This is a genomic window from Amycolatopsis sp. NPDC114484 (assembly GCF_055633755.1).
On sequence record NZ_JBVKDQ010000003.1, the window covers coordinates 191,441 to 305,872 of the forward strand.

A 114,432-nucleotide genomic window follows, 5' to 3' on the forward strand; every position below is an offset into this window, starting at 1 on the left:
GGGGTGCTTGTCAAGGCATCTTTCCCGCCTTGACAAGCACCCCCGCGCCGTAGTCACAATCAACTTCGGGGTGCCCACCCACGAGGACCAAGCGCAACGTCGCCGCCAGGCGACGAGCCCCCACCCCCACCCACCATCAATGCTTCTCGTGAATCAACGGCCAAGGAGAAGGAAACACATCCACCGGCACCTTAACCACCGCAGGCCGCCCCGCCGCAATCGCCGCCCCCACCTCCTTCTCCACCGCCGCAGCGTCCTCAGCGACCGCGAAGTCCAACCCGAACGCCCGCGTCAGCAACCCGAAATCGGGATTCGTCAGATCAGACCCAATGAACCGGCCACCGTAACTATCCCGCTGGATCCGCCAAACATTCCCGAACCGCGAGTCCTCGAACAACACAGTCACCAACGGAATCCCATACTTCTTAGCCGTCGCGAACTCCTGCATGGACCACCCGATCCCCCCGTCCCCAGTCACCGCGACCACCGGCCGCCCACCCGACCCCACCGCAGCCCCGAGCGCAGTAGGCATCGCGTACCCGAGCGTCCCCTGATACCCAGGCCACACATAAGACCGCGGTGCCCGCACAGGAAAGCCATACGTCGAGACATACCCGATCTGCGTCAACTCATTGACGTAAACCCCATCCTCCGGCAACGCAGCACGGATCGCGTCGACGAACTCCATCTGCGGCCCAGCCTGCTTCCGAATCCGAGCTTCGCAATCCTCGCGCAGCCGAACCAATTCGGAGCCCCATGCAGCGCGAGGCGAGAGCCGCTCGACCAACGCCTCCAGCACAGCCACCGCGTCCGCATTAATCGCGAGATCCGGCCGCCGAGGCGAACGAAGGTCGGCCGCGTCGATGTTCACCAGCGCGAGCCGGGCATCGCCGATATTCAACTGCTGCCCAAACGGCGTCAAAAACCGGCTGCCGAACGAAACCACCAGATCCGCGGTGGACCGCAGTTCCCACAACGCGAACGCGGGCAACGCGTGCGGATCCCGAGCATCGATCGCCCCACGCCCGTTCTCGCTCATCACCACCGGCGCGTCCAGCAACTCGGCAAGCCGAGCCAACAGCTTGAACGCCCGAGGATCCCGCATCCCCCCGCCCACGTGGATCACTGGCCGCTCACTACCCGCCAGCAGTCGCGCGAGGTCGGCGACCTCCCGCTCCGGAGCCTCCGGTTCCCGCACCCCGAACGGCTCGCCCGGCTTGAGATCCGCGACCGCGTGGAGCAAATCCGGCCCCAGCTCCAACGCGACCGGACGCGGCCGTCCCGTGCGCATCTGCCGGAACCCTTCATGGACGAGATCCGGGATCTCCTCGACCCGCTTCGGCCGCGCGGACCACTTCGTCAGCCCCTGGACCGTGTCGGTCTGCCGCGGAATCTCGTGCAGCGCACCGAGCCCGGAGCCGACGAGCGGCGACGGGATCGTGCCGGCCAGCAGCATCACCTGCGAGGAGCAGGCGTATGCCGTTGCCATACCAGCTCCGGCGTTCAGCACACCAGGGCCGGGCACGACCATCGCCACGCCCGGCCGTCCGGACGCGCGGTAGTAGCCGTCGGCCATGTAGCTGGTCGCCTGCTCGTGCCGCGGGACGACCAGCTCCAACTCGTCGCGCTCGCGGTACATGCCGTCAGTGAGCCCGTCCAGCTGGACCCCGGGAATGCCGAAGACCGTGTCGACGCCCTCGCTGATGAGCGCCCTGGCGAGCGCGTCACCGCCTGTCATCTGTGCCATGCGGATCCCTCTCGTCAAATGTCTATAATGAATATAGATCAAATCTCCGGCAGCTGGCAACGGAAGAGGCGAGCATGACTCTCGAAGGACAGGTGCAGGCCTACGCCGACCGGCTCGGCCGGCCGGTCATCGTGTTCGACGTCGACTTCGCGGTGATCGCGTTCAGCGTGCACGACCAGGACGTCGACCACGCCCGGCTGGCGATCATCCTGTCCCACAAAGGATCTTCGCGCGCCCGGGAGTCCATTCGGGACTACCGGGTCGGCCAGGCGCAGGACCCGGTGCGGATTCCGCCGCTCGACGGCGGGCAGTCCCGGCTGGTCGCGCCGGTCCGGCACGAAAGACGGCTCGTCGGCTATCTGTCCTCGACGATCCCCGAGGACGATGACTCCGCCTACGCGGACGACGACGAGTTGCGCGACCGCCGCGCGCAGATCGGTTTGCTGCTGGCCGCTATGGCGCTGGGCAACCGGGAAGACGAGGACCGCGCGCGACGTCTGCTCGCCGCGCTCCTCGAAGGCAACGACGACCAGCGCGTCCGGGCCGCCGACGAACTGCTCGCGAGCGGCCTGCTCTCCCCCGTCCCGCACTACACGGCGATCTCGATCGCGACCCCGCCCCGAGCCGAGCCCAGCTCGGCAACGCTCCGGCTCGTGCTGGACCGGGCATTGTCGAGCATTCCCGTCTTCCCGACCCTGAAGGCGGTCGGCGCGGTGCTCGGCAGCGAAGCGATCTTGCTGGTGCCGTACGAGATCGACACCGAGCGGCTGTCGACCCTCCTTGCTCAGCCCGCCTTTTCGGGTCTGCACGCTGGGGTCGGCGGAGCGCACGCGCCACTGTCGGGCGTGCATCGCTCGCTGCGGGAAGCCCGGATCGCCTTGCGCGGCGGCGACACCGGCCGCGTCGTCCACTGGTCCGAGTTGGGATTGGACCGGCTGCTGCTGCAACTCCCGCTCGAGGACGTTGATATCTCAGATCTCCCCGATGCCGTACGACGGTTGCTCGACGCGCAGTCCGGGCCGGACCTCGCGCAGACCCTGGAGACCTATCTCGACTGCGGCTGCGACGCCCAGCGCACCGCGCTGACCCTGCACGTCCACCGCAGCACCCTTTACTACCGGCTGGATCGCGTGCGAGCAGTCGCCGACGTCGATCTCGCCGACGGGAAAGTGCGCCGGGAACTCCACACCGGACTGCGGATCGCGACGCTCGCCGGTCTTCGCTAGCCCCGCCGTCCTCAATTGACTATATTCAATGTGAACTTTTACGGAAGGGTCCCGCATGAACGCACTGCTGAGCACCGTCTCGGTCTCCGACGACCGCGGGCGGCCGATCCTGGACGCCGCGACCCGGGAAGTCGTCGGCCACGCCCCCGTGCACACGGTCGACCAGCTGAACACCGCAATCGCCGCTGCCGCAACGGCTCAGCCCGCGTGGGCCGCGCTGGGACACGCTGAACGTTCGCGGATCCTGCACGTCATCGCCGACGACATCGACGCCCACGCCGAAGAACTCGGCGAAATCATCACCGCTGAGCAAGGCAAAGCCGGCGGCGCCGGCGAGGCGCACGGTGCCGCGCACTGGCTCCGGGCTGCCGCGGACACTGTGCTCGAACCGCAGACGCTGCCAGACGGGGCGGAACAGCACTACGTCCCGCTCGGCGTCGTAGCGTCGATCGGCCCGTGGAACTTCCCGGTGATGATCGCGGTGTGGCACGTCGCGCCGGCGTTGCGCATGGGAAATACCGTGGTGCTCAAGCCTTCCGAGAACACTCCGCTGAGCGTGCTCGCCCTCGCGGAGATCTTCCGCCGTCACCTCCCCGCGGACGTGCTGACCGCGGTCTCCGGGGATCGCGAAGTCGGAGCCGCGCTGGCCGCGCATCCGCGGATCGCCAAGATCGTGTTCACCGGCTCGACCGCGACCGGCCGCCGGATCGTCGAAAGCTCGGCGGGCAACCTCGCGCGGCTCACCCTGGAACTGGGCGGAAACGACGCCGCGATCGTGCTTCCCGGCACGGACGTGGACGCCGTCGCGGACAAGCTGTTCTGGGCGGCTTTCATGAACACCGGCCAGGTGTGCGCCGCGCTCAAACGGCTTTACGTGCACGAGTCGATCTACGACGACGTCGTCTCCGCGCTGGCCGAACGCGCCGAGAAAGCACCGATGGGGCCGGGACAGGACAAGGCGAACCGGCTCGGGCCGGTGCAGAATCCCGCGCAGTTCGAGATCGTTTCCCGGCTGGTCGAAGAGGCCCGGGCGCGCGGTGCCCGGATCGTCACCGGTGGCATGCCGGCGACGGAACTCGGTCCGTTGTTCTACCGGCCGACGATCATCGCGGACGTCGAGGACGGTGCCGCGGTGGTCGACGAGGAGCAGTTCGGTCCGGTGCTGCCGGTGATCCGGTACGCCGAGGTGGACGACGCGGTGCGCCGGGCCAACGGCACTGACCAGGGATTGGGCGCTTCGGTGTGGGGTGCCGACGCCGACGAGGCAGCCGCGGTGGCGCAGCGGATGGAGGCGGGCACCGTGTGGATCAACCAGCACGGTGGCGTCGATCCGGCGATTCCGTTCGGTGGGATCAAGTCGTCCGGATACGGGCTGGAGTTCGGCGTGGAAGGCCTGAAGGCCATGGCAGCCAGCAAAATCATCCGCCGGTGAGACCAGTGAAGGCCTCCTTGAGGGATTTCCTCGAGGAGGCCTTCACCGTGGGCCGGGGGTCAAGCGCCGCGAAGCTTTTCCCACAAGTCGGCCGCGGCCGCCCGGTCGGGCGGAGCACCTCGCCAGACCACGGTCTGGTCCTGACGTACCAGCGTGATTGGGCAAAGATATTCATCCGGCAGCGCGTCGACTTCAACGACAGCCAGTGGGATACCTCGGTCTGCCGCTTCAACGGTCAACGCTGAGATATCAATCCCGCGTGTTGCAATCGCCGTGTAGCCAGCTGAAAAATGGTCATACAGCGAGGAGCCGTCCGCCAGCGTGAAGTGCGGGGCACGGCAACCCGGCACAGTGGACGGTGTGTAGCTGCCCATAGTGTAGCCAGGGGCTTCTTCGCCGTCGTAGGCGATGATCGGGGAATCGTGGTACGCGTAGCCGTAATTCAAGCCAGCAGCGGCGAACTGCGGCTCGTTCAACTCCCGTACCGCCGCGCCGAAAGCCGCGCGCGCGGCTTCACCGTCCAGGGTCTCGTCTTCCAGGGCGGCGGGGAGTCCCGGCCGGGCGAGCTTCCGCTGATGATTCATCGCGAAGTGCGACACCTGTTCGGTGATCGGCCGCCGCTCGGCTTCGTAGGCGTCCAGGATCCCTTCCTCGGCCCAACCGCCGAGATGCGCGCCGAGCAGCCACGTCAGGTTCAGCACGTCCGCGATGCCCGCGTTCATCCCGAATCCGGCGAACGGTACCCACAGGTGCGAAGCGTCTCCGGCGAGGAACACCCGCCGGTCGCGGAATCGGTCGGCGAGCAGACGGCGCGCAATCCAGTCCTCTTTGGACACGACGTCGTACTCGAACGCCTCGTCCACGCCCAGAATCGCGCGGATCGCCGCGTCCCGGTCGACGGCTTCCTCTTCCGAGGAAAGGTAGGTGTGTACGAGAAACGTTTCGCTGCCGTCGATCGCGTACACGTGCCCGACGCGACGCTCGTTGAACGTGTAATAGCCCCACGCTCGCGGTTCGTCGGCTGACATCAGCGAGTACAGCTTCGGCGCGCGGATGCAGGTGGACTGCACGTGCTGGAGCACCGGATCGCCGCTGAGCTTCGCGCCGATCTGCTTGCGCACCGCCGAACGGCCACCATCGGCACCGATGAAGTACCGAGCGCGGAGAGTCCGTTCGCCCGATCCATCAGACACTATTGCCGAGACGGACGAGGAGTCTTGCTCCACCGAATGGAATCGCGTGCGGTTGAGCAGCGTCACGCCAGGCGCAGTGGCGGCGTTCCGGGCGAGGATCGGTTCCAGGAAAGTCTGGTTGATCCGGTGCGGCGGCTCCGGCGTCGCCCAGCTCGTGTCGGGCCCGACGCGGGAGGTGTACCGGTCGCCGCTCGCCGGGATCGGGATGCGCGACAGTTCCTGTCCGGTCAGCGAGGTCCGGAACGCGACGTCCTGCGGATAGTCGCGCGGCAGCCCGGCCGCGCGCACCTCGGCCGCGATGCCGAGCCGGCGGAAGCTCTCCATGGTCCGCGAGGCGACGTGATTGCACTTGACGTTCGGCGGTTCGAGAAACTCCCGTTCCTCGACGACTATCACCGACACCCCGCGGCTGCTCAGGTCGAGCGCGGCGACGAGGCCGACCGGGCCTGCCCCGGCGATGAGGACGTCTGCGTCCATGGTTTCTCCGTTCAGCACGGCATTCCTTGCGCCACCACGCCAAGATGCTCGGTCATCAGCCGGCGGGCAGCATCCTCGTCGCGGTCCTCAATGGCCTGAAGGATGCGGCGGTGCGCATCGACGGCGCGGGTCGCCCGCTCGGCGTTGGTGTGCACGGCATACACGCTTTCCCGTGGACGATTCAAAGCACCGACCGACGCGGCGATCGCCGGGTTTCCGCTGAGCAAACCAAGCCGGGCGTGGAATTCCAGCGACAACGGGTTGTACCGGCTGGCCTCGTGGACGTGCTTCTCCGATTCCTCGACCAATGCCCGTAACTGCGCGACCTGGTCGTCGGCGGCGGCGCGCGCGGCGAGTGCGGCAGCGGCGGGTTCGACCGCGTGCTGCGCTTCCAGGAGCTGCTCAGTTCGCATGCCGTGCAAATGCAGTTGAATGGAAAGCGAATCGGCGATCCGGCCGATGTCCGCCTCGGCTTCTTCCACCGTGTTGAGTTCGCGGTACTCGCCGGACCAGTACAGCAGCGGATGCCCGGTCCCGCCGCCCGCGGAAACGACCTCGCCGACGAGGATGATGTGATCGCCGCCGCCGAGCATCGTATGCACGGTGCAGTCGAACCAGCTCAACGCGCCGGTGACCACCGGCGCGCCGGTAGCTTCGGTGTGCGTCTCGACCTCGTCGAATCGCTCTTTGCTCCGGCCGCGCCCACGGCGGGCGAAGCACGCGGACACATCCTGCTGATGGCGGCCGAGCACGTTGATCGCGAAGACCCCGCTCGCGCGGATCTCTTCGAGGATCGGGCTGTGCGAATTGATCGACACCGTCACCAAAAGCGGGTTCAGCGACAGGGAAACGAACGAGGTCGCGGTGATTCCGTAAAGGTGCCCGTCGAGTGCGGTCGTCACCACTGTGACACCGGAAGCGAATCGTCCGGCGGCCTGACGGAAGCTGTCGATCCGTTGCTGATCGGAGGTCATCGGGTTCACCTCGCTCCGTCCGGAACGCCGAGATGACGGAAGTCGTAGACGTCCAAAGTGGTCTCGCCGGACCGGAGTCGCTCCATAAAGGACTCCTCTTTCTCCGCGCGCGCACGGGACGCGGCCAAGACGCGGTCGTACTCGTCCGCCGGGAGCACGACGATCCCGTCCCGATCGGCCACCACGACGTCGCCGCGGCGAACCACCCTGCCGCGCAAGGTGATCGGACGGCCGACGGTCCCCGGCCAGTTCTTGATCGTGCCGCGAATCGAAATCGCCGTGCTGAACGCCGGGAACCCGAGCGACGCGAGCTGCTGAGTGTCTCGGACACCGCCGTCGATGACCAAGCCGCGAATGCCGCGCGCCTGCGCCGCGACCGCCATTACTTCGCCCCAGTATCCGAACGGAGCGCCACCGGCGTCGACTACGAGCACGTCACCGGGGTCAGCGGCCTCAATTCCGTGGTGCAACGCGAGGTTGTCGCCGACCTGCGCGGACACCGGCACCGCGCGGCCGACGATCTGCGCGCCGTCCCAGGCTGGCCGGAACGCGGCGTCCAGGAAACAGTCGAGGCCGGACGCCTCATACAGCGTGGCCGTGCCGAGCGTCAGCAGTTCCTTGGTGTCTTCGGCCAAAGTCGTCATGCTTCCGCCCGCTGCAGATCGTGGTAGCCGTACTTCGCGCGGGCTTCGGCGATCGTCGCGCCGCCGAGCGCAGCGGCGAGGATCGCTTCTTCGCGCGCCTGGATCATCTCGGCGACCTCCAGCACGTCGTCCTCGCAGTCGCGCGGGATCGCCACGACCCCGTCCGAGTCGCCCAGCAAGATGTCCCCGTGGCGGACTGTCACGCCCCCGATCGTCACCGGTCCGCGTTCCTCGGCCACCTCGACCCGATCCTTGCCGGTGCGCATGAAGCGACCGCGGCTGTAGATCGGGTAGCCGATGGACAAGGCGCGGTGCGTGTCGCGGCAGACACCTTCAATGACCGTGCCTGAGATACCACGCTGGTGCGCTACGGCGGTCAGGATGTCGCCCCAGACCGTGCAGTCGACGCGACCGTCGTTGTCGAGCACGATCACCTGACCTGGCTCGACCTGATCGATGAAATCGCCGACCGTGCCGGCCGGGACCTGCGCGCTGACATACCGCACGGTGAACGCGCGGCCGACCATGCGCTGTCCGTCCGCCAGCGGGGCGAGGCCGAGCAGGCTGCCCGGGCGCTTGAGCTTGTCGAGGGCGTCGGAGACCGTCGCGGTGCCGAGTCCGGCGAAGCGGTCGAGGAGAGACATCAGCGCTGCTCCACAGTGACTGAGGGGAATTGGGAATCGTGCATGACCTCTTGCACGTCACGGCCGGACCGGACCGCCTCCGCCATCCGGGCTTCGCGCTCGGCGATCCGCTGCGCGAGCTCGATGACGCGTTCGACGTCTCCAGCGGCGACGAAGACGACGCCGTTGACGTCCGCGAGCACGAAGTCGTGCGGGGCAACTGAGATACCAGCGATCTGGATACGCTCGTCCATCGCGGCCTGCACGATGCGCCCCCGCGCGCTGACCGGAACTGCCGTACGGGCGAACACCGGAAGCTTCAGCGCTTCGCTCTCCTGGACGTCGCGGCAGGCACCGTCCACGATCACGCCGGCCACGCCGCGCCGGACCGCGGCCTCGGCGAGCAAGCCGCCCCAGCAGGAGACGTCCGTGCGGCCGTGGTTGTCGATCACCACGACGTCGTCCGGCTCGGTGATCGCGACCAGCGGAGTCGCGATGTGCGTCGCCGGTCCAGCGGTCGCTTTGGGCGCGGCGGTGACGGTGCGCACCCGACCGGCCAGGACCGTGCCTGCGGGCCACATCGGCTTCAGTGCAGTGACGGCGCCAGGCAGGCCGAGCGTATCGAGTGCGTCAGAAACCGCGCAGCTGTCGAGGCCGCGCAACGCGGTGATGATCTCTTCGGGAGACATGGTCACTTCCGTTCCCAGGTAAGGAAACCCATCGCGTTGCCGGTGCCGGCCTCCGTGCGATAGCAAGGCTCGTAGTCCACGCTCGTCACGGCGAGACCGGCCTCGTCGGCGATCCCGGCGACCGCGATCCAGTTGCGCAGCTCCGAGGCGCCGGACCGCATCTCGGCGGCCGGGACTGTCGAGAGGTAGTCGGCGTCGTGGTCTCGCAGGGCCTGGATGAACTCCTGGTCCAGCTTCTCGTCGATCACGAAGTGGCTGAGCCCGCCCGAAGCGACGACGCCGACGCGCAGGTCACCGGGGAACGACTGGATCGCCCGGCCGACCGCGCGCCCGAAGTCGTAGCAGCGTTTGGCTCCCGGCGGATTCGGCTCCCAGAAGGTGTTGATGAAGACGGGCACCATCGGCAACGTCGATTCCTGGCCGAGGAATCGCTGGTAGATGAACCCGAAGCCGTGCGGGATGGTGTGGTTCCCGTACCGGCCGGCCGGGATGACCTCGGTGGCGCCGGTGTCGAAATCCTCGGCTTGGGTGGACTGGATGATGTGCTTGCCGAGCGCGCGGTGCGTGGGCCGCATGATCGTGCGGTCCGGGACGTCGCCGGTCGCGGCCTCGGCCAGGCCAGGGGCCATCGCGTCGAGCTGTGCCTGGGTGAACGGCACGTGCGCTACCTCGTCGCCCCAGAACACCGAGAACGGCGCGAGCCATTCGTCGCCGTAGGTTTCCTTGTGGTCGCTGGAAACGATCACGAGGACGTCGACGTCTTGCGACTTGATGAAGTCCGCGAGCCCGTCCATCGACCGCTGACAGCTTTCCCAGCGACGCGCCATCACCTCGGGGGTGATCTCTTGCGAAAAGTCCTCCCGCAGCTCGCGGAGTTCCTCGTAGCTGTACGTCTCGCCGCGGAACTTCAGCCCCTTGCCGGCGCGGTCCGCCGTGCCCCTGGTATCCCAGGCCTGGGGCGGTGGCGCCTTCAACTGCGGTCCGTGGGAGGTGCCGAACCCGGCGACGATCTCGGTCATGAGCTTCCCCCTCAGAGCTGGAAGAGCGCGCGGGCGTTGTTCTCGAGGACGTCGGCGCGTTCCTTGTCGCCGAGCCAGGCGATGTCGTCGATGAGCAGGTGGATGTCGTCGAACCAGCGGCCGGTCTCCGGGTCGATCTGCGAGCCGGTGCCCGGTTTCTCCGAGCCGAACAGCACCCGGTCGGTGCCGACGACCTTCATCAGCAGCTCCAGGCTGTCCTGGGTGTAGAGGCAGGAGTCGAAGTGCAGCCGGCGCAGTTTGTCCAGATAGGACACTCCGGTGCGCACGACCGACGGCAGGAACCGGCCCACCTGATAGGGAATCGCGCCGCCGCCGTGCGAGACGATCACCTTCAGGTCCGGGAAGTCCTTCAGCACCGTGGAGTTCACGAGACTCCACACCGCGACGGTTTCTTCCTGGATGAAATGCAGGCTGTACGGCTCGCGCGCGGGCGGCTTGCACCCGGCCGCGTGCAGCAGCACCGGGACGTCGAGTTCGCACAGCACCTCGTACACCGGATACCAGTACCGGTCGCCGAGGGCGAGCGGGGTTTCCGTGCCCTCGTACGGATCGGTGTTGAGCATCGCGCCGACGAAACCGAGTTCGGTCACCGTGCGGCGCAGCTCGGCCGTCCAGTCCCGGGGCGTCAGGTCCGGGCTCTGCGGGAGTCCGGCGACGCCCTTGAACCGGCCGGGGAACAGCTCGGTCGCGCGGTGGATGAGGTTGTTCGTCTCCTCGGTGAACCATTGCACGAGCTTGGCCGGCCGTTCGCTGTGCATCATCTGGAACGGGCGGGGCGAGATCATCTGCAGGTCGATCCCGGCGCCGTCGAGGTGCGCCAGATGGGAGATGTCACCGAAGCTCGGGTGCGCGTGGTGATACGCGGCGGCGAGCGCGTCGTCGCTGATGGCGGGCGGTTTGCCGCCGTGCGCGCCGCGGTGCGACAGCAGGGAGGCTTTCCAGGCGTAGTAGGCGTCCGGCGCGGACATGTGGCCGTGGACGTCGATGATCACGGGATGCTCCTTGCGGTGTCAGACGAGCGGCTTGCTGATGAGTTCGTCGACGCGCGCGTCCGTCGCCGACGTGTCGTAGAAGCGCAACAGCCGGGTGCGGCCCGCGCCGGGATCGCCGCGGTGCAGGTACTCGTAAAGTTCCTGGCGCATCCCGAAACTCGAGCCGGCGAGCTCCCAGCCGAGCCGGAACAGCCGCGCCTTCTCCGCCGCTCCGATGTCGTGGCCGCGCATGTAGAGGTCCAGGAACGGACGCAGCTCCGGATTCGCGAGATCGGCTTCGGTCGGCTGCATGATGAGGCCGGACGCGGCGACCTGGCGCAAGATCTGAACCATCCGCGCTGAGATATCAGCCGACCAGAAGCCGACGCCGTTGGTATTGCTCGGGGCGAGGTGCCCGCCCGGCGTCACGACGGCGTCGGCTTCGGCTCCCTTGATCGCCAGTTCGAGCGTCTGGACGTAGGAGATCAATTCGCCCAGCTGTTCCTGGATGCCGCGGAAGGTGTCCACGCCGATGGAGTGCGCGAGCTTCTTCGCGACGGAGGTGAAGAACTTCATCCGGGCGAGGAAGCGGATGTGGGTGCTCTGCAGGCTCCAGACGTTGATCCGGCCGAGGCCCTTGAGCGCGCGCAGGGAGTCGCCGAGCAGGAAGATGCGTTCGCGCGGCAGGAAAACGTCGTCGAAGAACAGCATCGCGTCCTGCTCGTCGTACCGGTTGCCGAGCGGGTGCGAATGGCCGCTCTCCGGTGCGCCGAGCGGTTCGCGGAGCAGGATCTTCAGCCCCGGCGTGCTCATCGGCAGCGCGAACCAGATGACGAAGTCTTCCGCGCCGCGTGCGGCGGTGACGCCGTTGAGATACACGAGCACTTCGTGCGAGAACGGCGCGAGCGTGGCGAGTTGCTTGGCCCCGCGCAGGATTACGCCGTCCTCGCGTTCTTCCACCACGCGCAGGGCGAGATCCGGATCGTCGAGCGGGCTCGCACTGCGGTCGATCTGCGGGTCGCCGAGGGCGTGCGTCAGGACGAGGTCGTTCTCCATCGCGAACCGGCGGTAATCCCGGGCGTTCTGGCCGAAACCTTCGCGGTTCTGGTCGAGTTCGCCCGCGTAATCGGCGAGACCCGCGGCCACATTCGACATGAAGTCGGGAGAACGGCCGAGCTGCCCGAGGCTTTCCCGCATCCACCATTCCGACGCCGCGAATTTGGCGCGCAATTCCTCCGGGGTCTTCGGCAGCGAAAACGCGTAACTGACCTCGTTGCCGGTCTCCTCGGACTTGAACAGGGTCGCCGCCCGCCCCTCGGGGGTGGCGAACCGCAGGTCCAGCAGCCGGGCGAACTCGTCGACGGTCGGCGTCAGCGCCGGGTGCTCCGCGACGTTCTCGATACGCTTGCCGTCGAGCCAGACCTCGCGGCCGTCGTCGAGGCTCTTTTTGTACTGCTCGCCGGTCAGCGCCCCGGTGGCACCGGAAATGTCCATGTACTCCGACTCCTTTGTCTGTGACGGGCCCGCACCGGGCGACGATTCGAAGCTACGGAAATCGCGGCTCGGGAGAATCGGTCCGCTGCGGGAATCTCCGCCGGGAGTGTCCGACACGGTGTCGGAAGGTCCGACGCGGTGTCGGAAACGCTCAGCGCTGGATCGTCGGAACCGTCACCCATTGCCAGTAGGTGAACTCGTCCAGGTTCCAGTGCCCGCCGTGCCGTCCGCCGTTGCCGGACGCTCCGAGGCCGCCCATCGGGATGTGCGCGGCGTCGTAGATGGTCTGGCCGTTGAGGGCGACCATCCCGGCGCGCAACCGCGAAGCGAAGCCGAGGGCGCGCGCGACGTCGCGGCTGTGAATCGCCGCGGACAGGCCGTATTCGGTGGCGTTGGCCAGTTCGAGCGCTTCTTCTTCGGTTGAGAAGCGGGTGACCGGAGCGACCGGGCCAAAGATCTCACTGCGGAAAGCTGCATTGTCAGCTGTTACACCGTCCAGGACGGTCGGTTGGTAGAACGCGCCGTCGTGGGCAGCCCCGTGTACGACCCGCGCACCATCGGCGACTGCGGCCTTGACGATGTCGTGCACCCGCTCGGCCTGCGAGGTCGTGATCAGCGGGCCAAGCGTCGTCCCGGGCGCCTTCGGGTCGCCGAGCCGCAGTTCCTCCGCCGCCGCTTTGAGCCGTTCGACGTACTCGTCGGCGATGCTTTCGTGGACGAGATGGCGTCCGGTGGCCATGCAGATCTGCCCTTGGTGCCGGAAGGTTCCGCCGACGCCGCCGGCCGCCGCGCGGTCGAGATCGGCGTCCGCCAGCACGATGAACGCGTTGTTGCCGCCGAGTTCGAGCACTACCCGCTTGAGCAGACCGCCCGCGATCTCGCCGACCCGGCGGCCCGCGGCGGACGAGCCGGTGAACGAGATCGCGTTCGTGTGCGGCGAACGCACCACAGCCTCGCCGGTTGCCGCGCCACCGGGCAGCACGTGCAGTACGTCGTCGGGCAGCCCGGCTTGCTCGAAGATGCGCGCGAGCACTGCGCCGCCGGAGAAGGCGGTCTTCACGTCCGGCTTGACCAGCACCGCATTGCCGAGTGCGATGGCCGGGGCGACCGAGCGCATGGCGAGCATCAACGGCGCGTTCCAGGGCGCGATCACCCCGACGACACCGACCGGGATCCGCCGCGCCAGGCCCAGCGTCGCCGGGTCTTCCACTGGCAGGAGATCGCCTTGCGACATCGTGACCAGCCCGGCCGCGGAGATCAGTTCGTCGATCGCTTTGTCGACCTCGTGCTTCGCCTTCGCGGGAAGCGAGCCGCTTTCGCGCACGAGCACGTCTTCGACGTCGGCGCGCATGTCGCGCAACGCGTCCGCGGCCCGGGTGAGAACGTCGGCCCGCACGCGGTACGACGCTCGGCTCCATTCGGCCTGCGCCTGTGCGGCGCGTATTCCGGCCCGCTCGACATCGTGCTGGTCAGCGATCCCGGCCAGCCCCACCTTTCCGCCGTCGCCCGGCGACACCACCGGTTGGGCGCCTCCCCCTCCGGTACGCCAACCGCCGGAGTAGATATGCCCGTCTGCCTCGCTGAGATCCCACCGGGCCATCGTCGTCGCCTGCCAATCCTGGTGCGGGTGCGGAGATCGCCGCGATGCTAGGTCGGCGCGAGCCCTCGCTTCATCGCCTCGGCGACGCAAATCCCGCGCCATCGACTGGACACGGTGTCGGAATCACTGCCACAGCTGGTCGTTCACGCGGACCTCGATCAGCCTGGGGCCGTCCTCCGGCCCTGGGTCCTCAGCGAGCGCGGCGCGCAGCCCGGCGGCGTCGTCGACCGTCGTCGCCTTGATGCCGAACGCCATCGCCAACGCTGATATCTCAACGCCGCTGATGTCGGTGAGCGGGTACTCCCCTCGCTCCCCTCCACTTTTCTTCAGACCGGCGACCACCGCTTGGTACTTTCCGTTGTTCACCACGAGATATGTCACCGGCAGCCGGTGACGTACCACGGTCCAGAACGCGGGCACGCCGAACTGGACGACGCCGTCGCCGACCACCGCGAGCACCCGCTCGCGCCGCGCCATCGCCACGCCCGCCGCGGCGCCCATTCCCCAGCCGAGCGAGCCGCTCGCGGTGGCGAACAGCGAATCCGCCCGCGTGCGCTGGAGAAAACGCAGCAACGGCAATGTCGAGGTGACCGCGTCGAGGACCAGCAGACGCTCCCCGCCGACGACGTCCGCGAGGGTTCGCATCGCCAGCGCAGCACTGAATTCGCCATCCCACGGAACTTCGGCCGCCCAACGGGCCTGTCGGTCCTCGCTGTCCTTCCGCACCCGGGCAAGCCATTCGTTCCGAGAAGGCGCGCGGACCGCTTCGGCCAGGCCGCGCAGCACCGCAGCGGTGTCGCCCACAACCGCCCCGGCTGGCACGTACCGGCGACCAGGCTCGGCAGCGTCTTCGGAGAGGTGCAAGATCGGGACTCCGGGCGGAAGCGCCGCGACCTCGGCCGAGAATTCCAGCGGCGTCGGCATCCCCGCCAGCACCAGCAGATCGGCGTCCGCCAGCAGCGGCGCGCGGGGCTCGAACAATCCGGCGTAGAGCGGATGATCCGTGCGGAACGACCATCGTTCGAGATCCCGCCGGGACTCCACGAACACCGGCGCGCCGAGTCGCTCGGCCAACCGTGCCAAGTCCGGCTCGGCCCGGCGACGGGCGACGTCCGAACCCGCGACGACCACCGGTCGCCGCGCCGCGTCGAGCAGGGCGCTCGCGTGCCGAACCGCTTCCGCGGCCGGGCCCTGCCGCGCACCCCAGCGGACCGGAGGAGCGACGCGGGGTTCCGCGGACAGATGGTCCTGCGGGATCGTGAGAATCGCCGGTTGTTCCGGAACGACGGTGGTATGCCACAGCGTCCGGCTGAGATCTTCCAGCAAGTCTTCGGCGCGGAGGTTCTGCCAGGCATGACCCACATACGGCGCGGCCGTTTCGAGCAACCGCGGCGAAGTCGTCAACGCGCGGTGCGGGAGGGTCGCCGTCCCTTTGATGCCAGCGAGAATCGCGACGCTGCTGCGCGCGACCTGCGCCGCGTACAGATGCGCCAGGCCATTCGCGACCCCGACGTTCGTATGCAGGTAGGCGACGCCGATCCGGCCGGAGGCACGCGCGTAGCCGTCGGCCATGGACACCGAGATCGCCTCGTGCGTGGTCAGCACGAACTCGGGGCCGCCTCGCCGGGCAGCCAGAGCTTCGAGCACTGGTATCTCACTGGTGCCGGGACAGCAGAAAACGTGCTCGACTCCCCACTGCGCCAAGGTTTCCAGCAACCGCGCGGCAGCCGTCATGTCGCCTCCTCACCGCCTCGACGGCCCCGCACGTTACGCAGCACTCCGAGCCGGGCGCTCCGACGCGGTGCCGGAAGAAACCTGGCGAACTGTGCGACACGGTGTCGAGATCGGGAGTAGGTTGCGGTCTCGGCACCCGGCGAAAGACAAGGCGGCACAATGACTTCTGCCCGGCACGACGGAGACACCTGGGACCTGGCGTCCAGCGTCGGCGCGACCGCGACCATGGCCGCGGCGGCGAGGGCGATCGCGACCCGCGAGGACGGCACACTGTTCTCGGACCGGTTCGCCGAACCGCTCGTCCAGGCAGTCGGCGTCGACCTGCTCGCCAAGCTGGCCTCCGGCGAGACCGCCTCCGGCGACCTCGTCGGGCAGGTCTGGATCGACGCGGCCAAGATCCGCGGCAAGTTCTACGACGAGTTCTTCCTCGACGCGGCGGGCGCGGGCATCACCCAGGCCGTGATCCTGGCGTCCGGATTGGACTCCCGCTCCTACCGGCTGCCCTGGCCGGACGGAACCGTGGTGTACGAGATCGACCAGGAGCCGGTGGTCGAGTTCAAGGCCCGCACCCTGGCCGAACTGGGCGCCGAGCCCACCGCCGAGCGGCGAGCGGTCGCCGTCGACCTGCGCGACGACTGGCCCGCCGCACTGCGCGCCGCCGGTTTCGACCCGGCCCGGCCGACCGCGTGGAGCGCCGAGGGACTGCTGGGATATCTGCCGCCCGAAGCCCAGGACCGGTTGCTGGACACCATCACCGAACTCAGCGCGCCGGGAAGCCGGGTCGCCACCGAGAACCGGCCCAACCCTCGTCCCGGCGACGAGGACAAGACGAAGGAACGCCTCGACCGCATCTCCGAGCAATGGCGCGGCGAGGGGTTCGACACCGACATGACGAGGCTGCGCTACTTCGGCGAGCGCAACGAAGCGGCTCCCTACCTGACCAGCCTCGGCTGGGCGGTGCACGGATGCACCGTCCGGGAACTGCTCACCGCCAACGGCCTTCCGCCGCTTCAGGACGACGATCTGCGCATGGGCGACCTTCGGTACATCACCGGCACATGGGGCTAGCGCCTCGACGGGGCCGCCGGGGTCGGGACGCGGGTTAACGGTCCGTGAAGGGCCACCTGAGGGAATCTGATTCCCTCAGGGGGCGCTTCACGGACCTGACGACACGGCTGTTCGGAAGGCACGCCGCATCCTCCTCGTCTCGGGCGCATCGACAGTGGCCAAGCCATCACGCCTGGTCACGCCCGCTTCGTAGCCGAGTTGTGATGGTCATCACGAGCCATACCGCGGGTTTGCCCCTCGCCGCCGCGAATCCCGAGCACAGCACCCGATCCCGAAGAGTTTTCCGGTTCGGCCGCCGCCCGGGAAGGTCAACGGGAGATAACGGTTTCATGGAGATCCGTGCGTTCCAGGCGAGGATTTGCGGGTGCTCGCCCCCGCCGACCAGGCCCGATTCGCCTTCGAGCCGCTGTACAGCCTCTACAGCGGCTCGGCCGTCGCAGTCGAAGCGGTCGGGCATCCCGCGGCGGGCTGGGTCCAGGACCTCCTCGACGCGGCGGGCGACCACGCCCAGCTGATCGACGCCGACCTCGACCTCGCCGCCCGCGCGGCCGCGGCTGCCCCGCAGGCCGCGGCCGGGGTATCGCTGCATCTCAACCTGAGCGCCAGCGCCGCCGGCGCGCCCGCCGAGCGGTTCATTCCGCTGCTGCAGACCCTGGAACGCACGGGCCGCCGTCCCGCCGACGTCGTGCTGGAGGTCACCGCGCCGCTCGCCGTCCCGAATCCGGGAACTCTGCTGCGGGGCCTGCACCGGCTCCGCGACCTCGGCTTCCGGCTGGCCTTCGACCGGCTCGGCGCCGCGGGGCTGCCGATGAACCTCCTCGCCGAAGCGCCGATCGAGATGATCAAGCTGGATCGCGCGACGCTGCGCCGGCTCCCGGCGAACGCGGCGACCGTCGCGCTCGTCGAGGCGCTGGTGCAGTTCGCCGCCCAAACCGATCTGCGGCTCGTCGCGACGGGAATCGAGAACGACGCGGAACTCGACGTCGCGCGGCGCGCCGGAATCCGTCTCGTGCAAGGGAATCTGTTCGCCACCGCCGCCCCCGAACGCGTGCTGCCCACCGCCGAACGGGGCGACCAGCCGGGCACCATGGCGGTCTCGCCCGCCGCCGGACTGCGGATCCCCGAATTCCTCCGGCAGGCCAAAACCCTGCCGGACGACGCGACGTGCGACGACGTCCACGCGATCCTGTCCGCCGAACACGCACCGAAGGCCATCGTCGGGCTCGACCAGCAGGCACGTCCACAGTGGACGATCGACCGGATGCGCTTCCTGCTGGCGGTGACCGGCCGCTACGGGCACGCGCTGTACTCCGGGAAGCCCGCCGCGAAACTGGCCGGCCCGCCGCGGCTCGTCCGGATCGACACCGGCACCCGCGAACTGCTCGAGATCATCGCCGACGGCGGAGCCGAGCACAGCGGCGACGACCTCGTCGTGACGGACGCGTCCGGCCGGTACCAGGGCGTCGTGCGGCCGAACGAGGTGATGCGCCGGATGGCCGCGGTGAAGGTCGAGGCCGCGGTCGCGCTCAACCCGCTCACCCGGCTGCCCGGCAGCGACGCGATCGCACAGGACGTCGCCCGCCGCGCGGCCGCCGGACGGCCGTTTGTCGTGGCCTGGCTGGACATCGACCAGTTCAAACGGCTCAACGACACCGCCGGGTTCGCCGCGGGCGACGACCTCATCCGCGCCATCGGCCGGGCACTGACCGACCACGCCCGGCGGCTCGGCGACGTCACCGTCGGCCACGTCGGCGGCGACGATTTCCTGGTCGTCTGCGGCATCGAGGACATCACCTCGCTCGCCGACGCCGTCCTCGGCCACGGCTGGTCCGCCGACGGCGTGCCGGTCACGCTCTCCCTGGCGAGCCTCGTCCAGACCGGCGCTTCAGCGGGTTCGTACCGCGAAAGCGCGCGGCTGCTGGCACCGCTGAAGAAGCAGGCCAAGGGGATTCCCGGGTCGAGCTGGGTGAACAGCTGGCCTGGCGCCGGGCGGGCGCAGATTCTTCGTGGCGGCAAGGAAACGAACGGCCAGTCGCCGATGCTGCTGTCCCGGCAATAGTCGGCGCTCCGGCAGTTCGTCCGCCGCCAACTCCGTGTCCGCCAACTCGCCCCCCACCGAGAAATCTCCCCGATTTCTGGACTGAGCGATCCGATCCCGCACACCGCGGTCACGCCCGCGTCCCGGAACGGCTCGGCCAGCGCCTTGACCACCTCGGCGAACGTCGACCCGTCCCGGAAAACCGGCCAGAATCGCCACCTGGCGCGCCGCCCAAGGGTCGCGCGGCGCGATCTCCCCATCACCTCGCGAACCGAGCCCGCGCCTCCTCGGTCCGCGGTGCGAACAAGTTCACCAAATTGCCGTCCGGATCGCGGAACAGCAGCGAACGGTTGCCCCACGGCATCGTCGTCGGCTCCTGCACGACCTCCGCTAGCAGCGGCCGGAGCCGGGCGTACTCCCGGTCCACGTCCGCGACCTGGAACTCCAGGATGACGGTCCGGTTCGACTCCGGCACCGCCGCACCCGCGCTGAACAGCGCCATCGTCTCGGCGCTGCCGATCGCCAAGGTCGCGGTCTCGCCGGCGAACTCGGCGAACTGTTTCGCCGGGCGGCTCGCCACGAGGCCGGTCACCTGCTCGTAGAAGGACGTCAGACGGTCGATGTCACCGGTGATGATCCGGACGGAAGTCAACTGCACGGCCCAATTCCTCTCTGGTTGCTTGGTGGCCACGCTAAAACCAATAGTGGACAGGATCCGCCCGGTATTGCGAGAATTCTCCGCATGACCCGGCCGATCGCCCGCGTGCTGGCGCTGCTGGAGATCCTCCAGGGCGGCGGCACCCGGACCGTCGCCGAACTCGCCGGGCGGCTCGACGTGGACGAGCGCACTGTCCGCCGTTACGTCGAGCACCTGCTCGACCTCGACATTCCGGTCCGCTCCGTGCGCGGTCGCTACGGCGGGTACCGGCTCGCCCCCGGCTATCGGATGCCGCCGCTGATGCTCACTGACGAGGAGGCGCTCGCGGTCCTGCTCGGCCTGGTCGCGGGCCGGCGCGCGGGGCTGGTCACCACGTCGGTCGCGGCTGCGGAAAGTGCCGTCGCGAAGGTCCGCCGGGTACTGCCCGAGGCGCTCGGCCGTCGGCTCGACGCGCTGCTGGAGGTCGCCGACTTCACCGCGCCCGCGCGGGCCGCGCTCACCGCCGAGGCCGAAGTGCTGCTCGCGGTCGCCGAGGCAGCGCGCGACCAGCGGCCGATCAAACTCGCCTACACCGCGGCACACGGACGAAGCAGCGAACGCGTCGTCGAGCCGTACGGTGTCGTGGCACATTCCGGCCGTTGGTATCTCACTGGCTTCGACTCAAGTGCCGGGCAGGTGCGCACGTTCCGCGTCGACCGGATCGAACGGGTCGAACCGCAGGACGGAACCTTCAGCACCCCAACGGATTTCGACCCCATGCGGCAGGTGCTCACCAGCATCGCCGAAGCACCGCACCGGCACGACGTTTCGGTGCGGATCGGCGCGACCGCGGAGGAGATCCGTGCGGTGTTCCCGCCCTCTATCGCCGTCCTGGAGGCGGACGGCCCGTGGACGCGGGCGCGGATCCGGGCCGAACGCCTCGACTGGATCCCGCCGCGGCTCGCCGCGCTGGACCGGCCGTTCGTCATCGAGCAGCCGGATGCTCTCCGCGACCAGATGCGCGCTCTCGCCGACCGGCTGGCCAGTTACGCCGGATCCGGCTCCAGCGCGACATCCAGCAACGCGCCCAGCTCATTCAGCTGAGCCGCCGAAAGCCGGCTGAACGACTTCTTCACCACCGCGTCCGCGAGTTCCTGCCCAGCCGTCCGCAGCTCGGCGCCCTTCTCCGTCAGCCGATGCCGTACCGCGCGACCAGGACCCGGCACCCGCTCGATCAGGCCGCGGTCGACCATCCGCGCGGCCAGCGTGCCGAAGGACTGGTCGGTCTGGAAGGTCAGCACGGCGAGGTCGTGCAGCGACGCCTCCGGGTGATTGTCCAAGTGGCGCAAGGTGTCCCACTGCACCAGCGACAGGCCGAGCGGCTGCAGCGCCTGGCTCAGCGCGCGGTGGTGGCGGTGCTGCAGGCGCTTGACGGCCAGTGCGACGTCGGTGTGGCGGTACCTCATGACCGGGGAGCCTACCCCGTTTCACCACAGGTTGCTTATCTAAACTTCCTTATATAAGGTTCCTGATATGACTCCCTCCCAGCCCCTCCGGTTCACCTCCGCCGGCCCGGTCGAGATCACCGTCCAGGACCACGACCGCACCCAGACGTTCCTGCTGCTGCACGGCGGAGGCGGCGTCGCGACGATGGCCGGTTTCGCCGACCTGCTGGCCGAACGCACACGCTCGCGAGTGCTGCTCCCCACCCACCCCGGCTTCAACGGCACGCCGAAAGCCGCCGGGCTCACCGACGTCACCGCGCTGGCCAAGGCATACGTCGCGCTGCTCGACCACCTCGACGTCTCGAACGTCACCGTGGTGGGCAACTCCTTCGGCGGCTGGCTGGCCGCGGAAATCGCCCTGCTGCACAGCCCGCGGGTCAGCCGCGCGGTGGTCGTCGACGGCATCGGCATCGAGGTCGACGGCCATCCACTGGCCGACGTCCGAGGCAAGACGGTCGCCGAAATCCAGCAGTTCTCTTTCCACGACCCGACAAAGGCACCGACCCCGCCGGCCGGCAGCAGCGGTCCGAGCCCGGACGTCGCGGCACTGGTGGGCTACACCGGCCCGGCGATGACCGACCCGACCCTCGCCGAACGGCTGGGCAACGCCAAGATCCCCGTCCACGTCCTGTGGGGCGAAAGCGACCGCATCGCCGACCCGCGGTACGGCGAGGCCTACGCCGCCGCGATCCCGGGTTCGACGTTCACCGTGCTTCCTCGCACGGGGCATTTGCCGCAGGTCGAAACTCCGGAGGAACTGCTCGGCGCACTGCTCGCCTTCGACGCCTGACCGCGCCTCCGGGTTAAATAGCGGCTACTGCGCAAAGGGGGATTCTCATGACCACCGCACTGATCGTCGGCGACATCCAGCGGGGCGTCACCGACGGCTACCCGTTCGCCCGTCAGGTCGTGCCGCCGCTCACCGACTTGCTGCCGCGGGCCCGCGAAACCGGCGTACTTGTCGTATTCGTGCGTTTCGCCATGCGGGACAACGAAACCGACCTGCCGGACGGCGCGCTGTACCGCTCCTTTTTCGACGCCGGAGACGCTTTCCACGAAGGCTCGCCGGGCACTGAACTGACGCTGCCGGTCGCCGAAGAGGACGTCGTCGTCCTGAAGCGCCGGGCCAGCGCGTTCGCCGGAACGGATCTCGATCTGGTCCTGCGTGCCCGGGGCATCCGCGACGTCGCGATCGCCGGGGTCGCGACCAGCGCGATGGTCACCGCGACGTGCTACGACGCGGCGGACCGCGGCTACCAGGTGACCGTGCTGCGCGACGGATGCGCCGACAGCGACCAGGCTGTCAGCGATTTCCTGCTGGACAGGGTGTTCCCCAGCCGGGGATTCGAGGTCCGGTCCTGTGCGCAGTGGCGCGGAGGGACTGCCTGAGCGCGAGGTCTCCGCTGGTCAGCGCACTGAAACAAGCCTGTCCGGCATCCCGGTGCCACCGGTTTCGCGACCTCCCCGAAGTCCGCTACTCTCAGTACGGCATCTATCACCGTGTCAGCACGCGGGAGGTACGCGTCGTGGCCGACGCAGTCAGCGCACCGCCGGGGGTCAACCCGAACCAGTCGAGCGCGGCCCGCGTTTACGACTATCTCCTGGGCGGGAAAGACAATTACGAGATCGACCGGCAGGTCGCCAGGGAAGCCGCCCGGGTGATGCCGGACATCGCGGAGACCGCGCGGGTCAACCGGCATCTGATGACCCGGATCTGCCGGTTCCTCGCCTACCACGCGGGCGTCCGCCAGTACATCGACTGCGGGTCCGGCATGCCGACCGCGGAGAACGTGCACCAGATCGTGCAGCGCGCGGATTCGAGCGCGAAGGTGGTCTACGTCGACTACGACCCGGTGGTGGCCAGCCACGGACGGGCGCTGCTCGACGAGAACGAGTTCACCGAATACATCCAGGCGGATTTCTTCGACCCGCCGAGCATTCTCGACCACCCGACGGTCACCGAGCACCTCGACTGGGACCAGCCGATCGCGGTGCTGTTCCTGCTCGCCCTGCACCACCAGACCGGCGACCGCGAGATCCCGGCGAAGGTGACGAAGAAATTCATCGACCGGCTCCCGTCCGGTTCGTACGTGGCGATCTCGCACTTGCTCGACGCGCACGACGGCTCCGAGGACGACGAAGCGGTGCGGGGCATCATCGAGTCCATCCACAACGGCTCGATGAAGGACGTCTCGTCCCGCACCCGCGCGGAGATCAAGGCGCTGTTCCACGACATGGAGCTGATCCCGAGCGGACCGAACAAGCCAGCGGAGATCGTGCCGGTGGTCGAATGGTGGCCGGACGGTCCGCTGCTGGGCGACCCGACGGTGGCGCAGCGGATCGTGGCGGTCGGGGTCGCGCGGAAACCCTGACCGCGCAACAGGTTTGCCTTGCGGGCCGGTGCTCGAGCTTCTGGCTCAGGAGCACCGGCCCGCTGTCGTGACGATGGCGCGGCACCGGGGGAAAGCCCGGCCGCACAACAGGTTACGACGCGACCGGCACCGGCTCCGCGACCCGCGCCGACGCCGGGGAACGCCGCAGCGCGACCATCCCGACCACCGCGAACACCACCACGATCGCCGCCCCGATCCCGGCCACCGTGTGCAGTCCCGAAGTGAACGCGTCCCGCGCGGTGGCCAGCAACTGCTCCCCCGTCGCGCCGGGCAGCGTCGCCGACGCCTCCATCGCACCGGCCATGCTGTCGGTCGCCTGGGCGGCCGCCGCGGCGGGCACGTGTGCCGGGACTGCGATCTGGCCCCGGTACACCGCCGTCGCGACGCTGCCGAACACCGCGATCCCCATGGCGATCCCGAATTCCGCGCTGGTCTCCGACATCGCCGAAGCCGCGCCGGCACGCCGCGGCGGGACCGAGCCCACCACCATTTCGGTGCACAGCACGCCCTGCGGCCCCATCCCGAAGCTGGCGATCGACATGCCCAGCACCACGAACGGCACGCCGCCGGGCCCGCTGGCCAAGGTGAACAACAGGATTCCGCCCGCCGCGACCAGCATTCCGAAGCCCAGCACGAATTCCGGACGGAACCGGCGCGCCAGCCGCGGCGCGATCAGCGACCCGGCGACCACCGCGAGCGCCTGCGGAACCAGCGACAGCCCGGCGTCGACCGTGCTCAGCCCGGCGACCATCTGCAGATACTGGCTGACCAGCATGAAAACCCCGCCCATGGTGACCGCTCCGACGAGCATGATCGCCACCGCCGCGCTGAACGCGCGCACCCGGAACAGCTGCAGGTCCAGCAGCGGGTGCTCCAGCCGCTGCTGCCGCCGGACGAACACCGTGCCGATCGCGAGACCCGCGGCGAGCACGACGATTTCGGTCAGGGACAGGCCGTTCTTGGCGATTTCCTTGAGCGCGTAGATGACCGGCAGGATCGCGGCGAGCGACAGGCCGACGCTGACGAGGTCAAGGCGTCCGGATGAGGTGTCGCGGTATTCCGGAAGCAGCTTCGGCGCGGTCGCGAGCAGCAGGATCATCACCGGCACGCCCATCAGGAACACCGAACCCCAGCGGAAATGCTCGAGCAGGAACCCTCCGGCGACCGGGCCGGCCACCATGCCGCCCATGAAACAGCTCATCCACACCGCGATCGCGGTGCCGCGCTGTTTGGGGTTCTGGAACATGTTGCTGATCAACGCGAGCGTCGAGGGCATCAGCGTCGCCCCGGCGATCCCGAGCACCGCCCGCGCGGCGATCAGCATCTCCGGACTGGTCGAGAACGCCGCCGCGACCGACGCGAGGCCGAACGCGCCGCCGCCGATCATCAGCAGCTTCCGCCTGCCGATCCGGTCGCCGAGGGTGCCCATCGTGACGAGGAACCCGGCGATCATGAAGCCGTAGATGTCGATGATCCACAGCAATTGCGTGGCCGAGGGCCGCAGCTCCGCGGCGAGGTGCGGAACCGCGAGGTGCAGCACGCTCATGTCCAGCGACAACAGCACGGTCGGCAGGGCCAGCACCGCCAGGCCCAGCCATTCGCGTCGTCCTGCACTCATTTCTCTCTCCCCTGGGGTGTCGCTTCGGTCGTCTCACTGAAGCGACGATCGGGACGCGGGCGGATCGACATCCCGGGGAAACTTCTTCGGGCGGGTTTCGGGAGAAGCTGGTCAGACGGCTGTTCGGCGGCAAGCGACACGTCCGGCGAGGTCAGCCGCAGCCTCGTACCAGCGGGGTCCTGCCGAACCCACGCCGAATCAAGCCACCGCGTAGTCCCCGAGCGAGGGTTCCAGCAGGTCGAACGCCTTTCCCGCCTCCTCCGCGACCGTCTTCGCGATCTCGTCGTCCGGCTGTCCGGCCAGGGTCAGTTCCTCGATCCGCTGGAACAGGATGTGGTGCACCGCCCCCAGCACCGCGGCCGCCGTCCGCACCGTGATGTCCGTCCGGGCGCTTCCCACCGCGTCCGCCAGCGCGTCGGCCAAGGCTCGCTCCCGCCGTTCGTGCAGGGCGCGCAGGCACGCCGACAACGTCGGGCTCTCGGCGATCATCCGGCTGAACTCCAGGCCCGCGAACCCGACCACCGGGTCTTTCGCGGCGACCGCGGCCTCGAACGCCCGTCGCAGCGCCGCGAGCGCGGACTCCCCGGGCTCCCGCGACGACACCGCGGCCGCCAGGGTCGCGACGAACTCGTCCTGGTGGTCCAGGACCAGGTCTTCCTTGCGGGCGAAGTAGTTGGTCACCGTCTTCTTCGCGACCCGCGCGGCCGCCGCGACCTGGGCGATCGTCGTCTCCTCGAAGCCCTGCTCCAGGAAAAGCCGCGTCGCGTGGTCGGAGATCAGCTGGCGCGTCTCCTGCTTCTTGGCTTCCCGCAGGCCTAGGTCCATCGAAAACTTACCTCCGACGTAATTTTACCTTGACACCCGTTCAGCGCCTCGGCATACTTTTACTACCGACGTAAATATAGTCCGAAGGAGAACCTCTTGTCGATCGCCGCTCTCCCGTCGCTCGCGGACCAGGCGGACCACCTGATCTCGCTGGGGGTGCCCGAGATCGCCCGGCTTTCCGCCGATGACCTGCGCACTTTCGCCGCGGACCACAGCGCCGCGGACGGCGCGCTGCTGGCGATCCACCCGGATCGGGCACCGGCGTCGGCCCTCGCGCCGCTGCTCCGCCGCGAGGGCAAAGCCGGGTTCGTCGTCACCGACATGTCGGACGTCGACCAGTTCGCGCCGCGCGACATCGACCTGCCCGACGCGCCGCTGTACCTCGTCACCGGGATCGACCGCGGCGACGAGATGGCCAACTGGACGCCCGAGGAGGCACTGCCGGCGATTGCCAAGGCCGGCCGCAGTCCGCTGCTGCTCACCGAGGGGATCCACTGGGTGCTGCACCAGCCGTCGGCGCTCGACCGCAATCATTGCTTCATGACCATCGGCTCCCGGCTGCGCAAGGAGAACGGCAAGTTCGACACCCGCACGCCGGCGCTGTGGATCAGCAACGGCACCGGCCGCGACGGAAGCGAACGGCGCAACGCGCCGAAGGTCGGCTGGTGCTGGTGGGGCAACCGGCACACCTGGCTGGGTTTCGGGTCCGCCGCCGGCCGCCGTTGAGATACCAGAACCGCACCAAGGAGATCTCTCATTTTCCCTGATCCGAACGTCCTGCACCCGATGCCCGAGCAGCCGCGGGTAGTCCTGCTCAAACCGCTGGTCACGTCGCCGCTGATCGAGGCCGGCGAGTTCTCCTACTACGACGACCCGGACGACCCGACCGCCTTCGAGACCCGCAACGTGCTGTACCACTACGGGCCGGAGAAACTCGTGATCGGCAAGTACTGCGCGCTCGGCGAGGGCGTGCGGTTCATCATGAACGGCGCGAACCACCGGATGGACGGGCCCTCGACGTTCCCGTTCCCGATCATGGGCGGCGACTGGGCAGGCCATTTCGACGTCATCACCGGCCTGCCCGGCCGCGGCGACACGGTGCTGGGCAACGACGTCTGGCTCGGCTACCGGGCGATGGTCATGCCGGGCGTCCGCATCGGGCACGGCGCGGTCGTCGCGTCCGGGGCCGTCGTGGTGGACGACGTGCCGGACTACGGCATCGTCGGCGGCAACCCGGCCAAGCTGATCCGGCGGCGCTACAGCGACGAAGACGTCGAGCGGCTGCTGGCGATCGCGTGGTGGGACTGGCCGCTGGACCACCTCACCAAGCACGTCCGCACAGTCATGTCCGGCAGCGTCGACGAACTGGCGAGGGCCGCCGCCGAACTCGCGTAACTCGGTACCGTGGCAGGCGTGCCAGCTGAGATACCAGAGGAAGTCCGCCGGAGCACTACCCTGTTCCTGTCCACAGTGGACCGATCCGCACCAGGATTGGTGACCGGTTTCTACCTGGTCGGCTCGGTCTGCTTCGGCGACTTCCACGCCCGCGGCGCCGGACGCGGGCGGCTGAGCACGGCCAGCGACATCGACTTCGTCGCAGTCACTGATCGACGCGCGGAGCCAGGTGAGATATCAGCACTGGCGCAGGCGCATGCCACGACGGTCGCCCAGTTCCCGAAACCGCATTTCGACGGATCCGTGCTCACCTGGGCCGATCTCTCCGCCGGGCCGGATGTCTGCCCGGACGTCCCGTGCGCGCAGGAGAGCCGGTTCACCGAGTCCGGCCGGGATGGCGTCAACCCGGTGATGTTCTGCGAACTCGCCAGCCGCGGCATCGCGCTGCGCGGGCCGGAACCGTCCGATGTGGACGTTTGGGCGGACCAGGATGCCTTGCGCGCGTTCACTGTCGACAACCTGAGCCGCTATTGGCGGCCGTGGTGGGAGAAGAACCGGCGGACCAGCGCGTTGTCGCTGGCGATCGGGACGAGCCCGTGGTTCCCGGTGTGGGCAGTGCTCGGGGTGAGCCGGCTGCACCATCTGCTGGCTACCGGGGAGCTGACCTCCAAGTGCGGCGCGGGACGTTATGCGGCAAGGGAATTCGACTCGCGATGGCAGCGCATCATCGCGGAGAGCTTAAGCCTGCGCACCGAAGGAGCGGAGGGCCGTCGCAGTTACCGGAATCCTTTGGCGCGACGGCGCGATACCCTCGCGTTTCTCGACGCTACGATCGACGACGCGCTCGCCTTGGCCTAGCGCACGGATCGGGCCACGCTTGGCCGGAATTGCTTGAGCAGTGTTCCGCCTCGACCGCGAACGGCGCGTGGCTCCACGCGGCGAGCTGCGGACTGACCGCCGCGGTGATGAGGTCTCCGGCCATCCCGTCCCATGCATCGACCTGTTCACTGCGCGGCTCGGCCACCCGCCCACTTCACGAGCGGAAATGGCACCCTCGACCGACCGCGCGATCCCGGCCGCCGTCCCGCCGGACAGCGCCGCCTTCTCGACCGAGTCGCTCACCTCCCCGCGCTGACACAATCGGGTAAATCCCGTGGTCAAGTGCTCCGGGTTGACCTTCAAGCTGCTTGAAGCCCGATGATGGGCCGGTGTCCACAGACGACCTGCTGACCATCGGCGCGTTCGCCCGCCGCTGCGGCCTGACTGCCAGCGCGCTGCGCTTCTACGCCGATTCCGGCCTCGTGCGGCCGATCCGGGTCGACGAGGAATCCGGCTATCGCTACTACTCCCCCGGCCAGGTCTCGGCCGCGCTGCTCGTCCGGCGGTTGCGGGAGATCGGCCTGCCGCTGGAGCGGGTCGGCGCGGTCCTCGCCGCGGAGCCGGCCGAGGCGGGACGGATCATCGACGACCACGTCGCCGGGTTGGTATCTCAGGTGCAGCGGGCACGGGAAACAGCCGCGGCGGTGAAGGCCACGCTGGGTTCGACCGCGTCGGCACCGTCGGTCCAGGTCACCGGGCCGGTGTTCACCGCCGCCGTCGAGCAGGTGCTGACCGCGACGTCGCAGGAGCTGCCGGTGCTCAACGGCGTGCACCTGGAAGTCTCCCCGGGGGCGATCGTGCTCACCGCAACCGACCGGTACCGGCTCTCGACCCGCACGCTGGTCCCGGCCGAACCGAGTGCGTCCAGTTGGACCGCGACCATCGACGCCGACGACCTCCGGCTCGCGATGCCGTGGACGCGCCGACAGCACGGGCTGCGGCTGTCCGTCCACGACGATGAGTTCTGCTTCCAGGGCGACAACGCGACGGTACGAACCTGCCGCACTGTCGCCGACGAGTTCCCCGACTACCGGCTGATGCTGGCTTCGCTGCCAGAAGTCCTTACACGGGCAGTGATATCTCGCAACGCGCTTGTGGGATGTCTGGAACGCCAATCCGCCCCGCAGGTCCAGCTGGACCTCTCCACCGCGGGCGTCCTGGTTGGGACCGAATCCATCCCCGCGGCCGTCACGGGCCCGCCGATTTCGCTCTCCTTCGCCGTGAGCACGCTGCACCCGGCGATCAGCACCGCCGTCGGTCCGGACGTGATGCTGGACGTCGCGGCCCCGCACCTGCCGGTCGTCGTGCGCTCAGCCGACGCCGGCGACCTGACCACCCTTGCCATGCCAGTGAAAGGAACTGCCGGATGACGGACACGATGGCCGAGATCACCGCCGCGGTGACGCAAGGCCGAACTGGCGCGACGGACGCCGCGCGGGCGCGCTTGCAGGAGCTGTGGGACGAGATCGGGCCGGGCGGGGATCCGTTCTACCGCTGCGTTCTGGCGCATTACCAGGCAGACTTGTTCACTGACCCGGCAGAGGCACTGGTGTGGGATATCAGAGCCCTGGACGCGGCGGCGACGGTGACCGACGAGCAGGTGCAGGCGCACGATGCCGGGCTTCGGATCGCGGGCTTCTATCCGTCCCTGCACCTGAACTTGGCCGACAACTTCCGCCGCCTCGGCTCGTTCTCCGCAGCGGCCGAGCAGATCGCGGCAGCGCGAAATCGTCAGGACGTGCTCGCCGACGACGAGTACGGTGCGATGATCCGACGGGCGATCGACGGTGTCGCGGAAGCGATCGAACGCCGGTCCACCGAACGACGCACAACGGCACCAGGAGTCGAATAGTTGGAACAATTGCTGTCGGAATGGTGCCTTACGCACCTCGGCACCGCCCCGGTCGACGTGCTGTTCGAGGCACGACAGGTCTCGGCAGTGCATGGCCTGCGCCTCGAAGACGGTCGGACGGTCGTGGTTAAAGCCCGCCCGGACGACGGCCGCGCCATCGCATGCGTCGCCGCGCAAACTCAACTGGCTTCGCAAGGTTTTCCCTGCGCACGACCGCTGACACCGGTCGTCATGGTCAGTTCCTTGGCGGTGCACGCCGAGGAATACCGCCCCGGCGGCGAAGTGATTCCCGGGGATTCGCCGGAGATCGCGTCGCGTTACGCCGAGGTGTTCGCCCTGCTGCTGGCAACCCTCGACGGGATCTCCGTCAAGCCGCCGCTGCCGAACCCACGCTGGCTGCGCTGGGATCACGCCGACCCCGGTCTGTGGCCGGCGATCGGCTTCCTGGACGAACGAGACCAGCACTCCGTGCCCGAGGAGATCACCAAGACCGCGGACCGGGCCCGGCGCCGGCTGCTCGCCGCCGATCTGCCGAACGTCCTCGGCCACGGAGATTTCGAAGCGCAGAACCTCCGCTGGGATACCAGCGAGGGCTGGACGGTACATGACTGGGACAGCCTGGCATGGCAACCGGAAGCAGCACTGGCGGGAGCGGCGAGCGGAATGTTCCCGAGCACCGTCCCGCCGGCGCTGGCGCCGATCGAAAGTTCCGCGGCCTTCCTGGAGTCCTATCAGGACTTTCGTGGCCGCCGGTTCTCCTCAGCTGAACAGGAAGTCGCGTGGGCGGCCAGCTTGTGGCCAGCGGCGCACAACGCCAGGTGGGAAGCGCTGCATGGAGATCCGCCGAGGTGCGGAGACGCGCTTCGGGAGCAGGCTGCTGAGCGTCTTCGTCTCGCGAACGCCTGACCCCGGTTGGGATCCGGGCGGTTGCCGCGCTGGGGGACGCCGCAACCGCCCGGAGGCGTTACCGGAGGTCGCGGACCAGCGCGCCCACGATCGCGTCCATCCGGTCTGATTGGGCTTTCGAATAGTCCGCCGTGTCGATGAACACCGTCACCGAGCGCTTTCCGTCCTCCGTCACCGCATTGCGGAAGTCGTGGCCGCTGGCCATGCCGCCGCTGTGGCCCCAGGTCGGGAAGTTCGGCGTCAGTTCATACCGCTGCAGGCCCAGACCGTATCCCTCGCCCCCGTCGTCCAGGACGGTCTTTTTCATCTCTGCCAGCTGCGCGGGCGGCAGGAGTTTTCCGCCCAGCAGCGAGGTCCAGAATTTCGTCGTGTCCGCGCCGGTGGAGATCAATTCGCCGGAGGCGTCGGCTTCGGAGACGTTCCATTCCGTGGTGTCGACGCCGTCGGTGTAGGACCGCAGATCCGGTTCGTCGATCGTGGTTTCGTCGCCGGGCCAGTAGGTTTCGTGCAGGCAGAGCGGTTTGATGATCCGTTCGGTGAGTTCGGTGCCGATGCTGCGGCCGGTCACCTTCGTGACCACCATTCCGGCCAGGTTGTAATTCGTGTTGGAGTACGCGAAACCGGACGGGGCGCGGTCAGGCGGAGCGAGAGGAAGGGCCTGTTTGACGGTCTGGATCGGGTCGAAGTGGTCCCAGCGGTGTGCCTGGTCGTCCTCCCAGAACGGCGAGTCCAGGTAGTCCGGCAGGCCGCTCGTCTGCTGCAGCAACTGCCGGACGGTGATCTCGCGGCCGTCGTAGCGGGCGGTGCGGATCAGGCCGGGCAGGTAGTGGTCGACGGTTTCGTTCAGGCTGATTTTGCCCTCGGCGACCAATTGCAGCACGACTACCGCGGTCCAGGTTTTCGTGTCGCTGCCGATTCTGGAGTGTTCGTCGCCGGTGATCGCGCGGCCGGTCGCGGTGTCGGCTTTTCCGACGCCGCCTTTCCACAGGCCGCAGTCCGGGCTCTGCGTGGTCAGGACGATTCCGGGGAGACCGACCTTTTTCAGGCCGTCCAGCGCGGTTTGGATGGGTTTCGCGGAACACGCGGCCGCTGAAGCGGTGGTCGTCGGCGCGACCGCCAATGCCGCGGTCACCGCCACCGCCGCGGCGGCGCTGGTCCAAGCTCGCATGTCGTCTCCTTCTGCTGGAATCTTCAGACTGCGAAGAGCGTTTGCGAAGCGACGGTGTGCCGGTGCAGCGCGGCCGGATCGACAGCGACGCCGCCGCCCGGACCGTCTGGAATGGACAGACAACCGTCTTCGAGTTCGAACGGCGCGGTGAGATCGGTGGCGTAGTACCGGCTCGACGCTGAGATATCATTCGGCAGCACGAAACCCGGCAGCGCGGCGAGGGCGAGGTTCTGCGCGCGGCCGATGCCGGTTTCGAGCATTCCGCCGCACCACACCGGGATTCCGTGCGCGGCACACACGTCGTGGATCCGCCGTGCTTCGAGGTAACCGCCGACGCGGCTGGGTTTGACGTTGATGATCCGGCACGCTCCCAGCCGGATCGCGAACGCGGCGTCGCGGGCGGAGCAGATCGATTCGTCCAGGCAGAGCGGGGTGCGCAGGAGTTTCGCGAGTTCGACGTGCCCGCCGAGGTCGTCCGCGGCGAGCGGCTGTTCGAGCTGGACCAGGCCGAACTCGTCCAGCCGGCGCAGGTGGTCGGCGTCGGAGAGGGAGTAGGCGGTGTTCGCGTCGGCCTGCAACACCAGGCCGGTGCCGAACTCGGCGCGGACCGCGCGCACTGGTTCGAGGTCCCAGCCGGGCTCGATCTTCAGTTTGATCCGGACGTACCCCTCGGCCAGATACCCGGCGACGGTGTCGATCAATTCCGTTACAGTGTCGGTGATTCCGACGGAAACTCCGGCCTGGATGCGATCGCGCACACCGCCGAGGCAGGTCGACAACGGCATCGAGTAGGCGCGGCATTCGGCGTCGAGGATCGCGGTTTCGAGCAGTGCTTTCGCCAGCGGATTGCCCTTGACCGGAGCCATCGCGCCCGCGACCCGGGCGGCGGTCAAACGCGTCACGGCGGTCACGCGCGGGACGAGATGGTCGCGCAGAATTCGTTCGGCCCCGACGGCGAATTCCGGGCTGTACACCGGTTCCGGGTCACCGCCGAATTCCGCCCAGCCCTCGCTGACGTCGGTCACCACGTGCAGCAAGAGAGTGTTGCGTTCGGTGTCCACCGAGCACGAAGTCCGAAATGGACGGACGAGCGGGAGGCTGACCTCGATCAGGTCGATCCGTTCGATTTTCACGCCCGCGTCCCTTCGGTCAAGTGATACCAGCCGGATCGGCTGAACCCGGTCGCCGTGTAGCCCTCGGCGAACAGCGGGACGAGAGCGTCCCGGATCGCGTAACGCCACTCGGCGCCCAGCCGTGCGTCCAAGCGGCGCAGGCCCACGATGTCGTCCGGGACCCGGCACCAATACCCGGAACCGTCGCGGACCAGGAAAGGTTCGCCGTCGGGCGCGCGGCGCGGGTCGATCTCCGCGGTCGTCAGGTCCGGGCCGGAAAGCCGGGCGGGGTTCGGTTCGCGCAGCGGCCACACGGCGGTGAACCGGTCGGTTTCGTCCGCCCCGTTGACACCGTCCTCGATCTGACCGTAAAAGTCCACTGTGTACTCGGTTCCGCGCGCGCCGAGCTTCGCCAGGTTGAAATGCGCGTTGCGGCTCACCAGCGGGTCAAAGGTCCAGACCATTGTTTCCGCACCCTGGTCGAGTGCCCATACCCGCTGCGCCTGCTTGAGCGCGAAGCCCACTCCGCGGTCACTCGCGCGCGCCGCGGCGATCAGCGAATAGACCGAGCGCGTCACGGGCGGGCAGAAAATCAGCGCCGAGGCCGCCTGGATGCCGTCGTCGTCAGCCGTGTAATGCACCGCGCCGCCCGCGTGGACGACGGCGCGCAGTGCGTCGGCGCCGAACGGAGCCTGGGATTTCGGCGTCTGCCACACCTGGGCGAGGAACCGCGACACCGCTTCGAGCGTCCGGACGTCGTCGGCCAGCCGGATCCGGACGTCGGCCCGGGTCGCGGCGCGCAGGGCGGTCGAGACGGCCGCGTCCGGGGCCGGGGGGAGTACGGTCGCGGGTGCGCCTGGTGGAACGTGCATGCTGACAGCCTCGCGGCCGGATCGTCCGGGTGCGTGCAGTGCCGGTCCAGAGATTCCGCGGATGTTTTGTGCGTCTGGCTAAAGAGGTGAAGATGCTCGATCCGGAGGTGCCCGATCTCGGGCAGGTCCTCGACGCGCTCGGCGCTTCGCTGCTGCAGCCGGTCACCCCGCTGCCGGAGCGGCCGGTGCCGGTGTCCGGCGTGCTCATCCACGAGCGGCGCGGCGGCGCGCCGCCGGGGCAGGACACGATCCTGCTCGCGGTCGGGGCCGATCCGGCCGAAGCGAAAGATCTCCTCAACTCGGCCGTGGGATATTCAGCGCTGGTGGTGAAAAGCTTCGGCGAACCGCTCACCGAGCTTTCCGACGCCGCGCAGGACGCCGGGGTCGTGCTGCTCGCCGCCGACGAAGCCGTGCCCTGGCACCACCTCGAGGCAATGCTCTCCTCGGCGCTCGCACCCGCCGTGCGCACGCCCGGCGCGCCGGCCGCCGGCGATCTGTTCGCGCTGGCCAACGCCATCGCCGGGATGGTCGGCGGCGCGACCACCATCGAAGATCCCAACCGGCGGATCCTGGCGTACTCGACGCTGCCCGGCCAGCCCATCGACGACGGCCGCCGCCAGGGCATCCTCGGGCTGCAGGTGCCGGAGGTGCCGGTTTTCTACGACGACCAGTACCGCGAACTCGCGCGGGTGCGGCGGACCTGCCGGTTTCCCTCGCTCCCCGACGGACTGCCCCGGCTCGGCGTCGCGGTGCGCGCGGGCAGCGAGATGCTCGGGTCGATCTGGGTGGTCGACGCCGAGGACAGCCTCGACGAGGCGGCCGAGCAAGCGCTCTTCAACGCCGCCGAGATCGCCGCGCTGCACCTGCTGGCCGCGCGCACGGCGGTCGATGTGGTTCGCCGTCGGCGCGCTGACCTGCTGCAACGCCTGCTGGCCGACCCGAGCAGCGTCACCGCCGTCGCCCCGCAGCTCGGCTTGGACCCGGACGTGCCGGTCGCGGTCGCCGCGTTCACCGTCACCGATCCCGAAGACGTGCTGGCCGCTCACGCGGCGACGCGGCTGGCCGATCTGGTGAGCCTGCACTGCGAGGCGCACTACGGACGGCACGGCTGCGCGCTGATCGACGGGACCGTCTACGCGCTGCTGCCCAAGGGTCCCGCGCACCGCGAACTGGTCGCCGACATCGCCCGGCGAGCGCACGGCGCGTTGCGGATGCCGGTGCAAGCGGGCCTCGGCGCGACGGTTCCCGGGCTCCGGTCGATCGCGTCCTCCCGGGCCGACGCCGACCTGGTCCTGCGGACGCTGGCGGAACAACGGACCTCGCCGGAACCGTGCCAGGTGGCGGCGATCGAGGAGGTCTGGGCCGGGGCGACGCTGTCGGTGCTGGCGCAGATCCTGGCCGGAGACGCCGCTTTGCCGCAGCGGCTGGGTCCGGCGGTGCGGGCGCACGACGTCGAGCACGGGACCACTTACGCGCCGACGATCCTGGCGTATCTCGACACGAACGGCGACATCGCCGCCGCCTCGACGCGGTTGTCGGTGCATCCGAACACGATCCGGTACCGGCTTTCGCGGGCGGAGGAGATCTTCGGGTTCGATCTGGCGGATCCGGACGAGCGACTGGTGCTGTGGCTGCGGTTGCGGTTGGGGGATCAGCTCGGGTGGTAGGGCCGGGGGTGGGTCCGGTTTGGATGGGCGGGCTGGGCTTGGTTTGGGGAGTGGCTAACCTGGCTGCGGCACCGGCGAACGGCTTGGGTGGGAGGCAGGTCGGCGGGGCCCGGCGCTGAAGCTGTCCGGATGCACCGCGCTGGCTCAGGTTCGAGGATCAGCTCACCGGCAATCCTCACTGCGGCACCGGCAAATGACTCGGGTCGGAGGCAGACCGGCAAGGCCCGGCGCTGAAACAGCCCGGATGCGCCACGCCCGCTCAGGTTCGAGGTTCAGCTCAGCTGGCAAAGCCCACCACCGCCCCGGGGAACGGCTCGGCCGGGACACAAGCCGCCCGAATCCGCCGCTGAGCTGGTCCGCACCAACCCTGCGCCCCCTTCCCTCCCCTACCGTCCCCGCCGCACCGCGCGCCCGGCCAAGATCCCGGTCGGTTTGCCGTCCTGCAGCGCTGGCTGTCCGTTCACCAGCACATGCCGCATCCCGTCGGCGTAGCGGTGCGGGTCCAGATAGGTAGCGTTGTCCTGCACGGCCGCCGGATCGAATACGGTCACGTCCGCGAACGCGCCCGGCCGCAGCACGCCTCGATCGGTCAGGCGCAGGTTCGCGGCGGGCAGGCTCGTCATCCGCCGCACCGCTTCTTCCAGTGGCAGCACGCCTTCCCGGACCCAAGGGCCGAGCACTCGTGCGAAGGCGCCGTACGTCCGGGGATGGGTGGACGTCTCCGTGAACGGCGCCTCCGCCGGGATCGCCTCGGAGTCGGTGCACACCGAAACCCACGGTTGTTTCAGTGCGCGCCGCGTGTCCGCCTCCGAGGCGGTGAACAGGGCGACCATCAGCTTCGGTTCGGCCGCGACGAGGTCCAGCAGGGTGTCGAGCGGATCTCCCCCGCGACTGGCCTCGGCGAGCGTCTGACCCGGCGCAGCGGTGCCCGAACCGCACAGCAGCAGAATTCCCTCCGCACCACCGGATCCGAGGTACAGGTTCTCCCAGTCCTGGCGAGGCTCGAGAATGGCGGCTTTGATCTCCGCGCGGATCGACGGGTTCGCGATGCGCGCGGCCAGCTCGCCACCGTCGTGGAAACGCGGCGGGATGAAGGCGGAGAGGAAGGTCGAGCCCGCGGCGTACGGGTAGATGTCCGCGGTGATGCCGAGTCCGTCCGCGCGCGCCTGCTGGACCCTGTCGAGCACGGTGGACATCAACGGCCAGTTCTGTTGTCCAGATGCCTTCAGGTGATATATCTCTGCCCGCGCAGAGGATTCCCGGGCGATCCGGATCAGCTCGTCGACCGAATCGACCAGCCGGTCCGACTCGCCGCGGATGTGCGAGATGTACAGCGCGTCGTGCTTGGCCAGCACTCGGGCGTACGCGATCAGCTCCTCGGTGGACGCGTAGCTGCCCGGTGCGTAGATCAACGCGGATCCCACCCCGAGCGCGCCGGCCGCGAGTTCCTCGTCCAGCAACACGCACGCGGCGGTCAGCTCGTCCTCGGTGAGCGGGCGGTCTTCGTTGCCCGCGAAGGGCATCCGGAGGTTTTCCGCGCCGACGAAGCTGCCGATGTTGAGCCCGATACCGCTGAGGTCGGTCAGGAAGTCGTCGAGCCGGGGCCAGCTGGTTCGCATGCCGTACAACGGCGGTTCGGCGGCGACGAGGTCGGTCATCCGGCCGGTGACCGGGCCCATCGAGCGGCCTTCGCCGAAGATCTCAGTGGTGATGCCCTGATATATGTCAGACAATCCGCGCGGATCCAGCTGGAGGGTTTCGTAGGCGTGGCTGAGCACGTTGATGAATCCCGGTGCCACCACGCAACCCTCGGCGTCCAGGACCGGAGCGTCAGCGTCCCGGACGTCGCCGATCGCCTCGATCCGGTCCCCGGTGATCGCTACGTCCGCGCGCCGGGCAGAGGTTCCGGTGCCGTCGAGTACTGAGCCACCTCGGAGGACTAGATCGGCGGGCATAGTGTTCCTTTCCTTGGGCGCGCGGGGCAGGATCAGACGTGCAGACATGCGGTTTCGTGGCCGTCGGCCGAGACCAGCGGCGGGTCGGTGCGTTCGCAGTCGTCGGTGCCGACGGGGCAGCGCGAGCGGAATCGGCAGCCGGGCGGGATGTCGACCGGGTTTGGTGTCTCGCCGGTCAGCAGCTGAGGTTTCGCTTGCTGATCCCGGTCCCGTCGCGGGACTGCCGACAGCAGTGCCTTCGTGTAGGGATGTTGCGGGTTGTGCACGACCTCCCGTGCCGGTCCCTGCTCGACGATCCGGCCCAGGTACATGACCACGATCCGGTCGGCGAAATGCGCGGCGGTGGACAAGTCGTGGGTGATCATCAGGATCGCGGTGTCCTGGCCCTTCCGCAGGGTGTCCAAAAGGGACAGCACTCCGGCGCGTACCGAAACGTCCAACATGGACACTGGTTCGTCGGCGAGCAGGACGTCCGGGTCGAGCACCAGTGCGGCCGCGATGGCGACGCGTTGCCGTTGACCACCGGACAGTTCGTGCGGGTAGCGGTCCAGGAAGGCTTCTGCCGGAGAGAGTCCGCTGCGTTCCAGTGCTTCCCCGGCGAGCGTTGTTCGTTCCGCTTTGGACCCGCCGATACCGTGGATCAGCATCGGCTCGGCGAGGATGTCCCGCACCCGGCAGAGCGGGTCGAGCGATTCGTACGGGTCCTGGTAAATCATCTGGACCCGTCGCCGGACGGAACGCAACCGGCGTTCCGACAATCCGGTGATCGCGTTGCCCTCCAGCCGGACAGTACCGCCGGTCGGGGGAACCAGGCCGCAGATCGCTGCCGCCGTAGTGGATTTCCCGCAGCCGGACTCGCCGACGACGGCGACCATCTCGCCGCGTCCGAGCCGGAAGCTGATGCCGTCCACGGCATGCACGACGCTGCGCGGACGTCGAGCCAGCGTATCTGCGACGCTGCGGCGCATCGGGTAGTGGATCGAGAGGTCGTCGACCTCCAGCAACGCCTCGGTCATGCCGGCACCACGCTCTCGGTATGGAAACACGCCGCGCGATGCCCCGGACCGGCCGTGGTCAAAAGCGGGAGTTCGGCAGCGCAGCGGTCCATCGGGACATCACAGCGCGGACGGAACGGACAGCCGACGATCTCGGTGTCCAAGCGCGGTGGCGCGCCAGGAATCGAGACGACCGGTTCGTCGCCGTAGAGGTCCGGCGTGGCGGAGAACAACAGCCGCGTATAGGGATGCTGGGACTCCCAGCTCAACTGATCCGCCGGGCCCTCTTCTACCATCTTTCCGGCGTACATTACCGCGGCACGGTGGCAGACTTGAGATACCAACGGCAGGTCGTGGGTGACCAGGACCAGCGCCATGCCGAGTTCGTCGGTCAGCCGGGTCAGCAGTTCCAGGATCTGCGCCTGCACCATCACGTCGAGCGCGGTGGTCGGCTCGTCGGCGAGCAGCACCTTCGGCTCACAGGCCAGCGCCATCGCGATCGACAGCCGCTGCCGCATGCCGCCGGAGAACTCGTGCGGGTACCGGTCAGCCGCCACAGCTGGGATACCAACCAGCTCCAGCAATTCCCGCGCTCGCTCGCGCGCCTTCGCCCGGCGCGCGATGCCGTGGCAGAGCATCGGTTCGGCGATCTGCCAGCCGACCGTCTTGACCGGGTTGAGCGCGTTCATCGCGCCCTGGAACACCATCGCGATGTCCCGCCACCGGTGCCCGCGCATGGATTCCTCGCCGCCGGCCAAGATCTCCGAACCGGCGACGGAAACGCTGCCCGCGACGGTCGCGGTCGGCGGCAGCAATCCCAGCAACGCCAGGATCGTCGTCGACTTCCCGCAGCCGGATTCGCCGACCAGCCCGTACCGCTCGCTCGCGGCCAGCGAGAAACTCACCCCGTTCACCGGATGCACCCGACCGCCGTCCGGCAGGTCGAACCACACGTGCAAATCCTTGCACTCCAAGACGTTCATCGGGCGTCCCCTCCCCTTCCGGCCAGTACCCGCACCCGCCACCGGCGTCCGGACAAATGGGAAACCTTGAGCCGGGGGTTCAGTGCGTCCTCGATGGCCCGGCCGAGCAGGAAGCAGCCGATGCTCACCGCGGCGATCACGAATCCGTCCGGCACGATCGCCCACCAAGCCCCGGAACTGATCGCGGTACGGGCGAAAGCGTGTTCCAGGATCGTGCCCCAAGTCGTGACGCTCGGGTCTTCCAAACCGAGAAATGCCAACGCTGTCTCCAGATAAATCGCGACCGAAACGGTCAGCACGGTGTTGGCGATCAGCAGCGGACCCGCCTGCGGCAGGATGTGCCGCACGATCACCCGCGTGTTGCTAGCGCCGAGGCCGCGCGCCCGTTTGACGTAAGCCCGTTCGCGCAACGACATGACTTCCGCGCGCACGATCCGCGCGGTCGTCGTCCATTCCAGCAGGCCGATCACCAGGATCACGTGGAACAGGCTCGGCCCCCACACCGCCGCGATCACCATGGCCAGCACCAAATCCGGCAGCACCAGCAGCACGTCGGTGAGGCGCATCAGCACCGCGTCGACCCAGCCGCCGAAGTACCCGGACAGGATCCCGACCGTGCCGCCGAGCAGCATCGCGACGAGCGTCGCCGCGAATCCGACGACGAGTGACGTCTGCCCGCCGCGCATCAGCAGCGACAGCATGTCCACGCCACCGTCGTCGCAGCCGAGCCAATGGTGCACCGATGGCGGTTCGAAAACCGCGCAGGACCGTTCGGTGATGCTGTACGGCGCGAGGTAGGGCGAAACAACGGCCAGCACTACGAAAAGACCGAGAATAACGAGACCGGCGATCGCGGTTTTGTGCTCCCGCAGTACTTTTCGAAAGATACCCGTGCGCCGCAGTTCAGCCGGGGCGACAGTGGTCATGCGCTGACTCTCCGATCAAGGCGGAAGTAGACCAGGTCGGCCAGGAAGTTCAGCAGGATCACCGACACCGTCAGGAGCAGGAACCCGCCTTGCACCATCGGGTAATCGCGCTGGCTGAGCGCGGTGTAGGTGGCCATGCCGATGCCCGGCCAGCTGAAGATCACCTCGATCAGCACCGCGCCGCCGACGACGTAGCCGAGATCGAGGGCGACCATGGTGACCATCGGCAGCATCGCGTTCCGCACCGCGTGCTGCCAGACCACCCGCCGGTCCGAAAGCCCTTTGGCGCGCGCGGTGAGCACATAGTCCTCGCCGAGGGTTTCCAGCATCGAGGAGCGCACCACCAGCGTGTAGCCGCCGTACGCGGTGAGGATGAGCGTGACCGTCGGCAGCACCATGTGACTCGCCACGTCCCCGATGTTCTGCCAGAACGGCGGGCTGTCGAACAGGAACAGGTCCGACATCCCGCCTGCCGGAAGTATCCCAGCGAACAGGATCAGCAATACCAACCCGAGCCACTGGGACGGGAACGAGTACACCAGCGTCGCGATCCCGGTGTTGAGGTGGTCCAGCGCGGAATTCCGCCGCCACGCCGCGATCACCCCGGACAGGATGCCGAGCACGATCGCGCCGAGCGTCCCGACACCGGCCAGCAGCACAGTGTTCTTGAGATCCTCGACCAGCAGATGGGTCACCGGTTGCTGATACGTGAACGACACGCCGAGGTCGCCGTGCAGCAGGTTCTTGAGGTAGATCAGGTATTGGTCCCATTTGGACTTGTCGAGTCCGAAGCGGACCATCAGCGCGTGCTGCAGTTCCGGGGTCGCGTGCGGCACCCGGGACAGGTTGGTCACCGCGTCGCCGGGCAGGACCCGGAAGAGGAAGAAGTTCGCGGTGACGGTGAGAAAGATGGTCACCACAGTAAAAACGCCGCGGCGGAGCAGATAGTCGAGACTGCGCATCGGGTCAGCCCGCCTTTCGCACGGACAACAGCGGGAGCTTCGACTCCGACGAGAACGACGCCCCGCCCACCGGTGTCAAACCGGTCCAGGACGACGAGTGCGCTTCGAGCGCGTCCGGGTAGTCGAGCACGAGCAGCGGACGCTCGCGTGCGGCCAGCTGCTGCATCCGGTTCACGACGTCGTGCCGGTCCGCGGGGTTCATCGCCTCGCCCTGCTGGCTGTAGAGGTCGTCCCATTCCTTGCCGCAGTAGCCGGTGTCGTTGAGGATTCCCTGGCTGGCGCAGGTGAGGTAGTTGAGCGTGTCGTCCGGGTCGCTGGTGCCGCCGCTCCAGCCCCACATGGTCATCGCGAAGTCCTGCGATTTGTTCGCCATCGCCGCCTCGTTGGCCGCCGCGTTGTCCAGCAGCCGCGGTTCGAGCCGGACGCCGATTCGCTCGAAATCGCCTCGAATGATCTGGAATGAGCGAAGCCCGGCACCGCTGTAGGTGTCCTCGGGCAGGATGATCGGGTAGTCCATCGGGTGATCGCCGGCGATCCGGACGCCGTCCGGGCCTCGCCGGTAACCGGCCTGGTCGAGCAGCCGGTTGGCTAGGTCCAGGTCGAACGACGGGGGTTTGATCGAGCTGTCCGTCCAATCCGCGGTGCCGGGTGCGATCACCGCGCCTCCCGGTTTGCCGTGGCCGAGCAGCGAGGTCTTCACGATCTCGGCCCGGTTGATCGCGTGGTCGAGCGCTTCGCGCAGCAGCGGGTTGGTCAATTCCCGGTGCGCCGCTTGCTGTTTCGGGTTCGTGTTGACCGTGATGCTGTCGAATCGCATGCCCGGCGAGGAAAGCACCTTGAACCCGGACGATTCGAGATTGCCCACTGAGGTGGCTGGCACGCTTTGCACGGCGTCGAGCTGATGGCTCTTCAGCGCGGTGATCATCGCGTCGTCGGTGCTGAAGAACTGGATGCCGAACCCGGCGATATGCGGTTTCGGGCCGTAGTAAGCGGGATTCCGCTTGAACAGCGCGATCTGTTTCGGTTGGTGTTTGACCAGGACGAACGGTCCGCCGGACACGATGGGCGCGGTGTTCGGGAACGTAGTCAGCGCCTCGCCCTTGCCTTCGGCGTACTTCTGCCAGATGTGCCGGGGCAGGATCGGGACGCTCATCAGTCTGCTTAGGACATTGGAAACCGGATTGGCGTAGTGCAGCACCACCGTGTTCGCGTCCGGCGCGGTCGCGCTGTCGAGGTTGACCACGTAACTGGCGAGACCGGCGGTCGGGCCGTCCTGGAATTTCACGATCGTGCTGAGCGTCCACGCGACGTCAGCGGCGGTGAGCGGCTCGCCATCGGACCAGCTGGCCCCGGGGTGAGTGTGGAAAGTCCAGGTTTGGCCATCCTCGGAAGTGCTCCAGTCGGTAGCGAATTCCGGGACGTACTTGTCGTTCGGGTCGAGCTGCACCAGGGTCGGGTAGATCTGCTCGAACACCGAAAACGCCATGCTGACTACGGAAACGAACGGGTTGAGCGAGTCGACCGGCTGGTTGGCGCCGAAGCGGAAGACGCCGCCGTCGGCGGTTTCGCTCTCGGCCTGGCCGCACGCGGTAACGGTGCCGGCGGCCAGCGCCACGGCCAGCAGCGCCGCTGCCGCGCGGCGGAAACGGTTTCTCATCAAGGGCCGCCTAGGGCGTGAAGGTGCGGTAGAGCGGGCATCCGGAGTAGTCGGCGCGGACCGCGACCCCGTTGAGCACGACGTCGAACTTCAGCCGTTCCGGGAGCCGTTCGTCCTCGCCGACGCGGAAGGAGCCGTCCGGGAGCGGGACGAGTTCGTCCGGCGGACCGCCGGTGACCGACACCCACAATCGGTTGCCGTGGGCGTAGACGTGCAAATTGGACAGCCATGGGTTGTGGCAGCGGTAGTGCCCGACGACCTCGGCCCAGTGCGCGGGCGGGTCTTCCGGGGTCGGCAGCACCGGACGTTTCCGTTCTGGCAGCACGAATTCCGGCACCGAGCCGCCGCCGAGCGCGGCTCGCGTCGCGGCGACGAGGTGGACGACTGTCTCCTGCCACGGGCCCGCGCCGTTGGCCAGCACGACGGCCCCGATCCCCGCGTCGACATCGCACGCGATCGCGGCGTAGTAGCCGAGCATGCCGCCGGTGTGCCAGACGTGCGGACGGCCGTCGAACTCGCCGACCATCATGCCAAGGCCGTACGAACAGTCTTCGTCCTCGATCAGGATCTCGGGGCGGCACAGGTCGCCCGCCAGTGATCCGCCGTTCAGCAACAGGCGCAGCCACGCGGTCATGTCGCGGGCGGTCGAGACGACGCTGCCGTCCGCGGTGGCGGTCTCGATCCACGTCGCCGGGACCACGCCGTCTTCGCGGACCGGGACCCTGTCGTCATAGCGCGGTTCATATCCCACGGCACTGCGAACTCGTATCTCATGGGTGATCGCTGGGATGGCAGCCGGCATCCCCAGCTCGGCCAGGAAGTCGCCGAGAAGTTCCTGATACGGCCGTTGGTATATCACCTCCAGCACCAGTCCGAGCGCCTTGTAACCGGAGTTCGAGTAGTGGAACCAGGTCCCCGGCGGCGTCGTGGCTTCGGTGTCGCGCAGCGCCCAGACCTCGAAGGCGGAGTCGCCGGAGACGTCGGTGCCCGCGATGATCCCCGCGGTGTGCGACATCAGGTGGCGCACGGTGATCGGCGCGTGCGCGGACCGCACGGAGAACCACGGCAGGTACTCGGTCACCGGACGGTCCAGGTCGACCAGCGCGGCGTCGCGCGCCCGCAGCAGCAGCGCGGCGGTCATGCCTTTGGAGATCGAGCCGATCTGGAACAGCGTGTCCTCGGTCGCCGGCCGAGCGGCGGCCAGATCGGCGTGTCCGAACGCGCCGGACGCGAGGATCCCGTCGCGGCCGGTGACCGCCATCGAGAGTCCGGCGGCGAAGGACCGTTCGTGCAACGCGGTGCGGCAGGCCTGGTGAAGAGCCTCGTCCACGGCCTGGGGCAGGGGCGGCGTCATGTGCTGGAAACCTCCGGGACCTCGGTGTCCCGACCACGGCGGGTCGATGGGCGCCAGTATCGATCCGGCCGGATCGCGGCAGCCTTGGACGAGAGCCCAGAGATTCGGCCCGGGACTTGTGCCGGTCGCCAAAGCAGTGCCCGGACCGCCGTCCGGCGACGGCGGCCCGGGCAATCAGCCTGCTCAGCGGGGCAGGGCCCACTTCTGCGCGGGGCTGTTGTTGCAGGTGTAGAGCTGCAGCTGGGTGAACTCCTTGGTGCTGCTGTCCGGATCGTCCAGGCAGAGGCCGGAGTGCGGGTTCCGGAGCGAGCCGTTGTCCTCGACCCACTGCTGAGCGCCCGTGTTGTTGCAGGTGTAGAGCTGAATATGGGTGCCGTTCGTGGTGCCGGAGTTATCGACGTCGAGACACTTGCCGTGGACGCGCAGCGTGTGGTCGGTGCCGACGACCCAGTCCTGCGCGTAGGTCGAATCGCAGCCGTAGAGCTGGATCGGGTTGCCGTCAGTGACCTTCGAAAACGCGTTGTCGATGCACAGGCCCGACGAAACTCCGGCGACGATCGGGCCGACGCGCGGGCTCGCCGGTGCCGGGCTGTCTCCGGGATAGGACGGTGGCGCGGCCGACGGATCCGCGGCCCAGGTCTTGTTGGCCGTAGTGCCGAGGGTGAAGCTAAGCGTGCCACCGTTGCTGATATCCGGGGCGTACGCCTTGTTCCAAGCTGTGCCATTCCACGACGCGGCCTGGAGGTACGGCGCGTTGTCCGCCGCACCGTTGCCGTTCACGGTGAGGGTCTTTCCGGACGGGAGCGTGACGACGGCTTGACTGAAGACCGGCGAGCCGAGCGCGAGGTCGGCGGTGCCCGGGGTTTCCGGGAACATGCCGAGCGCGGACCAGACATACCAAGCACTCATCGTGCCGAGGTCGTCGTTGCCGCCGCCGAGGCCGTCCGGGGCGTTGCGCCAGATCTTGCCCTGGATCGCCCGGACCGTCTCCTGCGTCCGGTACGGCGCGCCGGTGTAGTCGTACTCCCAGGGCAGTTCGATGCTGGGCTCGTTGCCCATCCAGGCGAGACCGTCGTTCCCGTCGAAGGTGCGCAGGACGTTGTCCAGGTAATGGTTCATGACCGTCGGGCCGCCCTTGGCGCGGGTCAGTCCTGCCAGGTCGAACGGCACCATTCCGGTGTAGATGAACGAAGTCCCCTCGACCATGCTCTTGCCGTTCGTCGGGTCGAAGTCGAGCGGCCAGTTGCCGTCGGCGTTGCGGGCCTGGACGAAACCGGACTGCGGGTTGAGCAGGTTGCGCCAGTTCTGCGCGCGATTGCGGTACGTGCGCTGGCTGGCGGTGTCGCCGAGCGCGCCCGCGAAAGCAGACAGGGCGAAGTCGGCGGTGTTGTATTCCAAAGTGGTCGCTGCGGGGCCGTAAGCGTTGCAGCAGCCGAAGTTCCCGTCGTGCGGGAGGTAGCCGAGGCTGTCGAGGTAGTTCAGGCCGGGACGGTCGTTGTTCGGCTTGGAGGCTTGCGCGACCAAACCGTGGAGGGCGTCGGCGGTGTCGAAGTCGCGGGCGCCGAAGGCATAGTAGTCGGCGATGATGGACGCGGCCGGGTCGCCGACCATCACGTAGGACTCGCCGTTGTTTTCCGACCACTTGGGGAAGATCCCCGTTTGCCGGTAATCGTCCACCATGGACTGCGCGGTATCGGACGCGACCTTCGGCGCCAGCAGTGCTTCCAGCTGGGCCTGGGAGCGATAGATATCCCAACCTGAGTAGTTGGCATACACCGCGTCGTGGCCCGCGTCGACCGTGTGCGGTTTGCCGTCGAAACCGGGATATTGGCGGTTGACGTCGCTGATCACGTTGGGATGCAGCAGCGAGTGGTACAGCGCGGTGTAGAACATCGTCTGCTGGTCTGACGTTCCGCCGGTAACCTTGATCTTGCCGAGCTGGGCGTTCCACGCCTGCGCGGCGGCGGAGCGAGTGCCGTCGAAGTCCCAGCCGGGGTTTTCCGCGGCTCGGTTCGCCGCCGCGTTGGCGACCGACACGTAGCTCACGCCGACTTTCGCCTGCACCACCTGGTTTCCGGAGGTGTCGAAAGTGACCGAACGGCTGCCGCTGCTCGCGAAAGGACGGTCGAAGAGGAGGTCGAAGTAGACGGTGTAGCTGTTGGCCGCGCCGCAGAACGCACCGCTGGTGACCTGGCCGCGCACCTCGGTGTTCGATACGACGGTGAACTGTGCGTTGCCGGGCCGGTTCTGACTTCCGTCCACTTTGAACACGAGGTTCGACTGGTTTCCGGCAGGGAAGGTGAAACGGCCCATGCCGCTGCGCGTGGTGGCGGTCAATTCAGTGTTGACACCGTTGTCCAGCTTGACTCGGTAATACCCAGCGGACGCGGTTTCGTTGCTGTGCTGGAAGTTCACGTTCGCGGACGGATTCACGCCGCCGACAGTCGGCAGGATCGGCAGGTCTCCCGCCGCGCCGCAGCCGGGGCCCGCGATGTGGGCCAGGCTGAATCCGGTGATCGTCGAATCGTGGTATTCGTAGCCTCCGCCGGGTGGCCGGGAGGTGGTGTCCGGACTCCACTGGACCATTCCGAACGGAGCGTCCGCGCCGGGGAAATCGTTGGCCTGATTGGTGGTTCCGATGAACGGGTTGACCAGGCTGGCCGGATCGGCCGCCGCTCGGCGTTCGGCCGCTTGCGCTGGTCCGGCACACAGTCCGGCGACGGTCACGGCCGTTGCCAGAGCGCAGCTCACTCTCGCTCGAACTTTCATCGCGCGTCCTTTTCGGTCGGAGGGGTTTGTTCAGCTGATCGGCACACCGCTGGCGACCCGGCCGCGGTCGATCCAGCTGCCGTGTCCGTCGCCGCCTTCCCAGGAATAGCAGGAAGCAGCGTTGGTGGATTTATCGGCGAGGAGGTAGTCGGCATTGCCGCCACCGGTGAAATCGGCGAAGGCGACGGCACTGGAATCCGTGGTGACGCCGGTGGCCACCTGTCCTCGCGAATACCAGCCGCCTTGCTCGTCGCCGCCGCGATTGAAGAACGCGGTGACCGCACCGCTCGGAGCGATCGTTACGTAGTCCGCCCGGCCGTCACCGTCGAGGTCGGCGAAGCGCACGCTGCTCACGTCGGTGGTCGTGCCACCGGCGACCTGACCTCGGCCGAGCCAGCCGCCGTGGCCGTCGCCGCCTCGGTTGAGATAGGCGGCGACCGCGCCGTTCTGCCCGATGGTCAGGTAATCCGCCTGGCCGTCGCCGTCGAAGTCCGCGAACCAGACCCGGCTCGGGTCGGCGGTGGTGCCGGTCGCGACCTGGCCGAGCGGCTGCCATCCGCCATGGCCGTCCCCGCCGCGGTTGAGGTAGACGATCACCGCACCGTTCGGTTCGAGCAGGAGATAATCGGCGCGACCGTCGCCGTCGAAATCGGCGAGCCGGACCCGCGCCGGATCCGTGGTGAGCCCGGCAGCGATTTGCCCGAGCGGCTGCCAGCCGCCGTGGCCGTCGCCGCCGCGATTCAGGTAAACGCTGACTGCACCGTTCTTCGCGACGGTCAGGTAATCCGCCCGGCCGTCGCCGTCGAAATCGGCCCAGCGAACCTTTCCGGCACCGCCGGATTCAGTTCCGGCACCGAGCGGAGGATGTCCGGCGAACAAGCCCTCGGTGTACGCACGCCCGAGCGCGCCGGAGAGGCTTTCCGCCATTCGCCGGTACCCGGCATCGTTCGGATGCAAGTGGTCGACCATTTCCGCCGAGGTGAGCGCGGGCGGCTCGACGTACCGAAATCGGTGTCCGGCTTGGGTTTCGCCCGCTTCGAAGCCACGCACCACGGAATTGAACGCCGCGACCCGGTTTTCCAATCCCGCGGACGTCGGGATCAATCCCAGCAAGAGGACGGCGGCATTCGGCCGATCGGCGTAAATCCGGTCGAGCAGGGTGTGCAGCCGGGCCGGTGCGTTGGTCACGTCGATGCCGCGGTCGAGGTCGTTGATGCCGAGGTGCAGCAGCACGACGTCCGGCCGGTCGAACGCGAGCCAGCCGTCGATGCCCGCGGTGATCTGGTCGATGGTGTAACCGCTGTGGCCCTCGTTGGCCGGATCGGGCAAACTCCCGTTGGTCTGCGTGCCGACGAACCGAGGCGAGTAACCGGATTCCCCGGAGAGCATTGTCCACAGTGGAGCGCGATAGGACGACACGGTGGCACTGCCCGCCCCGGCGGTGATCGAGTCGCCGAGCGGCATGATCCGCACCGCCTGGCCGAGCGGTGCCGCTTCGGCGGCTTGACCCGGTACGGCAGCGGCGGCCAAGAGAACGAGGACAGCGAGAAATCGACGAAGCGGCATGGCAGCTTCCTCCGGCACGACAAGGCGGACGGAACCCGTTCAGGCGAGCGGTGCGAATCCGGAGCCCGAAGGAGAACCGGGGTGCGCTCCGGCGACGAGACCATGGTCGGCCCGCGATGACAACCATGTCAACGGACTGGTCCAGACATGTCTTTGTCAGAAAATCCCGGCCGCGGGAAGCTGCGGGGGCCGTTCAGAATTCGGCGCGGAAGACCGGCCGGAAGTCCGCCGTCCAGCGGAATGCGCGGAACGGTCCCGAAATCCGCTAGCCCCGGTCCTAGTGCGGACGGCGGCGGGGAACATAGCGTCCCCACTGTGTCGAAAGAAGTAGAACCCGAACGGATCGACGGCCAGCTCGTCGCGATCACCGGAGCCACCTCCGGGATCGGTTTCTTCGCCGCCGCACAGCTCGCCGGGCTCGGCGCCCGGGTGCTGGTCCTCGGCCGGTCGGAATCGCGGGGCCGCGCGGCGGTTTCCGCGCTCCCGAATCCGCAGCAGCACGAGTTCCTCCCGCTGGACCTCGCCGACCGGACGTCGATCGCCCGGGCCGGAGACAAGCTCGGCGAGTTGCCGCGGCTGGACGCGCTCGTGCAGAACGCCGGCGTCGTCTCGGGTGCGTTCGGGCCGGGCCCGGCGCAGCGGATCGGCGCGTTCGGGGTGGAGGAGATCGTCGGGATCAATCACCTCGCGCACGCGGAACTGCTGCGGCGCGCGCTCCCCACGGTCCGGCGAGTGGTCAGCCTCGGGAGCATGCTGACCCGCAAGATCCCGTTCGATCGCGAGAACTGGCTGTCCGAACGGCATTACCGGGCGCGGGTCGCGTACGCGATGTCCAAGCACGCCGTCGAGATCTTCGGCTTCGAATTACAACGGCGGCTTGCTGAGATACCAGTGCAGTCAGTTGTAGTACATCCAGGCGGGGCGATCGACGCGCTCACGCTGGGGCGGCCCGGGGCGCGGGTGGCTCGCGCGATGTTCCGCGGGATCGTGCAAGGGAAGGATCAGGCGGCTCGACCGGTCGTGGCCGCGGTCGCTTCGCCGGAACTGCGCGGCGGCGAGTACCTCGGTCCGCATCGGACCGCCCACGCGGAAGTGCAACAGCCGGTGACGACGAGCCGCGATCCGGAGCTGGGCGCGTGGCTCTGGAAGGAGACCGAACGACTGCTCGGCGCGCGGATCCCGACCGAGCCGCGTCACCCGATCGGGTAGAAAACCTCGTGGGGCCGCCCGTTAACCGCCAGCTAGCCTTGAAGCGTGGACGATCCGGCGGTTCTGGACGCCTTGGCCCAGCGGCTGGCGCGGGTCGGCGAACGCCGGAATCTCGAGGTCCCCGCGCTGCTTCACCGCCTCGGCATCCCGCCGGACCGCACCGGCGTCACCCGCCGGCAGGTCTCCGAACTCACCCGCGAACTGTGGCTCCGCACCGACGACGAGCTCTTCGCCCTCGGCCCGCGAGCCCCGCGTGGACTATTCCGGCTGGTAGTCCGATCGGTCGCCCCCGCGCCCGACCTGCGGACGGCGCTGCACCGTCTGGTGGAAGCCGCCGAGGTTCTGCCCGGCATGCCCGCCATCGCCGTCCGCGCAGAAGCTCCGCCCAGCATGCCCACCCAAGCGGTCCGCGCCGAAGCCCCGCCCGACATACCCACCCTCGCGGGCCGCGCAGAAGCTCCGCTGGTGGAGGTCGAGATCGACGTCCGGCGGCTCGACGATCCCGACCACGTCGCCTCCGAACTGGTCGCCATCGTCGTGCACCGGCTGCTCGGCTGGCTCCTCGGACAACGCATCGACCTGCGCGAACTCCGCCTGCCCTGGCCGGGACCGGACCACGCGCCGCACTACGAACTGCTCTTCGGCCGCCATCCGCGGTTCGACGCCGACGCGCTGGTCCTCGCCTTCGACGGCAAGCTGCTGCCCGCCCCGGTGATCCGCGGCGAGGCCGAACTGGCCGAATTCCTGGAGGACCAGCCGGACGTCTGGCTCGCCACCCGCGACTACGGCTCGACCCTCGCCGACCAGGTCCGCGCCATCGTCGAGCAGGGAACCACCGCGCCGGACGACCTCGCCCACCGGCTCGGGATCAGCACCCAGCACCTGCGCCGGCGGTTGCGGGCCGAGGGCGCGTCGATCGGGCAGATCCGGGACGCGGTTCGCCGGGACGCCGCGATCGCCAGTCTCAGCCGCGGCGACGAATCGATCGAGAAACTGGCTCAGCGGCTGGGTTTTTCCGAGGCAAGCGCATTTCGGCGCGCGTTCCGCCGGTGGACTGGGCGTTCGCCGGGCGACTACCGCTGAACCGCCGCACGCCGAAGCCACACCAGTCGCTCAGATTCGTCGCGATCGCCAACCTCGGCCACGGCGACGAACCCCTCAAAACCGGCCCAGCGCCAGGGTTCCCCGAACCCCGCGCGTTCCGCCGACGGACCTGGCACCCGGCGACAAGTCCATCACGAAACCAGCGCCGCGCCTGGGTTTCCGAACCCAACACATCTCGCCGAGCATCCCCCGACGGACCTGGCACCCCGCGGCAAGACCATCACGAAACCAGCGCCACGCCTAGGGTTTCCGAACCCAGCACATCCCACCGAGCATCCCCCGACAGACCGCCGCCCCGCGACAAATCCACCACGAAACCAGCACAGCGCCTAGGTTTCCGAACCCAACACATCCCGCCGAGCATCCCCGGCAGACCGCCGCCCCGCCGACTACCCCGGCACCCGCAAAGCCCGCATCCGCGCGTACAACGTCGTCCGGGAAATCCCCAACGTGCTCGCCGCCCGCACCTTGTTCCCCCCGGCCGACCGCAACGCCGCCACGATCGCGTTCCGCTCCGCCCGTTCGATCGGCGCCAGCTCGTGTCCCGAAGCATCCGCCACCAGCGCGGGCGGCAAATCCCCCGGCCCGATCGCTCCCGCGGACCGCTTGCGGATCGCCTGGCTCAGCACTCCGCGCAGTTCGGGCAGGTTCCCCGGCCAGTCGTACGAGCCGAGGATCCGCAGCGCGCCCGGCGTGACGTGGTGCGTCCGCGCGGCCCCGAGTTCGGCCAGCATTCGTGCCGCGACCTCGGAAAAGTCCGGCCGGTGCGCCAGCGGCAGCAGCTCGACGTTCTCCTCGCACGACGCGATCAGCGCCCGTTCCGGACCGGTCAGCCCCTCGCGCGGGCCGGTGGTCAGCACGAGGTGCGGGCCGACACCGCGGGCGGCATGGGTGGCGACCAGGTCGACCAGTTCGGCGGGGAGGAGGTCCGCGCCGTCGACGCAAATGCTGCCGGACCCCCTCTCGACCGCGGCGGTGAACTGCGCGGCCCAGGTCGCCGAGCCGCCGAGCACTGCTTCCGAGCCGGTCAGCGTGGTGCACGGTTCCTCGGGCACCCGCAGCCGTGCCTCGGTGGTGCGGCCGGTTCCGGGCGGGCCCGAGATGTGCACATGTCCAGGTACGACAGCGGCGCGCCGCCGCGTTGGCCGGGACTCGTCCGCGCTCAGCGGGCGGATCTCGACCAGCACTCCGCCGCGGGCGCCTGCCACCGGCTCGGCCCGGACCCGCGCGCGCTGGCCGGAGCGCAGTTCGGTCTCCATTTCGGACGGTCGGCTCGCCTCGCCCGCGAGGTTCCACAGCAGCGCGACGTCCGCGCCTTCCAGCAGATCCGCGGCGGCTTGGTTGCACAGCAACAGGTCCGGGCCGATCGCGACCACCGGCCGGGTCGGGCGCGACGCCGCCTGGAACGCGGCCAGCAGCGACCGTTCGGACACCCGGCTGCCTTCCAGCAGCTGCCGTTCGATCTCCTCGACGGCCTTCGCGACCAGCGGCGCGAGCAGCGGATTCGCCTCGGCGGCCAGCAGCGTGATGTCGAGCGCGCCCTCCAGCCGCCGCGTGACCGGATGGAAAATCGGGTGCCCGTAACAGCTGAAACCGCGCAGCGCCTCGGCGTAGTGCTCTTCCCCGTGCACCACGATGCTCGACCGGGTTTCCAGCGCGGTCCCCGGGCCGGTGGTCCCGACCTCGTCCTCCAGCAGGCAGGTGCCGACCCCGATGCCGAGATGGTCGAGGCAGTCTTCGACGGCGCGGTCGGCGCTCCACCGGTGCACGAGCCTGCCGTCGTGGTCGACCAGCACAGTGGACATCGCGGTGCCGGCGAGCCGCTCGTCGAGGTCCTCCAGCACCGGCGCGGCCGCCGAGAGCAGCCTGCTGGCCGGGTCGAACTCTTCCGAACGCAGATCGAGCAGCGCGGTTTCCGGCCGCACGCCGGCGAGCGAGGCGCGCCGCCAGGACTGGGCGATCGGTTCCCGCAGCACCACGCTGCGCGAGGACGTCAGTGAACTCACGCGATCTCCACCTTCGTTGGTGACGCGCAGCAGGATAACCATCGCTCTCCGCTGCCGCTGTACAGAACTTGAACACTCAAGCCCGGATTCACCCGGCAAGGTGGTCCCCCACCACCACCCGCGTGCACGTGCTGCGTTCCGGCACGCGGTCCTTACCTCGAAAGGGGAAGCAGCGTGACTCTCAGTCACTCCGAGCCCGACACCGGGAAGGAGCGCGGGGGCGTTTCCCGGCGTGGATTCCTCGGTTACGTCGTCGCGGCCGGGACCCTCGTCGTGGCCGCGGACGTCGGGCTCTCCACCCCCGCGGCGGCCGCCGTTCCCTCGGCCCCGCAGCCGCCCGAGCTGTACGACCTCAACGACGCGCTCACCGACGCCGGGCTTCCGACGTCGCAGCTGATCACCGTCACCATCAACAAGGACGGCAGCGCCTCGTTCGAGATCCCGCGCGCCGAGGTCGGCCAGGGCATCACCACCTCGACCGCGATGATCATCGCCGAGGAGCTGGACCTGCCGGTCGAGAAGGTGCACGTCACGCTCGCGCCGGCCCGTCCGGAACTGCTGTTCAACCAGCTCACCGGCGGGTCGAACACGACGGTCTCGACCTACACGCCGATCCGCGTCGCCGCCGCGATCGCCAAGCAGCAGCTGCTCGAAGCGGCGGCGATCCTGCTCGGCGGGACCGCCGAGCGGTTCATCGTCAAGGCCGGCGTCGTCACCGCGCCGAACGGCAAGACGGCGACGTACGGCGAGCTGGCGACGAAGGCCGCGTCCAGCACCACCAAGCAGGTGCAGCTGGATCCGAGCAAGCTCAAGGGCTCCAGCGAGTTCAAGGTGCTCGGCAAGCCGCAAACCCGCCTCGACGCGCTCGACATCGTCACCGGCAAGAAGCAGTTCGCGATGGATCTGGAGATCCCCGGCGCGCTGCCGACAATGGTCTGCCGCCCGCCGACGCTCAACGGCACGCCGAAAGCCGTCCGCAACAAGACGGACGTGCTGAAGCTGCCCGGCGTCACCGACATCGCGATCATCCCGACCGGAGTCGCGGTCCGCGCGGAGACGTTCGGCCAGTGCATCGACGGCGTGCGCGCGCTGCAGGTCGATTGGGGCCCCGGCACTGTCGAGGGCCAGAACGACGAATCCGTGCTCGCCAACCTGCGCCGCGCCGAGCTTCCGCTTGCGGTGCCGAAGGTTCCGGTGCTGACCAAGACGGTCGAGGCGGATTTCGAGTTCATGTTCCGCTCGAGCGCCGCGCTGGAGCCGTACTGCGCGGTCGCCGACGTGCGCGACGGCAGCGCGGAGATCTGGGCCGGGCTGAAGTCGCCGATCGTCACCCAGGGCGAGGTCGCGCAGGCGGTCGGATTGCCGCAAGGCAAGGTGAAGGTCCACGTCGTCACCGGCGGCGGTTCCTTCGGCCACAAGCTTTTCGGCAACCACGCCGTCGAAGCGGCACAGGCGTCGAAGGCGTTCGGCAAGCCGGTGCGGCTGATGTGGCACCGCGCCGACGAGCCGCGCCAAGGCCGGTTGCACCCGATGGCGACGTCGCGGATCCGGGCCACCGTGCTCGCCGGGAACGTGCTCACCTTCGAGCAGCGGCACACCTCCGTCGAGACGTCGTTCCGGCACGGGCTCGGCGAAATGCTCACCTCGGTCGCCACGAAACTGCCGACCGGACTGGGCAACCTCGGTGTCGCCGAGGCGGTTTTCGTGCTGAGCCAGGAGATGCCGTACAACTTCGGCGTCGTCGACCAGACGCTCACCGAAACCGACCAGCGGTTCAACACCGGGTCGATGCGCAACGTCTACTCGCCCGACGTCGGCTGCGCCAACGAGCTGGTCGTGGACATGCTCGCCAAGGCGATGGGCAAGGACCCGCTGGACTTCCGGCTGGAATTCCTCAAGAACGACAAGGTGAAGGGCGTGCTGCGCAAGGTCGCCGAGGTCGGCGGCTGGGGCAAGAAGATGGCCCCGGGCACCGCGCAGGGCATCGCGATCCACAAGGAATACAAGGGCGCCAGCGCCTGCCTCGTGGAAATCGACTGCCGTCCGGAGACTGTCAACCGGAAGATCCGCGACGGCGTCGCCGGTCCGCGCGTGACGAAGGCGGTCATCGCGCTCGACGCCGGTCTAGTGATCAACCCGCGCGGTCTCGAGGCACAGATCATGGGCGGTTTCGCCGACGGCTTGGCGCTCGCGCTGACCAGCAGCGTCCACCTGAAGGACGGGCATTTCCTGGAAGCCAGCTGGGACAACTACTTCTACACCCGGCAGTGGAACATCCCGCAGGACTTCACCGCGATCGCGATGCCGTCCAACGGGGAGCAGCCGGGCGGCGCGGGCGAAGCGGGCGTGGCCTGTTCCGTCGCGGCAGTCGCGTGCGCGTACGCCCGCGCGACCGGGAAGGTCCCGAAGCGATTCCCGATCAACCACGACGACCCGATCGGCTTCGAGGTCAAGTCGTTCGTCCCGCCCGTTCCCGAATCGCCGACCGACGGCCTGAGCCACACCTACTGAGGAGCACGATGAGCAAGCACACCTTCATCCTCAACGGGAAGCCGGTGTCCGTCGACGTCGACGACAACGTGCGGCTGCTGTGGGTCCTGCGCGACGTGCTCGGCGTGCGCGGGCCGAAGTACGGCTGCGGCATCAACGTGTGCAAGGCCTGCACGTCGCACTTCAACGGCAAGGCGTTCAACCCGTGTTCGGTGCGGGTGGCCGACATCAAGGCCACCGACGAGATCACCACGATCGAGGGCCTGCCGGACACGGTGAAGGCCGACCTGCACCCGATGCAGGAGGCCTGGCTGGAGAACGACGTCGCGCAGTGCGGCTACTGCCAGCCCGGCCAGATCATGGCGGCGGTCGCGAAGGTCAAGGAGGCCAAGGCGAAGGGCCGCGAGATCAACGACGCCGACCTGGACGAGATCCGCAACGTCTGCCGCTGCGGCACGTACTCCCGGATCCGCGAGGCGATCAAGGCCGGCGCCGCGAAGATGTGACCGCTTTAGCTTGCCCCGCAGCCAATTCCGGCTGCGGGGCAAGTTTTCCCGTCTGTGCCAGAGTTCCGCCGACGAGCAGCACCGCCACTCCGATCAACTGCACCGGACCCAGTGCCTGGCCCAGCAGCAGCCACGCGAGCAGAGCGGCGACCAAGGGTTCGGTCAGCGCCAAGACTCCGGCCAAGGCGACCGGCAGGCCGCTCAGCGCGTGCAGCCCGGCCAGGTACGGCAGTACGGTGCCGAAAACGGCCAGGATCAGCAAAGCCAGCCAGACTGGGATCGTCGCATCGCCTAGTACCACTGGGCTCGACGCGAGCTTGATAGTCCATAATGGACTAACGGCGATGGTCGCCATCGCCCCGATCGCCAGCCCCGCAGCGGTCATTCCGAGCAGATTGTGTCGCCGCGCACCGCGTTCGCCGAGCAGGAAGTATCCGGCGGAACAGACCGCCGACGCCAATCCCGCCGCCACACCCAGAAAGTCCAGCCGCGCACCGGGTCCGAGTCCGGCGATCAGCACGAGCCCGGCGATCGCCAGCGCGATTCCCAGCCACACCGCCACCGGCAGCCGCGTTCGCCGGACGACCCGCACCCACAGCGCGACCAGCACCGGTGCCAGGTTCACCAGCACCATCGCCACCGCGACCGGAATCCTCGACACCGCAACGAAAAAGAACAGTTGCACGCCCGCGACGCCGAGGAGCCCGTAGCCGAGCGGGAGCCACAGGTCAGCGCGCCGGAAGCGCAATGCTCGTGGCCGCAGCAGCGCGACCCCAGGCGTCAGCAGGACTGCCGCCAGGCCGATCCGCACCACGGTGACCGCGGCCGGGCTCCAGCCCGCGTCCAGCACCGCCTTGGCGAGCGGGCCGGAACTCGCGAACAGCACCCAGGAGACCAGGCTCAGCCCGGTCGCCCGCGCGGTACTGCCCTGGTCGGCCACGTCCGCATTCTGCGTCCCGGCCCGCCGACCGGGCCACCGGTTTTCCCGGTGCGACGCGGGTCACATCCGGAGTTGTCACATCCGGCGGGCGGCCGGCATCTCATGGGTATCCGCTTCACCACACTGGAGGATCTGATGAGCGCACGGTTCGACATGATGAGCAACGACCTCGGCAAGTCGCTCGGCAAGCGGTTCGCCGGACTGAGCACGCTGCTGCGCAACTCGTCGCTGCCGACGTCCACGCAGGAGCTGGTTTCGCTGCGGGCCAGCCAGATCAACGGCTGCGGTTTCTGCACCGACATGCACACCAAGGACGCCACCGCGGCGGGCGAGACCGCGGAACGGCTCCACCTGGTCGCCGTCTGGCGCGAGGCGACCGTGTTCACCCCCGCCGAGCGGGCCGCGCTCGCGCTGACGGAAGAGGGCACCCGGATCGCGGACGCCGGCGACGTTTCCGACGAAACGTGGGCGCAGGCGCGCGAGCACTACGACGACGATCAGCTCGCCGCGCTGGTCATGCTGATCGGGCTGATCAACGCGGCCAACCGGATGAACGTCATCGTGCGCACCCCGGCCGGGCAGTACCAGCCGGGCCAGTTCGCGAACGTCAGCTGAGGCGAACACGGGCCGCCGCCGGGCAACGGTGGGACTCGGCGGCGACCCGTTCCAGCACGGGGCGACCCGTGCGCCTTCGGGCGCTCACTCGATACGCGCGATCGGTGCGCCCTGCTTCACCACCTCGCCCTCCCCCACCAGGAACCGCACCACACCAGCGGCCGGCGCGGGCACCTCCGCGTCGGCCTTGTCCACCGCGACCTCCGCGAGCAGCTCGCCCTCGCGGACGGTCGCGCCGTCCGTCGCGAACCAGGTGGCGAGGACTCCCTCGCCGGCCGGATCGGTTTCGGACAGGACGGGGAAGGGGACGTCAGTCATGCGCCCACCAGGTCGAGGACGGCCTGCCGGATCCGCGCCGGTGTCGGCAGCACCGCGTACTCCAGCGGACGCGCGTACGGAATCGGCACGTCGGGCACCGCTACGCGCGCGGCTGGGGCGCGCAACAGGCCCGGGTCGCGCTCCACGACGCGGGCGATCACCTCGCCGGACAGGCCGGACGACAGGTAATCCTCGTCGACCACCAGCAACCGGCCGGTTTTGCCGACCGAGTCGAGGATCGTGTCGGTGTCCAGCGGTACCAGGCTTCGCAGGTCCACGACCTCGCAGTCGACGCCCTGCCCGGCGAGGTCGTCGGCGACGTCCAAGGCGTGGTGCACTGACAGCGAAAGCGTGACAATGGTGACGTCGCCGCCCGGGCGCACGACGTTCGCCTTGCCGATCGGGACCTCGTGGTCGCCCTCCGGCACCGGGCCGATCGACCGGCGGTTCTTCGCCATCCACGGCAATCCCATGACTCCCTTGTGGAACAGGTACACCACCGGGTTGTCGTCGCGGATCGCGGAGGTCATCAATCCCTTGGCGTCGGCGGGATTGCTCGGCACGACGACCTTCATCCCGGGCAGGTGCGCGAACGTTCCCCACAGGCATTGGGAATGCTGCGCGCCGTCGGAGTACCCGCCGCCGACGGCGGCCGTCAGCACCATCGGCACGGACACGTTCCCGCCGGACTCGTAGTGGATTTTCGCCATGTGGTTGTAGATCTGGTCCATGCACACGCCGAAGAAGTCGACGAACATCAGCTCGACGACTGGCCGCAGGCCCTCGACCGCGGCTCCGATCGCGGTGCCGATGAAGGCGGTCTCGGAGATCGGCGTGTCGAGCACCCGCCGAGGGCCGAACTGGTCGAGCAATCCCGTGGTGGAGCTGAAGATCCCGCCATAGGACCCGACGTCCTCGCCGAGCACGAACACCCGTTCGTCGCGTTCCATTCCCCGCGCGATGGCCTCCACCATGGCCTTCGCGGTGCTGAGTTTCCGCCCGGCGGGCGCGGAGGGTTCGGTGAGCGTCATCGCTGCTTCTCCTCGCTGTGTCGTCAGGCCCGCGCGAACACGAAATCCAGCGCAGTGGCGGGGTCCGGCTCGGGGCTTTCTTTGGCGAACGCGATCGCGGCTTCGACTCGCTCGCTGGCCTGCTTCGTGAACCCGGCGTTCTTCGCGTCGTCGAGGATGCCGTCGGCGCGCAGCTGGTTCTCGTAGGTGGGCAACGGATCCCGCCCGGGTACACCGTCCAAATCGGACCGATAGCCCTGTGCGTCGCCTTCGAAGTGGCCCCACAACCGCAGCGTGTGCACCTCGATCAGGCTGGGTCCTTCGCCAGCGCGAGCCCGCGCGACCGCCTGGCCCGCCGCTTCGTGGACCGCCTCGACCGAGTTGTCCTCGACGCGCACGCCCGGAATCCCGTACCCAGCGGCGCGGTCCGCGTTCGAGGTGACGCACGTGGAGGCGCTGCGTGGCACCGAGATGCCCCAGTCGTTGTCCTCCACCAGGAAGATCACCGGCAGCTGCCACAACGCCGCGAGGTTGAGCGATTCGTGGAACGCCCCTTGGTTCGCCGCGCCCTCGCCGGTGACCGCGACCGCGACCCGGTCCGTCCCGCGACGCTGGAAGGCGAGCGCCTGCCCGAGCGCGGACGGGTAGCCCTCGGCGATGATGCCCGAACAGGAGAAGTGCACCGCGGGGTCGAACAGGTGCATATGCCCGCCGCGGCCGCTGCCCAGTCCAGTTGTCCGGCCAAATATCTCAGCGGTCATCCGATTCAAGTCGACGCCGTGCGCGATGGCGAAATGGTGCGGCCGGTGCGTCGCGGTGACCGCGTCGTCGGCGGTGAGGTGCGCGCAGACGCCCGCCGCCACCGGTTCCTGCCCCGCGGACAGGTGCATCTCGCCGGGGACGAGACCGGCGCCGATGTCGAAGACGGGTTTCTTGTCGGCGTGGTACTCGCGGAGGATGGCCTCCTCGTAGGTGCGGATCAGGACCATCGTGCGGTACAGGGCCAGCCTGTCCTGCGCTTCCATGGGGCCTCCCGTTCGTTCTGGAGGCCACTTTCGCCGGGCACGGTCCGCCGGACAACGGGCTGGATTTCAGATGGTGATAACGGCCCGGTTCAGCGCGTGACGGCTAGGGCGCGAGACACTCGTTGGGCGGCCCGGCGCAACGACTGCAACGGCGCGGAACCCAGTCTCCGCGCGGGCAGGGAGATCGCGACCGCGCCCAACGCGCCCGGCGGCCGCACAGTCGTCGCCAGGCACGCGGTGCCGAGCAGATACTCCTCGCGATCGTTGAACACGTCGCCACTCTGCGACAACCGCTGTTCCAAGATCCGGCTGTCGGTGATGGTGTGCGGCGTGAGGTCCGCCAGCTGATGCCGCGACAGGTAGTCCCGGCGGCCCTCGCTGTCGAGACCGGACAGGATGCACTTGCCGAACGCCGTCGCGTGCGCCGATTCGTGCACACCGACCCACAGGTCGACCGACGGGGCGGCGGGGCCGTCGGCGATGTCGATGAGCTTGATGTCGCCGTCGGTGTAGAGCGAGAGGTAGGCCGCGCCGTGCACCTCGTCGCGCAGCGCTCGCAGTACTGGGCGGATCTTCGGCAACAACGCGTGCAGCGACGTGTGCTGGCGCAGTTCGCTGACCTGGCTGCCGAGCGCGTAGCCGTCGTCGAGTTTGCAGAGATAGCCCTCGTGGACGAGGGTGCGCAGCAGGTGATAGGTCGTGGGCAGCGGCAGTCCGACGGTCCGCGCGAGCACCTTGGCCGGCACCGGCCGCTCGCTCGCGCCGACGGCGTCGAGCAGGTGCAGCGCGCGCCGCACGGACCCGATCAAGGTCGGCTCAGCCGCCATCGCCGTCACCTCCCTGCCGACTCCAGCATGCGCTACCGCTCTGACCTGGGCAAGAGCAGTTCCGCCGGACGGATCACGGGTTTCCGCAGAAGGTTCGTTCGGCGACGAACGGGTCCGGCGGGACGGTCACCCCGGTCCGGTGCACGGCTCCGGTGAGGTTGGCCCAGAACCTGCCCGGCGACATCGGCTCGCGCGTCGACCGCTGGATCTCCGCCAGGTCTCCGCAGCTCAACGCGTGCCGGGCGGCGGCGACCTGGTCCGCGGTGACGTCCGCGCGCAGGGCGAAGTTGCCCGGACTGAGGACCGGGGCTTCCGGATCCGCGTAGTCCGCCAGCAGCCAGGCGTTGCTCAGCGGTTTCGAGTGTCCCGGTTTCACGGTCGGGAATTCGAACCGCGCGCCGATCGGGTTGGCGAGGCCCCAGAAGTCGGCGACCCCGACGTCCGCCGGTGACATGACACCGACCGTCCCCAGGTATACCCCGATGACCATGGTCTTCGACGGGACGTCCTCGCGCAGGCGCGCCGTGAGGATCTGCTCGTGCGGGCCTTCGTAGATCAGGGTGCGCGGGCTGAGGGCGTCCTTGAGATATTGCGTCCTCGGCGTGAAATCCGCCGATTCGGTGGGATAGGTCTGGCCGGTCCACGCGTGGTAGTAGCCGCGTTCGTCGTCGATGAGCTTGCTGTTTTGCGGGACGAACTGCCCGATGCCGGCGCAGAGAACCGCCCAGGCCAGCAGGACGACGGCGGTCACGCGGGTGCTCTTCACCGCCGGGACCACCAGCACCGGCAGCATCAGCAGGAAGAAGATCGGCAGCACCATGCGCGCGTGCATGTAGTCGCCGCCGACTTTCAGCAGGTATCCCAGCGACAGCACACCGGCGACCACCGGGGTGAGGGTGACGATCCGATCGCTGCTCTGTCGCCGAAGCACCCCGGCGAGCAGGACGGCGCACAGCACCAGCGGCAGCCACAGCAGGTACGGGTTCATGAAATCGCCGACGTAAGTGAATCCGCGCGCCCAGAAGGATTCGCTCGCGTTTTTGGTGAGTGCGGGCATCGGCACGACGATGCCGTAGAAGCCCATGCGGAAGATCTCGTAGCCGACCGGCAGTGCTCCGGCGGCGGCCACCGCGGCGAAGGTGACGCGCCAGGTCGGTTTTGTCACCAGCCAGAGTGCTACCAGGAACACTGCCGCGACCAATGTTTGCTCGGGACGGACCAGCGGGCCCAATCCCATCACGAACGCCGCTGTGACAACGGTTTTGACCGAGCTGCCGCTATTGCGCAGCCGTACGAGCAGCCACCAGCAGAGCGCCATCCAGAACGTGTTGAGCCCGGTCTCCAGCCCGGACGTCGCGTACTGCCACACCGGCCACACGCCCAGCAGCGCGAGAACACCGCACGGCACCATCGCCGCGACATGCCCGCCGTGCAACCGGCTCGTCGCGCTCACCGCGAAGCCGAATCCGGCGGCGGTGAGGAGCAGGCCGAGCATCCAGGACAGCGTCGAGGTGTCCGACTGGCCGAACACGAACCCGGCGAACGCGAGCAGCCATTGCCACAGCGTGCTCGTGGACGCCTCGGCCCGTTCGCCGAGGTTGTAGACCGGTCCGTTCCCGGCGAGGATCTGTTCGACGATTCTGGTGAAGATGAGGGCGTCGTCGCAGATCCAGCGGGTGAAATAGCCGAGAATGGCGATCAGAAGAATTGATCCGACGACTATCCAGCTATTTCTTCGCCGATTATTTTGGACGAAAAACTGCTGATTTAAGGCGCGCGGAAGCACCCTTGGAATAGTGTTCATGGAATATCCTTGCTACGAGACTATTCGGCGGCAGTCGGCGATTCCGACTGCGATCAGCGCTACGATGCCCGTGCCCACCAGAGACACCTGCACCAGTTCCAGCGCCTGGAAGTCGGCCACCGCCATGGTGGTCCTCAGGACCAGCGGCTGGATCAGCACGAGCGCACTGCACACTGCGAGCGAGAACGACCACGCGGGAGAGCGTCGCCGGAACGCGAAATAGGCGGGGATTACCAGAGCCGTTACCCAGACAAACCAGGAAAGTCCGCGCAGGTCCGTTCCGCCGAAGAAGCCGAAGCAGAACGCGGAAGCCGCGACCCCAGCCAAAGCAATCCACCATTTCCGCGCGGACGGCAGTGGCGCGCCGACCTGGAATCCGGCGATCATCAGCAGAAGCGGCAGCCATTGCGGGAGGAAATAGCCCAGCAGATCGGGGCTGAAGCTGAACGAATACCGAAACAGGAACGCTACGAAGCCGGCGGCCAGCACGACACCGGCGACTCCTCGCGCGGCGCGACGCCGCCCGGCGAACAGGAGCGCGAGAGGCACGGCGGCCGCGGCGATCAACGCGACGTCCTGCCGTATCTGCTGGGCCGATTGGGATACGTAGAGCGACAGCGTGGCCTCGGCCGGGGACCCGGAGGCGGAATACAGGCCGGTTGTCCGCGGATAGCCGAGCGCGTCGGACAAGTCGTGGCCGATGGAGAGGACGCCCTTCATCACGCCCCAGAGGAGCCCGAGCAGCGCGACCAGCCGGACAGTGTCGCCGAAGGCGACCACGCGAGCCGGGGCTGAGCCAGCAGCCAGCCGGGCACGCAGGCCCAGCCCCAGCATCGAGAGCAATTCGCGCCCTTCCGCGAGGCGACCGCCACCGGCCTCCCGCGCGTCGAGCAGGGCGCCGACCAACTCTTCCTCGCGGTCGGCGCGATACCAACGGGGCAACAGCCGCACCATCCGACGGCATCGGAGCTCTGGAGCGGTCATGATCCGCTCCCTATTCGCAGCACCGAGTCCGCGGTGGTGGTGTTCCCGGCCAACCTCCCGGGCTGCCCGGCGAACCGGCAGGAACGAGACACGAACCGGCGGCGGGTGTCTTCGCGAGCAGCCACGAAGACGGCTGATCGGCCCACCGGCAAGCCGGACCGCCCGGCAAACCAACAAGAACAAGCCACGAACCGGCAGCCCCGCAACTTCGAGCCCACAGTCGTGCCCCACACCCCGCCCCGCCGCAGGCCCGCAACACGAAACCCCCGGCGGGAGCGTTCCCGACCAGCCACGAAGACGGCTGATCGGCCCACCGGCAAACCAGACCGCCCGACGAACCGGCAAAAACAAGACACGAACCGGCAGCCCGGCAACTCCGAACCCACGGTCATGCCTCACCCCCGAGCGCCCAGCCCCGCGCCCGCAGCACCGAGTCCGCCGCCGCGGCGTTCGCGGCCAACCGGCGCGACTGTTCGGCCAAAGTGCGGCCGCCGAGGTCAGTCAGCCGGTAGTAGCGGCGCAGCCGGCCCTGGTGGATCTCTTCCTTGTCCCGCTCCGCCCATCCGTCGGCCACCAGCCGGTCCAGCACGCCGTACAGCGTGCCGACTCGCAGGCGGACCCGGTTCTCCGACAGCTTCTCGACGGCCTGGACGATGCCGTAGCCGTGCTTCGGTTCGTCGGCGAGCGCGGTGAGGATCAGGAAGACCTGCTCCGACATGCCTCGTTCGGTCACCCGTCCATATATATCACGTCGCGATATATGCGGGTGACCGAACCAAGCGGCTACCCGTCGGCGACGGCGGTCCCCTCCAGTTCGACCAGCAGGGTGGGGATCGCCAGCCGGGTCACGCCGAGCATCGTGGTGGACGGGGCGGCCCCGGCCGCGGCCAGGCGGGCGGCGAGGACGCCGTAGTGCTGGAAAAGCTGGTCGACGTCGGTCGTGTAGACGTTGAGCCGGACCAGATTTCCGAGCGTCATGCCCGCTCCGGCGAGCACCTCCTCCAAGTTGTCGAGGCTCAGCGCCACCTGCTTCGCCAGGTCCCCGGCGTGCTGCGGTTCGCCGTCGCCGTTCATCGCGGTCTGCCCGGAGCAGTACAGAGTCCGGACCGGCCCGGACACCAGTTCGCCCTGGTTGTATCCCATCGCCGTCGACCACGCCCACGGGTTGACAGTCGTTCGCTCCACCATTCGCTCCATTCACCTTTTCGGCAGTACGCGGAGCAGCCTGGCAACCAATACCCGACATCCTGTGTCGTGTATTGGGTAGAGTTTCCGGCATGCGCGCCGACCGGTTGGTCTCGCTGGTCCTGTTGCTGCGCCAGCGCGGCCGGCTGTCCGCGGCCACCCTCGCCCGCGAGCTGGAAGTCTCGACCCGCACGGTGCTGCGGGATATCGACGCGCTGTCCGCGGCGGGCGTCCCGGTCTACGCCGAACGCGGGCGGAACGGTGGATTCGCGCTGCTGCCCGGATTCCAGACCGAACTCACCGGGCTGAACCACGACGAAGCGCTCGCGTTGCTGGTCGCCGGGTCACGGCGCGGCGCACAGGCGTTCGGACTCGGTTCGGCGCTCGCTTCGGCGATGCTCAAAGTCGTCGACGCGCTGCCGGAAAGCCACCGGACCACTGCCGCGGGCGTGGCCGAGCGATTGCTCATCGACCCGGAGATCGACCTCCTCTCGCGCCGCGCGGTCGCCGAGGAGGCGCCGGACGCGGTAGTGGCCGAGGTCCGCCGCGCGGTGTTCGCCGGGCGTCAGGTGCGCATCCGCTACCAGGCGGCGGACCAGGCCCCGAAATGGCGCACAGTGCACCCGATTGGACTGGTCACCGTACGGGAGCTGGGATATCTGCTGGCGACCCGCGACGGCGAGGACCGGACTTACCGGCTGTCCCGGGTGCTGGCCGCCGAGGAACTCGACGAACCCGCGCAGCGGCCCGATCGAGTAGATCTCGGCCGAACCTGGCAGGAACGCAGCACGCGATTCCGGACCGGCGGCGACCAAATCGTCGCGCTAGTCCGAATTCGCCCTGAGCAACGGGAAGAATTGGCCCGCACCGCGCTCGCCATTCGCGCCGAGGAATCCGGCCCGAACGGGTGGCTTCGGCTGGAGGCGGCTTTCCAGGATTCCCGGCACGCCGAATGGGCGCTGTGGCAGCTCGCCCGGAACGCGGAAGTCCTTGCCCCGCAATCGTTGCGCGCCGCGCTGCACGACCGCGCCGCCGCGATCGCCGCCGCCTACGCGGGGCCCGCCTGACCCCTAGGCACCGGCACTGCCTGCACATTCCGTAGTTGTGCGGATACCTACTCACTGGTAAGTTACCCGCCAGTCGTGATCCACTTCATGGTTCAAAGGGGAGTCATGATCCGGAAACCTGTCCGCGCGCTGATCGCCGCCGCCGCTCTCGCGATCGCGTCCGCCGTGGCGCTGCCCGCCGCCGCCTCGGCCGATTCCTTCTACAGCTACGACGGCAGCGCCCCGCTCTCGTCGTACGCACCGGGCACTGTATTGAAGACCCGGACGTTGACATATCACGTCTTCGGCTTCCCGACTCCAGTACAGGCCACCCAGCTGCTCTACCGGACCGCCGACGCACAGGGCAATCCCACCGCGAACGTCACCTCGGTCGTCCGCAACCCCTTGGGCGGCAACGGAAAAGCCGTGTCGTACCAATCCGCGTACGACTCGCTCAACCCCGAGGACGCGCCGTCCCGCGCGATCGCGGGCGACGTCGGGCTCGGCACCGCGCTGCCGAACGCCGAATCACTGCTCATCGCACCGGCGCTCGCCCTCGGGTACAGCGTCGTCATCCCGGACACCGAAGGCCCGACCGCTGATTTCGCCGCAGGCCCCGAATACGGTCAGACCACTTTGGACTCCATTCGCGCCGCGACGCACGCGCCCGGCACGGGAATGACCGAGTCCACCAAATTCGGTCTCATCGGCTATTCCGGCGGCGCGATCGCGACCGGCTGGGCGTCGGCGATCGCCGCGAGCTACGCGCCGGACGTCGAGAAGAACCTGGTCGGTTTCGCCGAGGGCGGGGTGCTCGTCGATCCCGCGCACAACCTCAAGTACGTCAGCGGCAGCCCGGTCTGGTCCGGGGTGATCCCGATGGCGCTGATCGGCGTCTCGCGCGGCTACGGCATCGACCTCAAGCCGTACGCCAGCGAATACGGCCTGAAGGTGCTCGGCGAACTGGAACACGCGTCCATCGCCGCCGCGCTCGGCCGCTACCCCGGCCTGACCTGGCAGAAGCTGGTCAAGCCGGAGTACGCGAATCCGGATTCGGTGCCGCCGTTCGTCGACGCGGTCAACAAGGTGAACATCGGCTCGGCCGCGACGCCGTCGATTCCCGGGTTCATCGCGCAGGCCAACAACGGCGCGCTCGAAGGCACCATCAGCAACGAGCCGGGCATCGGCACCGGCGACGGCGTGATGGTGGCCGGGGACGTCCGCGCGCTCGCGAATCAGTACTGCGCGACCGGAAACACCTCGATCAAGTACACGCAGTACGACGCGCTCAGCCACGCCACCGCGCTCCCGGTGTGGGCGCCGACCGCGATCGCCTGGCTCGGCGACCGGTTCGCGGGCAAGGCCGCGCCGTCCAGCTGCGGCCACATCCCGGCGGGCAACTCGCTGGAACCGGAGCAGCACACCGGGTCCTGACCGGCTGATCCAGGCAACGGTTCGGCGACGAAAGCCCTGCGACTGCGTCACCGTCGTCGCCGAACCGCCTGGCCGCCCGCACACTGACCGCATCCACCCGGCCTGCCCCGGGACCTTTCCCGCCCCTCGCGGCGGATTTCCCCAGGCAGGCGCGTCATGCACACCAAACCTTCACAGCTTCGCAGGCTTCCGGCGCGAACTGCCGCCCGATGCGCACTCCCGGTGGCGGTTGGGCTTCTGTTGTTGTCCGGGTGCAGCGGGCCCGCCTCGGCCCCAGCACCGCCGGGCACCACCATTCCGCCGGGTGCCACCACTCCGTCAGCTCCCGCCACCACGGCAGTCCAAAACGCCACTGCCGCTCCGTCCTCTTCGGACCATCCGACTCCGTCCCGTTCGGACAGTCAGCGTCCCCTTCCCTGCGACCTGACGCGGAATTGGGGCGCTGGCGCCAAAGAAAGCCCCGGCTCGACAACGAACGCGCTGTACCTCGTCACCGTCAGCCGACACGACTGCTACGACGAAGTGGTGTTCACCATCAACGGCGCCGCCACAGCCGGATTCACCGTGCGATACGTGCCGCTCGTGACCGCGGATCCCTCCGGAAAACCGTTGCCAGTTCCCGGAAACGCGGTCCTGCAAGCGGTGATTCGCGCGCCTGCGCAAGGTTTTGACGACAGCGGGCACCAGCCTGGTCGCGTACTAGCCCAAATCGGCGACTATTTCGCGCAGCCAGCTGGCTGGCCGTCCTTGCGCGCGGTGCGGTTCGCGGGCTCGTTCGAGGGCCAGTGCACTATCGCCATCGGTGTCCAGGCGCGGGTGCCGTTCCGGGTGAGTACCCAGGAAGTGGTTGCCGACCAGGTCCGCCGGGTGGTGGTCGACCTCGCGCACTGAAACCGCCCAGGTTCAGCGAACGAAATCCGCCAGCCGGTCGAGCTGCCGCAACGCGTCCGCGGGATCTTCGTGGTCCTCGAGTTCGAACAGCACTCGATCGACGCCAGCCTCCGCGTAGTCCGCCAGTTTCTCCGGGTCAGCCCCGTACAGCGTGACCGGGATGTGGCGGCCCGCCCGCTCGCGCAGTTCCGTGATCCGCGTGCGCAGGAAGTCGATCGGGTACAGCGGCAGCGGAAGCCAGCCGTCGCCGTGGCTGAGCACCCGGTCCAGCACCTTCACCCCTACCCCGCCGATCAGCACGGGCAACCGTCGCGCCGGTTTGGGCCAGGACCAGATCGGGTCGAAGTCGACGAATTCGCCGTGGAACTCCGGTTCGTCCTCCGTCCAAACAGTCCGGACGGCGGCGACGTGTTCGAGCATGCGCGCGAGCGGACGGGCCGGGTCGACGCCGTGGTTGGCCATCTCCTCGGCGTTCCAGCCCGGGCCGACGCCGAGTTCGAACCGCCCGCCGGACAGCACGTCGACGCTCGCCGCCTGTTTGGCCAGAGTGATCGGATGATGCTGGCTGACCAGTGACACCGCCGTGCCCAAGCCGATCCGCTCGGTGCCGGCCGCGATGGCGGCGAGCGCGGTGAACGGGTCGAAAGTGTGCGAGTAATACCGCGGCAGCGGCCGCGGTTCCGCCGCGCCGACCGGGTACGGGGTGAGCCGACTGGTCGGGATGTGCGTGTGTTCGGTGAGGAACAGCGAGCCGAATCCGCGCCCCTCCACCGCCTGCCCGAGCCGGACGGGGGCGATGCCGTAGTCGGTGAGGAAGGTGACGATTCCGTGGTCCATGCGACCACCGTAGCCTAAATGTCACTCGACTGACACTTATCTCGGCGATGCTAGCGTGGCGCCGTGCCCAGAACCGAACGCCCGCGAGCCGACGCCCAGCACAACCGGCGCGCGATCCTCGCCGCGGCGCGGACGGCCGTCCAAGGCAGCGGCGAGGTCTGGCTCGACAAGATCGCGCAGGCCGCAGGGGTCAGCGCGCGCACGCTCTACCGGCACTTCCCCACCAAGGACGACCTGCTGACCGCGGTGCTCGAGGACTATTTCGCCGAGCAGGTGGAGCCGATCCGCGGTCGCGTCGACGCCGAACCGGATCCGCGCCGGGCGCTGGAAATCGTGCTGGAGAGCGGGGTCGCCGCGTTCCTCGAACACCCGGGAATCCTCGCGCTGGTCAACGGCAACGCCCTCGCCGCCGAGATCGCCGGACGGCACCTCGGAGCGTTCGGTGAAGTGCTGTCCCGCGCGCAGGAATCCGGCGCAGTGCGCGGGGACCTGACGCTCGAAGATCTCCCCTGTCTGATCACCATGGTCACCGCGGTCGCGGGCACCCACTGGCCCCGCTATCTCGCCCTGCTGCTCGACGGGCTTTCTCCAGCGGCCGTCAGTGCCCCACTACCGAACGCAGGTTGAGATATCACGAAGAAAGCCCCTGCCCGTCTGATGGACGGACAGGGGCTTTCCTTATCTGCTAACGAATCACCCGTCCGAATCGGCCGACGGAATGAACGCGCCCGGCACCTGGTCCGGTGCGAAGATCTTGTCCTCGCCCGGATACGGCTGGGTCCACCCGTGCACCTGGTACCACGTGAAGTGGTCCATCTGCGCGGGGTTGGCGTAGTCCGCGGTGGCGTTCGGGCCGGTCAGCTTCTGCTGCGCCTGCCATTGCTGCCACTGCTGAACCAGCTGCTGCTTGTCCGCGGGCACCGCCGCCGACGCCGCCGCGGTGGACGGGGTCGGGACGTTGTCCGTGCCGCACGACGGCGGGGTCTTCAGTCCCGCGGTCAGCGACGTCTGGTTCGGCACCGCGGTGAACGGCGCGGTGTCCGGCTTCTGCGTGAACGCGGTCGCCATCGGGGTGGCCGCGCTGTCCTTCTGGTTCATCGGGTGGATCCCGAGGATCTGCTCGATGGTGCGGATCATGGTGATCTGCGAGTAGTACCGGCTGTCGGTCACGCCGCGCTGGGCGTACGGGCTGATGATCTGGATCGGTGCCCGGTGCCCGTCGACGTGGTCCAGCCCGGCCTGGGAATCGTCCTCGACCACGAAGATCGCGGAGTCCTTCCAGTACTGGCTGTGCGAGATCTTGTCGACGATCTTGCCGACGGCCAGGTCGTTGTCGGCGACCTGCGCGGCCGGGCTCGGCGGCCCGCCGGTGTGGTCGCTCGACAGCCAGAACATGTTCAGGTTCGCCGGGCCGTTCTTCTCGAAGTCGTTCTTCCAGATCTCGTACCGGTACTGGTCCGGCACGTCCGTGTCGAACTTCGGGAAGCCCGGCACCGAAACCTTGTTCAGCGACGGGATCGGCGACGACGAGACCAGCGGGTAGGCGGTCGGCTCGCCGGTCGCGGCCATGTTCTTCGAGTCGCAGTACAGGTTCTGCCAGCTCGCGCCCGCGGGCTTGGTCAGGAACTGCTGGAACTCGCCGAAGTCGCGGACGGTCTTGCCCGCCGCCTGCGCCCCGCTCCACAGGAAGCCGCTGCGCTGGTGGCCCAGCGCGTCGTCCTCGGTGTCGTAGCTGCGCTTGTACTCGCCCGCGGACGACTCGGTGTACTCCGGGTTGTCCGCCTGCATCAGCCAGTTGTGGCCCTCGGCCGAGTTCGTGCCGATGTCGTAGGTGTTGTCGTACAAGCCGAACTGGTCGGCCAGCGCGTGCTGGTTCGGCGTGACGGCCTGGCCGAACTGCGCCAGCGCCGGGTTGCCGTTGCCCTTCTTCATGTCGCCGAAGACCTGGTCGTACGTCCGGTTTTCCTTGACCAGCAAGAAAACGTGCTTGATCGTGGACGGGTCGCCCAGCCGCTGCGGCACCGGAACCGGCTTGACGTTGCGGTTGCCGTTGGCCTTCTGCACCGAACCGGGCGTCCAGCCGTTCTGCTTGAACACCTGATATGTCTGCGCCCAGGTCTGCCAGTCGGTCGGCAGCGTGAACCGCTGCAGGCTCGACGTGGTGTCGTGCGTGGCGTGCCCGGCCGCGGTGGTCGGGCGGCGGGCGTCGATGCCGCGGGTGTTCGCGACAAGGATGTTATTGCCCGACGCTGAGATACCAGACGGGAAGTAATCCGTCGGCAGCAGCCCGATGAAGGCGGCGGGGGCCTGCGGGAACCAGTAGCGGTAGACCGCGACCGCGTTCGCCCGGCCGAGGGTCACCAGCAGGTGGCCGTCGTCGGTGAGCGCGAGGTCGGTCGGTTCGTAGCCGACCGTCGCCTCCGGCCACGGCTGCGTCGCGATGGTCTGCACCACGACGCCCCGCTGGGCGTCGATCACCGAAACGCTGTCGCCGCCGGTGTTGGCCACGAACAGGGTGTTGTTCTTGGCGCGCAACGCGGTCGGGTGCAGGCCGACGTCGATGCTCTTCACCGGGGCTGCCGGGTTCGCCAGGTCGATCACGCTGACCGTGCCGGTGGTGGCGGCCCCGGTCTTCGGGTCGGCGACGACCTCGGTGCCGTACGAGTTCAGCGTGGTGTCGCCCGGCTTCGCCGCGCGGCCGCCCTCGTTGCTGACGTAGATCCGGTTGCCGATCCGCACCAGTGCGCGCGGCGCGTTGCCGACGGTCCAGCTCTGCTTGATCTGGCCGCTGGCCGCGTCAATGGCGACGACGCGGTTCTGGCCGTTCACCGCGGAGTACACAGTGGACCCGTCCGGCGAGAAGATCGCGCCCGCGGCAAGGGAATGCTTGTCCCCGTCGGCCGGGATCGCGACCCACGTCGGGTTGGCGACGGTGCCGTCCGGGTTGACGTCGAACTTGCGGTAGCCGTCGATCTGGCCCAGCCACAGCGTTTTGCCGTCCGGCGAGTACGATGGGCCTTCCTGTCCGACGTCGTTGCCGGGCAGTTGCAGGTTGGCCTTCTTGTCCTTGCCGACGAGCTGCTGCACCTTCCAGCTCTTCAGGTCGACGATGGTCAGCGCGATGCCGCCGTCGGTGGTCAGCGCGGCGAGGTGGCTGCCGTCCGGGCTGACCGCCGACGACATGATCTTGCCGTTGGGGACGACCAGCCGCTCGCCGATCGGCTTGAGGTACTGGTCGCTCGAGATGGTCAGGCCGTTCGCGGTTTCCTGGCCGACCTGGTCGGTGCCGAACTGCTTGGTGGAGGCGAGGCCGATGCCCGAGCCCGTGGCGACGAGAGCGACCGTGGTCGCCCCCGCCGTGACGAAGCGCAGCTTGCGGGATCTGCGGAGTTCTTTCTTCCCGCCACGCCGGCGACGGCGCGTTACTTGCATGTCCTCATCCCTTCGTGGAGGAGAGCAGCTCGACGTTGCCGTCGAACTGCCACAGCGGGTTGGGCCGGTCCCCTTCCGGGGTCCGCACCTGGAAGTAGCCGTTCACTTCCTTCGGTCCGTCGCCGTCGGCGACATACCGCCCGTCCGAGGTGACATCGAGCTGGTAGATCGCCTGTCCGGTCGCTGAGATACCAGGGAGATGCCAGGAGACGACGCACCGCCAGTCGTTGCCGGGGCCTTCGGCCTCGACGAGGCCGCCGCCCTTGGTGCATTCCGTGCTGGCCGCGAGCTGCTCCTCCGTGACGTCCGGACGGTGCAGCTGCGCGGTCTGGAGCCGGTAGAGGTGCGCGAACTCGGTGGACAGCGACTGCTGCAGCTTGGCCTGGTCGATGCCCGAACCCGAGGCCGGCGTAGCGACCGCGACGACCGCCACCGTGACCCCGACCAGTCCGGCCAGCGGCAGCAAGCCCGCAGTTAGTATCCGACGACCGGCACCCTCATATGTCAGATCGGTGAAGTCGCGTCTCACGAAGAGCAGGTAGGCCAGCGCAGTCGCGACCACTGCCCACACCAGGCTCACCCCGACGCCGATCAGCAGCGGGCCGAGCTGGACCGGATCGGCGAAGAGACCGTTCCACGAAATGAACGCGTACGTCGGCAGCGCGAGCCGCACGACAACCGGCAGCGGCAGCAGTTGCGCCACCGCCATCACCAGCGCGACCACCGCGGGCAGCAGCAAGCCCATCGGCGACCGTCCTAACGCGACAGAGCCGAGCAGGCCGATCCCCGCCAGGGCGAGCGTCGGAGCGAGCACGCAGATCCAGGCGAGAATGACCTTCACCGCCGCGTCGCCCGAGGACAGCAGGTGCCCGTCGAGCCCGGGGAGAGGCTGCCCGCCGACCGCGACGAGACCGCCGACCGTGCTGGACACCGCCAATCCGAGGACCAGCAACAAGATCACGGTCAGGCTGGCGAGTGCCTTCGAGACGAAGATCCGCCGGTACGACCGCATCGCCACCAGCAGGTGCCGCCAGGTGCCGAGCCGGTCCTCGGCGGCGAAGACGTCCCCGGCGACCAGCGAGGTCAGCAGCGGAAGCGCGTAGCTGCCGGCGAAACCGAGCAGCACGAGCGGCCCGGCCCAGCCGGTGGCGTTCATCAGGCGGCCGAACAGGGTGTCCACCGGCAGGTCGCTCTGCTGGCTGACCGCGGCGACGAACACCGCGGGCGCGAGCCAGCAAGCGAGCAGCAGCACCCGGATCCGCCACTGGGACAACAACTTCACCAGTTCGAACCGGTAGCCGCGGCCCAGCCCGACCGGGCGGACGGGCGCCGGCGCCCGTTCCTCGGTGACGGTCATCGCTTCTCCCCCTGCTCTGTCAGCTCCAGGAACGCCGCCTCCAGCGGCGAGACGACCGGAGCCAGTTCCCGTACGCCGATGCCCTTGCCGACGACGCGTGCGACCAAGTCGTCCAGCGCGGGCACCAGGCCGCTCACCACTAGGACGTCGGCCTGCCCGCGCGGCGTCTGGGTGTCGTCGATCCGCAGCCCGGGCACGTTCTCGGCGATCTCGCGCGCGGCTTTCTGGTCCGAAGTGACCAGGCGATAAGCCAGCTCACGGTCCTCAGAGGACAGTTTCGCCAGCGGGCCGGTGAAAACGACGCAGCCCGAGGACAGGATGGTGACCTCCGAGCACAGTGCTTCGAGGTCGTCCATCCGGTGGCTGGACAGCACCACCGCGGTCCCCTCGTCGGCGAGCCGGGTGAGCACGCCGTGCACGTGTTTCTTGCCCGCCGGGTCGAGGCCGTTGGCGGGTTCGTCGAGGACCAGCAGTCGCGGTTTGGTCAGCAACGCGGCGGCCAGGCCGAGGCGCTGGCGCATGCCAAGGGAGAACCCGCGCGCCCGGTCGTCGGCGACGTCGGTCAGCCCGACTTGTGCGAGGAGGTCGTCGATGTCGACGGTCTGCCCGCGCAGCGAGGCCAGCGCGGCCAGGTTCTGCCGCGCGGTGAGCGAGGGGTACAGCCCCGGCCCGTCGACGAACCCGGAAATGCCGTCCGGGGTGGCGAGCGCGCGGCCGACCGGGCGGCCGAGGATCTCGAGTTCGCCCTCGTCCGCGACCGCGAGCCCGAGCAGCAGGCCGAGCAGGGTCGTCTTGCCCGCGCCGTTCGGGCCGACGAGCCCGTGGATCTCGCCGTGGGCCACGTCGAGATCGACACCGTCGAGCGCGATCACGTCGCCGAAACACTTGGTGATCGCACGGGCCCGCACCGCGTCGCTGGTTTTCATCAATCCCCACTTTCCGAAGCCGTGAGGAACTTAGGCACGACAAGTGACATGCGAACCCGTGCCAGGTTGAACGTTGGGGAAACCCCGTGCGCCGCAGCCGGTTTCGCGGCGGCTAATCAGACAAAACGGATCAATCGCGCCGGGGTAAAGTGTCCGAGATCTCCCGGACCAGCGCATAGGACCGTTTCCGCTCCGCGTGGCCGTGGATCGGGGTGGTGATCATCAGCTCGTCCGCGCCGGTTTCGGCGATGACTGTGCGCAACGAATTCCGCAGTGCCGCCGGGGCTCCGGCGAGTACCGGACCGGGGCCGACAGCCGGGTCCACGACCGCGTCTTCCGGACGCGGCACCAAGATCCGCTCGCCGCGCGAACGGCTCAACGCCTTAGCCCGAATGGACCTGGCGAGCCATTCGGCCCGCTCCTCGGTCGCGGCGGCGACCACCGCGACGCTGACCACAATGGACGGTTCGACGGTGTGACCGGGGCGGAAGTTCTCGCGATAGCTCCGGGTCGCGGCGGCGGCTTCGGCGGGGCGCAGGTGGTAGGCGAAGGCGTACGGCAGGCCTAGTTCGGCGGCGAGGTGTGCGCTTGCGGTGCTTGAGCCGAGCAGCCAGACGTCCGGCACGTTCCCTTGTGCGGGAGTCGCGCGCAGCGGCTGGTCGGCATCGGCATCGGCATCGGCGAAGTACTCCAGCAACTCCTTGACGCGGCCGGGAAAGCTTTTCGCCGGTCCGGGATTCAGCGCGGCGGCCACTCGGCGCGGACCGCCGAGCGCGCGGCCGAGCCCGAGGTCGATCCGGCCCGGATGAAACGCGGCGAGCGTGCCGAACTGCTCGGCGACGACGAGCGGCGAGTGGTTGAGCAGCAGAACGCCGCCCGCGCCGACGCGGATCCTCTTCGTGGCATCCGCGACGCGGGCCGCTGCCACGGCAGGCGCGGCGCTCGCGACACCACGCATGCTGTGGTGTTCGGGCAACCAGTAGCGGTGATATCCCAGTTCGTCGAGGTCGACCGTGCGCCGCAACGCCTCCCGCGCGGTCGCTCCGGCGAAGGTCCGTGAGGGGAACCCTGACGGAATCAGACTCCCTCAGGGTTCCCCTCACGGACCTCGGCATCGCGCGACTGGGCCGCCCAGGTCTCAGGTGGACGGTCCAGCCGCGGCTTACGAGGTCTCCCGCACCGGCGCGGGCGCGTCCTCCTCTTCCTCCACCGCTTCGCTCAGCTGCCAGCCACCGCGGCGGCGCAGCACCACGAGGTAATACCCCAAGGCCAGCAACGCGATCGCGCCGGTGACAATGAGGCTCGGCCGTCCGATCACCGGGTCGGTCGCGTTCACGTACAGCACGAAGGCCAGCGCGATCAACGCCACCACCGGCGCGATCGGGAACCCGGGCATCCGGTACTTGGCCCCGGCCGTCGCTCCGGAGCGGCGGCCCAAGATGGCCCCGAGGCACAGCGCCGCGTACACGACGACGATCGACGTGCTGGTCACGACTGTCAGGATCTGCGGGTCCACAAAGCACAGTGCGGCAGCGAGGAATCCGGTCACCAGCGTCGCGACCCACGGGGTGCCGAACTTCGGGTGCACCGCCGAGAGCGCGCGGTTCATCGCCTTCGGCCACGCGCGGTCCCGGCCGCTGCTGAACACCAGCCGGGAACTGATCAGCACGATCGCCAGCACCGCGTTGATGATGGCGAGCGCGACCGCGAGGCTCAGCACGGTGTCGAGCGTGGTGCCGCCGCGGGCCTGCACGAAGTACGACAACATGTTGGGAGAGCTGAACAAAGTGCCGAGATCCGGCGCGCCCATCAACACCGCGGTGACCGGGATCAGCTCGGCCAGCACAGTCACCCCGAGTCCCATGAGGACAGCGCGCGCCACCCCGCGTCCGGCGTCCTTGGTCTCCTCTCCGAAGTAGACAGCCGAGCCGTAGCCGTTGTAGGCGAAGATCGCGATCGCCGTCGCGATCATCACCGCGCTGATCGTCGCCGGCCCGCCGCCCGGGGCGACCGGATGCGCGAGCAGATCGGTGAACGGACGGGCGGGCTTGACCAGCCCGAGCACCGCGACCACGGCCAGCGCCAGCAGCTCCACCGCGAGGAAAACGCCGGTGACCCAGGCGTTCAGCTTGATGTCGAACACCGCGACGATCGCGGCGAGCACGCACGTCACCGACGCCACCACCGCCGGGGACACGCCGGGCAGCACCACGCTCAGGTAGGTGCCGACACCGAGCGCGATCACCGCGACGATCAGCACCTGCGTCACGATCATGATGCCCAGCACCATGAATCCGGGAAGTTTGCCCAGCGTGCGGGCGGCGATCGTGTATTCGCCGCCCGCGCTCGGGAAGGCCGAGCCCAGCTCGGCGTACACGAAGGCCATGAAGATGCCGACCACGGCGGCGGCGAGGAAGGCGTAGAAGGCGCCCGACCCGGCGCCGGTGAGGACGCCCGGTGCGATCACGAACACCGAGGACGCCGGGCTGATCGCGGAAAGCGTGATCAGCAGCATGCCGAGGGTGCGCAACCCGCGGCGCAAGACGGGGGTGGACAACGCTGGCCTCCATCAAGTCGTTGCTCAAGTACGTTGTTTGAATGGAACTCAAATAACCAGCCGGGCGTTCAGCTAAGGCCCTGACGCCCGCCACGTCAAGACTTCGGCGGTCTCGATCCGTTCAGGGGTTGCATTTTTCGAGATTTGTTCAAAGAATCAAGGCATGGCAAGACCGAGCAAGGCCCCCGAGCGGCGGGCGGAACTGGTGGCCGCGGCGCGGCACACGGTCGTCGAACGCGGCGTGCTGAACCTGAAGCTGCGCGACGTCGCGGACCACGCCGGCATGTCGCCGGGTTCCCTGTTGTACTACTACCCCTCCCTGAGCGACCTGCTCGAAGACGTGCAGCAGGAGGCCGTCGAACGCTTCTGCGTCGCGCGCGAAGCCGCGGTCGCGGCCGAGTCCGACCCGCGTGCCCGGCTGCGCGCGATGATCGGCAGCGGCCTGCCGAACGGCAAGAACGACGAGCTGTGCGTGCTGCTGTACGAACTGGGCACCATCGCCCGCCGCGAACCGGCGTACGCCGCGCGGCACATCGCGCTGTACGAACGTCAGGTCCGCGGCTACGTCGGCATCCTGGAAGCCGGTGCGGCGACGGGGATTTTCGACCTGACCGACGATCCGGTCACCGTCGCCCGCAACCTCGTCACCCTCGAAGACGGGTACGGACTGCACCTGACCCAAGCCGTCCCGCCGCTCGACCGGTCCGTCGCCGAGGCGATGGTCCTGTCCTACGCCCGCGTTTCGACCCGATGCTCCCTGGAGGACCCCGCATGACCCGCGCCCGCGACCTAGGCCTGACCCTCGGCGGCAAGCCCGGCCCGCACAACGCGATCACTGATATCCCAGGCGTCGAGGTCGGATACACCACCTTGATCGAAGGCGGTTCGGTGCGGACAGGCGTCACCGCGATCCTTCCGCGCGGCCGGGACCAGTTCGACGTGCCGTGTTCCGCTGGCACTTTTTCGTTGAACGGCAACGGGGAAATGACCGGCCGGGCCTGGCTCGCGGAGACCGGGTCGCTGACGCTGCCGGTTTTGATCACCAGCACCCACTCGGTCGGGCAGTGTCATCGCGGCACGATCGACTGGGTAGTGCGGGAACGCCCGGACGCCGCGGCGGAATGGCTGCTGCCGGTGGTCGCGGAGACGTGGGACGGGTATCTCAACGACGTCAACGCGCCGACTATCCGGACCGAGCACGCTGTCGCCGCGATCGACGCGGCGGCTTCCGGGCCCATTGCGGAGGGTTCGGTGGGTGGCGGGACCGGGATGACCTGTTACGGGTTCAAGGGCGGGACCGGGACTTCGTCGCGGATCGTCGCTCATGGCTCGGACAGCTACACGGTCGGGGCCCTGGTGCAGGCGAACTTCGGGAGCCGCCCGGAACTCACGGTGGCCGGGTCGCAGCTGGGCGTCGAGCTGGCTGACGACAATCCCATGGCCGACACGAGCTGGCTCGCTCCGGCCGGTGCGGGGTCGGTGATCGTCGTGATCGGGACCGATGCGCCTCTGTTGCCTGGGCAGTGCACCGCGCTGGCCCGCCGGGTGCCGCTTGGCTTGGCGCGGACTGGGACTACCGGGTCGCACTTCTCCGGCGACTTGTTCTTGGCCTTCAGCACGGCTAACGCGGGCGCGTTGACCAGCCATTTCCCCCGGCCGGACGACGAGCCTTACGAGAGCATGCGGTTCATCCCGTGGGGTGCGATCGATCCGTTCTTCGAGGCCGTGGTGCAGGCAGTGGAGGAGGCGGTGTTGAACGCGCTGGTGGCGAATGAGGAGATGACCGGGCACCGGGGGCATCGGGTTCCGGCGCTTCCCCTGGCGCACTGGGGGGCCTAGAGCAGGCGCGGCGGGCTCGCCCGGGCGCTTGGCTGACCACGCGCCGCGTCCGGGCGAGCCGGAGCTTCGCCGACAAACCCCGCCCCCGCCGAAAAAAGCCTCGTGGGCGTCGGTCACGGTTTTCACCGGGGCAGGCGCCCACGAGGCCCATCTTTACTTCGACAGTTCCGCTCCGAGCCGGAACGCCGACGGCTGATTCGCCGGGTCGGGCGCAGGGCACGGATCAGGACGGCAAGATCTCGAAGCCCCTTGGTGTCCCCGGTTTTGTGCACGATGTACGCCGCGAGAGCGAGCACTGCGACGAAGGCAGTCAGGGTGCACAGGGGGTATCGCCAGCAACAGCAAGTCAACTCCGCAACGACGTACACCGGCCCCGGTGCCGGTGCAGCTGCTTCGAGTTGTCTGCAGTTGCTGCGGCTCACGTGTAAACCCTCGAACTGAGCAGCGATCCGGGTGCTGCTCAGTGCTGGAACAATGTCAGCGCTTCAAGGCGGCCCCGGCCGGGGCATGAGTCGCAGGTGCCGCGAATAGTAGCGGTCGGCCGCTAGCGGCTCGACGCCTCCTCCGCCGCCCAGCCCTTGCCCCGACCCGCCAGGATCGTATATCTTTTGAGATATCTTCCTCTCCCGACGACATCCGGGCAGGTCAACCCCCATGAGTCCCGTATCGAGCACCATCCCGCCGGAGCGGCCGGGCAAGGTCATCGCGCTTCATCTGAACTACCCGTCCCGCGCGAAGCAGCGCGGGAGGACCCCGGCGAAGCCCTCGTACTTCGTCAAACCCGCCACCTCGATCAGCTCCTCCGGTACCCCCGTCGAGCGCCCGGCTGGCACCGAACTCCTCGCCTTCGAGGGCGAGATCGCGCTCATCATCGGCAAGCAGGCGCGGCGCGTCACCCCGGAACAAGGCTGGAGTCACGTCGAGAGCGTCACCGCGGCCAACGACTTCGGCGTATACGATCTGCGGCACGCCGACGGCGGTTCCAACCTCCGCTCCAAGGGCGGCGACGGCTTCACCCCCCTCGGCCCCGCCACGATCCCGGCCGCCGAGGTCGATCCCGCCGACCTCCGCGTCCGGACCTGGGTCAACGGCGAGCTCGTCCAGGACGACACCACCGAAGACCTCATCTTCGACTTCGGCACCCTCGTCGCCGATCTCTCCCAGCTGAGCACTCTCGAACCCGGCGACGTCATCCTCACCGGGACGCCGGCCGGCTCGTCCGTGGTCAAGCCGGGCGACGTGGTCGAGGTGGAGGTCAGCCACGGCGAGAAGACCACCGGCCGCCTGGTCACGCCGGTCACCGAGGGCACCACGCCGCTCCCGGAGTTCAGCGCGCAGCCCAAAATCGACGACAACCAGCGCGAACAGGCTTACGGCGACCGGGAATCCGCGGGCCTCCCGGCGGAATTCGTGCTCACGGAAGAACTCAAGACCAAGCTCACCAGCGTAGGCACGGCGACGCTTTCCGCCCAGCTGCGCAAAAACGGCTACAACCACGTCTCCATCGACGGCCTCGGTTCCACGCGTCCGGACACGAAACTCATCGGCCGCGCGAGGACTCTCCGCTACGTCCCGTTCCGCGAGGACCTCTTCAAATCCCACGGCGGCGGCTTCAACGCCCAGAAACGCGCCATCGATTCCCTGAATCCGGGCGACGTCCTGGTGATGGAAGCCCGCGGCGAAAAGGGAACCGGCACGATCGGCGACATCCTCGCTCTCCGCGCCCAGGTCCGCGGAGCAGCGGGAATCGTCACCGACGGCGGCGTTCGCGACCTGGCGGCGGTGGCCGCGCTGGACATCCCGACCTACCACTCCGGCCCGCACCCAGCGGTGCTCGGCCGCCGCCACGTTCCTTGGGACGTAGACAGCACCATCGCTTGCGGTGGCGCGACAGTCCAGCCGGGCGACGTGATTGTCGGCGATTCCGACGGCGTCCTGGTGATTCCGCCGCATCTGGTGGAAAAAATCGCGGACGCGGCGATCGAGCAGGAGCGCCAGGAAACGTTCATCGCGGAGCAGGTCGCGAACGGCGAAAGCGTCGACGGCCTCTACCCGATGAACGAACACTGGAAGGCCAGGTACGCCCAGTGGCGCCCGTAGCAGGCGAAAGCAAGTCCCAGCGCGCGTACCGCTGGATCAAGGACCGGATCGCCGACCGGACCTTCGGTCCCGGCTATCGCTTGGTGCTGGGGCAAATCGCCAAGGAACTGGACGTCAGCGTCGTCCCGGTGCGCGAAGCGATCCGGCTGCTCGAAGCCGAAGGGCTGGTCACTTTCGAACGCAACGTCGGCGCGCAGGTGGTGATGGTCGACGAGACCGCCTACGAGCACACCATGCAAACCCTTGCCCTGGTGGAAGGTTTCGCCACCTCACTGTCCGCGCCGAAACTGTCCACTGAGGACATCGAGCGGGCGCGCGCGGTCAACGAGCAGATGCGCCTGTCGCTGGAAAACTTCGAGCCGCACCGGTTCACCGAATTGAACCAAGAGTTCCATTCAGTCCTTTTCGAACCGTGCCCCAACCCGCACGTGCTCGACCTCGTGCACCGCGGCTGGCACCGGCTGGCTTCGCTGCGCGATTCGACGTTCAGCTTCGTCCCGGGCCGCGCGCACGAATCCGTCAAGGAACACGAACAACTGCTGGTGCTGATCGAGCAGAACGCCGACCCGCTGGAGCTCGAGCTGGCCGCGCGCCGGCACCGCACCGCCACCCTCGACGCCTACCTCGACCGGCGGGCCGCCCCGCCCGCCGAAGCTCCCTAGGAAGGACCCCACCCCATGAGGTTCCGCAGTACCCCGAACGCCATCACCGGCTCGATCGCGCCGCTGATGACCCCGTTCACCGCCGACGGCGCGGTCGACCACGAGAGCCTGACCAACCTGGTGAACTGGCAGCTCGCGTCCGGTTCGGACGGCGTCTCGATCGGCGGGTCCACCGGCGAACCCGGTGCGATGACGGTGGCCGAGCGCGCGGAGACGATCCGCACTGTCGCCAAGGCGGTGGGAGACAAGGTGCCGTTCATGCCCGGCACCGGTTCGGCGAAACTCGACGAGACGCTGGAGCTGACCTCCGAGGCACGCGACGCGGGCATCGACGCGGCGCTGATCATCACCCCGTACTACGCCCGGCCCACCCAGGAAGCGCTTTACCGCTGGTACGCCACGGTCGCGAAGGAATTCCCGGACCTGCCGATCGTCGCTTACAACGTGCCGAGCCGGACGTCGGTCGACCTCGCCCCGGAGACGGTCGCGCGGCTGTTCCGCGATTTCGACAACTTCGTCGGGATCAAGGAGACCACAAAGGACTTCGAACACTTCTCTCGCGTACTTCACTTGTGCGGCAAGGAATTGCTGGTCTGGTCCGGCATCGAGCTGCTGTGCCTGCCGCTGCTCGCGCTCGGCGGAGCCGGGTTCGTGAGCGCCACCGCCAACATCGCCCCGGCGGCCAGCGCCGAGATGTACCGCGCGTGGACCGAGGGCGATTTCGACCGCGCCCGCGAGATCCACTACGGCCTGCACCCGCTGGTCGACCTGCTGTTCGTCGAGACCAACCCGGCGCCGGGCAAGTGGGTGCTGGAGCAGCGCGGGCTGATCAAGTCGGGCTTCGTGCGCCCGCCGCTGATCACCCCGACCGAACCGGGCATCGCCCGGATCACCGAACTGATGCGCCAGGGCGAGCAGTACCTCTCGCCCGTCGACGGCTTCACTGTGGAAGGAAAGTGACCATGACCGCGCACTACGTTCCGGAGAACCTGCCGGAGCACATCCGCCACTACATCGGCGGAGCGCCGGCCGACAGCGTCTCGGGCGACACCTTCGAGGTGCTCGACCCGGTCACGAACAAGCCGTACATGACGGCTTCGGCGGGCAAGGCCGAGGACGTCGACCTCGCCGTCGCCGCGGCGAAGGAAGCGTTCGACCACGGCCCCTGGCCGAAGATGCTGCCGCGTCAGCGCGCCCGCATCCTCAACAAGATCGCCGATCTGGTGGAGAGCCGCGACAAGCGACTGGCCGAGCTCGAAACCTTCGACACCGGCCTGCCGATCAAGCAGGCGCTCGGCCAGGCGCAGCGCGCGGCCGAGAACTTCCGGTTCTTCGCCGACCTGATCGTCGCGCAGGCCGACGACACCTACAAGGTGCCCGGCAAGCAGGTCAACTACGTCAACCGCAAGCCGGTCGGCGTCGCCGGGCTGATCACGCCGTGGAACACGCCGTTCATGCTGGAGAGCTGGAAGCTCGCCCCGGCGCTGGCGTCCGGCTGCACCGTGGTGCTCAAGCCCGCCGAGTTCACGCCGCTGTCGGCGAGCCTGTGGGCGGACATCTTCCGCGAGGCCGGCGTGCCGGACGGGGTGTTCAACCTCGTCAACGGCCTCGGCGAGGAAGCGGGCGACGCGCTGGTCAAGCACCCGGACGTCCGGCTGATCTCGTTCACCGGCGAAACCACCACCGGCGAAACGATCTTCCGCAACTGCGCGCCCGGGCTCAAGGGCATGTCGATGGAGCTGGGCGGCAAGTCCCCGGCCGTCGTGTTCGCCGACGCGGACTTCGAAGCGGCGCTGGACTCCACGCTGTTCGGCGTCTTCTCGCTCAACGGCGAACGCTGCACGGCGGGCAGCCGGATCCTCGTCGAGCGCCCGATTTACGAGGAGTTCTGCGCCCGTTACGCCGAACGCGCCCGCGACATCGTCGTCGGCGACCCGCACGACCCGGCCACCGAGGTCGGCGCGCTGGTGCACCCGGAGCACTTCGACAAGGTGATGAGCTACGTCGAAATCGGCAAGACGGAAGGGAAACTGCTCGCCGGCGGCGGCCGTCCGGAGGGCCTGGACACCGGGAACTACGTGGCCCCGACGGTCTTCGCCGACGTGAAGCCGGACGCGCGGATCTTCCAGGAGGAGATTTTCGGCCCGGTCGTGGCGATCACCCCGTTCGACACCGACGAGGAAGCGCTGGAGCTGGCCAACAACGTCAAGTACGGCCTGGCCGCCTACGTCTGGACCGCCGACCTCACCCGGGCGCACAACTTCGCGCAGAGCATCGACGCCGGCATGGTCTGGCTGAACTCGCACAATGTGCGCGACCTGCGCACGCCGTTCGGCGGGGTCAAGGCGTCCGGCCTCGGCCACGAAGGCGGCTACCGCTCGATCGACTTCTACACCGAACAGCAGGCCGTGCACATCACGCTCGGCGACGTGCACACGGCGCGCTTCGGGGCCGGGAAGGACAAGGCATGACCACGACCCCGCCGGACGTCATCCGCTGCGCCTACGCGGAACTCATCGTCAGCGACCTCCGCGCGTCGCGAGAGTTCTATGTGGACGTTCTCGGCCTCGTCGTGACATATGAGGACGACCAGGCGATATACCTGCGCGCGTTTGAGGAATACCTGCACCACTCGCTGATCCTCCGCAAGGGAGCGGAACCGGCGCTGTCCGTGCTCGCGTACCGCGTGCGCGGCGAAGGCGAACTCGACGTCGCCGAGGCGTACTACCGGGAGCTGGGCGTCGAGGTGCGCCGTGTCCCGGCGGGCACGACGCGCGGCATCGGCGAAGCGGTGCGCGTGCTGGACCCGCTCGGCTTCCCGATCGAGTTCTTCTACGAGGCCGAGCACGTCGAGCGCTTCACCCAGCGCTACGACGTGCACGGCCCGGGCGCGCTGTCACGGCTGGACCACTTCAACGTGAACACGCCGGACGTCCCGGCCGCGCGGGCGTATTACGAGGGCCTCGGTTTCCGGGTGTCGGAAGACATCGTGGACGACGAGGGCACCGTGTACGCGGCGTGGATGTTCCGCAAACCGACCGTGCACGACGTCGCGCTCACCGGCGGTGCGGGCCCCCGGCTGCACCACATCGCGTTCGCGACCCACGAGCGGCACCAGATCCTGCACATCTGCGACCACCTCGGCGCGGTGCGGAAATCGGACCGGATCGAGCGCGGCCCGGGCCGGCACGGCGTGTCGAACGCGTTCTATTTGTACGTGCGTGACCCGGACGGGCACCGGATCGAGATCTACACCCACGACTATTACACCGGCGATCCGGACAACCCGGTGATCAGCTGGGACGTGCACGACAACCAGCGCCGCGACTGGTGGGGCAATCCGGTGGTGCCGAGCTGGTACACCGAGGCCTCGCGGGTGCTCGACCTGGACGGGAACCTCCAGCCGGTCGAGGAACGCACCGACACGAAGGAAATGGACGTGACCATCGGGGCGGACGGGTTCTCCTACACCCGCACCGACGACACCGCCCGCGGCTTCAAACTGGGCGAACAGGTCTAAGGTGCGTCCCGTCCGTGAAGGGAACCCTGAGGGACTCTGATTCCCTCAGGGTTCCCCTCACGGACACGCAGCGGTACCGGCACTTCGACGGAGAGGTGACATGATGACGGCAATCTTGCAGACGCCGACCACGGTCGCGCAGGACTTCACGGAGTTCCGGTCCGCTGTCCTGAGGTCGTTCGTTCCGCTGCAGGTGAGCACCGAGCACCGCGACCGGTTCCACGGCAGGCTCCGCACGCACGAGGCGGGCGAGATCGCGCTCACCGAGATCACCGCGTCGCCGCACGCGGTGGAGCGCACGCCGGAGCTCATCGCCCGCGCGGACCGGCCGTGCTACAAGCTGAGCGTCATGCTGGCCGGCACCGGCATCCTCACCCAGGACGGCCGCGAGGCGGTGCTGCGGCCCGGCGACGTCGCGCTGTACGACACGAACCGGCCGTATTCGCTCGTGTTCGAAGAGAATTTCCGGACGCTGGTGCTGATGTTCCCGCAGCAGCAGGTTGACCTGCCACGGGATCTGGTCGGCCAGCTCACCGCGGTGCGGATGTCCGGGCGCGAGGGCGTCGGCAACGTCGTAGTGCCGTTCCTGGCGCAGCTGGGCGGGAATCTGGACGTGCTGACGAGCCCGGTGGGCGTGCGGCTGGCGCACAACGCGGTCGACCTGCTGACGACGATGCTGGCCACCGAACTCGACCTGGACCGCACCGCCGCCGACCCGCACCACGACCTGATGCGGCGGATCCGCAGTTACATCGACGCGAATCTGTCCCGGTCCGATCTCGGTCCGGCGCAGATCGCCGCGGAGCATTACATCTCGACGCGGCATCTGCACGGGTTGTTCCAGGAGCAGGGGACGACTGTGGCGGGGTGGATCCGGCAGCGGCGGCTGGAGCATTGCCGCCGGGATCTGCGGGATCCGTTGCTGGCGGCCCGTCCGGTCGCGGCAATCGCGGCGCGGTGGGGATTTGTCGACGCGGCGCATTTCTCGCGGGTGTTTCGGGCGGCGTTCGCGCAGTCGCCCAGCGAGTTGCGCGCCCGCGGCTGATTCGGTTCAAGACCAGCACGGCGCTCCCGGTCACCGGGGGCGCCGCTTGTCGTTTCCGCCCGAAGCCGCTGGTATTGACCGCGAGCGTCCGGCAGTTGCCAGCCAGCGCATGAACGTTCGCCCCCGGGGCGGGGCGCGGCGAGCATATGGGCATGTCCGACCCTTCCCCTGACGAATGGCGCACCTACGACGAGTTCGCCGCCGGGATCGACACCTACCGGCTGCCCAACGCGGACCTGACCGGGCGGGAACTCACCGTCACGCTCGATGACGGCGCGAAGCTCGAACTGCGGTTCCTCGACGGCGAACGGCTTGCCCTCAACGGCGTCGAGGATCCGTACGACGCGGTCGCCGTGCGTCCCGACGTCTTCTTCGTGAACCTGCCGCTGACGAGTGTCGAGGGCGAGGCCCTCACCGTCGTCTACTCGACCACCACGCACCGCGCCATGACCGTGCGGTCGGTGATCGGCGACGAGGACGTCGAAGGCACGCCGCGGGTTTCGCAGACCTTCCACGCCGGCACCACCGACGGCGGCGAGCCGACCGGCGACGTGCCCGGGCCGTCGCGGGAACTCATCGGAAAGCGCAACGTCTACCGCTACAGCCCGAACCACCTGTACGAGCACGTCTATCTCTCCTCCGAACGCTACTGCTGGCAGTGCGTCGAGGGCGTGCAGCGCGGGCACGGCGACGTTGACCTGTCGACGGTCTGGAAGTTCGCCGACGGCCTGTACCTGTTCTGCTTCCGCGAGTTCCGGATCGCGGTGGCCAGCGTGTGGCTGCACGACCTCGGCTACGACCTGCGCACCACCGGCGTTTTCCTCGGCATCACCGGCGACGGCCGGTCCGAGCATTCCCGCGCGGGCGGGCACATCTACCCGCTCGGCTCGATCAGCTACCCCGACGTCCAGCCTGTCTAAGGAGTTTCCCTGTGTCCAATTTGGACGTGATCACCGCGCACTACGAGGCGAGCGACCGCGGCGACCTCGAAGGCATGCTCGCCCCGATCGGCCCGGAAACCACCTGGACCGAAGCCGCCGGATTCCCGTATGCGGGCACCTACACCGGCCCGGAAGAGGTGCGGCGCAACGTGTTCGAGGCGATCGCCCGCGACTGGGACGGTTACACGTTCACCCTGTCCGCGTTGCTGGACGCCGGTGACTCGATCGTCGGCCTCGGCACGTACACCGGCACGAATCGCAAGTCCGGCAAGGCTTTCACCGCGCGGGTGGCGCACGTGTGGAAGTTCGACGGCGACAAGGTCGCGAGCTTCGAGCAGATCGTGGATTCCGCACCGGTCGCCGCGGCGACCGACTGAGTCTTCCCCGTGCCGGCGGTGCCGGTCCTTCCCCCGGCACCGCCCCCGTTCTCTCCCCTCCCCCTCTGGTCACTGTGGACCGGAAAGCCGAGCCATGATGAGAAAGTTCCTGCCCGCGCTCGCCTCGGCCGTGCTGGTCACGCTGGTCGCGGCGGGCTGCGCGGGCACCGCCGATCCGAACGGGCCGATCGTGGTCGGCTCGGTCAACGCATTGAGCGGACCCGCCACCTTCCCGGAATCCTCCCAGGCCGCCAAGGCCGTCTTCGACGCGGCGAACGCGGCGGGCGGCGTGCACGGGCGCAAGATCGAATACCACGCCATCGACGACAAGGGCGATCCCGCCGCCGCGGCGGCCGCGGCGCGCGAGATCGTGGGCGGCGACCAGGCGGTGGCGCTGGTCGGATCGTCGAGCCTCATCGAATGCCAGATCAACGCCAAGTACTACCAGCAGGAGAAGGTCCTTTCCATCTCCGGCATCGGCGTCGACCCGTCGTGTTTCACCAGTCCGAACATCGGGCCCGCCAACGTCGGGCCGTTCCACGACATGACGCTGACCCTGCTGTACGGCTCCGAAGTGCTGCACCTGCAAGACATGTGCGCACTGCTGGAAATCGCCGGGAACACGTTGCCATACTACCGCGCGGCCATCGACGAATGGTCGAAAATCACCGGCAAGAAACTGAAGTACGTCGACGCGACCGTGCCGTACAACGGTTCCGACTACACGCCGTACATCGTCAAGGCCCGCGCCGCCGGGTGCAAAGCAGTGACGGTCAACCCGGTCGAGCCCGACTCGATCGGCCAGCTGAAAGCCGCGCAGGCACAGGGCTGGAAGGACGTGACCTGGCTGCTGCTCACGAGTGTCTACAGTGAACAGTACGCGAAGGCGGTTTCGGAGGCCGGGGCCGGTGTTTACGTCCCCGCCGAGTTCTACCCGTTCACCGATCCGTCGAGCCCGCGCACCAAGGAGTGGCGGGATCTCATGACCCGCAACAACATTCCGCTGACCTCGTTCAGCCAGGGCGGCTACCTCGCGGCGAAATACTTCCTGCAGGTGCTTAACGGCATGCAGGGCGACATCACGCGGGAATCGGTGACGAAGGCGCTGCGCGAGATGAAGCCGATCACCGACCCGATGGTCGGCACGCCGTACGTGTTCGGCCCCGGGCAGACGCACCACGACAACATCGCGGGCTGGCCGGTGAAGCTCGCGACGGGCACGAACCGGTGGCAGATCGCCGGTACCGACTGGCTGCGGATCCCGCGGCGCTAGCCCGATCCACTCTGGAATGAGGAGACTGCAATGGTGCAGGGAGCGCTGGCCGGGCTGGCCGCCGGCGGGCTTTACGCGGTGCTGGCGGTGTGTCTGACCCTGATGTCCCGGCTGGTCCGGGTCGTCAACTTCGCCCAGGCGGCCACCGGCATGTTCGGCAGCTACGTCGGGGTGGCCCTGTCCGTCCACGGCGGACTGCCGGAATGGCTGGCGGTGGTTCTCGGCGTGCTGCTGGGCGGGTTGCTGAGCGTGCTGATCGGCTGGGTCGTTTCGACCTGGCTGGCCGAGGCGGGCACCGGCACCCGCTCGGCGGTGACGGTCGCGGTGCTGCTGCTGTTGATCTCGCTGTCGTTCATCCTGTTCGGCAACAAACCGCAGCCGTTCCAGGCGTTGCTGGCCGGTCCGGCCTTCACCGTCGGCGGCGTGGTGATCAGCCAGGTGACCGTCGTGACGGTCGCGCTGGCGGTCGTGATCGCCTTCGCCGCGCGGCTGATTCTCACAAAAACGCCCGTTGGCATCTCACTGCGGGCTTTGTCGGAACGCCCGACGACAGCTGAACTGTTAGGTATCCCCGCGAAACGGCTCAGCGCCGCTGTCTGGGGCGCCACTGGCCTGATCAGCACCATCATCATCGTGATCGTCGCGCCGTCCCAGTCGAACGACGCCACCTCGCTGGCCATGCTGGTGGTGCCGGCCGCCGCGGCGGCCCTGCTCGGCGGGTTCCGCCGGCTGGACCTCGCCGTCGCCGGCGGTCTGGTGCTCGGCATGCTGCAGGGCGCGCTCGCGCAGGTCGACCAGCTTTCGGTAGTGCGGAATTTCGTCCCGTTCCTGGCCATCGTCGGCCTGCTCGTGTGGTCTCAGCGCAAGGAGGTGTGGGATGCAGCTCGCTGACCGGGGCGCAGTGTCCCGCTTCGGAACCCCACTGGTCGTCGCGGTCGTCGCGGTGCTGGTCGGAATCGGCCTGACCGTCGGCCTCAACGGCTACTTCGCCTACCTCGGCGTAAGCGTCGTAGTAGCCGCCATCGCCCTGCTCGGCCTAGGCGTCGTCACCGGCAGCGCAGGCATGATCTCCTTGTGCCAGCTGACTTTCGGTGCGATCGGCGCCTGGGTCGTCTCCGCGCTGAACGTCGCCAACGCCCCCGGCGGCTTCCTCTTCTGGCTGCTGCTCGGCGGTCTCGCGGCAGGCGTCGTCGGTGTCCTCATCGGACTCCCCGCGCTGCGTCTGCGCGGGATCAACCTGGCGGTGGTGACGCTCGGCCTGGCCGCGGCCGCCGACGTCACCCTGGTGGAAATCCAGTTCCCCGGCACCACTGACGGTGTCTCGGTAGACCGCCCGTCCTTGGTCGCCGACGACAACGCGTACTTCCTGCTCTGCGTCATCGTGCTGATCGTCTGCGCGCTGGTCGTGCACTTCCTCCGGCGCGGTCCGTGGGGCAGCAGCTGGGCCGCGGTGGCGTTCTCCGAACGTGGCACCGCCGCAGCCGGAGCCAGCGTCCGCACCGCGAAACTCTCGGCCTTCGCGGTCAGCGCCACCCTGGGCGGCATCAGCGGCGGCCTGCTCACCGCACAGGTCGGGTTCGCCTTCCCGACCAGCTTCGCTCCGCTGCAGTCACTGGCGTTGTACGTGCTGGCAATCATGTCCGGCGCGCACCTGATTGATATGGCAGTGTTCGGCGCTGTCCTGTGGGTTGCCGTACCAGAGCTGTTGAAGCGATGGGAGTCCCGCAAGACTGGGGCTACGTGATCTTCGGTCTGCTGGGCATCCAGGCTCTGGCCGGACGCGGCAACCTGGGCACCGCGATCCGCGAACTGTGGCGTCGCCGCTCAAGGACCAGCGCCGGAGTCCAAATCACCGCGCTGGACGAAGAACCTCCGCGCCTGCCGCCTGGCGACCCGGTGCTGGTGGTCCGCGGTCTGAGCGTGACCTTCGGTCAGGTCAAGGCACTGTCCGGAGTGGACTTAGCCGTCCCGAAGGGCGGGGTGCTGGGCGTAATCGGCCCGAACGGCGCCGGAAAGTCCACTTTGGTCGACGCCATCAGCGGCTTCCTGCCCCAGGCCCAGGGAACCGTCGAACTGGCCGACCGTCCGCTCACCGGCAACCCGACGCAACGGGCCCGCTCCGGTCTGCGCCGCACCTTCCAGCAAGACCGAGTCCCAGCGGGACTGACCATCGAGGCGTACGTCCGCTTCGTAGCCCGCCGACGCCCGCCCGCCGCCGAAGTCGCTGCCGCGCTGGAGTTCTTCGGTTGCCCGCCGGCGGCGACGCCGCTGGAGCGGGTCGACGTGGGTGCGCGCCGGCTGGTCGAAGTCGTCGGCCACCTCATGGCAAAGCCCCAGGTGCTGCTCCTCGACGAACCAGCGGCGGGCCTTCCGCACGAGGAACACGTGGCCTTCGGCGAACGCCTGCGTCAGGTCCCGGCCAGATTCGGGGTCTCGGTGCTGATCATCGAACACGACCTGGACCTGGTCCGGTCCGTCTGCGACACCCTGACCGTGCTCGACTTCGGCGAGGTGCTGGCCAGCGGCCCGCAAGCGGAAGTGCTGGCCGATCCGGCGGTGCTGAAGGCGTACCTGGGCGAAACGGAGATGCTGTGAGCACGCTGCGCATCGAAAACCTGACCGTCACGCGCGGTGCGGGCCCGGTCATCGCCGACGTCGGACTGACGTTGGAACCGGGCAAGATCACCGCGTTGGTCGGCCCCAACGGCGCGGGCAAGACCAGCCTGCTGGAAGCGTTGTCCGGCGTGATCCCGGCGGCGACCGGGACTATCCACATCGGACATACCGACGTCACCAAACACTCGCGCGTATCGAGAGCCCGGCTCGGACTGGCGCACGTGGAGCAAGGACGGGCGGTCTTCGCCAGCCTGACCGTCCTGGAAAACCTGCGCCTGACCGCCAAACCCCCGGCCGGGGTGGACGAAGTCCTGGCCCTCTTCCCGGAATTGGAGAAACGCAAGAACTCGCCCGCCGCGCTGCTGTCCGGCGGCGAGCAGCAGATGGTGGTGCTGGGCCGGGCCTTCGCGGCGAAACCCCGGTTCCTGCTCATCGACGAGATGTCGCTGGGCTTGGCTCCCGCCGTCTTCACCAGGCTTCTCCCCGCGGTGACCGAGTTCGCCAACGCGGGCGCGGCGATCCTCCTGGTGGAGCAATTCACCCACCTGGCGCTGAAAGTCGCGCAGGAGGCCCTGGTCGTCTCCTCCGGCAAGGTCACCTACGCCGGGGAATCGCAGCCCCTGCTGGACAACCCGGACACGCTGCACCAGGCCTACCTGGGCACCAACTGACCCGGGGCGTGGGCGTTCCGCGGTGGGACGCCCACGCCCCGGCCGTTCAGCCTTCCCGGATGGTCATCTTGGCGAGCCGGTCGCCGTCGACGTCGAAGACGAACTTCGACCGTCCGTTGGCGTGATTGCTGCGCCAGTCCCCGACAACGGTGACGGTGCCGCCGTCGTCACCGGAGACCGTGACCTCCTCCGGGGTCAGGACGCCGCGCGAGCCGATGAACTCGACGTCGCTCCATCCCTTGATTTCGGCGCGTCCGGTGAACGACCGGCCCCAGTCGTCCACGACGCCCTTTTCGGTGAACGCGTCCAGGAACGCGGCTTCGTCGTGCCGGTTCACCGCGGCGACGAACGACGCCACCGGTTCGGCGAATCTCCACTTCGGACATTGCGTTTCCCTTGCTGTCGTCCGCGAACTCAGCGGGTGGTGTAGCCGCCGTTGGCGAAGATAGTCTGCCCGGTGATCCACCAGCCGGACGTCGCCAGGAACGACACGATCGGGGCGATGTCCTCGATCTTGGTCAACTGCCCGCCCATGGCCTGCGATTTGTGGAATTCCACCCGCTCCGGGGTTTCCTGGCCGTAGAAGAACGGCGTGTCCATCGGGCCGGGCCCGACCGCGGTGACCGAGATCCCGCGCGGGGCGAATTCCTTGGCCGCGGCGCGGGTGAAGTGCTCCACCGGGCTCTTGCCGCCCGCGTAGGTCGAGTACCCGTCGGTGAACGCCGCGAGCAGACTGGTCACGATCGTGATGATCTTGCCGCCGTCGGCGACGTTCCTGCCCGCTTCCTTGATGAAGAAGTACGCCGCCTTCGAGTTGATGTCGAACATCGAGTCGTACTCGTCCTCGGTGGTTTCGGCGATCGGCTTGCGCAGCACCTTGCCCACCGTGTTCACCGCGACGTCGATCTTCCCGAGCGCGGCTTCCGCGTCCGCGAACAGCTTCTCCACGTTCGCCGGGACGGTCAGGTCGCCGGTGAGGACGACGCCCTTGCCGCCCGCCTCCTCGACCGCGGCCAGAGTCTCCTCCGCCAGCGGACGGGTCGACTCGGAGTTGTAGTGGATCGCGACGTTCGCGCCGGCCTGCGCGGCCTGCCTGCTGATGAGCCCGCCCAGGTTCTTCGCCCCGGCGGCGACCAGCACGTTCTTGCCCTTGAGGGTGTGGTCGGTCATGAGGACCCCTCCATCTCTTTATCGATGATATGCACCAATGTATCAGTGCAACAGCGGCTACCATAGCGGTGTGACACAGATTGCGAACGCGGATACACGGACCCGGCTCCTGGACGCCGCCGCCGAGCAGGTCGCCGCGACGCCGGGCGAGGACATCTCGCTGCGGGCGATCTGCGCACAGGCCGGCGTGAAAATGCCGACGCTGTACCACTTCTTCGGCAGCAAACAGGGCCTGCTGGACGCGGTCGTCGAGCGCGGCTTCGACCTGTACCTGGCGGAAAAAGGCGCCCACGAGCCGTCCGGCGACCCGATCCAGGACCTGCGCGACGGCTGGGACGCCCACGTCGCCTTCGGAATCGCGAACCCCGGCTTCTACACGCTCATGTACGGCCAGGTCCACCCCGGCCACGCACCCGCGGCGCAAGAACGGCCCAGCGCGATGCTGCGCGCCCTGACCCGAGCCGCCGCCGATCAGGGACGGCTCACGGTCCCTCCCGATCAGGCGGCCGCGCACATCCTGGTGGCCAACATCGGGGTCACGTTGCGGCAGATCATCCTCGCCGAGGAAGACCGGCCGTTGTCGGTGGCGGTGCGGGAAGGCGCGATCGCCGCGATCACCGGCACCGCACCCGCTACTGGCAACCGGCACTCCGAGATCCACCGCGTGCTGGAACACGCCGCCGCGAACCCGGAAATCCTGGGCGCCGAGGAAACCCAGCTGCTGACCAAATGGCTTCGGACCCTGGCGGAATCGGACTGACCTCACTCAGGTCACGGACCGCGTGGCCGCCCCCCGCAGAAAGTCCGTGAGGGGAACCCTGAGGAACTCTGATTCCCTCAGGGTTCCCCTCACGGACCTCCGCATCGCGCCACCAACCCTCGTCGGCCAGCGGGGAACGCCTACGCGGCGGGCTGGTCGATCCGGTCCGGAAGCGGGTCCCCCTCGGGCGAGTCCGCGGCGAAGACCGGCGTCGTCCCCGCGATGCTGAGATATCCGTTGATACTGCTCCTGATCGCGAACCCGTACCCGTCGGAAGTTCTCGCGTAACCGGCGGAAAGCGGCGGATCCGCCGAGAACTCCGTCGCCCAGCCCCGGTCGCGCCACGAACGCATCGTCAGGTCGAGGTACTGCTCGCACGTCGCGGCGGTGGCTCCGAGCACCCAGTAGGCGATGTCGAAGAATCGCCGGGTTTCGTCGCGGCCGTAGTCGTCGGACAGGGTCACCCCGCGGTGGAACGCCGCGTTGGGCAGGTCGGGATGCCTCAGCACCAGCGCCGATCCGGACGGCAGCGCCCGGACGGTTTCGGTGAAGTGGCCGAGCAGCCTGGCCCGGACCGCGGCCTGAGTCGCTGTCACGTCGCCTGACCGGGGCGGCTGGCCGCTTCGCGGAGGACTTCGGCGGCGGCGTTTCGCACGTCGTCGAGGATGCCGGTGGCCCACTGTTGCGTGTCGGCGTCCTTGAACTGGCTGTCCACCACTCCAGTGAGAACGGTCGCGGCCCGGGCCATCGCGGCGGCTAGCGTGCCGGCGGCGTCGGCCACCTTCTCGACCCAGTCGTCACCGTAGGCGTCGGACACGATCGCCACCGGAAGCTGGTCGACGTTGTAGAAGGTCCGGCTGGCCTCGCGCGCCGCCGCCAGAATCGCGAACACCCGGTCGGCGAGCGCATCTCGGGCTCGCGCGACCGGGTGTCGCGGATAGGTCATGGCCTCCCGGCCGAGCAGGACCTCGACCTCCCGGGCGATCGCGACGGCCTTGTCCGCGAACCGCTGGTTGGCCGTCGCGGTCTTCTCCGCCCAGTCCCCCTCGAACGTCATCCGGCCATTATCGGGCTACATCCCAGCCCGCTCAAAGGCCAATGTGGGCAAGTCGACCGCGTGCGCCCCACCGTCGGCGACCAGCACCGCCCCAGTGATGTACGAGGACTCCGAAGACCCGAGGAACCGAACAATAGAAGCGATTTCCTCCGGCTCGGCAGGACGCCGCAACGGCACCTCGGCAGTCACCCGCCGATACCCCTCGTCATGCCCGCCGTCGAACCCGGCCGCCTCGGCGAACTGCTCCATCTCCCCGTCCGCCATCGGCGTCCGCACCCATCCCGGACACACCGCGTTGGCCCGAACGCCCTTGGGCCCGTAATCCCGCGCGATAGACCGAGTCAGCCCAATCAACGCGTGCTTGGCCACCGTGTAACCGGCAACATTAGGCCCAGCGAACAATCCGGCCAGCGAAGACACAATCACGACCTGCCCGCCGCTCTCCACGAGCGAAGGCAACGCGGCCCGGCAGAACACAAACGCACTGGACAAATTGGACCGGAGCGCGATCTCCCACTCCTCGTCCCCGGTATCCACCACCGAAGACAGCCCGTGCCCGCCGGCGTTGGCCACGATCACGTCCAGCCGCCCGAACTTCTCGAGCACCTCCGCGATGGCCGCCTCCGCGTCCTCCCGGACACTGGCGTCGCAAGCGATCACGTGCGCGCCGGTCTCGGCCGCGACCTTCTCCAACGGCTCCCGCCGCCGGCCCAGAACCACGACCTGCGCGCCTTCCCCGGCGTACCGCCGAGCAACCGCGGCCCCAATGCCCGTCCCTCCGCCGGTAATCGCCACGACCCGCGTGTCTGCCATCGTCATTTCTCCCTTTCAAGCAGGAAAACCAGACCGAGCCGAATAGCCGAAATCGGCGAGCAAGGCCTGTCCGTTCACCGTCCGCGCCCGCGCGGAAGCCAGATACACCACCTGCTGGGCGACCTCCTCGGCCGCCTGCACCGGAAATCCCGGTTCGTCCAGCAGCTCCCCCAAATCCCCGCGCGCCATCGGCGTGTCCACCACCGACGGGCACACGCAATTGACCCGGACGCCGTCTAGCTCGACCGACAACGCCCGCGTCAACGACACCACCGCGCCCTTGGACGCGCAGTAGGGCACCATCCCCGGCGCACACACGAAGGCCGAATCGCTCGCCAGGAAGACGATCGAACTCCCGTCTCCCAGCCACTGCCGGGCGTGCTTCGCGACCAGGAACTGCCCCAGCACGTTCACCGACATCACCGCGGCGAAGTCCTCGGCGCTGGTCTCCGCGAGCGGCCGTCCGACCGGTCCTGATATCCCAGCGCAGCCGACTACCACGTCAATCCCGCCGAACGACTCCGCCACGAGCTGCACCGCCGCGGCGACCTGGCCCTCGTCGGTGACGTCCGCCCGCGCCGCGACGACCTCCCCCGGCAGCGACGGCGGCCGGACCCGGTCGACGACCCCGACCCGCGCGCCCTCCTCCAGGAACGCCCGCGCGCAGGCCAGTCCTATCCCGGACGCGGCGCCGGTGATCAGCACGGCCTTGCCGGAAAGGTCGAGTCGCATTCGGCAATCCTGCAGCAACGGCCCTCCCGGGGATTGGCGACGAGTGCATCCTTGTTGTCAGCGACCGCACGACCCCCGGGCCCGGCTACCGCTGCCCCGGGCCACCGCGAACACTTCGGCGAGGAGCGCGAAGGGACACCATGAGCAACGCACACCCCCACCCCCTTGACCCGCTGACCGCCGACGAGCTCGCGGCAGGCCGGGCAGTGCTGGAGGCACAGGGGCTCATCACCGAGACGACCCGGTTTCCGCAGGTCCTCCCGGTGGAGCCGGACAAGGCAGCCGTACTGGGCGGTGCCCCCGCCGACCGCCGGATCCAGTTCACCCTGCTCGACACCGCGACCGGCGAATCCGCCGACGCGGTCGTCTCGGTGACCGGCGGGGCGCTGGTCAGCCACGAGAAGTGCGGCGAGGGCCAGCCCCCGTATCTCTTCGAGGAGTACGACCTGGCCGAGGCCATCACCAAGGCCTCGCCGGAGTGGCAGGCGGCGATGCACCGCCGCGGTCTCGGCGACCGCATCGAGCACGCGTTCTGCGCCCCGCTCGCCCCCGGCTACTTCGGCCGCGACGACGAGACCGGCCGGGTCATCCGTTCGCTCACCTTCCTGCGCGAGGACGACACCGACAACCCCTGGTCACGCCCGGTCGAGGGCCTGGTCGCACACCTCAACCTCACCGAACAGCGCGTCCTGCGGGTCGAGGACGGGGGCGACGTCCCGGTCCCGGCGGACTCCGGCCGCTACGGCCGTCATCCCGCGCGGACCACGCTCAAGCCGATCGAGATCACCCAGCCGGAAGGCCCGAGCTTCCAGGTCGACGGCTCGCTGGTGACGTGGGAAGGCTGGCAGCTGCGCGTCGGGTTCAACGCGCGCGAGGGCCTGACCCTGCACCAGCTGACCTTCCAGGACCGCTCGGTGATATATCGCGCGTCGGTGCCTGAGATGGTCGTGCCCTACGGTGACACCTCGATCGGCCGGTTCTGGATCAGCTACTTCGACGCCGGCGAGTACCTGCTCGGCAAGAACGGCAACAGCCTGCGGCTCGGCTGCGACTGCCTCGGCGTCATCCACTACTTCGACGCCTTCCTCGCCGACGACCACGGCCAGCCGGTGCGCGTGCCCAACGCGATCTGCATGCACGAGGAGGACTACGGGATCCTGTGGAAGCACACCGATCTCGACGGCAACGCCGAGGTCCGCCGTTCGCGTCGCCTGGTGATCTCCTCGATCTCCACCATCGGCAACTACGACTACGGCTTCTTCTGGTACCTCTACCTCGACGGCACCATCGAATGCGAGGCCAAGGCGACCGGCATCGTCTTCTCCGGCGCCGGCGAGCCCGGGTCCGCGCATCCGCACGCGTCCGAGATCGCGCCCGGCCTGTTCGCGCCGGTGCACCAGCACCTGTTCTGCGCCCGGCTCGACGTCGCGGTCGACGGCCAGCGCAACTCGGTGTACGAAGTGGACGCTGTCGGCATTCCGATCGGCGACGAAAACCCGTATGGCAACGCCTTCACCTGGAAGGCCACGGAACTGCGCACCGAAGCCGAAGCGAAGCGGAACGCGAACCCGGCGGCCGCGCGGGTATGGGAAGTCCGCAGCACCGAGCACACCAACCGGCTCGGCGCGCCGACCGCGTACCAGCTGGTGCCGCGTCCGTCGGCAACCCTGATGGCGCAACCGGACTCGACGGTCTACCAGCGCGCGACCTTCGCCACGAACCACCTGTGGGTCACGCCGTACGCGCCCGGCGAACGCTTCCCGGCGGGCGACCGCCCCAACGCACACCCGGGCGGGGCCGGCCTGCCCGCGTGGACAGCGGCCGACCGCTCGGTCAGCGACACCGATGTCGTGCTGTGGCACGTCTTCGGCCCGACGCACATCCCGCGTCCGGAGGACTGGCCGGTCATGCCGGTCGACTACTCCGGATTCATGCTGCGCCCCTACGGGTTCTGCGACCGGAACCCGGCACTCGACCTGCCCTCGGCCGCCCACGGCCATTGTGACCACTGAACACTGAGGAAGGCTCCATGCCCGCGACCAACCTGTCCGACACCTCCACCTGGCTCCCGCTCGACGGTCTCGCCCCCGGCTTCGACGCCAACAAAGCGGCCACTGTGGACGATCTCGACAACCAGTCGTTCACTTTGGACTGTGCCGACGGCGGCACGTTCTCGATCAGTTTCTCCAGCGGCCGCGCGTCGTGGGACGAGGACGGCAGCACCGGCGAAACCGCTTCCGAGACGTTCCTGGTCGACGCCGGACTGTTCTACGTGCAGTTCCACCCCGGCGCGGAAACGTCGTTCAGCCTGCTGCTGGACGTCCGCCAGGGCCGTGCCCTGGTCATCACGAGCACAATCGGCGACGGACTTCCCCGCGTGACGCAACGGTTCCGTCCGGCGACCATCCAGGGCCGCGAAGCGCACGGCGAGGAGATCGCGCCCAGCACCGCGCTGATCGGCCGCCGCGTGCAGTGGGTCTACAGCGAAGAGCACGCGTACGAGCACGTCTACCTCACTCCGCATTGGTACAGCTGGCAGTGCCTCTCCGGTCCGGAGCGCGGGCTCGCCGACACCGACGAGAACTCCGTCTACCAGATCCGGCCCGGGATCTACGTGTTCACCTGGCGCGAGAAGGTCATCCCGTGCGCGTCGGTGACTGTGGCCGACCACCGGAACGTGCGGGAACTGCGGTCGCACGGTTCGCTGTTCGGGCTGGGCGAGGACGGCAAGACGCCGACGCACTTCACCTTCGGCGCGTACGGCCGCCTGCTCAGCAACACCGTCTATTCGCCGGACTACGACCCCGCTGGACAGTGACCCGTGGCGCCTGAACTTCTCCTCACCAACGCCACTGTGTACACAGTGGACGAAGACCGGCCATGGGCGACTTCGCTCGCGGTGGAGAACGGCCGGTTGACGGCCGCGGAAGCCGGTCCGGACACCGAGGTCCTCGATCTCGGCGGTGCGTTCGTGCTGCCGGGTTTCGTGGACGTGCACAGCCATCACGCGCTCGCTGGACGGGAATTGTTCGAGCTGCGCTTGAAAAGCGGCTCGAGTCTCGACGAAATCCTCGCCGCGGTCAGGGAATGGGCGGCGGGGCTCGGTCCGGACGAATGGGTGGTCGGCGGTGCCTGGCCGTCCACCTTGGCCTCCGAGCTCGGCCACGATTCGGTGCGGCGGGCGCTGGACGAGGCGGCGGGCGGGCGTCCGGTCGTGCTCATCGAGGACAGCAGGCACAACCGGTGGGCGAGCAGCCGGGCGCTGGAGCTGGCCGGGATCACCGAAGCCACCCCGGACCCGGCGGGCGGAACGATCCACCGCGACCTGACGAGCGGCGCGCCAACCGGTTTGCTGATCGAGACCGCGGGCTTGGCGGTCGAGCGGGCGATGCGGGACACGCGCACGCTCACCGCCGAGCAGCACGCCGAAGCGTCGCGGCGGGCGATCGAAATCCTGCACTCGTACGGGATTACGGCGTTTCAGGACGCCGGTGCCACCATCGACATCCTCGCCGCGCTGAAAACCCTTGATGACGCCGGGGAACTGGCGGCGTGGGTAGTGTCGTCGATGCTGGTCAACGACCCGATCTTCGGCGCGGACCCGATCGGCAAACCGCTGCTCGACCGTGCCGCGCAGTACCGCAGCGAGCACCATCGGCCGGACTTCGTGAAGATCTTCCTCGACGGCACCCCGCCCGCGCACACCGCTGCGTTCCTGGAGCCGTACCTGCACCACGAGTGCTTCTGCGGCGACACCACGATGCCGCCGGAGGAACTCGCGGACTGGCTGGACGTCGCAGTCTCAGCTGGGTTGTCGGCGAAGATCCACTGTGCGGGCGACGCGGCCGTCCGGGCCACTTTGGACGCTGCTGGCACCCTGCGCGCCCGTGGCGACTACACGACGAAAATCCAAGTGGCGCACGGACAGTTCATCCACCCGGACGATTTGGAACGGTTCGCGACGCTCAACGTCTCGGCGGACATCTCCCCGTTCCTGTGGGTTCCCGGCGTGATCCCGGACGCCATCGCGCAGGTGATTCCCGCCGAACGCGCGGCGCGGATGCAACCGAACCGCACCTTGCTGGACACCGGCGCGCTGGTCGCCGGCGGTTCGGACTGGCCGGTGAGCGAATCCCCGAATGCCTGGGAAGGCATCGAGGGGCTGATCACCCGGCAGGACCCGTACGGCAAGCACCCGGGGAGCCTGTGGCCGGAGCAGGCGATCACGCTCGCCGAAGCGATCCAGGTGTTCACGCTGAACTCGGCCCGGGCGTGCGGCCTGGACGACGTGACGGGGTCGCTGACGCCGGGGAAGTCGGCGGATTTCGTGGTCCTGGACCAGGATCCGTTCAAGACCCCGGCGGATGAGCTGGCCGGGATCAGGGTGCGGGAGACGTGGTTCGGCGGCAAGCGGGTCTTCGCGCGGGACTAGGGCTCGTGCGGGTTTGTCCCGGTTCTAACCGGGACAAACCCGCACGAAGTCCTCCACCGTCTCGCCGCTCTCCCCTGGCACCAGCAATACCAGGCGCGCGGGTACGCCTGCCGCGGCGTAGGCGGCCAGGCGGTGGTGTCCATCTAGGACAACACCCAGCACGAACCGTTCCGGCCACTGAGCGCTGATGTACCTGTCCTCCGCCCACGCCAGCAGCAACGCCGCCGGACGCTCGCCGCGGGCGATGGCTTCCGCGTACCGGTCGACTGTCGCCGGGTCCAGCGCGTCCAGCGGTTGCGACGGAACCACGCTGCCGTACGCCGGCATCTCGCCGGGAATCGCCTGCGGGACTTGGAAATGCTCGATACCCGGCCAGGTCGGTTCCCCCTCCCACGCACTGCGCGTCTCGGTTCTGCGCAGCCACCACCACGACTGTTCCGCCGCCCGCACGCGTTCCAGCGGAAGATCGGCGAAGAGCATCCGGTAGTGCCCCGTCTCCAATTCCTGGAGCAGCGGTTCCAGCGCGCGCACGGTCGCGGTGGTGAGTTCTCGCGGCTCAGCAAGGACTTCCCGTACCTGGGCGGCACCGGCGAACGCTTCGGCAGGACCGAAACCGAGCAGGTGCAGCGTTGTTTCGCAGGTCTCGCACCCGGAGCCGACGCCGAATCGCGCCTGATCCCCCACGTACAGCGTCTGATCCCAGCGCGGCCACATCGATCCCGGCAACGACGGGTCGAACTCGACGCGCACCCGAGCCCGGCCTTCATCCACGGAAAACCGCAGCGCGGAAGGAGAATCGACGGCGACGTCCCGCACCTGGGGGACTGGCCCGGCGGTGAGGTCGAGCCCCGCCCAGACCCGGCGGATGTCGTCGGGCGAAGGGAGCAGCGGGGAGCGTCCGGTGAGCCGGACCAGCGCGTGGTGGACGTTCCAGGCAGACTGTTCCGGACCGTTCGCCAGCCAGTCGAGCAGCACCGGGACCGCGGCCGGATCGCCCATTTCCTCCAGCGCGACCGTCAAGAAGATGTGCTTGAGCCCGGCGGACGCGAAAAGCCGCCGGGCGATCTGCACCGTCCATTCGCGGGCGCCGAGGCGGGCCAGTGCGAGCGCCGCCCGGCCGCACAGGTCCTCGTCGTTCAGCAGCACACCGAGCGCCTTCGCCCGCCGGCGGTCCCCGGACACTCCTGCCGCGTCAATGACGGGCCGCTGATATCCCAGTTCCTTGACCAGCTGATCCAGCACGGGCCCGGGCACCGGCAGGCCCCGGCGCACCGCCGACTCGAGCAGCCCGGCCGTGCGGAGCCGGGCAAGCAGATCGAGCAGGACCGGATCGCCGTCCGTCCCGAGAAGGTCGAGCAAGTAACGGAGCCGCCGACGCTGTTCCTCGTCCGCCTCCGGGTACTGCTCGGCGACGCGTGCGGCGAGCGCGGCCGGTCCCGAAGGCGGGTCGGCGGCCAAAGCGGCGAGCGCCGGGTAGTCGGCGGTGAGCAGATCCATCCGACGAGCCTACTGACACCTGCGCGCGATTTACGCCAGAAGGAATTCCGCCGCCCGCTCCCCCATCAGGACCGCGGGCGCGTTCGTGTTCCCGCTGATCACCCTCGGCAGCACCGAAGCGTCCGCGACCCGCAGCCCGGACACCCCGCGCACCGCGAGCGTCGGATCCGTCACCGCCAGTTCGTCGGTCCCCATCCGGCAGGTGCCCACCTGGTGGTGATAGGTGATCGCCGTGCGCCGGACGTATTCCCGGACGTCCGCCGGTCCCGGGTACAGCTCCCGCGCGCCCCATTCCTCGGCCAACGCCGGGGCCTGGCCGATCAACCGGCACTGCTCCACCGACGCGACCAGGCTCTCGAAATCCGCCGGGTGCACGAGTGCGGCGAGGTCGATCAGCGGCGTCTCGGTCGGATCCGCGCTGCGCAACCGCAGCGTTCCCCGGCTCTGCGGTGTGATCATGCCCGCCATCAGGGAAAACCCGGTGGCGGGCCCGGTCATCCACGGCTCGTACATCGGCACGCTGAAGTGGATCGGCTGGGTGTCCGGCACCTCCAGGCCCGGGCGGCTGCGCCAGAACAGATGCGTCTGCGTCACCGAAAGGCCGGTCTGCGGCGGCGCTACCTCGCGCCGGTCGGTAGCGAAAATGACCGGCGACAGGAGGTGGTCGTGCAGGTTCTCGCCGACGCCCGGCAGGTCCGCGACGACGTCCAGGCCCAGCGCGGCGACGTCGTCGGCCGGGCCGATCCCGCTGCGCAGCAGGATCGCCGGGGACGCCAGCGCGCCGGCGGCGAGCACGACCTGGTCGGCGAACAGCGGCTCCAGTTCGCCGCCGATCTCCGCCAGGACGCCGATGCAGCGGTCGCCCTCGAAAAGCACGCGATGCACCAGCGCTCCGGTGCGCACGGTCATCTGGTCGGCGACCGGTTCGGAGTAGCAGAGCCAGGTGTTGCGCCGCCGTCCGCCGGCCATGGTGACCTGCTGCACGGAGATGCCGTCGAGGACGCCGCTGTTGTAATTGTCGTTGAACGGCAACCCGATCTCTTGCGCCGCGTCCACAATAGACCGCTGGATCGGCTGCAGCGGATCGTGCTGTTCCAGGTCGAGGAGGTCGCGCTCGATCCGCTCGTACACCGGGCGCACGTCGTCCCAGGTCCAGCCGGGCAGTTCCCAGCCGTCGTAGTCCGCCGCCGCGCCGCGGACCCAGATCATCGCGTTCAGCGAGTGCGAACCGCCGAGCACCTTGCCGCGCGGCAGGTGCAGCCTGCGGTTTCCGGCGTGCGGCTGCGGCACCGTGTAGTAGTCCCAGTCCTCGGCCCCGTGCCACAGTTCCGCCGCGCGCGACGGGTCGTGGATCGCCGCGTTCGTGTCCGGCCCGCCCGCTTCCAGCAACGTCACCTTCGCGCCCGCGTCGACCAGCCGCCGGCACACCACCGAGCCCGCCGAGCCCGCACCCACCACGATCACGTCCATGTCCTGATCCTGACCGGTCCCCCGGCCCCGCCCGGCATTGTCTTCACTCGCCGACAACGGGCGTGCCCTCGCGGACAAGACCGGCCGCCCGCCGCGCGCCGATACTCGGGAGCGACCAGAAGATCGGGACTAGGGAGCACCATGGCGACACGCCTGTTCATCGACGGTCAGTGGACCGAGGCCGGCGGGGAGCCCATCCCGACCCGCGATCCGGCCACCGGCACGGTTCTCGAAGACGTCGGGACGGCGACCCAGGCCGACGTCGACGCCGCGGTCGCCGCCGCGCGCCGCGCGCTGGCCTCGCCGGAGTGGGCCGGGCTCGCGCCGGTGCGGCGCGCGAAACTGCTGTTCCGCCTCGCTGACCTCGTCGAGCAGCACCACGAGGAACTCGCCGCGCTGGAAACCCGCGACCAGGGCCAGCCGATCGGCGTCTCCCGGCAGGTGAGCGTGACCGGCGCGGCCGAGCACCTGCGCTATTTCGCCGGCTGGGTCACGAAAATCCAGGGCACCACGAACCCGGTTTCGTTCCCGGACACCCTGCACTACACGCGCCGCGAGCCGGTCGGCGTGAACGCGCTGATCACGCCGTGGAACTTCCCGCTGATGATCCTGGTGTGGAAGCTCGCGCCGGCGCTCGCCACCGGCAACACCGTGGTGATCAAGCCGAGCGAGGTGACGCCGCTGACGAGCATCCGGCTGGTACAGCTGGCCGAACAGGCTGGTATCCCAGCGGGCGTCGTCAACCTGGTCACCGGCGACGGCCCGGTGGGCGCGATGCTGAGCGCGCACCACGACGTCGACCACGTCTCCTACACCGGTTCCACCGCGGTCGGGAAGCTGATCACCGCGGCGAGCGCGGAATCCAACCTCAAGCGGCTGACGCTCGAACTCGGCGGCAAGGCCCCGAGCATCATCGCCGCGGACGCCGACCTGGACGCCGCCGTCGCGGGCAACCTCGCCGGCGCGACGCTGAACACCGGGCAGGTCTGCGCGGCGTACACGCGGTTCTACGTCGACCGCAAGCGCGAGCAGGAGTTCGTCGAGAAAATGGCCGCCGGACTCGCCGGGCTGCGGGTCGGTCCCGGCCTGGAGGAAACGACGCAGGTCGGCCCGCTCGTGTCGGACAAGCACCGCAGGCACGTGGCGAACCTGGTGGCGACCGGCCGTTCCGAAGGCGCGGACCTGATCACCGGCGGCTCGGAAGTCGACCGCGACGGCTACTTCTACGAACCGACGCTGTTCGCGGGCGTCACCGACAGCATGACGATCATGCGCGAGGAGATCTTCGGCCCGGTGCTGGCGGTGACGCCGTACGACGACCCGGACGAACTGGTCGCCCGCGCGAACGACACGCAGTACGGCCTCGCCGCGACCGTGTGGACCCGCGATATTCGCACGGCGCAACGTTATGCGGACGGGATCCGGGCGGGTGCGGTGTTCGTGAACATGCCGCCGATCCCGGACATGGCCGCGCCGTGGGGCGGGTACAAGGCGTCGGGCTGGGGCCGCGAGATGGGTCCGTGGGCACTCGACGCCTACACCGAGACGAAGGCTGTTTGGCTGCACTACGGTTACTGAACGCCTTCGGGGCTCGGCAGTCCGATGTGGACTGCCGAGCCCCGTTCAGCGGGCCAGTTCCGCCAGCGACAGCAGCAGATGCGCCGACTCCGGGTACCAGATGTCCGAATGCGCCCCGGCTGGATTCCACCACCGCCCGCGCCGGAACCGCCAGCCCGACTCGACATTGACGATCCTTCGGTCCATTTCGGACCGTGAATACTCCGCGTCCACCTTGTGCAGCACGGTGTTCGCGATCTCGTCGTCCGGTGTTTTCACGCCGACGTTCCCGATCCCCCGCACGCCCTCCGCCAGCCGGTGCCACAAACCGGTGGCCCGGTCGAAGCGGGAACGGGTCGCCACGATCGGCCCGTTGATCGGGGCGTCGCGCAGCACCGGGGCGAAGCGGCCGGTGAAGATATCCGGCCGGGCGGCCATCTGAAACGCCAGCAAGGTGTCCACAGTGTAGGGATAACGCGGGTCGGCGCGATCCCAGCCGAGGACCGGCGGACCGTCCCCGGCCGCGGCCTGCACCGCTTCCACCACGAACCGGCCGCCGAAGGAATGGCCGACGCAATGCAGGTACTGGCCGGTGACGGTCCGCAAACTCGGCGCGCTGCCCGGCAGTTGGCGTTCCGCGTTCAGATACCCGAGCAGCTGGCCGAGCGCCGCCGCGGCCCGGCCGTCGGTGGTCATCTTGTGTGCCCGGTCGCGGATCCGCCGGTACCCGGTCAGGAACGGATTGCTCATCGACGGCCAGCGCACCATGACGTAAAACCCTTGCCAGGCACCGAGTCCTTCGTAAGACCCCGCCGCATACCGCTCTTCCAGCAGCCCGAAGAACTGCCGGGCCCGCCGGTCCGCGGTTTCCCGGTTGTTCTGCCAGCCGTGCACGAACACGACGATGTCGGTCGCCGTCGACGGAACTTCCAGCCACCGGACCAGAAACCGCGGCGTCGCCTCGACGGGCACCGGCTTTCCGGTTTCCGGGTCCACGAAATCGCCGTGCTCGTCGAGGTCCAGGATCACCGGTTCGGTCACGGTCGCCCTTCCTGCCACAGATGCACGTCGATCCCGCGGTACAGCGAAAACATCAGCCCGAGCGGATTGTGGTGGTCGTCGGCGAACGCACGGGCCAGCGAACGCACGATGTCGCCCAGTTTCGCGCCCGAATCGATGAATTCGGTGAACAACCGCTGCGAGTACTCGCGCGCGAACGCGGGCGGCAGGTCGATCTGCGGGCCGATCAAGCAGCGTCCGCCGTTGCCCAGCAAGGCTTTGCCGAAAGCCGAGTAGAACGCCGACGTCACCTGTCCGCCCTGACATGCCCCGACGTACACGAACGGCCGCGTCGGCAGCGGCGCTTCCGCCAGCCACGCGATCAGGTCGGTCCCGTAGATCCGTTCGCCGTCACCGAGCTTCAGGTACGGCTGCTCGACCAGGCCGCCAGAACCGCTCACCTTGCCGTGGCAGCCGAAATACGTGACGTGGTCGGCGAAATCGCGGCTTCGGAAGTGCGCGGCCAGCGTTTTCTTGTCCGGCCGCAGCACCACTTCCGCCCGGCCGTGGAAGAAATCGACTACTGGCGCGATGTAGGGCGTGTCCGGGAATTGGCGGTCCACCCCGTGGTCGACATTAAGCCCGACGACCGGTTTGCCGCCGTCCACGGTGATCCGCGCGTCGAAGTCGTCGACCCGCGAGAACGTGTGCTCCACGACGTGCCGGTAGCCCCAAAACCCGGCGAGCGGCCAGTTTTCGTCGTCCGGGTACTCGTCCGGCCGCCGCGGCGAGGTGTAGAGCATGCCCCACGGCACGATCAGGCTGTCCGATTCGATGCTGAGCACGTTCTCGCCCTCGGCGAGCGCCAGTTCCAGCAGCGAGCGGATCCGCTGCAGTCCCCGGTCCGGACCGGCGAACAGCAGCCGGTACATCAGGTAGCCGGCGTCGGCGAGCGCGAAACCGGCGTGGCGCAACAGTTCCGGCCGCTCCGAAAGGTCCCAGCCGTCGGCGAACGGATGCCGGCGCGGCCCGCGCTCGGTCCGCTCGGCGAGGTCCACGATGTGCCGTTGCCACGTTTCGCGGAGGATGTCGATCCGGGAGTTCAGCTCGCCGAGGCTGTGCGCGATCCGGCCCTGGTACCCGCCGCCGCCGTCCTCGGGGAACGCGCTTCCCCAGGCCTGCACGAGAAGCCCTGGCACGCCAGGGAATTCGAGGAACCGCAGGTTGACCGTCCGCGCCCGGTTGTACGGCGGCACCGCGACGCGGCTCAGCCCGGCGGTGTTGTCGACGGTCACCTCGGCACTCAGCTGACGGGTCAAGACGGCACCTCCACCGGCAGCGCGGCCGCGATTTCCAGGAGCAGCTGGGCGTCGTGCTCGCGGTAGATCCGGAACACCAGCCGCAGCGGCCCCGGCGCGACCGGCACGACGTCGAACTCCGCCGGATCGCGCAGCTGGTCGCCGGTGATCCAGCCGACCCGCGACATCGGCTCGGCCACCCCGGGCGCGGCGTCGAGCAGCACCCGGACCCGCACCACGCCCGCCGGAACGGCCGCGGGTTCCTTGCGCCGCACCGAAACCGCGACCCGTACCGCCTTCCCGACCACGACCGGATCGTCGGACCGGCATTCGACGGACGCCGCCAGCAACCCCGGAACCGGCTGCGGGGCGTCGTCCGGCGGTCTCTCGCCGATCGCCCGCACTCCCGCCCAGACGACGCGCTGGGAGTCGAACGGATCCGGCCCGGGATCCAGCTGATCGGGCCGCACGGGATAACCGACCCTGCCGGTACGCCGGGTACCGGGCCGCGGATCGACCCGGCGGGAATCCACCCGGCGGGAGTCCACGCGCCGGGAGTCCACGCGCCGGGAGTCGGCCCGGCGCGAATCCACCCGAGCGCTGAGCACCGCACCCGAAGCAGCCGTCTCGTGCCGCACTGAATCCAGCACCTCGACGTCGTAGTCCTCCTCGGCGGGCACCGCCGGATCAGCGGCGACCGGCTCCCGGGTCCGGTCCGGGACCGAAATCCGCTCCGAAAGAAAGTCCTCCCCAGCCAGCGGCCCGCGAAAACTCACGAGCCCGCTCTCCGCGTCCACGATGTCCACCAGCAACCGCAGCCGGCCCAGCACGGCCTCGTTCCCCTGCCCGGTCGCCAACGCCACCGCCAAGCCCAGAGCCTCCAGCGCGGCATCCAGATTTCTGTCGCGGTAAGCGAAAACCGCGGCGTCGACCGCCTCCGCGAGTCCCCGATGCCCGATCGGCGAGCGGGCCAGCTCGGCCGCAGCGTCGGTCAGCCGCACGTAGACGGTCTCCGCTTCCGAACGCGCGGCTCCCTGCTGCGCCCACACCGCGATCAAGTGAGTCTCCTGCTCGTGTTCCCTTCCCGACGGCACAAGCAGGCTCAACACGTAAGTCCGGGTTTCCCCCGGCGCCCATTCCCCGATGTCGAGCACCGATTCAGCGCCGCGCGGCAACGGCAGCGGCAGATCCCGTTCCCTCGGGGTCAGCTGGCTGATGCGGTACAGCACGCAACCCGGTGCCTCTCGCACGAACAGCCGCCTCGAACCGCCCTCGGCGCCAGCCGTGACGGCGATTGCCACGGTAGTGCGGGAAGTGTTCGGCGACAGGTACTCGCGGTGGTGCCCCACGACTTTCGGTTGCGCGGCCGAGACCGGACCCGGCAGCTCGGCACCGCGCACCCGGCTCGCGTGCTCCCGCAGCATCGACCACGCCCGATTCGCCTGCTCCCAGTAGATCTGCGCGAGGTCGTGCTTCACCTGGTGCAGATCAGGAAACCGGCTGGCTGCCCCAGGACGTTCCGCCGCCAGCCTCAGCAGCGTTTCCCCGGCCACTGCGGTCAGCCGGTCCTGCTCGTCCTCGTCCAGGTCGAGTTCGCCGAGCCGGGACCAGGCGGCGGCGGCTTCGTCCACGCTGGGCAGTTCCGAGCCGACCGCGGCGAGCGCCCGCACCGCCCCCGCCCGGGCAGCGGCACCGGATTCCCGCCCGGTCGCGGGCACCTCGTCCAAAACCGCGGCCGCGCCCACCCGATCGCCGTGCGCGAGCCTGGTCCGGGCGAGCCCGAAGGCCGCCGCCGCCACGTCCCGGTCGCGCACCCACACCGCTTTGTAGTACTGCGCCGCGTTCCAGGTCAGGCCGCGCAGTTCCGCGCAGAAACCCAACGCCAGCAACGGTGCCAGCTCGCCCGGCATCAACCACGCGCATTCCCGGAACTGGGTTTCCGCCTCATCGGTTCTTCCGCTCTCCAGCGCCAGGACAGCACTGCGCCAAACCCACGAGAGTTCTTCGCCAGCGGAGGGAAGCACGGACGGCAAGGCCGCCGCCACGTCGCGGTGCTGCGGCATTTCGTCCGCCCGCAGCGGGGGTTCGGCCGCCCAAGCGCTCCACTCCGGCACGCCGAGCCCGGCCGCGGCGAGTCCACGAGGTCCGCCGAACTCCCGGGATTCAGCCGGATGCGGCACCCGGGTGCGCTGGCTGAGCAATTGACGCAGCACCCCGCGAAGCTGGTCGGCCATGTCCTCGGCGGTGGCGAACCGCTCGGCGTGGGCCGCGGTCGCCCGGTCGATGAGGCTCCCCAGCATTTCCCGGCCAAGACCGCCCCCGGACCCGGAACAGGCACGGAGCAACTCCGCCAGGGTGCGGCCGACCGAATAGAGGTCCGAGCGGACGCTGAGACCTTCCCGGTCCAGCTCGGACGGCGGCGGCTGATAGCCCGGGGTGCCGACGATCGCGTTGTCCCGATCGTCCTTACGCCGCACCGAGCCGAGGTCGACGAGCGTGATCCGATCACCGTCCTGCAGCACGTTGTCCGGTTTCAGATCGACGTACAGCAACCCTCGCTGGTGCAGATACCCGACCGCCTCCAGCAGTTGCAGCCCATACGCGGCGACGTGTTCCGGACGCAGCCGCTTCGCGCGCTGGAGCACCGTCCGCAGCGAAATCCCGCGCACGTATTCCATCACCAGGTATCCGATGGGCCTGCCGGTGTCCGGGTCCGGGTCTTCGACGTGGGCGAGGGTGCGGACGACGTTCGGATGGTGCAGGCCCAGCAGTTGCGGGACGACGGCGGATTGCGCGGCGGCCAGCGCGCCGTCGCGGTCCCGTTCGCCGATCAAGCCTTTGAGCACCACGAACCGGCCGTCTTCGACCTCGTCGCGGGCGAGGTAGATCCAGCTGAACCCGCCGTGCGCGATGCAGCCGATGACCGCGTAGCGACCGGCGACGACTGTGCCCGGCTCCAGCGTCGGCAGGAAGTTGAACGGCGTGCCGCAACGCACGCAGTAGCCGCGCGTCCGGCCGGGATTGCCGCGGCCCACCGGATTGCGGCATTCCGCGCAAAACCGGTGCCGTTCCGGCAGTGCCGCGTCGGACAGGACTGCGTCGAACGGATCCGGCGGAGTCGCTTTCGGCAGCGGGACCCGCAGGTCCCCGGTGTCCGGCAGCGGCAGGCTGCCGGTGCGGACGAGGAGTTCGTCGAGGCGGTCCTCGATCACCGAATCGTCGGTCACCCATTCGCGCAGCTGCGGGAAGTACGCCAGCACGGTGTCCGCCGGGACCAGCCGCACCCCGTGGTCGACCACCACGATGCCGAGCAGCCGCCCGGTGGCGCTGTCGAACGCGGGACAGCCGGACAGGTCCGGGTCGACGCGGCCCTCCAGCAGCGTGAGCGGCACCCGTTCGCCGTCCGGGACCCCGGTGGTGGCGCGCACCCAGATGCCGTAGCCGAGGCGGAGCGGAAGGCTGTGGATCCGGACTTCCCGCCCGGATTCGACCTTGCGCCGGAGCGTGGCGCCGCCGCGCACCGGAGTGTCCAGTTCGAGCAGCGCCAGGTCGCCGCGCTCGCCCGCGAGCGGCGGGACCAGCCCGGCGAGCGCCGCGAGCCCCGCCGATTCGACCCGGAAAGCGGTTTCGCCGCGCGCCGCCCGGGAGCAGGTCAGGACATAGCGGCCGCCGATCAGCACGCCCGCGCCGAGGAGGCGGCCGTCGGCAGCGCGGATCCGCGTCTGCCCCGTATTCCACCCCAGATCAGCGGCCACGAGGTAAAACCTTACCCGGGGACGGCGGCCGGATCGTTCAGTTCGGGCAAAGCCGTCCGGTCACTCGGCGCGCCGGGTAGCCCTCCCCGAATGGACGTATCGCGCACGGCCGGAGCCGTCGTCGCCGAGGAAGACCAGGGGCAGATGGATCCCGCCTTGCGCCTCGCGAAGGATCAGCGTGTCGCCTTCGAGAAGGACCAGTTCGGATTTGCTGGCAGCGCTCAATTCCGCGGCTGTCCCTTTAGGACATTGCTCCAGCCAGACCCGGCCGTCGTCGTCCTGGGAGACCACGAGATCGGCGACCGCGCTGGCGTAGGTGCCGAGATACCGGTCCGCGGCGAACGCTTCCGGCTCGGACGGCGGACGCGGCGGCAGCGACACCTCGACGCCCCCGAATTCCTTGAGCAGTGCGGGAACCAGGTCCTCGTAAAGCCTCATCGCGTCGCCGCCGTTGGTCAGCAACGCCACCACGAGGTCGCTTTCGGGCACCAGCCGAAGGAACGCCGCCTGGCCGATGGTGTTGCCGTCGTGGCCGTAGACCTGCCCGCCCGGGGTGTCGAACAGCTCCCAGCCGAGCCCCCACGCGTCGCCCATGATGCCGAGCGGCGGGAGGCTGACCTGCCGCTGCAGCATCGCCGCGGCGCTCTTCGCGCTCAACACTTCGGCACCGCCCGCGAGGTGCATGCGGGCGAAGGCGAGCAGATCCGCCGCGGACATCGCGAGCGACGACCCGGCGGGGCCGTTGGACCGCAGCATCGACCAGAACGGCGCGGGCACGAGGTCGGCGCCGGGTTCGGGTTCGAGGTGCCCGATCGCGGCGCGGAAGCGGATCGCGTCGAGCGCGTTCGGGGAGAACTCCTGGAGTTTGAGCGGGGCGGCGAGGTATTCGCGCAGGCAGTCCTCGTAATGCTTGCCGCGCAAGACTTCCACCAGCCGCCCGAGGACGACGTAGCCAGCGTTGTTGTAGGAGAACAGCTCTCCGGGCGGGAAGAGCTGGGCGACGCCGTCGAGGGTCGCGACGAACTTCTCCACCGCGTCGTCGCCGGGGCCGGTCTCGGTGAAGAGGTCGCCCTCGAACCCGGCGGTGTGGCTGAGCAACTGGCGCACGGTGATGGCCGCGTCGCCCAGTTTGAGTTCGGGGAGGTAGCGCCGGATAGGAGCGTCGAGGACGACCAGGCCCTCGTCCACGAGCTGCAGGACGAGGGTGGCCGTCCAGACCTTGGTGATCGAGCCGATTTGGAATACCGAATCAACCGTGGCGGGGACGCCGGTGCCGAGGTTCAGCACCCCGGCGGCCGCGGTGGCCGTCTCCTCGCCGACCGCCACCGCGATGACCGCGGCGGGGACCCGGTGGTGTTCCAGCAGCGCGGGAAGGTCCTGCTCCAGCCGCCTGCGGAGAGCGTCGAGCTTGTCCATCCCGGGAAGCTATCGTCCGGCCGGGGCGAAAAGTTCGTCGCGGAACACGGAAAAATCCGCGGCGGGCTGGCGCACCGGACGAACTCCTCAGACGAGCACCTCGCCGTCCCGCACCACCACCCGGCCACCCGCGACCACCAACGACCGCACCGGCACCCGCATCAACGCATCCGGCACATTCTCCGCCGCCACCAACACCACATCCGCCCGACAACCCGGCACCAGATCATGCCGCCCACGAGCCACAAACGACCCCGCCCGCCGCGTCGCCAGCTCCACCGCCGCCACCAGATCCTCGTCCTTCCGCAACCCGTGCAACCGGGCGAAGCCGAGCGCGATCCGCAGGACGTCGCCGTCGCCGTACGGGGACCACAGGTCGCGGATTCCGTCCGTGCCGAGGCCGACCGGGACCTCGCGCGCGGACAACTCGGTCCACGGCAGCGGGGCCGTCCGCACCGGGGCGACGGTCGCCAGCGAGATGCTCGCCTCGGCGATCCGGTCGAGCAACGCCGCCTGCCGCGCCGGGGGAACCTCGCCGAGCGCGAAGCCGTGCGAAACGGTGACCTTGCCCTGCAATCCGGTGCGCACGGTCCGGTCGGCGATCAGCTCGTACTGGAACGCGCCCAGCTCGCCGCCGTCGTGCAGGTGGATGTCGAGGCCGACACCGCGCCGCTCGGCGATCTCGAACAGTCCGTCGAGCTGGCCGACCGGGTCGCGGTCGATGCCCGCCGGGTCGAGGCCGCCGATCCAGCCGGCACCCGCCGCCGCGGCCTCGTCGAGCAGTTTGAGCACGCCGGGCCGGCGCAGTACGCCGTCCTGCGGGAAGGCCACGATCTCGACCTCCACCGCGCCGCCCAGCCGCCGCGCGGCCTCCCGCACGATTTCGATGCCGCGCAGGCCGAGCCCCAGGTCGACGTCCACGTGGCTGCGCGCCGCGGTGGTGCCGTGCCGCAGGAATTCGCGCAGCACCGTCTCGGCGACCT

100 protein-coding genes (1 of these 100 running past the window's edge) are annotated in these 114,432 nt (G+C 68.8%); 44 read left to right on the forward strand and 56 right to left on the reverse strand.

The window, feature by feature from the left end; genetic code table 11:
• Positions 1-136: 136 nt before the first annotated feature.
• On the reverse strand, positions 137-1,747 hold the full coding sequence (locus ACZ7SW_RS10370; protein WP_470230111.1) for a thiamine pyrophosphate-binding protein: 1,611 nt from the start codon (positions 1,745-1,747) through the stop codon (positions 137-139).
• Between the two features lie 74 nt (positions 1,748-1,821).
• Between ACZ7SW_RS10370 and ACZ7SW_RS10375 the strand changes: the two genes are divergently transcribed.
• Both ACZ7SW_RS10375 and ACZ7SW_RS10380 read left to right on the forward strand, forming a co-directional pair.
• A complete protein-coding gene (locus ACZ7SW_RS10375) occupies positions 1,822-2,973 on the forward strand; it encodes a PucR family transcriptional regulator (RefSeq protein ID WP_470230112.1) in 1,152 nt (383 codons plus the stop codon).
• A 55-nt stretch (positions 2,974-3,028) separates the two neighbouring features.
• Positions 3,029-4,405 carry an aldehyde dehydrogenase family protein gene (locus ACZ7SW_RS10380; protein ID WP_470230113.1) on the forward strand — a complete coding sequence of 459 codons (1,377 nt, stop codon included), beginning with the start codon at positions 3,029-3,031 and terminating at the stop codon, positions 4,403-4,405.
• A 59-nt stretch (positions 4,406-4,464) separates the two neighbouring features.
• On the opposite strand, the gene ACZ7SW_RS10385 is transcribed toward ACZ7SW_RS10380, so the two are convergent.
• The 10 genes from ACZ7SW_RS10385 to ACZ7SW_RS10430 all read right to left on the reverse strand — a co-directional run bounded on the left by ACZ7SW_RS10385 (position 4,465) and on the right by ACZ7SW_RS10430 (position 15,844).
• On the reverse strand, positions 4,465-6,075 hold the full coding sequence (locus ACZ7SW_RS10385) for an FAD-dependent monooxygenase (protein WP_470230114.1): 1,611 nt from the start codon (positions 6,073-6,075) through the stop codon (positions 4,465-4,467).
• Between the two features lie 11 nt (positions 6,076-6,086).
• Positions 6,087-7,049, reverse strand: a complete 963-nt coding sequence (locus ACZ7SW_RS10390) for a flavin reductase (protein ID WP_470230115.1) — start codon at positions 7,047-7,049, stop codon at positions 6,087-6,089.
• Between the two features lie 5 nt (positions 7,050-7,054).
• The gene (locus tag ACZ7SW_RS10395) at positions 7,055-7,693 is read right to left on the reverse strand and encodes a 4-carboxy-4-hydroxy-2-oxoadipate aldolase/oxaloacetate decarboxylase (RefSeq protein ID WP_470230116.1); all 639 of its coding nucleotides are present in this window, start codon (positions 7,691-7,693) and stop codon (positions 7,055-7,057) included.
• Entirely contained in the window at positions 7,690-8,337 is a 648-nt protein-coding gene (locus tag ACZ7SW_RS10400; protein ID WP_470230117.1) for an RraA family protein, read from the reverse strand. The genes ACZ7SW_RS10395 and ACZ7SW_RS10400 overlap by 4 nt, the downstream gene beginning before the upstream one ends.
• The gene (locus ACZ7SW_RS10405) at positions 8,337-9,005 is read right to left on the reverse strand and encodes an RraA family protein (RefSeq protein WP_470230118.1); all 669 of its coding nucleotides are present in this window, start codon (positions 9,003-9,005) and stop codon (positions 8,337-8,339) included. The genes ACZ7SW_RS10400 and ACZ7SW_RS10405 overlap by 1 nt, the downstream gene beginning before the upstream one ends.
• Positions 9,006-9,007: 2 nt before the next feature.
• Positions 9,008-10,024: a DODA-type extradiol aromatic ring-opening family dioxygenase gene (locus ACZ7SW_RS10410; protein WP_470230119.1), complete on the reverse strand. Its 1,017-nt coding sequence runs from the start codon at positions 10,022-10,024 to the stop codon at positions 9,008-9,010.
• A gap of 11 nt (positions 10,025-10,035) precedes the next feature.
• Positions 10,036-11,037 carry an amidohydrolase family protein gene (locus ACZ7SW_RS10415; RefSeq protein WP_470230120.1) on the reverse strand — a complete coding sequence of 334 codons (1,002 nt, stop codon included), beginning with the start codon at positions 11,035-11,037 and terminating at the stop codon, positions 10,036-10,038.
• Positions 11,038-11,055: 18 nt separating this feature from the next.
• Positions 11,056-12,510: a 4-hydroxyphenylacetate 3-hydroxylase family protein gene (locus ACZ7SW_RS10420; protein WP_470230121.1), complete on the reverse strand. Its 1,455-nt coding sequence runs from the start codon at positions 12,508-12,510 to the stop codon at positions 11,056-11,058.
• Between the two features lie 151 nt (positions 12,511-12,661).
• The gene (locus ACZ7SW_RS10425; protein WP_470230122.1) at positions 12,662-14,110 is read right to left on the reverse strand and encodes an aldehyde dehydrogenase family protein; all 1,449 of its coding nucleotides are present in this window, start codon (positions 14,108-14,110) and stop codon (positions 12,662-12,664) included.
• Positions 14,111-14,233: 123 nt separating this feature from the next.
• Positions 14,234-15,844, reverse strand: a complete 1,611-nt coding sequence (locus tag ACZ7SW_RS10430; RefSeq protein WP_470230123.1) for a thiamine pyrophosphate-binding protein — start codon at positions 15,842-15,844, stop codon at positions 14,234-14,236.
• 159 nt (positions 15,845-16,003) lie between these two features.
• Between ACZ7SW_RS10430 and ACZ7SW_RS10435 the strand changes: the two genes are divergently transcribed.
• Both ACZ7SW_RS10435 and ACZ7SW_RS10440 read left to right on the forward strand, forming a co-directional pair.
• Complete coding sequence (locus ACZ7SW_RS10435) at positions 16,004-16,912, forward strand: SAM-dependent methyltransferase (protein ID WP_470230124.1); 909 nt, start codon at positions 16,004-16,006, stop codon at positions 16,910-16,912.
• A 364-nt stretch (positions 16,913-17,276) separates the two neighbouring features.
• The gene (locus ACZ7SW_RS10440; protein WP_470230125.1) at positions 17,277-18,971 is read left to right on the forward strand and encodes a bifunctional diguanylate cyclase/phosphodiesterase; all 1,695 of its coding nucleotides are present in this window, start codon (positions 17,277-17,279) and stop codon (positions 18,969-18,971) included.
• A 238-nt stretch (positions 18,972-19,209) separates the two neighbouring features.
• Here ACZ7SW_RS10440 and ACZ7SW_RS10445 read toward each other — a convergent pair whose 3' ends face one another.
• Positions 19,210-19,608 carry a VOC family protein gene (locus tag ACZ7SW_RS10445; RefSeq protein WP_470230126.1) on the reverse strand — a complete coding sequence of 133 codons (399 nt, stop codon included), beginning with the start codon at positions 19,606-19,608 and terminating at the stop codon, positions 19,210-19,212.
• 84 nt (positions 19,609-19,692) lie between these two features.
• Here ACZ7SW_RS10445 and ACZ7SW_RS10450 point away from each other — a divergent pair, with 84 nt between their 5' ends.
• The gene (locus ACZ7SW_RS10450) at positions 19,693-20,691 is read left to right on the forward strand and encodes a helix-turn-helix transcriptional regulator (protein ID WP_470230127.1); all 999 of its coding nucleotides are present in this window, start codon (positions 19,693-19,695) and stop codon (positions 20,689-20,691) included.
• On the opposite strand, the gene ACZ7SW_RS10455 is transcribed toward ACZ7SW_RS10450, so the two are convergent.
• Positions 20,634-21,053, reverse strand: coding sequence for a MarR family winged helix-turn-helix transcriptional regulator (locus tag ACZ7SW_RS10455; protein WP_470230128.1), 420 nt, complete (start codon positions 21,051-21,053; stop codon positions 20,634-20,636). The two genes, ACZ7SW_RS10450 and ACZ7SW_RS10455, sit on opposite strands and share 58 nt — an antisense overlap.
• A 67-nt stretch (positions 21,054-21,120) precedes the next feature.
• Between ACZ7SW_RS10455 and ACZ7SW_RS10460 the strand changes: the two genes are divergently transcribed.
• The 3 genes from ACZ7SW_RS10460 (at position 21,121) to ACZ7SW_RS10470 (ending at position 23,464) form a co-directional block, all read left to right on the forward strand.
• The gene (locus ACZ7SW_RS10460) at positions 21,121-21,882 is read left to right on the forward strand and encodes an alpha/beta fold hydrolase (protein ID WP_470230129.1); all 762 of its coding nucleotides are present in this window, start codon (positions 21,121-21,123) and stop codon (positions 21,880-21,882) included.
• 47 nt (positions 21,883-21,929) lie between these two features.
• Positions 21,930-22,481, forward strand: a complete 552-nt coding sequence (locus ACZ7SW_RS10465; RefSeq protein WP_470230130.1) for a cysteine hydrolase family protein — start codon at positions 21,930-21,932, stop codon at positions 22,479-22,481.
• Between the two features lie 137 nt (positions 22,482-22,618).
• Positions 22,619-23,464 carry an SAM-dependent methyltransferase gene (locus tag ACZ7SW_RS10470; RefSeq protein WP_470230131.1) on the forward strand — a complete coding sequence of 282 codons (846 nt, stop codon included), beginning with the start codon at positions 22,619-22,621 and terminating at the stop codon, positions 23,462-23,464.
• 112 nt (positions 23,465-23,576) lie between these two features.
• Here the strand turns inward: ACZ7SW_RS10470 and ACZ7SW_RS10475 are convergent, their stop codons facing one another.
• Both ACZ7SW_RS10475 and ACZ7SW_RS10480 read right to left on the reverse strand, forming a co-directional pair.
• Positions 23,577-25,103, reverse strand: coding sequence for an MFS transporter (locus ACZ7SW_RS10475; RefSeq protein WP_470230132.1), 1,527 nt, complete (start codon positions 25,101-25,103; stop codon positions 23,577-23,579).
• Between the two features lie 198 nt (positions 25,104-25,301).
• Positions 25,302-25,928 (reverse strand): TetR/AcrR family transcriptional regulator, encoded by a 627-nt coding sequence (locus ACZ7SW_RS10480; protein WP_470230133.1) that lies wholly within the window; start codon positions 25,926-25,928, stop codon positions 25,302-25,304.
• A 96-nt stretch (positions 25,929-26,024) separates the two neighbouring features.
• On the opposite strand from ACZ7SW_RS10480, the gene ACZ7SW_RS10485 reads away from it, so the two are divergent.
• The 6 genes from ACZ7SW_RS10485 to ACZ7SW_RS10510 all read left to right on the forward strand — a co-directional run bounded on the left by ACZ7SW_RS10485 (position 26,025) and on the right by ACZ7SW_RS10510 (position 30,960).
• Positions 26,025-26,654 (forward strand): DUF5701 family protein, encoded by a 630-nt coding sequence (locus tag ACZ7SW_RS10485; protein ID WP_470230134.1) that lies wholly within the window; start codon positions 26,025-26,027, stop codon positions 26,652-26,654.
• 60 nt (positions 26,655-26,714) lie between these two features.
• The gene (locus ACZ7SW_RS10490) at positions 26,715-27,323 is read left to right on the forward strand and encodes a CatB-related O-acetyltransferase (RefSeq protein ID WP_470230135.1); all 609 of its coding nucleotides are present in this window, start codon (positions 26,715-26,717) and stop codon (positions 27,321-27,323) included.
• Between the two features lie 18 nt (positions 27,324-27,341).
• Positions 27,342-28,181, forward strand: coding sequence for a DUF4111 domain-containing protein (locus tag ACZ7SW_RS10495; protein WP_470230136.1), 840 nt, complete (start codon positions 27,342-27,344; stop codon positions 28,179-28,181).
• 350 nt (positions 28,182-28,531) lie between these two features.
• A complete protein-coding gene (locus tag ACZ7SW_RS10500) occupies positions 28,532-29,572 on the forward strand; it encodes a DNA polymerase III subunit beta family protein (RefSeq protein WP_470230137.1) in 1,041 nt (346 codons plus the stop codon).
• Positions 29,569-30,054 (forward strand): hypothetical protein, encoded by a 486-nt coding sequence (locus ACZ7SW_RS10505; protein ID WP_470230138.1) that lies wholly within the window; start codon positions 29,569-29,571, stop codon positions 30,052-30,054. The genes ACZ7SW_RS10500 and ACZ7SW_RS10505 overlap by 4 nt, the downstream gene beginning before the upstream one ends.
• Entirely contained in the window at positions 30,055-30,960 is a 906-nt protein-coding gene (locus ACZ7SW_RS10510) for a phosphotransferase (protein ID WP_470230139.1), read from the forward strand.
• A gap of 58 nt (positions 30,961-31,018) precedes the next feature.
• Here the strand turns inward: ACZ7SW_RS10510 and ACZ7SW_RS10515 are convergent, their stop codons facing one another.
• The 3 genes from ACZ7SW_RS10515 to ACZ7SW_RS10525 are packed head-to-tail and all read right to left on the reverse strand — an operon-like array spanning position 31,019 to position 34,112.
• Complete coding sequence (locus ACZ7SW_RS10515) at positions 31,019-32,128, reverse strand: serine hydrolase domain-containing protein (RefSeq protein ID WP_470230140.1); 1,110 nt, start codon at positions 32,126-32,128, stop codon at positions 31,019-31,021.
• 23 nt (positions 32,129-32,151) lie between these two features.
• On the reverse strand, positions 32,152-33,261 hold the full coding sequence (gene menC, locus ACZ7SW_RS10520) for an o-succinylbenzoate synthase (protein WP_470230141.1): 1,110 nt from the start codon (positions 33,259-33,261) through the stop codon (positions 32,152-32,154).
• On the reverse strand, positions 33,258-34,112 hold the full coding sequence (locus tag ACZ7SW_RS10525) for a hypothetical protein (protein WP_470230142.1): 855 nt from the start codon (positions 34,110-34,112) through the stop codon (positions 33,258-33,260). Before ACZ7SW_RS10525 ends, menC begins: the two co-directional genes overlap by 4 nt.
• 92 nt (positions 34,113-34,204) lie before the next feature.
• Between ACZ7SW_RS10525 and ACZ7SW_RS10530 the strand changes: the two genes are divergently transcribed.
• On the forward strand, positions 34,205-35,779 hold the full coding sequence (locus ACZ7SW_RS10530; RefSeq protein ID WP_470230143.1) for a PucR family transcriptional regulator: 1,575 nt from the start codon (positions 34,205-34,207) through the stop codon (positions 35,777-35,779).
• A gap of 386 nt (positions 35,780-36,165) precedes the next feature.
• On the opposite strand, the gene ACZ7SW_RS10535 is transcribed toward ACZ7SW_RS10530, so the two are convergent.
• The 9 genes from ACZ7SW_RS10535 to ACZ7SW_RS10575 all read right to left on the reverse strand — a co-directional run bounded on the left by ACZ7SW_RS10535 (position 36,166) and on the right by ACZ7SW_RS10575 (position 48,946).
• Positions 36,166-37,734, reverse strand: a complete 1,569-nt coding sequence (locus ACZ7SW_RS10535; protein ID WP_470230144.1) for an N-acyl-D-amino-acid deacylase family protein — start codon at positions 37,732-37,734, stop codon at positions 36,166-36,168.
• Positions 37,735-37,766: 32 nt separating this feature from the next.
• Complete coding sequence (locus tag ACZ7SW_RS10540; RefSeq protein WP_470230145.1) at positions 37,767-38,750, reverse strand: ABC transporter ATP-binding protein; 984 nt, start codon at positions 38,748-38,750, stop codon at positions 37,767-37,769.
• Positions 38,747-39,712, reverse strand: a complete 966-nt coding sequence (locus ACZ7SW_RS10545) for an ABC transporter ATP-binding protein (RefSeq protein WP_470230146.1) — start codon at positions 39,710-39,712, stop codon at positions 38,747-38,749. Before ACZ7SW_RS10545 ends, ACZ7SW_RS10540 begins: the two co-directional genes overlap by 4 nt.
• Positions 39,709-40,638, reverse strand: coding sequence for an ABC transporter permease (locus tag ACZ7SW_RS10550; protein ID WP_470230147.1), 930 nt, complete (start codon positions 40,636-40,638; stop codon positions 39,709-39,711). The genes ACZ7SW_RS10545 and ACZ7SW_RS10550 overlap by 4 nt, the downstream gene beginning before the upstream one ends.
• Entirely contained in the window at positions 40,635-41,600 is a 966-nt protein-coding gene (locus ACZ7SW_RS10555; protein ID WP_470230148.1) for an ABC transporter permease, read from the reverse strand. Before ACZ7SW_RS10555 ends, ACZ7SW_RS10550 begins: the two co-directional genes overlap by 4 nt.
• A gap of 4 nt (positions 41,601-41,604) precedes the next feature.
• On the reverse strand, positions 41,605-43,257 hold the full coding sequence (locus ACZ7SW_RS10560) for an ABC transporter substrate-binding protein (RefSeq protein ID WP_470230149.1): 1,653 nt from the start codon (positions 43,255-43,257) through the stop codon (positions 41,605-41,607).
• A gap of 10 nt (positions 43,258-43,267) precedes the next feature.
• Positions 43,268-44,611 carry a serine hydrolase domain-containing protein gene (locus ACZ7SW_RS10565; protein ID WP_470230150.1) on the reverse strand — a complete coding sequence of 448 codons (1,344 nt, stop codon included), beginning with the start codon at positions 44,609-44,611 and terminating at the stop codon, positions 43,268-43,270.
• Between the two features lie 183 nt (positions 44,612-44,794).
• Positions 44,795-47,380: a lectin gene (locus tag ACZ7SW_RS10570; RefSeq protein ID WP_470230151.1), complete on the reverse strand. Its 2,586-nt coding sequence runs from the start codon at positions 47,378-47,380 to the stop codon at positions 44,795-44,797.
• A gap of 30 nt (positions 47,381-47,410) precedes the next feature.
• Entirely contained in the window at positions 47,411-48,946 is a 1,536-nt protein-coding gene (locus tag ACZ7SW_RS10575; protein ID WP_470230152.1) for an FG-GAP-like repeat-containing protein, read from the reverse strand.
• Positions 48,947-49,261: 315 nt separating this feature from the next.
• Here ACZ7SW_RS10575 and ACZ7SW_RS10580 point away from each other — a divergent pair, with 315 nt between their 5' ends.
• Positions 49,262-50,155 carry an SDR family NAD(P)-dependent oxidoreductase gene (locus ACZ7SW_RS10580; RefSeq protein ID WP_470230153.1) on the forward strand — a complete coding sequence of 298 codons (894 nt, stop codon included), beginning with the start codon at positions 49,262-49,264 and terminating at the stop codon, positions 50,153-50,155.
• A 45-nt stretch (positions 50,156-50,200) separates the two neighbouring features.
• Positions 50,201-51,238 (forward strand): helix-turn-helix transcriptional regulator, encoded by a 1,038-nt coding sequence (locus tag ACZ7SW_RS10585; RefSeq protein WP_470230154.1) that lies wholly within the window; start codon positions 50,201-50,203, stop codon positions 51,236-51,238.
• A gap of 410 nt (positions 51,239-51,648) precedes the next feature.
• Here the strand turns inward: ACZ7SW_RS10585 and ACZ7SW_RS10590 are convergent, their stop codons facing one another.
• Positions 51,649-53,265: a sigma-54-dependent Fis family transcriptional regulator gene (locus ACZ7SW_RS10590; protein ID WP_470230155.1), complete on the reverse strand. Its 1,617-nt coding sequence runs from the start codon at positions 53,263-53,265 to the stop codon at positions 51,649-51,651.
• A gap of 174 nt (positions 53,266-53,439) precedes the next feature.
• Here ACZ7SW_RS10590 and ACZ7SW_RS10595 point away from each other — a divergent pair, with 174 nt between their 5' ends.
• Both ACZ7SW_RS10595 and ACZ7SW_RS10600 read left to right on the forward strand, forming a co-directional pair.
• A complete protein-coding gene (locus ACZ7SW_RS10595) occupies positions 53,440-55,776 on the forward strand; it encodes a molybdopterin cofactor-binding domain-containing protein (RefSeq protein ID WP_470230156.1) in 2,337 nt (778 codons plus the stop codon).
• 8 nt (positions 55,777-55,784) lie between these two features.
• The gene (locus ACZ7SW_RS10600; protein WP_037817840.1) at positions 55,785-56,261 is read left to right on the forward strand and encodes a (2Fe-2S)-binding protein; all 477 of its coding nucleotides are present in this window, start codon (positions 55,785-55,787) and stop codon (positions 56,259-56,261) included.
• Here ACZ7SW_RS10600 and ACZ7SW_RS10605 read toward each other — a convergent pair.
• A complete protein-coding gene (locus tag ACZ7SW_RS10605; RefSeq protein ID WP_470230157.1) occupies positions 56,236-57,201 on the reverse strand; it encodes an EamA family transporter in 966 nt (321 codons plus the stop codon). The genes ACZ7SW_RS10600 and ACZ7SW_RS10605 overlap by 26 nt on opposite strands.
• Before the next feature lie 135 nt (positions 57,202-57,336).
• Here ACZ7SW_RS10605 and ACZ7SW_RS10610 point away from each other — a divergent pair, with 135 nt between their 5' ends.
• Positions 57,337-57,816, forward strand: coding sequence for a carboxymuconolactone decarboxylase family protein (locus ACZ7SW_RS10610; protein WP_470230158.1), 480 nt, complete (start codon positions 57,337-57,339; stop codon positions 57,814-57,816).
• 84 nt (positions 57,817-57,900) lie between these two features.
• Here ACZ7SW_RS10610 and ACZ7SW_RS10615 read toward each other — a convergent pair whose 3' ends face one another.
• The 8 genes from ACZ7SW_RS10615 to ACZ7SW_RS10650 form a co-directional block, all read right to left on the reverse strand.
• Positions 57,901-58,134 (reverse strand): biotin/lipoyl-containing protein, encoded by a 234-nt coding sequence (locus ACZ7SW_RS10615; protein ID WP_470230159.1) that lies wholly within the window; start codon positions 58,132-58,134, stop codon positions 57,901-57,903.
• The gene (locus ACZ7SW_RS10620) at positions 58,131-59,165 is read right to left on the reverse strand and encodes an alpha-ketoacid dehydrogenase subunit beta (protein ID WP_470230160.1); all 1,035 of its coding nucleotides are present in this window, start codon (positions 59,163-59,165) and stop codon (positions 58,131-58,133) included. Before ACZ7SW_RS10620 ends, ACZ7SW_RS10615 begins: the two co-directional genes overlap by 4 nt.
• A 23-nt stretch (positions 59,166-59,188) precedes the next feature.
• Positions 59,189-60,169: a thiamine pyrophosphate-dependent dehydrogenase E1 component subunit alpha gene (locus tag ACZ7SW_RS10625; protein ID WP_470230161.1), complete on the reverse strand. Its 981-nt coding sequence runs from the start codon at positions 60,167-60,169 to the stop codon at positions 59,189-59,191.
• An 89-nt stretch (positions 60,170-60,258) separates the two neighbouring features.
• Positions 60,259-60,996 (reverse strand): IclR family transcriptional regulator, encoded by a 738-nt coding sequence (locus ACZ7SW_RS10630; RefSeq protein WP_470230162.1) that lies wholly within the window; start codon positions 60,994-60,996, stop codon positions 60,259-60,261.
• A 73-nt stretch (positions 60,997-61,069) separates the two neighbouring features.
• A complete protein-coding gene (locus ACZ7SW_RS10635) occupies positions 61,070-62,800 on the reverse strand; it encodes an arabinofuranosyltransferase AftB family protein (RefSeq protein WP_470230163.1) in 1,731 nt (576 codons plus the stop codon).
• A 12-nt stretch (positions 62,801-62,812) separates the two neighbouring features.
• The gene (locus ACZ7SW_RS10640) at positions 62,813-63,784 is read right to left on the reverse strand and encodes a hypothetical protein (RefSeq protein ID WP_470230164.1); all 972 of its coding nucleotides are present in this window, start codon (positions 63,782-63,784) and stop codon (positions 62,813-62,815) included.
• 388 nt (positions 63,785-64,172) lie between these two features.
• Positions 64,173-64,517, reverse strand: a complete 345-nt coding sequence (locus ACZ7SW_RS10645; protein WP_470230165.1) for a PadR family transcriptional regulator — start codon at positions 64,515-64,517, stop codon at positions 64,173-64,175.
• A 50-nt stretch (positions 64,518-64,567) separates the two neighbouring features.
• Complete coding sequence (locus ACZ7SW_RS10650; RefSeq protein ID WP_470230166.1) at positions 64,568-64,969, reverse strand: RidA family protein; 402 nt, start codon at positions 64,967-64,969, stop codon at positions 64,568-64,570.
• Between the two features lie 92 nt (positions 64,970-65,061).
• Between ACZ7SW_RS10650 and ACZ7SW_RS10655 the strand changes: the two genes are divergently transcribed.
• From ACZ7SW_RS10655 to ACZ7SW_RS10665, 3 genes are all read left to right on the forward strand, one after another.
• Positions 65,062-66,036, forward strand: coding sequence for a helix-turn-helix transcriptional regulator (locus ACZ7SW_RS10655; protein WP_470230167.1), 975 nt, complete (start codon positions 65,062-65,064; stop codon positions 66,034-66,036).
• A 105-nt stretch (positions 66,037-66,141) separates the two neighbouring features.
• Complete coding sequence (locus ACZ7SW_RS10660; RefSeq protein ID WP_470230168.1) at positions 66,142-67,449, forward strand: lipase family protein; 1,308 nt, start codon at positions 66,142-66,144, stop codon at positions 67,447-67,449.
• A 156-nt stretch (positions 67,450-67,605) separates the two neighbouring features.
• On the forward strand, positions 67,606-68,340 hold the full coding sequence (locus ACZ7SW_RS10665; RefSeq protein WP_470230169.1) for an AMIN-like domain-containing (lipo)protein: 735 nt from the start codon (positions 67,606-67,608) through the stop codon (positions 68,338-68,340).
• Positions 68,341-68,352: 12 nt separating this feature from the next.
• Here ACZ7SW_RS10665 and ACZ7SW_RS10670 read toward each other — a convergent pair whose 3' ends face one another.
• The gene (locus ACZ7SW_RS10670) at positions 68,353-69,177 is read right to left on the reverse strand and encodes an LLM class F420-dependent oxidoreductase (RefSeq protein WP_470230170.1); all 825 of its coding nucleotides are present in this window, start codon (positions 69,175-69,177) and stop codon (positions 68,353-68,355) included.
• A 63-nt stretch (positions 69,178-69,240) separates the two neighbouring features.
• On the opposite strand from ACZ7SW_RS10670, the gene ACZ7SW_RS10675 reads away from it, so the two are divergent.
• Positions 69,241-69,804, forward strand: a complete 564-nt coding sequence (locus ACZ7SW_RS10675) for a TetR/AcrR family transcriptional regulator (protein ID WP_470230171.1) — start codon at positions 69,241-69,243, stop codon at positions 69,802-69,804.
• Positions 69,805-69,870: 66 nt separating this feature from the next.
• On the opposite strand, the gene ACZ7SW_RS10680 is transcribed toward ACZ7SW_RS10675, so the two are convergent.
• From ACZ7SW_RS10680 to ACZ7SW_RS10700, 5 genes are all read right to left on the reverse strand, one after another.
• The gene (locus tag ACZ7SW_RS10680; RefSeq protein ID WP_470230172.1) at positions 69,871-72,609 is read right to left on the reverse strand and encodes an alkaline phosphatase family protein; all 2,739 of its coding nucleotides are present in this window, start codon (positions 72,607-72,609) and stop codon (positions 69,871-69,873) included.
• A gap of 4 nt (positions 72,610-72,613) precedes the next feature.
• On the reverse strand, positions 72,614-73,966 hold the full coding sequence (locus ACZ7SW_RS10685) for an ABC transporter permease (protein WP_470230173.1): 1,353 nt from the start codon (positions 73,964-73,966) through the stop codon (positions 72,614-72,616).
• Complete coding sequence (locus ACZ7SW_RS10690; protein ID WP_470230174.1) at positions 73,963-74,892, reverse strand: ABC transporter ATP-binding protein; 930 nt, start codon at positions 74,890-74,892, stop codon at positions 73,963-73,965. The genes ACZ7SW_RS10685 and ACZ7SW_RS10690 overlap by 4 nt, the downstream gene beginning before the upstream one ends.
• Positions 74,893-75,022: 130 nt before the next feature.
• Positions 75,023-75,973 (reverse strand): MsnO8 family LLM class oxidoreductase, encoded by a 951-nt coding sequence (locus ACZ7SW_RS10695; RefSeq protein ID WP_470230475.1) that lies wholly within the window; start codon positions 75,971-75,973, stop codon positions 75,023-75,025.
• A gap of 81 nt (positions 75,974-76,054) precedes the next feature.
• Positions 76,055-77,449 carry an APC family permease gene (locus tag ACZ7SW_RS10700; RefSeq protein WP_470230175.1) on the reverse strand — a complete coding sequence of 465 codons (1,395 nt, stop codon included), beginning with the start codon at positions 77,447-77,449 and terminating at the stop codon, positions 76,055-76,057.
• 163 nt (positions 77,450-77,612) lie between these two features.
• Here ACZ7SW_RS10700 and ACZ7SW_RS10705 point away from each other — a divergent pair, with 163 nt between their 5' ends.
• From ACZ7SW_RS10705 to ACZ7SW_RS10775, 15 genes are all read left to right on the forward strand, one after another.
• Positions 77,613-78,224, forward strand: a complete 612-nt coding sequence (locus tag ACZ7SW_RS10705; RefSeq protein WP_470230176.1) for a TetR/AcrR family transcriptional regulator — start codon at positions 77,613-77,615, stop codon at positions 78,222-78,224.
• Positions 78,221-79,288, forward strand: a complete 1,068-nt coding sequence (locus tag ACZ7SW_RS10710; protein WP_470230177.1) for a DmpA family aminopeptidase — start codon at positions 78,221-78,223, stop codon at positions 79,286-79,288. The genes ACZ7SW_RS10705 and ACZ7SW_RS10710 overlap by 4 nt, the downstream gene beginning before the upstream one ends.
• Positions 79,289-79,942: 654 nt before the next feature.
• Positions 79,943-81,388, forward strand: a complete 1,446-nt coding sequence (locus ACZ7SW_RS10715) for a fumarylacetoacetate hydrolase family protein (protein ID WP_470230178.1) — start codon at positions 79,943-79,945, stop codon at positions 81,386-81,388.
• Positions 81,376-82,050 (forward strand): GntR family transcriptional regulator, encoded by a 675-nt coding sequence (locus tag ACZ7SW_RS10720; protein ID WP_037817800.1) that lies wholly within the window; start codon positions 81,376-81,378, stop codon positions 82,048-82,050. The genes ACZ7SW_RS10715 and ACZ7SW_RS10720 overlap by 13 nt, the downstream gene beginning before the upstream one ends.
• A gap of 15 nt (positions 82,051-82,065) precedes the next feature.
• On the forward strand, positions 82,066-83,010 hold the full coding sequence (gene dapA / locus ACZ7SW_RS10725; protein WP_470230179.1) for a 4-hydroxy-tetrahydrodipicolinate synthase: 945 nt from the start codon (positions 82,066-82,068) through the stop codon (positions 83,008-83,010).
• 2 nt (positions 83,011-83,012) lie between these two features.
• Positions 83,013-84,521, forward strand: coding sequence for a 5-carboxymethyl-2-hydroxymuconate semialdehyde dehydrogenase (gene hpaE / locus ACZ7SW_RS10730; RefSeq protein ID WP_470230180.1), 1,509 nt, complete (start codon positions 83,013-83,015; stop codon positions 84,519-84,521).
• Complete coding sequence (gene hpaD / locus ACZ7SW_RS10735; RefSeq protein ID WP_470230181.1) at positions 84,518-85,570, forward strand: 3,4-dihydroxyphenylacetate 2,3-dioxygenase; 1,053 nt, start codon at positions 84,518-84,520, stop codon at positions 85,568-85,570. Before hpaE ends, hpaD begins: the two co-directional genes overlap by 4 nt.
• Before the next feature lie 100 nt (positions 85,571-85,670).
• Complete coding sequence (locus ACZ7SW_RS10740; RefSeq protein ID WP_037817793.1) at positions 85,671-86,615, forward strand: AraC-like ligand-binding domain-containing protein; 945 nt, start codon at positions 85,671-85,673, stop codon at positions 86,613-86,615.
• Positions 86,616-86,767: 152 nt separating this feature from the next.
• Positions 86,768-87,535, forward strand: coding sequence for a MoaF C-terminal domain-containing protein (locus ACZ7SW_RS10745; RefSeq protein ID WP_470230182.1), 768 nt, complete (start codon positions 86,768-86,770; stop codon positions 87,533-87,535).
• A gap of 11 nt (positions 87,536-87,546) precedes the next feature.
• Positions 87,547-87,933 carry a nuclear transport factor 2 family protein gene (locus ACZ7SW_RS10750; protein WP_470230183.1) on the forward strand — a complete coding sequence of 129 codons (387 nt, stop codon included), beginning with the start codon at positions 87,547-87,549 and terminating at the stop codon, positions 87,931-87,933.
• Between the two features lie 94 nt (positions 87,934-88,027).
• Positions 88,028-89,206, forward strand: coding sequence for an ABC transporter substrate-binding protein (locus ACZ7SW_RS10755; protein WP_470230184.1), 1,179 nt, complete (start codon positions 88,028-88,030; stop codon positions 89,204-89,206).
• Between the two features lie 30 nt (positions 89,207-89,236).
• The gene (locus ACZ7SW_RS10760) at positions 89,237-90,097 is read left to right on the forward strand and encodes an ABC transporter permease subunit (protein ID WP_470230185.1); all 861 of its coding nucleotides are present in this window, start codon (positions 89,237-89,239) and stop codon (positions 90,095-90,097) included.
• Complete coding sequence (locus tag ACZ7SW_RS10765; protein WP_470230186.1) at positions 90,084-90,950, forward strand: branched-chain amino acid ABC transporter permease; 867 nt, start codon at positions 90,084-90,086, stop codon at positions 90,948-90,950. Before ACZ7SW_RS10760 ends, ACZ7SW_RS10765 begins: the two co-directional genes overlap by 14 nt.
• Positions 90,920-91,801: an ABC transporter ATP-binding protein gene (locus ACZ7SW_RS10770; RefSeq protein WP_470230187.1), complete on the forward strand. Its 882-nt coding sequence runs from the start codon at positions 90,920-90,922 to the stop codon at positions 91,799-91,801. Before ACZ7SW_RS10765 ends, ACZ7SW_RS10770 begins: the two co-directional genes overlap by 31 nt.
• Entirely contained in the window at positions 91,798-92,493 is a 696-nt protein-coding gene (locus ACZ7SW_RS10775) for an ABC transporter ATP-binding protein (protein ID WP_470230188.1), read from the forward strand. The genes ACZ7SW_RS10770 and ACZ7SW_RS10775 overlap by 4 nt, the downstream gene beginning before the upstream one ends.
• A gap of 46 nt (positions 92,494-92,539) precedes the next feature.
• On the opposite strand, the gene ACZ7SW_RS10780 is transcribed toward ACZ7SW_RS10775, so the two are convergent.
• Positions 92,540-92,851 carry a nuclear transport factor 2 family protein gene (locus tag ACZ7SW_RS10780; protein ID WP_470230189.1) on the reverse strand — a complete coding sequence of 104 codons (312 nt, stop codon included), beginning with the start codon at positions 92,849-92,851 and terminating at the stop codon, positions 92,540-92,542.
• Between the two features lie 56 nt (positions 92,852-92,907).
• On the reverse strand, positions 92,908-93,663 hold the full coding sequence (locus ACZ7SW_RS10785; RefSeq protein ID WP_470230190.1) for an SDR family oxidoreductase: 756 nt from the start codon (positions 93,661-93,663) through the stop codon (positions 92,908-92,910).
• Positions 93,664-93,733: 70 nt separating this feature from the next.
• Here ACZ7SW_RS10785 and ACZ7SW_RS10790 point away from each other — a divergent pair, with 70 nt between their 5' ends.
• Positions 93,734-94,423: a TetR/AcrR family transcriptional regulator gene (locus tag ACZ7SW_RS10790; RefSeq protein WP_470230191.1), complete on the forward strand. Its 690-nt coding sequence runs from the start codon at positions 93,734-93,736 to the stop codon at positions 94,421-94,423.
• A gap of 140 nt (positions 94,424-94,563) precedes the next feature.
• On the opposite strand, the gene ACZ7SW_RS10795 is transcribed toward ACZ7SW_RS10790, so the two are convergent.
• Genes ACZ7SW_RS10795 through ACZ7SW_RS10810 form a run of 4 tightly spaced genes read right to left on the reverse strand, consistent with a single transcriptional unit; the run spans position 94,564 to position 97,025 of the window.
• A complete protein-coding gene (locus ACZ7SW_RS10795) occupies positions 94,564-95,019 on the reverse strand; it encodes a hypothetical protein (RefSeq protein WP_470230192.1) in 456 nt (151 codons plus the stop codon).
• On the reverse strand, positions 95,016-95,480 hold the full coding sequence (locus tag ACZ7SW_RS10800; protein WP_470230193.1) for a hypothetical protein: 465 nt from the start codon (positions 95,478-95,480) through the stop codon (positions 95,016-95,018). Before ACZ7SW_RS10800 ends, ACZ7SW_RS10795 begins: the two co-directional genes overlap by 4 nt.
• 15 nt (positions 95,481-95,495) lie before the next feature.
• Positions 95,496-96,293 carry an SDR family NAD(P)-dependent oxidoreductase gene (locus ACZ7SW_RS10805; protein WP_470230194.1) on the reverse strand — a complete coding sequence of 266 codons (798 nt, stop codon included), beginning with the start codon at positions 96,291-96,293 and terminating at the stop codon, positions 95,496-95,498.
• A 15-nt stretch (positions 96,294-96,308) separates the two neighbouring features.
• Positions 96,309-97,025: an SDR family NAD(P)-dependent oxidoreductase gene (locus ACZ7SW_RS10810; protein WP_470230195.1), complete on the reverse strand. Its 717-nt coding sequence runs from the start codon at positions 97,023-97,025 to the stop codon at positions 96,309-96,311.
• 140 nt (positions 97,026-97,165) lie between these two features.
• Between ACZ7SW_RS10810 and ACZ7SW_RS10815 the strand changes: the two genes are divergently transcribed.
• Genes ACZ7SW_RS10815 through ACZ7SW_RS10825 form a run of 3 tightly spaced genes read left to right on the forward strand, consistent with a single transcriptional unit; the run spans position 97,166 to position 101,457 of the window.
• A complete protein-coding gene (locus ACZ7SW_RS10815) occupies positions 97,166-99,037 on the forward strand; it encodes a primary-amine oxidase (RefSeq protein WP_470230196.1) in 1,872 nt (623 codons plus the stop codon).
• Positions 99,038-99,054: 17 nt separating this feature from the next.
• Positions 99,055-99,843 carry a molybdenum cofactor biosynthesis F family protein gene (locus tag ACZ7SW_RS10820; protein ID WP_470230197.1) on the forward strand — a complete coding sequence of 263 codons (789 nt, stop codon included), beginning with the start codon at positions 99,055-99,057 and terminating at the stop codon, positions 99,841-99,843.
• 3 nt (positions 99,844-99,846) lie between these two features.
• Complete coding sequence (locus ACZ7SW_RS10825; RefSeq protein ID WP_470230198.1) at positions 99,847-101,457, forward strand: amidohydrolase; 1,611 nt, start codon at positions 99,847-99,849, stop codon at positions 101,455-101,457.
• A 24-nt stretch (positions 101,458-101,481) separates the two neighbouring features.
• On the opposite strand, the gene ACZ7SW_RS10830 is transcribed toward ACZ7SW_RS10825, so the two are convergent.
• Together ACZ7SW_RS10830 and ACZ7SW_RS10835 are read right to left on the reverse strand one after the other, a co-directional pair.
• On the reverse strand, positions 101,482-102,954 hold the full coding sequence (locus ACZ7SW_RS10830) for a hypothetical protein (protein WP_470230199.1): 1,473 nt from the start codon (positions 102,952-102,954) through the stop codon (positions 101,482-101,484).
• Positions 102,955-102,984: 30 nt separating this feature from the next.
• On the reverse strand, positions 102,985-104,424 hold the full coding sequence (locus ACZ7SW_RS10835; RefSeq protein ID WP_470230200.1) for a GMC family oxidoreductase: 1,440 nt from the start codon (positions 104,422-104,424) through the stop codon (positions 102,985-102,987).
• A 141-nt stretch (positions 104,425-104,565) separates the two neighbouring features.
• On the opposite strand from ACZ7SW_RS10835, the gene ACZ7SW_RS10840 reads away from it, so the two are divergent.
• Positions 104,566-106,002, forward strand: a complete 1,437-nt coding sequence (locus ACZ7SW_RS10840) for an aldehyde dehydrogenase family protein (protein WP_470230201.1) — start codon at positions 104,566-104,568, stop codon at positions 106,000-106,002.
• A 45-nt stretch (positions 106,003-106,047) separates the two neighbouring features.
• On the opposite strand, the gene ACZ7SW_RS10845 is transcribed toward ACZ7SW_RS10840, so the two are convergent.
• The 5 genes from ACZ7SW_RS10845 to ACZ7SW_RS10865 form a co-directional block, all read right to left on the reverse strand.
• On the reverse strand, positions 106,048-107,022 hold the full coding sequence (locus ACZ7SW_RS10845) for a hypothetical protein (RefSeq protein ID WP_470230202.1): 975 nt from the start codon (positions 107,020-107,022) through the stop codon (positions 106,048-106,050).
• A complete protein-coding gene (locus tag ACZ7SW_RS10850; RefSeq protein ID WP_470230203.1) occupies positions 107,019-108,299 on the reverse strand; it encodes a hypothetical protein in 1,281 nt (426 codons plus the stop codon). Before ACZ7SW_RS10850 ends, ACZ7SW_RS10845 begins: the two co-directional genes overlap by 4 nt.
• On the reverse strand, positions 108,296-112,033 hold the full coding sequence (locus ACZ7SW_RS10855) for a protein kinase domain-containing protein (protein ID WP_470230204.1): 3,738 nt from the start codon (positions 112,031-112,033) through the stop codon (positions 108,296-108,298). The genes ACZ7SW_RS10850 and ACZ7SW_RS10855 overlap by 4 nt, the downstream gene beginning before the upstream one ends.
• A 60-nt stretch (positions 112,034-112,093) precedes the next feature.
• Positions 112,094-113,449 (reverse strand): serine hydrolase domain-containing protein, encoded by a 1,356-nt coding sequence (locus ACZ7SW_RS10860; protein WP_470230205.1) that lies wholly within the window; start codon positions 113,447-113,449, stop codon positions 112,094-112,096.
• Between the two features lie 87 nt (positions 113,450-113,536).
• Positions 113,537-114,432 carry the 3' portion of an amidohydrolase gene (locus tag ACZ7SW_RS10865; RefSeq protein WP_470230206.1) on the reverse strand. Its footprint extends 292 nt past the window's final position, so 896 of the gene's 1,188 nt are visible here — the last part of the coding sequence; the start codon falls outside the window, past its right edge; the stop codon is at positions 113,537-113,539.

Coding starts and splice junctions, on each gene's coding strand:
- ACZ7SW_RS10370 (WP_470230111.1), bottom strand. CDS start 1,747: ATGGCACAGATGACAGGCGGTGACGCGCTCGCCAGGGCGCTCATCAGC.
- ACZ7SW_RS10375 (WP_470230112.1), top strand. CDS start 1,822: ATGACTCTCGAAGGACAGGTGCAGGCCTACGCCGACCGGCTCGGCCGG.
- ACZ7SW_RS10380 (WP_470230113.1), top strand. CDS start 3,029: ATGAACGCACTGCTGAGCACCGTCTCGGTCTCCGACGACCGCGGGCGG.
- ACZ7SW_RS10385 (WP_470230114.1), bottom strand. CDS start 6,075: ATGGACGCAGACGTCCTCATCGCCGGGGCAGGCCCGGTCGGCCTCGTC.
- ACZ7SW_RS10390 (WP_470230115.1), bottom strand. CDS start 7,049: ATGACCTCCGATCAGCAACGGATCGACAGCTTCCGTCAGGCCGCCGGA.
- ACZ7SW_RS10395 (WP_470230116.1), bottom strand. CDS start 7,693: ATGACGACTTTGGCCGAAGACACCAAGGAACTGCTGACGCTCGGCACG.
- ACZ7SW_RS10400 (WP_470230117.1), bottom strand. CDS start 8,337: ATGTCTCTCCTCGACCGCTTCGCCGGACTCGGCACCGCGACGGTCTCC.
- ACZ7SW_RS10405 (WP_470230118.1), bottom strand. CDS start 9,005: ATGTCTCCCGAAGAGATCATCACCGCGTTGCGCGGCCTCGACAGCTGC.
- ACZ7SW_RS10410 (WP_470230119.1), bottom strand. CDS start 10,024: ATGACCGAGATCGTCGCCGGGTTCGGCACCTCCCACGGACCGCAGTTG.
- ACZ7SW_RS10420 (WP_470230121.1), bottom strand. CDS start 12,510: ATGGACATTTCCGGTGCCACCGGGGCGCTGACCGGCGAGCAGTACAAA.
- ACZ7SW_RS10425 (WP_470230122.1), bottom strand. CDS start 14,110: ATGGCCCGGTGGGATCTCAGCGAGGCAGACGGGCATATCTACTCCGGC.
- ACZ7SW_RS10430 (WP_470230123.1), bottom strand. CDS start 15,844: ATGACGGCTGCCGCGCGGTTGCTGGAAACCTTGGCGCAGTGGGGAGTC.
- ACZ7SW_RS10435 (WP_470230124.1), top strand. CDS start 16,004: ATGACTTCTGCCCGGCACGACGGAGACACCTGGGACCTGGCGTCCAGC.
- ACZ7SW_RS10450 (WP_470230127.1), top strand. CDS start 19,693: ATGACCCGGCCGATCGCCCGCGTGCTGGCGCTGCTGGAGATCCTCCAG.
- ACZ7SW_RS10455 (WP_470230128.1), bottom strand. CDS start 21,053: ATGAGGTACCGCCACACCGACGTCGCACTGGCCGTCAAGCGCCTGCAG.
- ACZ7SW_RS10460 (WP_470230129.1), top strand. CDS start 21,121: ATGACTCCCTCCCAGCCCCTCCGGTTCACCTCCGCCGGCCCGGTCGAG.
- ACZ7SW_RS10465 (WP_470230130.1), top strand. CDS start 21,930: ATGACCACCGCACTGATCGTCGGCGACATCCAGCGGGGCGTCACCGAC.
- ACZ7SW_RS10475 (WP_470230132.1), bottom strand. CDS start 25,103: ATGAGTGCAGGACGACGCGAATGGCTGGGCCTGGCGGTGCTGGCCCTG.
- ACZ7SW_RS10480 (WP_470230133.1), bottom strand. CDS start 25,928: ATGGACCTAGGCCTGCGGGAAGCCAAGAAGCAGGAGACGCGCCAGCTG.
- ACZ7SW_RS10490 (WP_470230135.1), top strand. CDS start 26,715: ATGCCCGAGCAGCCGCGGGTAGTCCTGCTCAAACCGCTGGTCACGTCG.
- ACZ7SW_RS10505 (WP_470230138.1), top strand. CDS start 29,569: ATGACGGACACGATGGCCGAGATCACCGCCGCGGTGACGCAAGGCCGA.
- ACZ7SW_RS10515 (WP_470230140.1), bottom strand. CDS start 32,128: ATGCGAGCTTGGACCAGCGCCGCCGCGGCGGTGGCGGTGACCGCGGCA.
- ACZ7SW_RS10525 (WP_470230142.1), bottom strand. CDS start 34,112: ATGCACGTTCCACCAGGCGCACCCGCGACCGTACTCCCCCCGGCCCCG.
- ACZ7SW_RS10530 (WP_470230143.1), top strand. CDS start 34,205: ATGCTCGATCCGGAGGTGCCCGATCTCGGGCAGGTCCTCGACGCGCTC.
- ACZ7SW_RS10535 (WP_470230144.1), bottom strand. CDS start 37,734: ATGCCCGCCGATCTAGTCCTCCGAGGTGGCTCAGTACTCGACGGCACC.
- ACZ7SW_RS10540 (WP_470230145.1), bottom strand. CDS start 38,750: ATGACCGAGGCGTTGCTGGAGGTCGACGACCTCTCGATCCACTACCCG.
- ACZ7SW_RS10545 (WP_470230146.1), bottom strand. CDS start 39,712: ATGAACGTCTTGGAGTGCAAGGATTTGCACGTGTGGTTCGACCTGCCG.
- ACZ7SW_RS10550 (WP_470230147.1), bottom strand. CDS start 40,638: ATGACCACTGTCGCCCCGGCTGAACTGCGGCGCACGGGTATCTTTCGA.
- ACZ7SW_RS10555 (WP_470230148.1), bottom strand. CDS start 41,600: ATGCGCAGTCTCGACTATCTGCTCCGCCGCGGCGTTTTTACTGTGGTG.
- ACZ7SW_RS10560 (WP_470230149.1), bottom strand. CDS start 43,257: ATGAGAAACCGTTTCCGCCGCGCGGCAGCGGCGCTGCTGGCCGTGGCG.
- ACZ7SW_RS10565 (WP_470230150.1), bottom strand. CDS start 44,611: ATGACGCCGCCCCTGCCCCAGGCCGTGGACGAGGCTCTTCACCAGGCC.
- ACZ7SW_RS10570 (WP_470230151.1), bottom strand. CDS start 47,380: ATGAAAGTTCGAGCGAGAGTGAGCTGCGCTCTGGCAACGGCCGTGACC.
- ACZ7SW_RS10575 (WP_470230152.1), bottom strand. CDS start 48,946: ATGCCGCTTCGTCGATTTCTCGCTGTCCTCGTTCTCTTGGCCGCCGCT.
- ACZ7SW_RS10600 (WP_037817840.1), top strand. CDS start 55,785: ATGAGCAAGCACACCTTCATCCTCAACGGGAAGCCGGTGTCCGTCGAC.
- ACZ7SW_RS10610 (WP_470230158.1), top strand. CDS start 57,337: ATGAGCGCACGGTTCGACATGATGAGCAACGACCTCGGCAAGTCGCTC.
- ACZ7SW_RS10615 (WP_470230159.1), bottom strand. CDS start 58,134: ATGACTGACGTCCCCTTCCCCGTCCTGTCCGAAACCGATCCGGCCGGC.
- ACZ7SW_RS10620 (WP_470230160.1), bottom strand. CDS start 59,165: ATGACGCTCACCGAACCCTCCGCGCCCGCCGGGCGGAAACTCAGCACC.
- ACZ7SW_RS10625 (WP_470230161.1), bottom strand. CDS start 60,169: ATGGAAGCGCAGGACAGGCTGGCCCTGTACCGCACGATGGTCCTGATC.
- ACZ7SW_RS10630 (WP_470230162.1), bottom strand. CDS start 60,996: ATGGCGGCTGAGCCGACCTTGATCGGGTCCGTGCGGCGCGCGCTGCAC.
- ACZ7SW_RS10635 (WP_470230163.1), bottom strand. CDS start 62,800: ATGAACACTATTCCAAGGGTGCTTCCGCGCGCCTTAAATCAGCAGTTT.
- ACZ7SW_RS10640 (WP_470230164.1), bottom strand. CDS start 63,784: ATGACCGCTCCAGAGCTCCGATGCCGTCGGATGGTGCGGCTGTTGCCC.
- ACZ7SW_RS10655 (WP_470230167.1), top strand. CDS start 65,062: ATGCGCGCCGACCGGTTGGTCTCGCTGGTCCTGTTGCTGCGCCAGCGC.
- ACZ7SW_RS10660 (WP_470230168.1), top strand. CDS start 66,142: ATGATCCGGAAACCTGTCCGCGCGCTGATCGCCGCCGCCGCTCTCGCG.
- ACZ7SW_RS10665 (WP_470230169.1), top strand. CDS start 67,606: ATGCACACCAAACCTTCACAGCTTCGCAGGCTTCCGGCGCGAACTGCC.
- ACZ7SW_RS10670 (WP_470230170.1), bottom strand. CDS start 69,177: ATGGACCACGGAATCGTCACCTTCCTCACCGACTACGGCATCGCCCCC.
- ACZ7SW_RS10680 (WP_470230172.1), bottom strand. CDS start 72,609: ATGCAAGTAACGCGCCGTCGCCGGCGTGGCGGGAAGAAAGAACTCCGC.
- ACZ7SW_RS10685 (WP_470230173.1), bottom strand. CDS start 73,966: ATGACCGTCACCGAGGAACGGGCGCCGGCGCCCGTCCGCCCGGTCGGG.
- ACZ7SW_RS10690 (WP_470230174.1), bottom strand. CDS start 74,892: ATGAAAACCAGCGACGCGGTGCGGGCCCGTGCGATCACCAAGTGTTTC.
- ACZ7SW_RS10705 (WP_470230176.1), top strand. CDS start 77,613: ATGGCAAGACCGAGCAAGGCCCCCGAGCGGCGGGCGGAACTGGTGGCC.
- ACZ7SW_RS10710 (WP_470230177.1), top strand. CDS start 78,221: ATGACCCGCGCCCGCGACCTAGGCCTGACCCTCGGCGGCAAGCCCGGC.
- ACZ7SW_RS10715 (WP_470230178.1), top strand. CDS start 79,943: ATGAGTCCCGTATCGAGCACCATCCCGCCGGAGCGGCCGGGCAAGGTC.
- dapA (WP_470230179.1), top strand. CDS start 82,066: ATGAGGTTCCGCAGTACCCCGAACGCCATCACCGGCTCGATCGCGCCG.
- hpaE (WP_470230180.1), top strand. CDS start 83,013: ATGACCGCGCACTACGTTCCGGAGAACCTGCCGGAGCACATCCGCCAC.
- hpaD (WP_470230181.1), top strand. CDS start 84,518: ATGACCACGACCCCGCCGGACGTCATCCGCTGCGCCTACGCGGAACTC.
- ACZ7SW_RS10740 (WP_037817793.1), top strand. CDS start 85,671: ATGATGACGGCAATCTTGCAGACGCCGACCACGGTCGCGCAGGACTTC.
- ACZ7SW_RS10745 (WP_470230182.1), top strand. CDS start 86,768: ATGTCCGACCCTTCCCCTGACGAATGGCGCACCTACGACGAGTTCGCC.
- ACZ7SW_RS10755 (WP_470230184.1), top strand. CDS start 88,028: ATGATGAGAAAGTTCCTGCCCGCGCTCGCCTCGGCCGTGCTGGTCACG.
- ACZ7SW_RS10760 (WP_470230185.1), top strand. CDS start 89,237: ATGGTGCAGGGAGCGCTGGCCGGGCTGGCCGCCGGCGGGCTTTACGCG.
- ACZ7SW_RS10765 (WP_470230186.1), top strand. CDS start 90,084: ATGCAGCTCGCTGACCGGGGCGCAGTGTCCCGCTTCGGAACCCCACTG.
- ACZ7SW_RS10770 (WP_470230187.1), top strand. CDS start 90,920: ATGGGAGTCCCGCAAGACTGGGGCTACGTGATCTTCGGTCTGCTGGGC.
- ACZ7SW_RS10785 (WP_470230190.1), bottom strand. CDS start 93,663: ATGACCGACCACACCCTCAAGGGCAAGAACGTGCTGGTCGCCGCCGGG.
- ACZ7SW_RS10800 (WP_470230193.1), bottom strand. CDS start 95,480: ATGACGTTCGAGGGGGACTGGGCGGAGAAGACCGCGACGGCCAACCAG.
- ACZ7SW_RS10805 (WP_470230194.1), bottom strand. CDS start 96,293: ATGGCAGACACGCGGGTCGTGGCGATTACCGGCGGAGGGACGGGCATT.
- ACZ7SW_RS10810 (WP_470230195.1), bottom strand. CDS start 97,025: ATGCGACTCGACCTTTCCGGCAAGGCCGTGCTGATCACCGGCGCCGCG.
- ACZ7SW_RS10815 (WP_470230196.1), top strand. CDS start 97,166: ATGAGCAACGCACACCCCCACCCCCTTGACCCGCTGACCGCCGACGAG.
- ACZ7SW_RS10820 (WP_470230197.1), top strand. CDS start 99,055: ATGCCCGCGACCAACCTGTCCGACACCTCCACCTGGCTCCCGCTCGAC.
- ACZ7SW_RS10830 (WP_470230199.1), bottom strand. CDS start 102,954: ATGGATCTGCTCACCGCCGACTACCCGGCGCTCGCCGCTTTGGCCGCC.
- ACZ7SW_RS10835 (WP_470230200.1), bottom strand. CDS start 104,424: ATGGACGTGATCGTGGTGGGTGCGGGCTCGGCGGGCTCGGTGGTGTGC.
- ACZ7SW_RS10840 (WP_470230201.1), top strand. CDS start 104,566: ATGGCGACACGCCTGTTCATCGACGGTCAGTGGACCGAGGCCGGCGGG.
- ACZ7SW_RS10860 (WP_470230205.1), bottom strand. CDS start 113,449: ATGGACAAGCTCGACGCTCTCCGCAGGCGGCTGGAGCAGGACCTTCCC.